Source organism: Enterococcus raffinosus (assembly GCF_019175485.1).
GTDB classification, from domain to species: Bacteria; Bacillota; Bacilli; order Lactobacillales; family Enterococcaceae; genus Enterococcus_A; species Enterococcus_A raffinosus.
In genome coordinates this window covers 57672-173014 of sequence record NZ_CP072889.1, presented here as the reverse complement: position 1 = coordinate 173014, position 115343 = coordinate 57672, and the positions used below count along the sequence as shown (strand labels likewise).

107 protein-coding genes, 2 pseudogenes and 2 other annotated features (2 of these 111 cut by a window edge) are annotated in these 115343 nt (G+C 41.1%); of the genes and pseudogenes, 53 read left to right on the top strand and 56 right to left on the bottom strand.

The annotated features are described in order from the left end of the window. The 9 genes from J9537_RS15555 to pnuC form a co-directional block, all read left to right on the top strand. A protein-coding gene (locus tag J9537_RS15555; RefSeq protein ID WP_070509432.1) for a sigma-54-dependent transcriptional regulator crosses the window boundary here: on the top strand, positions 1-772 show its 3' portion. 2000 nt of this gene lie to the left of the window's left edge; the window shows 772 of its 2772 coding nt (coding positions 2001-2772); the start codon falls outside the window, past its left edge; the stop codon is at positions 770-772. Between the two features lie 81 nt (positions 773-853). Beyond that, positions 854-1273 (top strand): PTS sugar transporter subunit IIA, encoded by a 420-nt coding sequence (locus J9537_RS15550; RefSeq protein WP_028021242.1) that lies wholly within the window; start codon positions 854-856, stop codon positions 1271-1273. A 24-nt stretch (positions 1274-1297) separates the two neighbouring features. Then, positions 1298-1768, top strand: coding sequence for a PTS sugar transporter subunit IIB (locus J9537_RS15545; RefSeq protein WP_028021241.1), 471 nt, complete (start codon positions 1298-1300; stop codon positions 1766-1768). A 20-nt stretch (positions 1769-1788) separates the two neighbouring features. Continuing rightward, a complete protein-coding gene (locus J9537_RS15540; RefSeq protein WP_028021240.1) occupies positions 1789-2574 on the top strand; it encodes a PTS mannose/fructose/sorbose/N-acetylgalactosamine transporter subunit IIC in 786 nt (261 codons plus the stop codon). Further along, positions 2561-3385: a PTS system mannose/fructose/sorbose family transporter subunit IID gene (locus tag J9537_RS15535; RefSeq protein ID WP_010743441.1), complete on the top strand. Its 825-nt coding sequence runs from the start codon at positions 2561-2563 to the stop codon at positions 3383-3385. Before J9537_RS15540 ends, J9537_RS15535 begins: the two co-directional genes overlap by 14 nt. A gap of 15 nt (positions 3386-3400) precedes the next feature. After that, a complete protein-coding gene (locus J9537_RS15530; protein ID WP_028021238.1) occupies positions 3401-4456 on the top strand; it encodes an SIS domain-containing protein in 1056 nt (351 codons plus the stop codon). A 19-nt stretch (positions 4457-4475) separates the two neighbouring features. Beyond that, positions 4476-5480, top strand: a complete 1005-nt coding sequence (locus J9537_RS15525) for an SIS domain-containing protein (protein ID WP_028021237.1) — start codon at positions 4476-4478, stop codon at positions 5478-5480. Between the two features lie 209 nt (positions 5481-5689). Next, a complete protein-coding gene (locus tag J9537_RS15520; protein ID WP_035019928.1) occupies positions 5690-6397 on the top strand; it encodes a deoxynucleoside kinase in 708 nt (235 codons plus the stop codon). A 55-nt stretch (positions 6398-6452) separates the two neighbouring features. Next, positions 6453-7196: a nicotinamide riboside transporter PnuC gene (gene pnuC, locus J9537_RS15515; RefSeq protein WP_028021235.1), complete on the top strand. Its 744-nt coding sequence runs from the start codon at positions 6453-6455 to the stop codon at positions 7194-7196. A gap of 50 nt (positions 7197-7246) precedes the next feature. On the opposite strand, the gene J9537_RS15510 is transcribed toward pnuC, so the two are convergent. Continuing rightward, the gene (locus tag J9537_RS15510; protein WP_028021234.1) at positions 7247-8146 is read right to left on the bottom strand and encodes a hypothetical protein; all 900 of its coding nucleotides are present in this window, start codon (positions 8144-8146) and stop codon (positions 7247-7249) included. A gap of 227 nt (positions 8147-8373) precedes the next feature. On the opposite strand from J9537_RS15510, the pseudogene J9537_RS15505 reads away from it, so the two are divergent. The 3 genes and pseudogenes from J9537_RS15505 to J9537_RS20675 all read left to right on the top strand — a co-directional run bounded on the left by J9537_RS15505 (position 8374) and on the right by J9537_RS20675 (position 11023). Then, positions 8374-9832, top strand: a pseudogene (locus tag J9537_RS15505) (ATP-binding protein). Positions 9833-9924: 92 nt separating this feature from the next. Next, entirely contained in the window at positions 9925-10842 is a 918-nt protein-coding gene (locus tag J9537_RS15500; RefSeq protein WP_028021233.1) for an alpha/beta fold hydrolase, read from the top strand. Next, a pseudogene (locus tag J9537_RS20675) lies at positions 10839-11023 on the top strand (hypothetical protein). The gene J9537_RS15500 and the pseudogene J9537_RS20675 overlap by 4 nt, the downstream one beginning before the upstream one ends. Positions 11024-11319: 296 nt before the next feature. Here J9537_RS20675 and J9537_RS15495 read toward each other — a convergent pair. The 6 genes from J9537_RS15495 to J9537_RS15470 form a co-directional block, all read right to left on the bottom strand. Next, positions 11320-12867: a bifunctional metallophosphatase/5'-nucleotidase gene (locus J9537_RS15495; RefSeq protein WP_218257652.1), complete on the bottom strand. Its 1548-nt coding sequence runs from the start codon at positions 12865-12867 to the stop codon at positions 11320-11322. Between the two features lie 83 nt (positions 12868-12950). Further along, positions 12951-13754, bottom strand: a complete 804-nt coding sequence (locus J9537_RS15490; protein ID WP_028021231.1) for a metallophosphoesterase family protein — start codon at positions 13752-13754, stop codon at positions 12951-12953. A gap of 2 nt (positions 13755-13756) precedes the next feature. Then, positions 13757-14539: a phosphonate ABC transporter, permease protein PhnE gene (phnE, locus tag J9537_RS15485; RefSeq protein WP_005880282.1), complete on the bottom strand. Its 783-nt coding sequence runs from the start codon at positions 14537-14539 to the stop codon at positions 13757-13759. Then, positions 14536-15315 (bottom strand): phosphonate ABC transporter, permease protein PhnE, encoded by a 780-nt coding sequence (gene phnE / locus J9537_RS15480; RefSeq protein ID WP_028021230.1) that lies wholly within the window; start codon positions 15313-15315, stop codon positions 14536-14538. The genes phnE (J9537_RS15485) and phnE (J9537_RS15480) overlap by 4 nt, the downstream gene beginning before the upstream one ends. Beyond that, positions 15287-16078 carry a phosphonate ABC transporter ATP-binding protein gene (phnC, locus tag J9537_RS15475; RefSeq protein WP_028021229.1) on the bottom strand — a complete coding sequence of 264 codons (792 nt, stop codon included), beginning with the start codon at positions 16076-16078 and terminating at the stop codon, positions 15287-15289. Before phnC ends, phnE (J9537_RS15480) begins: the two co-directional genes overlap by 29 nt. A gap of 59 nt (positions 16079-16137) precedes the next feature. After that, complete coding sequence (locus J9537_RS15470) at positions 16138-17067, bottom strand: phosphate/phosphite/phosphonate ABC transporter substrate-binding protein (protein ID WP_218257651.1); 930 nt, start codon at positions 17065-17067, stop codon at positions 16138-16140. A gap of 194 nt (positions 17068-17261) precedes the next feature. Between J9537_RS15470 and J9537_RS15465 the strand changes: the two genes are divergently transcribed. The 6 genes from J9537_RS15465 to pbp4 all read left to right on the top strand — a co-directional run bounded on the left by J9537_RS15465 (position 17262) and on the right by pbp4 (position 24219). Further along, complete coding sequence (locus J9537_RS15465) at positions 17262-17945, top strand: cyclic nucleotide-binding domain-containing protein (protein WP_028021227.1); 684 nt, start codon at positions 17262-17264, stop codon at positions 17943-17945. Positions 17946-18105: 160 nt separating this feature from the next. Next, complete coding sequence (locus J9537_RS15460; RefSeq protein ID WP_028021226.1) at positions 18106-19158, top strand: BMP family lipoprotein; 1053 nt, start codon at positions 18106-18108, stop codon at positions 19156-19158. A gap of 268 nt (positions 19159-19426) precedes the next feature. Beyond that, positions 19427-19864, top strand: a complete 438-nt coding sequence (locus J9537_RS15455) for a hypothetical protein (protein WP_028021225.1) — start codon at positions 19427-19429, stop codon at positions 19862-19864. 150 nt (positions 19865-20014) lie between these two features. Then, a complete protein-coding gene (locus J9537_RS15450) occupies positions 20015-20389 on the top strand; it encodes a BlaI/MecI/CopY family transcriptional regulator (RefSeq protein ID WP_028021224.1) in 375 nt (124 codons plus the stop codon). Then, on the top strand, positions 20390-22147 hold the full coding sequence (locus J9537_RS15445; RefSeq protein ID WP_028021223.1) for a BlaR1 family beta-lactam sensor/signal transducer: 1758 nt from the start codon (positions 20390-20392) through the stop codon (positions 22145-22147). A 59-nt stretch (positions 22148-22206) separates the two neighbouring features. Continuing rightward, positions 22207-24219, top strand: a complete 2013-nt coding sequence (gene pbp4, locus J9537_RS15440) for a penicillin-binding protein PBP4(5) (RefSeq protein WP_028021222.1) — start codon at positions 22207-22209, stop codon at positions 24217-24219. A 42-nt stretch (positions 24220-24261) separates the two neighbouring features. On the opposite strand, the gene J9537_RS15435 is transcribed toward pbp4, so the two are convergent. Continuing rightward, positions 24262-25245, bottom strand: a complete 984-nt coding sequence (locus tag J9537_RS15435) for a LacI family DNA-binding transcriptional regulator (RefSeq protein WP_010743459.1) — start codon at positions 25243-25245, stop codon at positions 24262-24264. Positions 25246-25261: 16 nt separating this feature from the next. Then, the gene (locus J9537_RS15430) at positions 25262-26761 is read right to left on the bottom strand and encodes a sucrose-6-phosphate hydrolase (protein ID WP_070509431.1); all 1500 of its coding nucleotides are present in this window, start codon (positions 26759-26761) and stop codon (positions 25262-25264) included. Positions 26762-27034: 273 nt separating this feature from the next. On the opposite strand from J9537_RS15430, the gene J9537_RS15425 reads away from it, so the two are divergent. Both J9537_RS15425 and J9537_RS15420 read left to right on the top strand, forming a co-directional pair. After that, entirely contained in the window at positions 27035-28987 is a 1953-nt protein-coding gene (locus tag J9537_RS15425; RefSeq protein WP_070509430.1) for a sucrose-specific PTS transporter subunit IIBC, read from the top strand. Then, positions 28980-30605 carry a glycoside hydrolase family 13 protein gene (locus J9537_RS15420; RefSeq protein ID WP_028021220.1) on the top strand — a complete coding sequence of 542 codons (1626 nt, stop codon included), beginning with the start codon at positions 28980-28982 and terminating at the stop codon, positions 30603-30605. Before J9537_RS15425 ends, J9537_RS15420 begins: the two co-directional genes overlap by 8 nt. Before the next feature lie 40 nt (positions 30606-30645). Here the strand turns inward: J9537_RS15420 and J9537_RS15415 are convergent, their stop codons facing one another. Next, entirely contained in the window at positions 30646-32817 is a 2172-nt protein-coding gene (locus J9537_RS15415; RefSeq protein ID WP_070509428.1) for an alpha-galactosidase, read from the bottom strand. 90 nt (positions 32818-32907) lie between these two features. Between J9537_RS15415 and J9537_RS15410 the strand changes: the two genes are divergently transcribed. After that, positions 32908-33729: an AraC family transcriptional regulator gene (locus tag J9537_RS15410; protein ID WP_070509427.1), complete on the top strand. Its 822-nt coding sequence runs from the start codon at positions 32908-32910 to the stop codon at positions 33727-33729. 80 nt (positions 33730-33809) lie between these two features. Here the strand turns inward: J9537_RS15410 and J9537_RS15405 are convergent, their stop codons facing one another. Next, positions 33810-34406 (bottom strand): uracil-DNA glycosylase family protein, encoded by a 597-nt coding sequence (locus J9537_RS15405; RefSeq protein WP_070509426.1) that lies wholly within the window; start codon positions 34404-34406, stop codon positions 33810-33812. 162 nt (positions 34407-34568) lie between these two features. Here J9537_RS15405 and J9537_RS15400 point away from each other — a divergent pair, with 162 nt between their 5' ends. The 3 genes from J9537_RS15400 to J9537_RS15390 are packed head-to-tail and all read left to right on the top strand — an operon-like array spanning position 34569 to position 36912. After that, positions 34569-35630 (top strand): ABC transporter permease, encoded by a 1062-nt coding sequence (locus J9537_RS15400; RefSeq protein ID WP_070509425.1) that lies wholly within the window; start codon positions 34569-34571, stop codon positions 35628-35630. Between the two features lie 11 nt (positions 35631-35641). Further along, positions 35642-36343 carry an ABC transporter ATP-binding protein gene (locus J9537_RS15395; protein ID WP_010743467.1) on the top strand — a complete coding sequence of 234 codons (702 nt, stop codon included), beginning with the start codon at positions 35642-35644 and terminating at the stop codon, positions 36341-36343. Positions 36344-36375: 32 nt separating this feature from the next. Then, complete coding sequence (locus tag J9537_RS15390) at positions 36376-36912, top strand: TetR/AcrR family transcriptional regulator (RefSeq protein WP_060789042.1); 537 nt, start codon at positions 36376-36378, stop codon at positions 36910-36912. A 41-nt stretch (positions 36913-36953) separates the two neighbouring features. Here J9537_RS15390 and J9537_RS15385 read toward each other — a convergent pair whose 3' ends face one another. From J9537_RS15385 to J9537_RS15360, 6 genes are all read right to left on the bottom strand, one after another. Continuing rightward, complete coding sequence (locus J9537_RS15385; RefSeq protein WP_245001346.1) at positions 36954-37604, bottom strand: hypothetical protein; 651 nt, start codon at positions 37602-37604, stop codon at positions 36954-36956. Between the two features lie 247 nt (positions 37605-37851). Continuing rightward, entirely contained in the window at positions 37852-38553 is a 702-nt protein-coding gene (gene dapD / locus J9537_RS15380) for a 2,3,4,5-tetrahydropyridine-2,6-dicarboxylate N-acetyltransferase (RefSeq protein WP_010743470.1), read from the bottom strand. A gap of 47 nt (positions 38554-38600) precedes the next feature. Beyond that, positions 38601-39356 (bottom strand): 4-hydroxy-tetrahydrodipicolinate reductase, encoded by a 756-nt coding sequence (dapB, locus tag J9537_RS15375; protein ID WP_070509424.1) that lies wholly within the window; start codon positions 39354-39356, stop codon positions 38601-38603. Further along, complete coding sequence (gene dapA, locus J9537_RS15370; protein WP_070509423.1) at positions 39357-40247, bottom strand: 4-hydroxy-tetrahydrodipicolinate synthase; 891 nt, start codon at positions 40245-40247, stop codon at positions 39357-39359. A gap of 136 nt (positions 40248-40383) precedes the next feature. Continuing rightward, positions 40384-40716 (bottom strand): DUF2568 domain-containing protein, encoded by a 333-nt coding sequence (locus J9537_RS15365; protein WP_070509422.1) that lies wholly within the window; start codon positions 40714-40716, stop codon positions 40384-40386. A gap of 33 nt (positions 40717-40749) precedes the next feature. Further along, entirely contained in the window at positions 40750-41385 is a 636-nt protein-coding gene (locus tag J9537_RS15360) for a hypothetical protein (RefSeq protein ID WP_070509421.1), read from the bottom strand. A 374-nt stretch (positions 41386-41759) separates the two neighbouring features. Between J9537_RS15360 and J9537_RS15355 the strand changes: the two genes are divergently transcribed. From J9537_RS15355 to J9537_RS15325, 7 genes are all read left to right on the top strand, one after another. Then, complete coding sequence (locus J9537_RS15355; RefSeq protein WP_070509420.1) at positions 41760-42902, top strand: aminotransferase class V-fold PLP-dependent enzyme; 1143 nt, start codon at positions 41760-41762, stop codon at positions 42900-42902. A gap of 6 nt (positions 42903-42908) precedes the next feature. Then, positions 42909-43973: a YedE family putative selenium transporter gene (gene yedE, locus J9537_RS15350; RefSeq protein ID WP_070509419.1), complete on the top strand. Its 1065-nt coding sequence runs from the start codon at positions 42909-42911 to the stop codon at positions 43971-43973. A 30-nt stretch (positions 43974-44003) separates the two neighbouring features. Next, positions 44004-44237 carry a putative Se/S carrier protein gene (locus tag J9537_RS15345; protein ID WP_070509418.1) on the top strand — a complete coding sequence of 78 codons (234 nt, stop codon included), beginning with the start codon at positions 44004-44006 and terminating at the stop codon, positions 44235-44237. A 167-nt stretch (positions 44238-44404) separates the two neighbouring features. Further along, entirely contained in the window at positions 44405-45052 is a 648-nt protein-coding gene (locus J9537_RS15340; RefSeq protein WP_070509417.1) for a response regulator transcription factor, read from the top strand. Then, positions 45033-46403, top strand: a complete 1371-nt coding sequence (locus J9537_RS15335) for a sensor histidine kinase (protein ID WP_070509416.1) — start codon at positions 45033-45035, stop codon at positions 46401-46403. The genes J9537_RS15340 and J9537_RS15335 overlap by 20 nt, the downstream gene beginning before the upstream one ends. A 36-nt stretch (positions 46404-46439) precedes the next feature. Then, positions 46440-46637, top strand: coding sequence for a hypothetical protein (locus J9537_RS15330; protein ID WP_070509415.1), 198 nt, complete (start codon positions 46440-46442; stop codon positions 46635-46637). Positions 46638-46676: 39 nt separating this feature from the next. Further along, positions 46677-47486 (top strand): metallophosphoesterase, encoded by an 810-nt coding sequence (locus tag J9537_RS15325; RefSeq protein WP_070509414.1) that lies wholly within the window; start codon positions 46677-46679, stop codon positions 47484-47486. 58 nt (positions 47487-47544) lie between these two features. Here the strand turns inward: J9537_RS15325 and J9537_RS15320 are convergent, their stop codons facing one another. Further along, positions 47545-48468, bottom strand: coding sequence for a LysR family transcriptional regulator (locus J9537_RS15320; RefSeq protein ID WP_070509413.1), 924 nt, complete (start codon positions 48466-48468; stop codon positions 47545-47547). Positions 48469-48603: 135 nt separating this feature from the next. On the opposite strand from J9537_RS15320, the gene metE reads away from it, so the two are divergent. The 10 genes from metE (at position 48604) to J9537_RS15265 (ending at position 61045) form a co-directional block, all read left to right on the top strand. Continuing rightward, positions 48604-50847: a 5-methyltetrahydropteroyltriglutamate--homocysteine S-methyltransferase gene (gene metE, locus J9537_RS15315; protein WP_070509412.1), complete on the top strand. Its 2244-nt coding sequence runs from the start codon at positions 48604-48606 to the stop codon at positions 50845-50847. A gap of 3 nt (positions 50848-50850) precedes the next feature. Further along, positions 50851-51708, top strand: coding sequence for a methylenetetrahydrofolate reductase [NAD(P)H] (gene metF / locus J9537_RS15310; RefSeq protein WP_070509411.1), 858 nt, complete (start codon positions 50851-50853; stop codon positions 51706-51708). Positions 51709-52051: 343 nt separating this feature from the next. Further along, entirely contained in the window at positions 52052-53299 is a 1248-nt protein-coding gene (locus J9537_RS15305) for a MalY/PatB family protein (RefSeq protein WP_070509410.1), read from the top strand. Next, entirely contained in the window at positions 53253-54347 is a 1095-nt protein-coding gene (locus J9537_RS15300) for a PLP-dependent transferase (protein ID WP_070509409.1), read from the top strand. Before J9537_RS15305 ends, J9537_RS15300 begins: the two co-directional genes overlap by 47 nt. A 98-nt stretch (positions 54348-54445) precedes the next feature. After that, positions 54446-55174 carry an alpha/beta hydrolase gene (locus J9537_RS15295; RefSeq protein WP_218257650.1) on the top strand — a complete coding sequence of 243 codons (729 nt, stop codon included), beginning with the start codon at positions 54446-54448 and terminating at the stop codon, positions 55172-55174. 206 nt (positions 55175-55380) lie between these two features. Further along, a complete protein-coding gene (locus tag J9537_RS15290; protein ID WP_245001345.1) occupies positions 55381-56394 on the top strand; it encodes a DUF4767 domain-containing protein in 1014 nt (337 codons plus the stop codon). 242 nt (positions 56395-56636) lie between these two features. Continuing rightward, positions 56637-57020: a hypothetical protein gene (locus J9537_RS15285; protein WP_218257649.1), complete on the top strand. Its 384-nt coding sequence runs from the start codon at positions 56637-56639 to the stop codon at positions 57018-57020. A gap of 52 nt (positions 57021-57072) precedes the next feature. Continuing rightward, entirely contained in the window at positions 57073-57744 is a 672-nt protein-coding gene (locus J9537_RS15280) for a DUF2922 family protein (RefSeq protein ID WP_218257648.1), read from the top strand. 695 nt (positions 57745-58439) lie between these two features. Next, complete coding sequence (locus J9537_RS15275) at positions 58440-59411, top strand: alpha/beta hydrolase (protein ID WP_218257647.1); 972 nt, start codon at positions 58440-58442, stop codon at positions 59409-59411. Positions 59412-59686: 275 nt separating this feature from the next. Next, positions 59687-61045, top strand: a complete 1359-nt coding sequence (locus J9537_RS15265) for an FAD-dependent oxidoreductase (protein ID WP_245001344.1) — start codon at positions 59687-59689, stop codon at positions 61043-61045. Positions 61046-61137: 92 nt separating this feature from the next. Here the strand turns inward: J9537_RS15265 and xerS (J9537_RS15260) are convergent, their stop codons facing one another. Then, on the bottom strand, positions 61138-62247 hold the full coding sequence (gene xerS, locus J9537_RS15260; RefSeq protein ID WP_218257644.1) for a tyrosine recombinase XerS: 1110 nt from the start codon (positions 62245-62247) through the stop codon (positions 61138-61140). A gap of 218 nt (positions 62248-62465) precedes the next feature. Between xerS (J9537_RS15260) and J9537_RS15255 the strand changes: the two genes are divergently transcribed. Then, positions 62466-63539, top strand: coding sequence for a bifunctional transcriptional activator/DNA repair enzyme AdaA (locus tag J9537_RS15255; RefSeq protein WP_218257643.1), 1074 nt, complete (start codon positions 62466-62468; stop codon positions 63537-63539). A 104-nt stretch (positions 63540-63643) separates the two neighbouring features. Here J9537_RS15255 and J9537_RS15250 read toward each other — a convergent pair whose 3' ends face one another. Next, on the bottom strand, positions 63644-63970 hold the full coding sequence (locus J9537_RS15250) for a hypothetical protein (RefSeq protein ID WP_218257642.1): 327 nt from the start codon (positions 63968-63970) through the stop codon (positions 63644-63646). A gap of 12 nt (positions 63971-63982) precedes the next feature. After that, positions 63983-64381, bottom strand: a complete 399-nt coding sequence (locus tag J9537_RS15245; protein WP_218257641.1) for a helix-turn-helix domain-containing protein — start codon at positions 64379-64381, stop codon at positions 63983-63985. Between the two features lie 598 nt (positions 64382-64979). Here J9537_RS15245 and J9537_RS15240 point away from each other — a divergent pair. The 4 genes from J9537_RS15240 to J9537_RS15225 all read left to right on the top strand — a co-directional run bounded on the left by J9537_RS15240 (position 64980) and on the right by J9537_RS15225 (position 68399). After that, entirely contained in the window at positions 64980-66218 is a 1239-nt protein-coding gene (locus J9537_RS15240) for an MFS transporter (RefSeq protein WP_218257640.1), read from the top strand. Positions 66219-66355: 137 nt separating this feature from the next. Continuing rightward, complete coding sequence (locus J9537_RS15235; protein ID WP_218257639.1) at positions 66356-67111, top strand: alpha/beta fold hydrolase; 756 nt, start codon at positions 66356-66358, stop codon at positions 67109-67111. 155 nt (positions 67112-67266) lie between these two features. After that, positions 67267-68022, top strand: coding sequence for an alpha/beta fold hydrolase (locus J9537_RS15230; protein WP_218257638.1), 756 nt, complete (start codon positions 67267-67269; stop codon positions 68020-68022). Between the two features lie 191 nt (positions 68023-68213). Next, positions 68214-68399 carry a hypothetical protein gene (locus J9537_RS15225; protein WP_218257637.1) on the top strand — a complete coding sequence of 62 codons (186 nt, stop codon included), beginning with the start codon at positions 68214-68216 and terminating at the stop codon, positions 68397-68399. 90 nt (positions 68400-68489) lie between these two features. Here J9537_RS15225 and xerS (J9537_RS15220) read toward each other — a convergent pair whose 3' ends face one another. Continuing rightward, positions 68490-69632, bottom strand: a complete 1143-nt coding sequence (xerS, locus tag J9537_RS15220) for a tyrosine recombinase XerS (RefSeq protein WP_218257636.1) — start codon at positions 69630-69632, stop codon at positions 68490-68492. Between the two features lie 1268 nt (positions 69633-70900). Further along, positions 70901-71527: a Type 1 glutamine amidotransferase-like domain-containing protein gene (locus tag J9537_RS15215; protein WP_218257635.1), complete on the bottom strand. Its 627-nt coding sequence runs from the start codon at positions 71525-71527 to the stop codon at positions 70901-70903. Between the two features lie 79 nt (positions 71528-71606). Between J9537_RS15215 and J9537_RS15210 the strand changes: the two genes are divergently transcribed. After that, a complete protein-coding gene (locus J9537_RS15210; protein ID WP_218257634.1) occupies positions 71607-72545 on the top strand; it encodes a helix-turn-helix transcriptional regulator in 939 nt (312 codons plus the stop codon). A 239-nt stretch (positions 72546-72784) separates the two neighbouring features. Here J9537_RS15210 and J9537_RS15205 read toward each other — a convergent pair whose 3' ends face one another. The 6 genes from J9537_RS15205 to J9537_RS15180 all read right to left on the bottom strand — a co-directional run bounded on the left by J9537_RS15205 (position 72785) and on the right by J9537_RS15180 (position 79539). Continuing rightward, the gene (locus tag J9537_RS15205; RefSeq protein ID WP_218257633.1) at positions 72785-73201 is read right to left on the bottom strand and encodes a DUF3788 family protein; all 417 of its coding nucleotides are present in this window, start codon (positions 73199-73201) and stop codon (positions 72785-72787) included. 53 nt (positions 73202-73254) lie between these two features. After that, positions 73255-74148 (bottom strand): helix-turn-helix transcriptional regulator, encoded by an 894-nt coding sequence (locus tag J9537_RS15200; RefSeq protein ID WP_218257632.1) that lies wholly within the window; start codon positions 74146-74148, stop codon positions 73255-73257. Positions 74149-74247: 99 nt separating this feature from the next. Beyond that, complete coding sequence (locus J9537_RS15195; RefSeq protein WP_218257631.1) at positions 74248-74994, bottom strand: ABC transporter ATP-binding protein; 747 nt, start codon at positions 74992-74994, stop codon at positions 74248-74250. Positions 74995-74999: 5 nt separating this feature from the next. Beyond that, a complete protein-coding gene (locus J9537_RS15190; RefSeq protein ID WP_218257630.1) occupies positions 75000-77318 on the bottom strand; it encodes an ABC transporter permease in 2319 nt (772 codons plus the stop codon). Between the two features lie 33 nt (positions 77319-77351). Continuing rightward, positions 77352-77981 (bottom strand): TetR/AcrR family transcriptional regulator, encoded by a 630-nt coding sequence (locus J9537_RS15185; RefSeq protein ID WP_218257629.1) that lies wholly within the window; start codon positions 77979-77981, stop codon positions 77352-77354. A gap of 184 nt (positions 77982-78165) precedes the next feature. Continuing rightward, positions 78166-79539, bottom strand: coding sequence for a M24 family metallopeptidase (locus J9537_RS15180; RefSeq protein WP_218257628.1), 1374 nt, complete (start codon positions 79537-79539; stop codon positions 78166-78168). Positions 79540-79715: 176 nt separating this feature from the next. On the opposite strand from J9537_RS15180, the gene J9537_RS15175 reads away from it, so the two are divergent. Beyond that, the gene (locus J9537_RS15175) at positions 79716-81269 is read left to right on the top strand and encodes an AcpB/EbpR/MafR family transcriptional regulator (RefSeq protein WP_218257627.1); all 1554 of its coding nucleotides are present in this window, start codon (positions 79716-79718) and stop codon (positions 81267-81269) included. A gap of 55 nt (positions 81270-81324) precedes the next feature. On the opposite strand, the gene J9537_RS15170 is transcribed toward J9537_RS15175, so the two are convergent. From J9537_RS15170 to J9537_RS15160, 3 genes are all read right to left on the bottom strand, one after another. After that, positions 81325-82179 carry a class F sortase gene (locus J9537_RS15170; protein ID WP_218257626.1) on the bottom strand — a complete coding sequence of 285 codons (855 nt, stop codon included), beginning with the start codon at positions 82177-82179 and terminating at the stop codon, positions 81325-81327. Positions 82180-82421: 242 nt separating this feature from the next. Beyond that, positions 82422-83612: a DUF6179 domain-containing protein gene (locus tag J9537_RS15165; protein WP_218257625.1), complete on the bottom strand. Its 1191-nt coding sequence runs from the start codon at positions 83610-83612 to the stop codon at positions 82422-82424. Further along, positions 83609-84040 carry a DUF6323 family protein gene (locus J9537_RS15160; protein WP_218257624.1) on the bottom strand — a complete coding sequence of 144 codons (432 nt, stop codon included), beginning with the start codon at positions 84038-84040 and terminating at the stop codon, positions 83609-83611. Before J9537_RS15160 ends, J9537_RS15165 begins: the two co-directional genes overlap by 4 nt. A 192-nt stretch (positions 84041-84232) precedes the next feature. On the opposite strand from J9537_RS15160, the gene J9537_RS15155 reads away from it, so the two are divergent. Further along, entirely contained in the window at positions 84233-84379 is a 147-nt protein-coding gene (locus J9537_RS15155; protein WP_010743530.1) for a hypothetical protein, read from the top strand. Positions 84380-84454: 75 nt separating this feature from the next. Here the strand turns inward: J9537_RS15155 and J9537_RS15150 are convergent, their stop codons facing one another. The 16 genes from J9537_RS15150 to trpE form a co-directional block, all read right to left on the bottom strand. Then, complete coding sequence (locus J9537_RS15150) at positions 84455-85498, bottom strand: peptidylprolyl isomerase (protein WP_218257623.1); 1044 nt, start codon at positions 85496-85498, stop codon at positions 84455-84457. A gap of 146 nt (positions 85499-85644) precedes the next feature. Next, complete coding sequence (locus J9537_RS15145) at positions 85645-86175, bottom strand: ClbS/DfsB family four-helix bundle protein (protein ID WP_218257622.1); 531 nt, start codon at positions 86173-86175, stop codon at positions 85645-85647. A 475-nt stretch (positions 86176-86650) separates the two neighbouring features. Continuing rightward, the gene (cydC, locus tag J9537_RS15140; RefSeq protein WP_218257621.1) at positions 86651-88399 is read right to left on the bottom strand and encodes a thiol reductant ABC exporter subunit CydC; all 1749 of its coding nucleotides are present in this window, start codon (positions 88397-88399) and stop codon (positions 86651-86653) included. Continuing rightward, positions 88396-90108, bottom strand: coding sequence for a thiol reductant ABC exporter subunit CydD (gene cydD / locus J9537_RS15135; RefSeq protein WP_218257620.1), 1713 nt, complete (start codon positions 90106-90108; stop codon positions 88396-88398). The genes cydC and cydD overlap by 4 nt, the downstream gene beginning before the upstream one ends. A gap of 124 nt (positions 90109-90232) precedes the next feature. Then, a complete protein-coding gene (gene cydB / locus J9537_RS15130; RefSeq protein ID WP_218257619.1) occupies positions 90233-91276 on the bottom strand; it encodes a cytochrome d ubiquinol oxidase subunit II in 1044 nt (347 codons plus the stop codon). Next, positions 91269-92687 carry a cytochrome ubiquinol oxidase subunit I gene (locus J9537_RS15125; protein ID WP_218257618.1) on the bottom strand — a complete coding sequence of 473 codons (1419 nt, stop codon included), beginning with the start codon at positions 92685-92687 and terminating at the stop codon, positions 91269-91271. The genes cydB and J9537_RS15125 overlap by 8 nt, the downstream gene beginning before the upstream one ends. Before the next feature lie 334 nt (positions 92688-93021). Then, positions 93022-93915 (bottom strand): diacylglycerol/lipid kinase family protein, encoded by an 894-nt coding sequence (locus J9537_RS15120; protein WP_218257617.1) that lies wholly within the window; start codon positions 93913-93915, stop codon positions 93022-93024. Between the two features lie 318 nt (positions 93916-94233). Next, positions 94234-94617, bottom strand: a complete 384-nt coding sequence (locus J9537_RS15115; protein WP_218257616.1) for a hypothetical protein — start codon at positions 94615-94617, stop codon at positions 94234-94236. A 192-nt stretch (positions 94618-94809) separates the two neighbouring features. Continuing rightward, positions 94810-96216: a C69 family dipeptidase gene (locus tag J9537_RS15110; RefSeq protein ID WP_218257615.1), complete on the bottom strand. Its 1407-nt coding sequence runs from the start codon at positions 96214-96216 to the stop codon at positions 94810-94812. Between the two features lie 70 nt (positions 96217-96286). Beyond that, positions 96287-97042 (bottom strand): tryptophan synthase subunit alpha, encoded by a 756-nt coding sequence (gene trpA / locus J9537_RS15105; RefSeq protein WP_218257614.1) that lies wholly within the window; start codon positions 97040-97042, stop codon positions 96287-96289. Further along, positions 97039-98232 carry a tryptophan synthase subunit beta gene (trpB, locus tag J9537_RS15100; protein WP_218257613.1) on the bottom strand — a complete coding sequence of 398 codons (1194 nt, stop codon included), beginning with the start codon at positions 98230-98232 and terminating at the stop codon, positions 97039-97041. Before trpB ends, trpA begins: the two co-directional genes overlap by 4 nt. Positions 98233-98782: 550 nt before the next feature. Continuing rightward, a complete protein-coding gene (locus tag J9537_RS15095; protein ID WP_218257612.1) occupies positions 98783-99391 on the bottom strand; it encodes a phosphoribosylanthranilate isomerase in 609 nt (202 codons plus the stop codon). After that, positions 99388-100146 carry an indole-3-glycerol phosphate synthase TrpC gene (trpC, locus tag J9537_RS15090; RefSeq protein ID WP_218257611.1) on the bottom strand — a complete coding sequence of 253 codons (759 nt, stop codon included), beginning with the start codon at positions 100144-100146 and terminating at the stop codon, positions 99388-99390. Before trpC ends, J9537_RS15095 begins: the two co-directional genes overlap by 4 nt. After that, positions 100147-101160, bottom strand: coding sequence for an anthranilate phosphoribosyltransferase (trpD, locus tag J9537_RS15085; protein WP_218257610.1), 1014 nt, complete (start codon positions 101158-101160; stop codon positions 100147-100149). Further along, the gene (locus tag J9537_RS15080; RefSeq protein ID WP_218257609.1) at positions 101161-101691 is read right to left on the bottom strand and encodes an anthranilate synthase component II; all 531 of its coding nucleotides are present in this window, start codon (positions 101689-101691) and stop codon (positions 101161-101163) included. Beyond that, entirely contained in the window at positions 101688-103037 is a 1350-nt protein-coding gene (gene trpE, locus J9537_RS15075) for an anthranilate synthase component I (protein ID WP_218257674.1), read from the bottom strand. The genes J9537_RS15080 and trpE overlap by 4 nt, the downstream gene beginning before the upstream one ends. A 69-nt stretch (positions 103038-103106) precedes the next feature. Further along, positions 103107-103332: a binding site (T-box leader), on the bottom strand. A gap of 66 nt (positions 103333-103398) precedes the next feature. Beyond that, positions 103399-103628 (bottom strand) — a binding site (T-box leader). A gap of 128 nt (positions 103629-103756) precedes the next feature. Between trpE and J9537_RS15070 the strand changes: the two genes are divergently transcribed. Next, a complete protein-coding gene (locus J9537_RS15070) occupies positions 103757-104716 on the top strand; it encodes a YncE family protein (RefSeq protein ID WP_218257608.1) in 960 nt (319 codons plus the stop codon). A gap of 36 nt (positions 104717-104752) precedes the next feature. Here the strand turns inward: J9537_RS15070 and J9537_RS15065 are convergent, their stop codons facing one another. Both J9537_RS15065 and J9537_RS15060 read right to left on the bottom strand, forming a co-directional pair. Further along, positions 104753-105466: a nitroreductase family protein gene (locus J9537_RS15065; RefSeq protein ID WP_218257607.1), complete on the bottom strand. Its 714-nt coding sequence runs from the start codon at positions 105464-105466 to the stop codon at positions 104753-104755. Positions 105467-105787: 321 nt separating this feature from the next. Further along, entirely contained in the window at positions 105788-106585 is a 798-nt protein-coding gene (locus J9537_RS15060; RefSeq protein WP_218257673.1) for a formate/nitrite transporter family protein, read from the bottom strand. A gap of 231 nt (positions 106586-106816) precedes the next feature. Here J9537_RS15060 and J9537_RS15055 point away from each other — a divergent pair, with 231 nt between their 5' ends. Next, positions 106817-107263 (top strand): OsmC family protein, encoded by a 447-nt coding sequence (locus tag J9537_RS15055; RefSeq protein ID WP_218257606.1) that lies wholly within the window; start codon positions 106817-106819, stop codon positions 107261-107263. A 39-nt stretch (positions 107264-107302) separates the two neighbouring features. Here J9537_RS15055 and J9537_RS15050 read toward each other — a convergent pair whose 3' ends face one another. From J9537_RS15050 to J9537_RS15025, 6 genes are all read right to left on the bottom strand, one after another. Next, positions 107303-107977 carry a hypothetical protein gene (locus J9537_RS15050; RefSeq protein ID WP_218257605.1) on the bottom strand — a complete coding sequence of 225 codons (675 nt, stop codon included), beginning with the start codon at positions 107975-107977 and terminating at the stop codon, positions 107303-107305. Positions 107978-107991: 14 nt separating this feature from the next. After that, on the bottom strand, positions 107992-109110 hold the full coding sequence (locus tag J9537_RS15045) for an NAD(P)-dependent alcohol dehydrogenase (protein ID WP_218257604.1): 1119 nt from the start codon (positions 109108-109110) through the stop codon (positions 107992-107994). Between the two features lie 45 nt (positions 109111-109155). Next, positions 109156-110226, bottom strand: a complete 1071-nt coding sequence (buk, locus tag J9537_RS15040) for a butyrate kinase (protein ID WP_218257603.1) — start codon at positions 110224-110226, stop codon at positions 109156-109158. 6 nt (positions 110227-110232) lie between these two features. After that, on the bottom strand, positions 110233-111123 hold the full coding sequence (locus J9537_RS15035) for a phosphate acyltransferase (RefSeq protein ID WP_218257602.1): 891 nt from the start codon (positions 111121-111123) through the stop codon (positions 110233-110235). 9 nt (positions 111124-111132) lie between these two features. Next, complete coding sequence (locus tag J9537_RS15030) at positions 111133-112473, bottom strand: aldehyde dehydrogenase family protein (protein WP_218257601.1); 1341 nt, start codon at positions 112471-112473, stop codon at positions 111133-111135. Positions 112474-112615: 142 nt separating this feature from the next. Beyond that, the gene (locus J9537_RS15025; protein ID WP_218257600.1) at positions 112616-113194 is read right to left on the bottom strand and encodes a TetR/AcrR family transcriptional regulator; all 579 of its coding nucleotides are present in this window, start codon (positions 113192-113194) and stop codon (positions 112616-112618) included. A 345-nt stretch (positions 113195-113539) separates the two neighbouring features. Here J9537_RS15025 and J9537_RS15020 point away from each other — a divergent pair, with 345 nt between their 5' ends. Together J9537_RS15020 and J9537_RS15015 are read left to right on the top strand one after the other, a co-directional pair. Further along, complete coding sequence (locus J9537_RS15020; protein WP_016250130.1) at positions 113540-114871, top strand: ISL3 family transposase; 1332 nt, start codon at positions 113540-113542, stop codon at positions 114869-114871. A 149-nt stretch (positions 114872-115020) separates the two neighbouring features. After that, a protein-coding gene (locus tag J9537_RS15015) for an ISL3 family transposase (protein WP_002302440.1) crosses the window boundary here: on the top strand, positions 115021-115343 show its start. Its footprint extends 979 nt past the window's final position; 323 of the gene's 1302 nt are visible here — the first part of the coding sequence; its start codon is at positions 115021-115023; the stop codon falls past the right edge of the window.

The window sequence follows — 115343 nt, the reverse complement described above, 5'->3', positions numbered from 1 at the left end:
TGAGCTGGCAACTAAATCTGCCGAGGAAGCACATTTTGATTGGGAAATCATTTATCCTGAGGAAAACCGAACCAAAGCGTTATTGACTACCTGTCAAACAGGAATCGGAACAGCTACGCAAATTTGTCATTTACTTGAAAAAAGCTTGCCTAGTACGTGTGAGTTGAAGATACTTCCTTACGAGTATCGTGTTTTAGAAGAGAAAAAACTAGATGAGACTGTTTTTTCAGTTTATGACGTGTTAGGAATTATTGGTACCGATGATCCTCAAATTCCAAAGATGCCGTATTTATCCTTAGAGGAACTGATTTCTGGTGATGAACAGCAGATCCTTACAGAATGGTTAGCCTCCGTGATGACGGAGGAAGAAAATCAGATTTTCAATACCAATGTGATTCGTAATTTTTCTTTGGAAAAGGTCATTGATTCAGTTACTATACTTGATACAGATAAAGTTATGAGTGAGATCGATCTATTTATGCGTGACTTAGAGTTGGCTGGAAGAATCCAGCTATCAAACGCGAAAAAGCTTGCTCTTTATGTACATGTTAGTTGTTTGATCGAACGGCTAATCCGAAATGTTCCGATTGAGACCTACGAAGGTTATGCGGAACTGTATCAGTGTCAAAAAGAACTCTTGGAAATCATCAAACAGGCGTTTAGTGTCATAGAAAGAGATTATAGTGTCACGATCCCTGATTCTGAACTCGCTTATATATTCGATATTATCCATGAAAAGTCTGATACTTCTATGAAAGACGAAGAATTTTAGCAAAGCAAGCGGTGCGCCACTAAAGTTGGCACACCGCTTGCTTTTATTATAAGTGTAGAAGAGATTGAGAGGTGAATCGTATTGGAAAGAAAACTGGTTCTAGCATCCCATGGCAAGTTAGCGTCAGGAATGCGTTCTTCTTTAGCACTGATCTGCGGAACCCAAATAACAGTGGAAACATTAGATTGCTATTTAACAGAAGATTTCGACTTAGAAAAAGAAGTAAATGAACTGCTGGAAAAGTATCGCCAGCAAGAATTGGTTGTGGTGACTGATTTATTCGGCGGCAGTGTAAATAATGAATTTTTAAGTCATATTGATCGTTCGAACTTCTATTTAGTCGCAGGAATGAATTTGCCATTTTTAGTAGAACTAACGATGCAGCTGCAAAGCGCTGAATCTCTGCCGCAGCTCATCGAAACAGCGTTGGAGTCATCGAAACAGATGATCCAATTTTGTAATCAAGTGGTCAAAAAGGAACTAGCAGAAGAAGAATTTTAATCATAAGAAATGGAGGAGAAAAAAATGATTTTACTAACAAGAGTGGACCATCGATTATTGCATGGGCAAGTGGCATTTTCATGGACGCAGGGGTTGGGAGCCGATTGTATTTTGATCGCAAATGATGACGTTCCTACAAATGAGCTGCGTAAAACAACGATCAAATTAGCCAAGCCGCAGGGAGTCAAATTGGTTATCAAAAATATTGAAGACTCGATTGCGGCACTTCAAAGCGGCGTGACAGACAAATATAAATTGTTTATCGTCGTGGAATCGATCGCAGATGCAAAAAAACTAGCAGATGCGTATCCACAGATCCAAAAAATTAATTTAGGCGGCATCAAGGCAAAAGAAGGCACAAGAAGCATCGGGAAAGCGGTAAATGTTTTACCGGAAGAGGAAGAAGTTCTAAAGGAAATGGTAAACAAAGGGATTGAAGTTGAAATTCGACAAGTTCCTACTGATAAAAAAGTCGCTGTCACTGAAGTTCTTTAAAAAAGAAAGGTTGAAGAAATATGCTTATTCAAGCAATTTTACTTGGGTTAGTCGCATTTATTGCTCAGTCTGAGTATGCGTTAGGGACCTCGCTCTTGTCCCGACCAATCGTAACGGGATTATTTACGGGGATCGTACTAGGGGATATGAAGGCCGGCATTATTATGGGGGCAACATTAGAGTTAGCATTTATTGGTTCCTTCTCAGTCGGAGCGGCGATTCCGCCGGATGTTGTTACTGGTGGTGTTTTAGGAACCGCCTTTGCGATTACCGCCGGTGCAGGAACAGAAACAGCTTTGCTTCTAGGATTGCCAATTGCGACCTTGACATTGATTCTGAAAAATATTTATCTTGGAATTTTAATTCCAATTATGAACCAAAAGGCTGATAAATACGCTGAAGAGGCCAATTATAAAGGTGTTGAACGAATGCACTTAGCCGCTGGTCTGGGACTTTCTTTGATGCTTGGTTTAGTCGTAATGATCTCATTTATGGTGGGTAGTAAAACAGTCGGTAATTTGCTAGCCATGATTCCAGAATTTATTCAACACGGCTTATCTGTGGCGACTGGTTTAATTCCAGCATTAGGGTTTGCCATGCTTGCTAGATTATTAATCAATAAGCAAGTGGCTCCGTATTTCTTCTTAGGCTTTGCTCTAGCTGCTTATTTAGAAATTCCGGTAACAGGAATCGCTATTTTCGGCGCCATCGTTGCGGTGGTTGTGGTGAATATTATGAATGTGCACGGCGGTCAGAATAATAGTGCTCAAACTTCAACAGGGGAGGTAGTTGATGATGACTTCTAATGAAAAAGATGAGTTAAAAATCACGAAAAAAGATTTAAGCAAGGTGTTTTGGCGCTCTTTCCAAATGGAATTCTCTTGGAACTATGAACGTCAGATGAATCTCGCCTACTGCTACGCCATGATTCCAATCCTGAAGAAGCTGTATAAAACCAAAGAAACAATGGCTGCCGCATTGAAGCGTCACTTAGAGTTCTTCAATACTACCCCGCATATTGTAACGCTGATCTTGGGGATTAACGCAGCGATGGAAGAAGAAAATGCCAACGACCCCAATTTTGATGTTTCGACCATTGATAATATTAAAACCTCATTAATGGGTCCGCTAGCCGGCATTGGTGACTCCTTCTTCTGGGGAACCCTACGCTTGATCGCTACAGGTGTAGGAACGTCGCTAGCCATGCAAGGAAATATCTTAGGCCCGATTCTATTCTTGGTTATTTTTAATATTCCACATTTATTGTTCCGCTATTTTGCAACTTCATGGGGCTATAAATTAGGGACAGGCTTTTTGAAGAAAATTCAAGAAAACGGCATGATGGGCAGTCTAACATTAGGCGCTTCGATTATTGGGTTGATGGTTGTTGGTGGAATGACCGCCTCAATGATCGATATCAACATTCCACTAAAAATCGGTACGGGAGAAAATGCTGTGACCGTACAAAGTATTTTTGATGATATTGTACCAAGAATCTTATCCTTAGGCGCTTTCGGAGCAGTCTTCTATCTGTTGAAAAAGGAAGTCAAAGCATTGACGATTTTATTAGGGTTAGCTATTTTTGGCATCCTTGGTTCATGGATCGGTCTCTTTTAAGAATGGAGGAATAGAATGACAACAAAAACAATGCTTGATTACATCAATCAAGAGCAGGAAACATTATCTAAAGTTTTGAAGGACTATGATTTTTCCAGCGATTCGAAATTTTCTACAATGGCTACCGTCACCATTTTGGCTACCGGCTCTTCCAACAATGCCTGTTTGTCTGCGAAGGCAGCATTTGAACATCTGGCGGATGTGAGCATCACTATTGAAGAGCCTTATAACTTCAACCATTATGGACGATTGATTAAGGGAACAGATACAATCATCGGTGTGTCGCAAAGCGGAAAGAGTGCTTCCACCATCGATGCGATGAAGCAATTAGATGAGCAGGAAATTCAACGAATCGTTTTGACGAGTGATCTAGACAGTCCGATTGCTCAAGTCGTCGATACTGTCATTGATTTAAACACTGGAATTGAAACAGTTGGTTTTGTAACGAAAGGCTTTTCGGCGACAATTTTACAGTTGATTTTATTAGCGATCAAAGTAGGGGTATCGAAGAATAAAATTGATGAGCAACGTTTGGTCGAGCTGAAGGAAGAATTACAGAAGGCGATTGAAAAAATTCCAGCAGTGATTGCCCAATCTGATGAGTTCTTTAAACAGCATGAACCGCTTTTGAAGCTTGGTGGCCGATTTGTTGCTCTAGGCTATGGACCAAACTGGGGAACGGCGAAGGAATTTGAGACGAAATTCACGGAAACAGTTCGCCGTCCCAGCCAAGGCTTTGAACTGGAAGCATATATGCACGGCCCTTATCTAGAAGCAAATTGGGAGCATACACTGTTCTTCATCGAAACACCAAGCGTCAATCAAAGCAGATCACAAGCATTAGCGGATTATATGGATAGCTCTGTCGGAAGTATTCTAAAAGTAACCACAGAAAAAAGTTCTGATAAGAATACTTTGGGCCTAGCTATCACGATTCCAGAGATTTTCTCACCATTACTATTGATTATTCCATTCCAATTATTCGCTTATCGCACAGCGACAGCAAAAGGAATCGATTTAAGCAAACGAATTTTTGATGATTTTGATTCGGTATTAAAAAGTAAAATATAAAAGTTGAGGGGTTTAGAACATGTTGAAATTTAACGAGCAGCAACAGATTGATGATATTCAAGGGGCTTTGGCATTACGTCCACAGGTTGAACAAATTATCGACGAAGTTATGGAAAAAGGCTATGACAATATTTTTTATCTAGGGATTGGCGGAACCTATGCATCGGCTATGCAGGCAGTAACATACATTAACGGCCGCAGTGAATTACCAGCATATGTACAGCATGCAGCAGAATACTACACTACCGGAAACCGTCGATTAACTAAAGATTCACTGGTCATTCTTTCCTCAGTGACAGGAACAACTGAAGAAGTCGTCCGAGCGGTGAAGGAAATCAAAAAAGTAGGGGCTACACTATTAGGATTTATTGATACTGCGGGCACTAGCTTAGCGGAAAGCTGTGATCATGTGATTACTTATCCGGCGCCTGGAACGGAACAAATCAAGTTCTTTATGGCTGCAGATCGCTTGATGAATAAAAATGGAGATTTCCCTGATTATGAGGAATACTATGGTGAGCTGGAACAATACCTAGCGAAAGGGTTAGTAGAAGCTGAGAAACAAGCGGAGGATTTCGGACGTGAATTTGCTGAAAAACATCGCCATGATGCTATGCATTACTTTATTGGAGCCGGAAATCAATGGGGAGCGGTCTACTCTTATGCAATGTGCTACTGGGAAGAACAAAGTTGGCTGCGTTCTAAATCCATTCATGCAGCAGAATTCTTACATGGAACATTAGAAATCGTGGACGAAACAACGCCAGTGACTTTGTTCTTAGGAGAAGATGAACAGCGACCATTGGCAGAGCGAGTGAAAAACTTGCTGCCACGTATTTGCGGGAACTATACCTTCATTGATTCAAAGGACTATCCGATTGAAGGTATCAGTGAGAAAAACCGTGGACGCGTATTGCCGCATCTATTGATGCATTGTGTGACCCAACGAATCGATGCCCATGTAGAGAAATTAAATTGTCATCCGTTGGATATTCGTCGCTATTACCGTCAGTTTGAGTATTAATTTAGAAACCTCTTTGCGGGAGCAAAGGGGTTTTTTACTGGTATATTAAATAAGAAAGCACATTCAAAGCATCTAGCCCAACAACACTATATATTGTGTTGTTTTTTTACATATCACGAAATAGACACAAAATCTAGACTTTACTTCGAAAAAAAATAGGAGTACTATTATCAAGGATTTGAAAGAAAATTTTAGTTTAATGAGAGAGGATGGATGAAACGATGCTATTGATAGCTGGCACGATTGGTGCGGGGAAAAGCAGTCTGACAGATATGTTGTCACAGGAAATGAACTCAAAACCATTTTATGAGAACGTGGATGACAATGAAGTACTGCCATTGTTTTACTCGAATCCAGAAAAATATACATTTTTGCTGCAGGTATTCTTTTTGAATAAACGATTTTTAGCGATGAAGGATGCCTTGCCGCAAGCAGATAACGTACTGGATCGTTCGATTTATGAAGACAGTCTGCTTTTTCATTTAAATGCGGACCTTGGTCGCGTAAGTTCGGAGGAAGTGAAGCAATACGATAATTTGTTAGATACGATGTTAAAAGAATTAGAACAGATTGCGCCGAAAAAAAGACCCGATTTGCTGGTACACATCAAAGTCTCATTTGATGTCATGCTGGAGCGGATTGAAAAACGTGGCCGAGATTATGAACAAATCGCTACGAATCCAGAGCTATATGAGTATTACAAACTGGTTAATGAACGTTATGAAAAATGGTTTGACAGCTTCACGATTTGTCCCAAAATTCAAATTGATGGAGACCGCTATGATTTTGTTGCTGATCCAAAGGCAGCAGAAATCGTGATCAATCAAATCAAGGAAGAAACCAACAAGCTGAACGTATCAACGTTCAAGAACGCAAGCTATTATTCAAGTGAAAAGATGGAAAAAGGGATTTTTTAAACGTCCTTTTTTTCTTACTAAATAAAGAACGACCGTTTTCTAGAAGGAGCCAATTATGTTAAATTATTTCAAGTTTTTACTTCACCAATTAAAAGGCTGGCCACAACAAAATTATTACCTCTTTTTCTTTAGTTTAGGCTGCCAGGTGATGACATTAGTCAATCAGCCAATCACCTTTCTTACAGTGATTACCTTTATTGGAACGACTCTAGGGGTACTGTGCATTCTCTCGATTAACGCCGCGAAATCGGTCAATGGTATTTTAGGAATTATTTCTGCGATTTGCTTTATTTATGTAGGCTATTCCGCTAAAAACTACTTAAGCATCGGGGAGCAAATCGCGTATATGATCACACTGGATATTCCCGTATTACTAAGTAAAGAGTGGAACCATAATATGGCGTCTAAGATTCGCAAGTTTACTGGGAAAACCTGGTTTGTGGCAATTATCAGTACAATCGTTGTGTACTTTGCTTCCGGCTTTCTGATTCAACGCTTTACGGACGATCCTCGTCCTTGGATTGATGCAATCGCCTTTTCAATTAGCTTAAGTGCAGGCATTATCAGCTTCTTACGTTACAATAATCAATACTTTTGGTGGTTGGCTTCAGGGCTTGCCCAAATGGTTCTTTGGTACATTTCCTTCAGACACGGCTCCGCAAGCTTGGCAATGTTCGTGAATAGCTCTGTTTACCTGATCAATGACGTTTTGGCATTTACCGTTTCTCCTTGGTATAACAAAAAGGAACGGGAAAGAATGCAACGGATGGAAGAAGAGTATTATCATCTGAGCCACTGATTTAACATAGAAGAAAAGATCTCGATGACTTTTTGTCATGGAGATCTTTTTTATTGATCTGAAAGCAGCCATTCAATTTCATCTGTGATCCAAGCGCCAGGTTTTTTTATAGGATCAAACGGCATCCAAGAGCTTTTCATAAAAATTTTCTCTGCTTGCCAACAGCCGTTGGCGGATTGTTTTTCTTTTAGGTAGTCAATCGCTTGGCGACACTCAACGCGATCTAGCTGATCCTCAGCTTTCAAAACAGTTAATGCTTCGATGATATTTGTTCGATAAGGGTAGGGATAAAACAGAGTGATCAAGTCATCGTACAAATATTCATCATTCATTTCATGGAAAATAACTCGATGCTTCAATAGAGAAGCAATTCCTTTATCCAATTTTGCCTGAAGTCCTGGAAAATCACCGTATTTAGCGGCGTACTCGGAGAGAGCTTTAATTGACTTAACTAAACCATCGTAACAGGGAGACTTTCCGACGCAACCGCCAAAGCGATGAAAAAGATCCTTGCCATGCCAATCGGAAGGTTCATTCTTAGTAAATGGAAAGTAAGAAATAATCCATTGAATTCCTTTTTCCGCCCAGTTCTTTTTACCAGCACGCAAAAATAATAAAGTACAGAGTGCGTTGTGACAGGCTAAAATTCCTTCTTGTTTTCCAGTTAGTGAAAATCCTTCTTCAAATGACACATGAGTGTGCAGAGTCTCCAGCATCGTCTGCACCTGATCAAGCCGCTCGAAATAAGGAATTTCTGAAAGCTCCGTTAATAAGAATTCTAGTTTTCGCAAACCGGTAAATGTATCTGTACGGAAAGGTTCAGCTAATATATTGGTAACGACCTCAGAGTTTTCTAATAAGTTCTCGATTTCTGAAAACTCAAGCGACTGTTTGTTTCTAACCATTTTTTTCAATTTTAAAGCAGAATCTAATTTCAAGTCGTTTGTCATTTTATCACTCCCTTCGATAATACTTTTAGTGTAGCATTCTCACATAAAACTCGAAAGGGGAGGAATCCTAATAGAACTAAAATACGTTTTCGATTTTTAATATAAAAAAACAGAATTCTACTTGATGAAAATAAGATTATTATTTGAATTTTTAATGAATCGTAGGATTTAAAGCTGAAAATAAGCTATTGTAAAGGTATTCAGAATTCAAGTAAAAGAGGAAAACGATGAAATATTTATATCAGCAATTATTAGCTTTCTGGTCCCTTATTATCTTGACAGTCGTATTGATCGGCATATCTTTTACCAGCATCAATAAGCGGACATTAGTCAATCAAAACTACAACCAGATCAGAGAATAACATTGAGTCCGTCAATAACTCGTTGAATAGTGATCTATCAAATCCTTATACCAATCCCTACGGTAACCTAACTAGTGAAGAGATTCTACCTTACCATTTAGCTAACGCTGAACAAGTGCTAGCCCAACAGGGAATTAAGTTCGTCTTGATTGATAGTAAAAAGAATGTGATCTATCCTTCAACGCGTACCGAAATCAAAGAGTCCTTATTAAACGATTCAGAATGGAAAAAACTAAGAAACGGTGAAAGCATCTATAAAACAATCAAATATGATTTAACTGGTGAGCCCAATCAAACGTCCTATGTTCTTTCTAATCGGTATGTTTCCAATGAGTTTTCTGGTGTCTTAATTGCTTCAAAATCCGCTAGAGACCTAGAAGAAAGTGAAAAAAAGATTTCTGACAATCTACTGAAGGGCTTCATTATTTCCTCCCTATTTGGTGGTGCAATCAGTTTTGGCCTAGCAGCAAGACAGGTGAAAAAAATAAATGATCTGAAACGGGCGGTTAATCAAATCGCTAATGGGAATTATGAAATAGAGATCGAGGAAAAGAACAATAAAGATGAATTTAATGAACTGGCCCATGATTTCAATAAAATGGCGGTGTCCTTACAGGAAAACGAAAAAGAAATCATTCGCCAAGAAGAATTACGTAAGCAGTTTATGGCAAATACCTCTCATGAAATGAGGACTCCGCTAACGACAATCAAGGGACTGTTGGAGGGGCTTGAATATGGCGCGATCCCAGAAAACCAAAAGGGAAAAGCTGTATCGTTGATGCAAAATGAGACCGATCGACTCATCCGTTTAGTGAAGCAGAATTTAGATTATGAAAATATCAGAAGCCATCAAATCACTCTCTCTTTAACAACATTTAATGCAACAGAAGCCATCAACAATATTCTGACGCAACTGAATAAAAAAGCCGAGTCAATGAATGATCACTTGCTCCTATCAACTCCAGATTCTGTTGAAGTCTATGCGGATCACGATCGTTTCATTCAAATTATGGTGAATATTATTCAAAATGCCGTTCAGTTTACCGAAAACGGCGAGATAAAAGTAGCAATCAAAGAAACGGATTCTGATGTATTTATCACTGTCGAGGACAATGGCATCGGCATGACTGAAGAGGAACAAAAAAACATTTGGGATCGCTATTATAAAGCCGATCCGTCAAGGAAAAATACGAAGATAGGCGAGTCAGGTCTTGGATTATCAATCGTGAAGGAACTAGTGCGCCTGCACCACGGTTCAATTGAAGTGACCAGCCGAAAAAATGAAGGAACGACCTTCCTGATACAATTTCCTAAAGAAAAATAAAATCATCAGAAAAAGCTGTTATTTTATAAATAACGGCTTTTTGAAATCAACCTTTGCTATACTTATAGTAAGAACAAAAAGGAGAAAAAACTTTGTGGATAAATGTATTAGTACTAATAATTCTTGTATTGCTTATTTTTGAGGGGTATCAGTTTCAGCGCGATATCAAGGCTGCATATGATCGATTGGATCAGTATCAGGTGAAATCACTAACTACTAGTTTTGGTAAAATGAATTATCTTGATGAGGGTTCTGGCGAAGCTGTTTTGATCGCTCATGGAATTTTTGGCGGTTACGATCAAGGAATGATTAGTCTCAGGCAAGTCGTAGGAGACAGGCAGCGAAAAATTTCGCCCTCGCGTTTTGGCTATATTGGTTCAGCGCCGCCTTCGGATCCTACACCTGAAAATCAAGCAAAGGCATTTATTGAACTGATGGACTATTTAGGGATCGAAAAATGCTTCATTTTAGGGACTTCTGCTGGTGGCGCCGTCACATTGCGGATGGCACTGGATTACCCTGAACGCGTCAAAGGAATTATTTTGTTATCCTCAGGAGCACCAGATAAAAAGAGGACAGTGAAAGAAGTTCAAGAGATGGGACTCCAAGGACCCCCACCATTCATCGTGAATGATTTTATTCTGTGGTTTGCGATGAAGCATTTTGGATTTGTCTTTAATAAGATGATGGGAACAACGGTCAAGACCAATGAGTTGTTCGAAACAATGCTGCCGGCAACACCGAGAAGGCAAGGCGTCAAAGCGGACACTGAGAGAACAAATACAGATATGACGTTAAATTATGACAACTATCCTTTAGAGGACATTCAAGTTCCGATCCTAGTTTGTCATGCGAAGGATGATCCGATGGCCGACTATGAATCTATCGAAAAAATGCTTCAGCGAGTGAAGGCAGAGACAGCCATTTGCGAAACTGGAGGCCACACAATAGATGGAAATGGCGATTTTGTAGATCAAGCGATCCGGACATTTATTGAAAAGAAAAAATGATTGTAGTAAAAATGGAGGCCAATTTTGTGAAAGCTGTTATTTCTGGAAGTGTAATTTTTCAAGAAGAATATCGAGATCTGGAAAAAATTTCAGTAAAGAAGGCATTGAATTAATTGATTATCCTCGCTCATGTCAGAACCTAGACAAAGAGTATCCAGAAATCTTGACGACTTTTTTTTAGAATATCGCAGGAGCGGATTTATTTTTTGTATTTAATCAAGATCGAAAAGGGGTATCAGGCTATATTGGTGCCGCAACTTTTTCAGAAATGACGTATTGTCTGATGCAAAATCTTATTCATGGAAAAAGGATCAAAATAGTCTTATTTAAGGAACCATCAGAGGGAAATTTTTGTTTTGATGAGGTAGATCGCTGGCTAAAGAATGGCTGGATGGAAATCAGACAGCCTAACAATTTAGTATAACAAAGGTGTGGGCAAAAAACTGCTCACACCTTTTTGAATTTTTTATTTATATACTACAAAATCACTTGAAAATTATGATTCACTTTTGCTTCGATGCGTGGGTGAATTTTCAAATAGTCGGCAATTAATTCGGTCATGTCGATTTGGATTTCTCGGACAATTTTCTCCGCACCAAACATCGCATAATTTCCTCCGCCGATTGCCCGATATTGATTTGTCACCACTTCCAGCATTTGTTGCGGAAGAACGGAGTGACCTTTAAAACGAAGTTCGGTAATCCGTTGGCTAACAGGCTGTTTCATATCAATAGTGTACTGAATCCCTTCATACATGTCATAATTGTAGTACTGTGGCTTAGGCTGAATAAAGGCTGGATTGAATACGATTTGGTTATTTTCTACAGCTAAATACTTTGCGGTCTGCTCCAACGCCGCTTTCAAATCTGCACCATTAATTTGAATCACTGCCAGAGTATTCGGATAAATATAGTTGGTGATGACGTCCCGCATCGTGATCGTCTCACCAAAGCCTTTTCCTTCATTATTGAATAACGCAGTTCCAGAAATCTCTGCGCCGCTGGCAAATAATTGTACACGATTAATGAACTCTACATAGGGATGTTCCTTAAGACGAGCCTGCATCGGATCACTAATACGCATATTTCCGTTCACTTTACCTAAGGGTTGATCCAACCATGTCTCTAGTTTTTCTTCTACCGGTGCGATCGCTGCAAGAATTTCTGGATCAGGCTCTGATTTTTCAACTGAGTGTAAAGCAACCTGGTGATCTGTAACAACCACTTGATTCTCCTTTTTCTCGACGGTAAGACGGATTTCACCGATGAACTCGCCACGATAGCCTGGCTGGACAACGGGAACACCATGAACCGTTTCAGCAATTTTCCGGTGCTGATGGCCGGTGAAAAGGGCGTCAATGCCTTCAACCTGCTGCAATAGCTCGTAGCCTTCATTCTCTCCAGTTAGCGCTTCTGTGTCCTCACCGGTCAACAAGTCTTTTTCAAATCCGCCGTGGTAACTGACGATTACCAAGTCTGCTTGTTTCCTTAATAGAGGAACATATTCTTTTGCTGTTTCGACGATACTCTTAAACGTAATTCCTGCTAAGGTTTCTGGCTTTTCCCAGTGAGGAATATATTGTGTCGTTAATCCCAAGACAGCAATTTTTATACCCGCCTTTTCGATAATCTTATAGGCGTTTCCAAAGTAAGGCTGGTCATTTTTGTTCACTATATTGGCTCCTAATATAGGCGCTTGATAATTCTTAATCGCTTCCTTGAGATAATCCACGCCATAGTTAAACTCATGATTTCCCAACACTTGAACATCATAGTCCATTTGATTAATCAAGCTTGTAAGCTCTTGGGCTGAGCCATATTCTTTAGCAAGATAATAACTCAAAGGAGACCCTTGGATAAAATCACCATTTTCGATCGTAATTACCGGTCCATCTGCTTTTGCCCGTAATTCCTTCAGTTTCGACGATACTTTAGCCGCTCCTAAGGCCAGATCGGTTCTGCCGGAATAGTCTGTTGGTGAAACATAGCCATGCATATCACTTGTCTCTAAAAACCTAATGTTCATTCTGTGTGCTCCTTTAGCTGACTCAAAATAGAAAGACCGAAGCGTATTCAGCTGTTCGGTCTCTTTTTCTGATTTATAATGCCTTAATACTTCATTTGAAGTGTTTTTAAAATGTTGCCTGGAATAAAGTTTTCTGTTGTCTGACGAACAATCCTTCCTTGATCGAGATGATAAAGGTTATACCCATGACGTTCTTCAAAGCGTACGAAGCCATCGCCTTCATCTTCACCAACAAAGGACATACTCGATACAGTAAAATAGGGGATCCCATTAATTTCATCAGTAAATGTGTGATGGGTATGACCGTTTAGGATACAGCGAATATCATAAGGTGCGATTAGCTTCAAGAAACGTTCGGTGCCAGGCCATTTTGGTATACTGCTTTGGTGAGACAGTAGATGATGATGGGTGACCAGGAAAATCGGTTGGTCTTTTTCTTGCTCTAAAGCTTTTTTCAGCCATTGAAATTGCTGATCGTCCACTATACCATCTGCGTATCCATAGCTTGAATTATCAAAGGAAATCACCGTAAACTCAGGATATTTGACTATCTGATTGTACGGGGCAGAAGAGGCGGCTTCATCGCACCAGCCTACCCAAAAATGTTCTTTGATATCGTGATTGCCTAGAGTAACAAGGATCGTCGTTTCTCCTAGCGCATTTTCCAGCCAAGTCTTCAAGTATCGATAATCGTCTATTTCGCCATCTTCGGTTAAATCTCCGCTGATAATCACAAGGTCCAAGGTTGTTTGCTGCAGGAGATGATGAATGCATTGCTCCAAAGGGATAAGGGGATTCTGCATCTTAGCCAGCATTCCCTTATAGCCTTCTTCACAAGCCTCATACTCTCTGCGAAAGTGTATATCTGATATATGCAATATATTCATTCTTATCTCAATTTCTTTCTTATAATTCCGGTTATTTGATCTAAAATAAACACGGTTACGACTACACCAATCAAAATAATACTCACTTTGCTCCAAGAACGAGTTTGAATCGCGAATATCAATGGAGCACCGATTCCGCCAGCGCCAACTAACCCTAAGGTAGCCGCACTGCGAACCGCTATTTCAAAATGATTCAATGCTAAAGAACAATAAATCGGCATCAAATAGGGGATGCGAACAAAGAAAATCGTTTGCCAAAAATTTGCTCCTACCGCATGCATTTCTTCAACAAGTCGTTCATCCATTGCTTCCATTTCTTCTGTAAAAAGCTTACCAAGCATTCCGATCTGATGGACGCCAATCGCCATAACACCAGCAAAGGGACCAGGTCCGACGACTTTCACAAAAATAATTGCAAAAACTAGTTCAGGAAAAGCTCGTAAAACATTACAGATAAGCTTACCAATTTTTGTTACCCATGGATGTGCTTGCCAGAGATTCACCGCACTGATCAAGGTAATGGGAATCGCTAATACCGTAGCGATCATTGTCCCTAAACAGGCGATTCCAATGGTTAATAATAGCAAACTAATCAAATCCTCGCCGCTGCCATCATATAAAAACTGCCAATCAGGCTGACCTAACCCTCTCAAAACGTCCATCCCCATGGAAGGAGAGAAGGTGCTTAATCCAGAGTAATCCAGAGTAGCGGCCGACAAAATAACGAGAATCACTAAAGCAACTAATGATAAAAGGGTTCTTCTGTTCATTTCACGAAGCATCATAACAGGGACCTCCTGACACATTCACTTAATTTATCAACGATCGCGACAGTTACTAGGATCGTTAGAATAATGATTGAAACTCGTTCATAATTCAAAAGCGCAAGTGAGGAATTTAGAATAACGCCAATACCACCAGCTCCGACATATCCAAGGACAGTAGAAGCACGAACATTCACCTCAAACGCGTAAAAAGCATAGCTGGCAAACTGACTCAAAACTTGTGGAGCGATCGACCAAATAGCGATTTGCATTTTATTTGCTCCAACAGCCGCCGCGGCTTCAATCGGGCCAAAGTCAATGGTTTCAATTGCTTGAAACATTAATTGTGACACCATACCAAAAGTAAAGACGGCGATAGTCAACACGCCAGTCGCTTCACCAATACCAAACACAGCAACAAAAAGCGCGGCTAAAAGCAGGGTAGGGATGGTCCGTACTAGACCTAAAAGAAAACGAAAGATGGTAGAAAGAAGACGGTTTTCTGTCACTACAGTGGTCGCTAAAAAACTAACAGGGATCGCTAAAATTAAGCCAATGACCGTTCCAAGCAAAGACATTTGAAGAGTTTTCACCATAGGCTCGACTAATTTAGGTAAATAGCTAAAGTCTGGATGAATGAAGCGTGATAAAAAGGCAGTCATTTGATTGGAGTTTTGAAAAACCTGAGAAAAATCAGCTGACGTGATCCAGACACTTCCTTGAAAACAAACAATTAAGAACAGAAGAATAAGCAGGTGTTTATACCATTTAAAGTGAACGGTTTCTTTCAAGCTCATCGATTTCGCCTGCCTTTTCTTCAAAGATTGCTTTGCCATAAATTTGCTCTAAGCGGTCATCGGTTAAGTCGGCTGGACGACCATCAAAGACAACCTGACCAGCTTTTAACGCGAGCACACGCGTAGAAAATTCACGAGCCAGAGGGACTGAATGCAGATTGACAATGACTGTTTTATCCATCGTTTGATTGATATTTTTTAGGTCCATCATAACCTTTTGAGTCGTGATTGGATCTAATGATGCAACGGGTTCATCCGCTAAAATAATGGGGGCTTGCTGCACGAGTGCTCGCGCAATGGATACTCGCTGCTGTTGCCCTCCACTGAGCTCATCACTGCGTGTCTGTAATTTATCAGACAAACCAACTTTTTCTAGTGCTTCCTTTGTCTGCTGGTAGTCTTCCTTCGTAAAAAGACCTAAAATACTTTTCCAAGTGGAGTAATAGCCCAAACGTCCAGATAGCACATTTTTCTGAACCGTACTACGCTTTACCAGATTGAAGCTTTGCGAGATTAGACCAATCTGGCGGCGAATCTGTCGAAGCTCTTTTTTATTCGCTTTTGTAATAGAGGTTCCATTAATGCGAATATCTCCTTTGGTGGTTTCTACCAAGCGGTTGATACTGCGCAGCAGAGTGCTCTTTCCAGCACCGCTCAATCCGATGATGGAAACAAATTCTCCATCTTCAATTGTTAAGTCAATATCCTTCAAGCCAACAACGCCATTGGGATAGACCTTCGAAACATTGTCAAAAATAATCATTATCCTTCTCCATTTTTTAAAGTGTCAGCAAAAAAAGCTTGCTGACACTTACTGATGTTTTATTCTGCTGCTTTTTTCGTGTAGTCTCTGATCGTGTCATAGGCAGAATCAGCAGCTTCTTCATAGCCCTGATGCCCCCATAATGCCATTGCTTCTTTGCCATCTTTATCATCTTTCATATTTAAGAAGGTCTCTTTAATTTTCGTCTTTAAGTCTTTTGACATGTCAGGCTGTACAGCGATTGCGTCATTCGGAATGTCGCCTTCTGTCAGGTACAGGACTTTTAAATCCTTAAATAAATCATTATCTGAGAAATTCGAAGCAAAAACATTTCGTGCGCCTTCAAAAACAAACGCCGCATCCATTTGCTTGTTCAACACTGCGGTAATCTCACTCGGAATATCATTCACAGTGGTCATCTTTGTGTCTGCAGTAGGATCAATCCCAGCATCTTTCAATTCAGCGACAGGATAGATGTAGCCGCTAGCAGAGTTAGGACTTAAGGTTGCGATATTTTTTCCTTTTAAATCAGTTAACTTATTCAATCCGCTATCGGCACGAACCAATACTTCTCCTTTAAAGGTGTTCGTAAGTTTGTCCTTTAATGGCAAGCCAGTTTCTTGATCATAATCGCCGAGCTGAGAAGTCAGGATAGCATCGGCAGCTCCAGCATCCTTTGCTTGAACATAGGCTGCAGGCGGCATAATTCCGACATCGACTTGACCAGAAGACATCGCTTCGACGATCGTTGAATAATCAGTCGCTAGCGTCACTTCTACCTCACGATCTAACTTTTTCGATAAATACTTAGCAAATGGTTTTGCTTTTGCCTCCATACTACCATCATTGTTTGTTGGAACGAATTGGACAACTAATTTTTCCTTGCTCTCTTTTTCTGAGCTGCTGCTTGTATTTCCAGAACCGCAGGCCGCCAAAGTGGTCAATAACATGACTCCGATAAACCCTTTTGCTAACTGTTTGAACTGCATTTTTCTCCTCCTGTTGGATATAATTTCTAATACGTCTAAATCATAGCAGGGAATCAAAATTAATGAAGTGACGCACGTCCTATTTTACACAACTTTTACATACAATTTACAAACAAATACAAATAATTGTTCGTATTGAGCCGAAAAACATTCTAGGCTATAATAAAGAAAAACTTCTTAGAGGTGACGATTTCATGAAAAAAATCCATGATACGAAGCAATTAACTGCTTACGTTGAGAAGCACAACCTGCAGGATTATATGGATTCAGATATATTGGCAATGGCTTCTTTACATTTTTTTGAAAAGGAAGAGCACCTCATTCAAACGGGAACAACCTCAGATTATTTGTATTTTTTAGTGGATGGGACGGTAATGGTGTACTCGTATTCTTCTGATACACAAAATATTTGCATCGATTACGCAAAGCCCGCTACACCACTCGGCGAAGCCTCTTCATTGTGGGGATTATCGCCGAAAAGCAGCGTTAAAGCAGTGACTAAGTGCATCTGTATCAGCATTCCGCTAAATCAATATCGAACACAGCTTCAAAAAGATGTTCGCTTTTTGCAGAATATTTGCCAGTTACTAAGTTATCGTTTAAATTCTGGGATAAATTTGGCGAACTCACTGACAGAACCTGTTGAAACTCGTTTAGCAAAGTTTATTTTGACCCATCACGAAAACGAACGTTTCTCATTTCGGTTAACCACCTGCGCCTCAATCTTAAATGTCAGCTATCGACATCTTTTACGAACAATCACGAATTTTCGTGAGGCGAATATTATCGAAAAGAAAAAGAATTATTACTTGATCCATGATATCGAAGCTTTAGAGGACTTAGCTGAGAATATAAGTAGTCCAGTAAAAGCAGAATAACAGCTATAAAAAACTAGCAGTCAGAAGTGATTGCTGGTTTTTTGATAGTGGAGAAATTGGGAAACGGAAAATCTTCGTTGAAGAGTAGTGTTCTATATATTGGTATGCTATACTTTTAAAAGTTCAATGTGTCAAGACACATAAAAAGGGGAGAAAAATTTTGAAGAAAATACTTGTTTCATTGTTGTTTTTGGTTTCACTGGTAACCTTGGTCGGCTGTAGTCAGTCTCAGGGGGAGAAGCAAAATGAAAAAGAGAATAGTAAAATCGCTTTGGTTCTCGGATTTGGCGGGGTTGATGATCGCTCCTTCAATCAAGCCGGCTGGGAAGGATTAGAGGCTTGGGGAAAAGAGAAAAAGCTGACAGCAAAAAAAAATTTTACGTATATAGAAACGAACAATCCAGAGGATAACAGTACCAATATCGATCAGGCAATCAGAAATGGCTTTACCACCATTATTAGCTTGAGCTACTTGCAAGCAGAGGAGCTGGAAAATGCTGCTAAGGATAATCCAAAGTTGAATTTTGCCTTGGTAGATGGCGAAATTACTGGGAAAAAGAATATCTCATCAGCAACCTTTAAAGATCAAGAAAGTGCGTATTTAGCAGGAATAGCTGCCGCATATACGACAAAAAGCAATCAAGTAGGCTTTATTGGTGGAATGGAAGGTCCCGTGATTCAACGTTTCCAAAGCGGATTTGAAGCTGGCGTTAAGGCAGGGGCCGAAGCACTGAACAAAGAAATTACTGTTAACGTACAATATGCCGCATCCTATGATTCGCCAGATAAAGGAAAAGCTATTGCTGCTTCTATGTACAAAGAGGGAGCCGATATTCTTTATCAGGCGGCAGGAAGTACAGGAGCTGGGGTGTTCCAAGAAGCAAAAGCCCGCAATGAAAACGACTATAGCAGAAAAGTATGGGTGATTGGTGTAGATCGCGATCAAGCGGATGAAGGAGATTATAAAATGGAGAACGGCGAGACAGGGAATTTCACGTTGACCTCTACAAAGAAAAATGTCGGTGCAGCAGTCAAAGAATTTGCAGAAACTTCTTATAACGACAAATTTCCTGGAGGCAAGCATTTGACCTTTGGGTTGAAAGAAGAAGGGGTGGATCTGACAAAAGGACAATTATCAGAGGAAGCCTATCAGGCAGTTTCAGACGCAAAAGAGAAAATCATCAGCGGTGATTTGTCTGTCCTGGAAAAATAATTTTGAACTAATAAGAGAGCGCCGAAAAAGCAGACCATATTAACTGAGAATTGACTACAAACAAGGGAAGAGCATTTCAAGCTTTGTTGCCAATTCTGATATGTCTGCTGTAAAAAGAGTGTTGCGAAAATAATCTGTATATATAGTAGAAAAAATCCACCAGAAGATCAACTTGTGATATCTTGATGGATTTTTTCTATATAGAAGGTTCTGAATAGCGTATACTTAGTATAAAAGAAGACGTTTTCCCGAAAACGAGGAGATTGCTATGAAAAATTTTACCAAGATTACTGCCATTTATACCATCGTATATGCTATCACTAGCTTTATTCTATTAGTAACCATCGGTGTTTTCACTGTTGCTTCAAGAGGGATTTTCTTATTTTCAATTTTGGGATTACTTCCCTTTTTTGTCGGCTTCATGCACATTGTCGGATTTGTTTGTGAAATTATCTGCTTACGAATAAACAAGAATTCTCCAGCAAAGAGGAAAATGGTTCTTTTATCTTTAATTTTCTATGTTATTGAAATTCTGGCCTTGGCGTTGCCATTTATCAGTATGATTGCAAAAATGAACGCCTATCTGGTACAGAATATTCTTCTTTTTGCGTTGGGAAGTATTCCTGTGACTAAGCTTTGCTTGCTGATTCTCTCTATTATAATATTGGTGCGGTTTAGGAAACGGAAAACAACTAACGAGATATAGAAATTCCCTAAACTCAAGGAAACAACATAACATACGCCGACTATTCTGGCTCTTTCACCGATCCACTAGTAAAAGAATCTCGAGAAACATTTTGTAGACAAATAGCGTGTAATAGATTAAACTACAATTGTAGTTTTAGAGGAGGACACCATGAAACAAGAAATTAAGATCACGGATGCTGAACTCAAAATTATGGAATTCGTTTGGAAAAATAGTCCAGTTGACTCAACGGAGATCGTCCGAGCTTTTGAAAAGGACGAGGAGTGGAGTCCAAATACGATACGTACGCTATTGGTTCGCCTAGAGCAAAAGGGCGTGATAGATCATACAAAAGCTGGCAGGGTATATGTTTACCATGCAATTATTCCAAGAGACTATTTTGTTAAGCAAGAAAGTCAAAAATTTATTAGTAAATTTTTTGATGGGAAAGTTAGCGAGTTTCTTTCTAATTTTGTAGCGGATGAATCAATCGATGAAAAAGAAATTGACGAGCTTCGGAACTTATTGGATAAAAGGAGAAAATAAATGACTCACTTCCTTTTCAATTTAGCATCATTCAATCTATTTCTGATTCTTTTGTTTTTATTCAGAAAGCTGTTAGGGAAGCAGTTATCTCCATTATTTCAAGGGAAATATTGGCATCTAACAGGACTAGGATTCTTGTTTTTTACACCCAATCAGTTTTTTTCAAAAATTAGAGAAATGATTTTTTATCGAATACAAAGTGCAATCCCAAATGGGACCATACCCTCAACATCACCGATTGAGAATGCTCAAGCTATACTCAATAGTAATCCCTCTGACTGGATGAATAATAATGCTCTACCTGCCAATGGTTTGCTGGAAAGAGGAATGTTGCTACTGGGACTATTATGGACTGCAGGCTTCGTAATTTTCCTTATACGATCAACTATTTCCTATCTTCAGTTTCATAAAATGATTAGAAGCACCGTTTTAGTGGAGGATAAACGGATCTATACTCAGCTGCAAAAAGCGGCAGAACGACTAAGATATAAGAAAAAAGACTTAGTGATCCTACAGAGTGACCAAGTCAGAAGTCCTAGCACTTTCGGTGTCTTTCATCCTCGGATTATCCTTCCGAATCACTTTATTGACCAAGCATCGGAGGATCAATTATTTTTTATTCTATTGCATGAGCTTGTTCATCAGAAAAATAAAGATGCCGCACAAAATTATCTTTTGATTGGAATCGCAATTTTAAATTGGTTCAATCCCTTCAGTTATCTAATCGTAAAACAGGCAAGAGAGGATCGAGAAATTGCTTGCGATCAGCGTGTGATGCATTTGCTTGAAGAAGAGGATATCTATCATTACGGGACCACATTACTAAGCCTTGCACAAAAGCGTGAACATTCATATCTGCTAAGCTTTTCGGGAAAAAGAAATGAATTGAGAAGAAGAATCGAATCTATCAGCAGCTTTCATCCGTCATCAACTAAGACAATAACAGTAAAATTTGGACTGATCAGCGCTTTGGTTATTGCCTTTTTCTTCGTTATCCCTCAAGCGCGGACAGACGAAAAAGATCCTTTTTCTCATCAAGAAAAGTGGATTGAACAAAAAACTGATCCATTATTTGATCAGCATTCAAATAATTCTCTGGTCATTTACGATGAAGCGAAAGATCGATATTTAGCGTACAATCAGGCAGGCGGACATACACGTTATTCTCCTGACAGCACTTATAAAATATGGAGTGCCCTGTTCGCACTGGATGAGAAAACGATCACAGACATAGACAATCAAAAAGTTTGGGATGGAACCACCTATCCATTCAAAAGCTGGAATCGAGATCAAACGCTGCAAACCGCACTAACAAATTCAACGAACTGGTATTTTCAGCAGCTTGATTCTGAGTTAGGAAAAGAAAAGTTGAAGGAAAAATTTCATTCAATTAATTATGGCAATATGAATCTTCTTGGCGGAATTGATCATTATTGGTTGGAGTCTTCTCTAAAGATTTCTCCGTTTGAACAGGTCAATTTGTTGCGAAAACTAGTCGAAGGTGACTTACATTTTTCGACCAAAGATGTCTCCTTTGTAAAGGAAGCCATTCGTTTACAGACTCAATCGGATCATATTTTATATGGGAAAACTGGTACTGGTAATAGTTTGCAAACAAGTACCGGCTGGTTTATAGGTTTGATTGAAACCAAGAAGGGAAATTATTATTTTGCTTGTCATTTGCAAGGCAATAGTGCAACTGGAACAGCAGCAGCTCAAAAAACTTTAGCAATACTAAGAAAGCTAGAAATTTACTAATTTCTAGCTTCTCAATCACATCAAATACTACAAATGTAGTTTTAAGGAGGAGATACAAAATGAGACGAATTGATAAAAGAAAAAAAGGAAGTAGAGTAGTGATCATAATTAGTTTTCTTTTACTTGCGTGTCTTGGCTTTTTCATTTATCAAAATATCCATGAACAACGTTTGAAAAAGAATGGGGAAGAAACACTCAAAGAATATATAAACTTGCTTTCAACTGGGAAATACGACGAATCATTGGATTATTTATCACAAGAATCATTAAAATCAGGACAACTTTCGAAAGAACAGGTGAAGGAAAAATATCAAAATATTTTTGGTGGTCTAGGAATTCATGATATTAAGATTAAGAACCTTCGTGTGAAGGAGAAGACATTTAACTACACATTGATTCTACAAACGAGTCTAGGACGTCCGTTAGAACAAACGTATTCAGGCACATTAACGAAAGAGAATCATTTAATAGAATGGAAACCAAACTTAATTTTTCCAAAAATGAAAAATGGAGATAAGGTCCGCTATCATTATTTATCTGCTGCAAGAGGAGAGATAGTGGATCGAAATGGACACGGTTTGGCAATCAATGGTGACGTATACAATTTTGGGATCGTTCCAAAAAAACTTGGGAAAGGTGAGGAACGGAAAGACAACATCAAAAAAATCAGTGAGACACTAGAATTGCCCGAGAAAACAATCAACTCCTCATTGAAGCAGCCATGGGTAAAGGAAGATTATTTTGTTCCACTAAAAACAGAAACGAAGGTGCCAGAACACTTCGAAGCACCAACAGGTTTAGAAGTAAGAGAAGAAACTGGAAGAACATACCCACTCGGAGAAGCGGCGGCTCACTTAATTGGATATGTAGGTGCAGTGACCGCTGAAGATATGAAAAAGAATAGCTATCTCTCAGAAGATAGTGTTATCGGACGTACAGGATTAGAGAGAGTTTATGACAAAGAACTGAGAGGGAAAAATGGAGGTTATATCGCCATAACGAGTTCAGATGGAAAAGAAAAAGAAGTGCTTCAAAAGGTTGATGTCGTAGAAGGGAAAAGGATTCAATTGACTATAGATGTTCAAGCACAGTATCTTGCTTATCAATCTTTGGACAATGAACGGGGATCTAGCGTGGTAAGTGAACCAAAAACTGGAGATTTGCTAGCAGTTGCTAGTTCACCAAGCTTTGATCCAAATAAAATGACTCATGGAATCAGTCAAAAGGAATACGACGAACTAGCCAAAGATGAGAAGTTGCCTTTTTTAGCTCGTTATTCAAATGGTTATGCGCCAGGCTCAACTTTCAAATTGGTTACAGCTGCTATTGGGTTGGATGCTGGAACGTTAGATCCCAATCAAACCGTTGCTATTAACGGTCTGAAATGGCAGAAGGATTTATCTTGGGGCGGCTACAAGGTGACCCGTGTATCTGATGTATCATCAGTTAATTTACAGCGTGCAATGATTTATTCTGACAATATATATATGGCAAAGGAAACGTTAAAAATGGGAGAAAAAATATTTCGGAACGGTTTAAATCGTTTTATTTTCGGCGAAGCGCTGGATATTCCCATCGAAATGACCCCTGCGCAAATATCGACAGAAAAAAATTTCAATTCTGAGATACTTTTAGCAGATACTGGATACGGACAGGGACAGCTGCTTTTAAATCCTATTCAGCAAATCACTACTTACTCGGTTTTTCCAAATAATGGAACAATCGTGTATCCTAGATTATTGCTTTCTCAAAAAGAAAAAAGCAAAGCAGACGTCGTCACTGGTGAAACCATTGCACGAATCAATCAGGATATGCAAGCCGTTGTGAATGATCCCAACGGTACGGCGAACAGCTTGCAGTCTTTAGGAATTTCTTTGATGGCAAAAACCGGTACCGCAGAGATAAAAGAAAAGCAAGACGAGCGTGGGCAGCAAAATAGTTTTCTTTATGCCTTTGATGGGCAAAGTCAAAATTTTGCAGTCCTGCAATTTTTGGAAGATCGACCAGATGATAAATCCGCAGTAGGAATGGTTCCTGAATTATTGACGTATCTGAATGAAACATATAAATAGACAGAGCAACGTAAAAGGACCACTTCTTTTGAAGTAGTCCGTTTACGTTGTCTTCCCCTGAATCAACTTGATTGGCAGAGCATAATATTGCTCCAGTTTTTTCTCTGGAGTTGTGATGCGCTGGATTAATAGATCCACTAGTAAATCTGCAAAATCAGCGATTGGTTGAGCAATGGTCGATAGCTGCGGAAAATAATTTTGTACAAATTTTGTGCCGTCATAACCAATTAGCTTTAGGTCTTGCGGAATAGCGATGTTCATTTCTTGGCAGATGTTATAAACGAGGATAGCTGTCAGATCATCTGTACAAAAAAGGCTGTCTAAATCTTCATTTTCTAAAATCCGCTTGATCTCAATCGTTTTAAGCGCCATGGAGCTGGCTCTCGAGTCAATCGTGAACACATGCGACTGCAGCTGCTTCTCGGTTAAAAACTTCTCGTAACCTTCTAAGCGTTCATTCGTCGGTGAGTTTGATTTTAAGCTGCCTGTCAAAATACCGATTTTCCTACAACCACGCAGGTATAAGTTTTCCGTCGCAAGATAGCCGCCATGAAAATTATCGCTTCCGATAATGGGGATATTTTCAGATAGATGACGGTCAAAGGAAACAATTGGCAATCCAATATCTTCATATTCCTTAATTCCTAAGTTATGAGCTCCAGCGATGATACCATCCACACGATTGGCTGAAAGCATGTTCAGATATGCCCGTTCTTTTTCTTTATTGTTGGCACTGTTACAAAGAATTGTCTTATAGCCCTGTTCAAATAGGGTAGCTTCCAATTTATCGACAAGTTCGCCAAAGAAGGGGTTAGAAACTGTTGGGAAGATGAGCCCGATCAGCTGTGTATTTTTTCCTTGTAACGAGCGGGCGAGAGAATTTGGTTGATAGTTCAACTCTTTCATTGCCGCATGTACTTTATCGATGGTCTTTTGACTAAGTGATCCGTAATTATTGATCACACGTGAGACCGTCGTGGGAGAGACACCTGCTTTTTTTGCGACATCTGTTAATTTGATAGCCATTCTTTCGTTGTACTCCTTAGTCGTTTTTCATGTTACGCAAACACCAGAAATCAGCGGAAAAATCTCCAGAAATTCCTTCTAAATAAACATTCTTCTCTTCATGGTTAGGAAACACTCTTGCCGTCAAAACAGCTTGACCACCATTGACAAAAACCTCACAAACCGAATGATCAACGAAAATCTGCAGAGACAGAGACTCATTTTTATCAATTGTAAGTGTGCGAGTCGTTCCATATTCTTGAGCAAAGGGATTGCTTACGTGTGAGCGATCTACACTTATCATACCATTTTTTGTATCGAAATCGATGATGAATGAGTGATCCTGCTGCGCATCTGAATAAAGATGGAGTTTTCCTTGACTATTTGCTGAAAAATCAAGATGCATTTCATAGCAATTCGTTGTTTCTTCAGCAAGAGTCAAGGGCTGCTGAGAAATTTTCCCGTCCATAGATTGGCGTTCTTGTCTCAACTCAATTAGCTCCTTCACTGGCAGTTGATACAGCTGACCATCCTTGAGCTGCAGTTCCTTGACGAGACTTAGACAGTGCGCCCAGCCTTCTGAATCACTAGGATAATCAATCTCAGGTAAGCCAACCCAACTTACGGCTAAGGCACGACCGTCAGGTGCATTGAAGGCCTGTGTCGCATAAACATCAAACCCATGATCAAGATTTGCCAACGAACTCGGATTTACCAACGATAGGGAATCAGTATCAAAGCTATCCGCGACAATATAAGCGTTAGGATAAATATTTTGATAGTTCATAATCTTCTTATCCAATCCTTGAGGGCAGAAGAGCAAGACAGGCTTTCCATCAATAAATACGAGGTTCGAACATTCTACCATGAAGCCCATCGCTTGATCCGTGAAGTTCAAAGAGCCTGCAAAATGCAGCATTTCTAATGATTTACCGGTATAAGCCAGCACTTTTCCTTCCAGCGTCTCCGTCTGAGCGCCAATCAAAAGCCAATAATTCTCTTGGTACTCAAATACTTGAGGATCACGAAATTCATGCGTATAGCCTCGAGGCGGGGCTGGGATCATTGGCCGCTGATCCTTTTTGATTTCGCCAGCTTTATTCATACGGGCCAACATTTGATAAGATTTACGTTGCCAATCGGAATCACGCACATTCCCGGTATAGGCTAACACTAACTCATCCTCAATAACGATGCCAGATCCTGAATAAACACCATGACGGTCAAAAGACGAATCAGGGAGAAGGGCAATCCCTTCATAGGTCCAATCCACCAGATTTTCAGAAGTTATGTGTGCCCAAGATTTCACTCCATGAACTGGCCCCATTGGATATAGCTGATAAAAAAGCTGCCATTTTCCATTAAAATAGGAAAAACCATTGGGGTCATTTAATAGCCCGCTTTTGGGTTGAATATGATATCCCAGACGCCATTGGGAATGCTGAATTGTTACCTCTAAAAATTTCTGATATTCCTTGGTCCACTCATGGTAGGGCAGATAGCGCAGCTCATCTGTCCATTTTTTTATTAACTCCATTTCATTAACTCCTTCCACTTGCACAAAACTATAGTATCTTCAGAATGGGTCACCTATAAAAGATTTCTCTTTTATTAAACGCTTTCGTTCGTCTTTAAGATACTTCAAATCACATAAAATGTCAAACGTATATCATTTTTAAAATACTATATAAATCAACGTGAAAAGAATTACCATCCAAATTTAAAAATATTTTTGATAAACGTTTGACATTTTGAAAAATTACGGTATGATAAGAGTGAAAAAAGCGATTACATGGAAAGGAGTTTGATTATGAATCATCAGAAAGTAGCTAGAGAGGTTAGTAAAGCCGTCGGGGAAGGAAATATCCAAGCAGCCGCTCATTGTGCCACTAGATTACGGCTAGTATTAAAGGATCCAAGTAAAGTAGATCATGCAGCCTTAGATAATAATGACGATGTTAAAGGAACCTTCGAGGCCAATGGTCAATTTCAAATTATTATCGGACCAGGAGACGTAAATAAGGTGTATGCGGAACTCGTCAAATTGACGAATGTTAAGGAAGCGTCTACAGAAGATTTGAAAGCGGTGGCTGCTGAAGGAAAAAAAGTGAATCCCGCAATGGCATTTATTAAAGTATTATCAGATATTTTTGTTCCCATTGTTCCGGCTTTAGTAGCAGGCGGTTTACTGATGGCCATTAACAACGTTTTAACATCACCGAACTTGTTCGGGCCAAAGTCGGTTGTTGAAATGTTTCCAAATATTAAAGACGTTGCCAGCATTATTAACTTATTATCTTCCGCACCGTTTGCTTTTCTGCCAATTTTAGTCGGTTTCTCAGCAACAAAGCGCTTTGGCGGAAATGGCTATCTCGGGGCAGCGATGGGGATGGCGATGGTTATGCCAGACTTAATTAATGGGTACGGCGTGGCAAACGCGATCGCCGAAGGAAGTATGCCTTATTGGAATATCTTTGGTTTGCAGGTCGCGCAGGCTGGCTATCAAGGCTCTGTTTTACCCGTATTGGCGGTTTCTTGGATTTTGGCTACGCTAGAGAAATTCTTCCACAAAAAGATTTCAGCAGCATTTGATTATACCTTTACACCAATGTTAGCAATTATTATTACTGGATTTTTAACCTTCATTTTCGTTGGACCTGTCATGCGTACAGTCTCAGATGGTTTGACAGACGGATTAGTTTGGTTGTATCAGACAACCGGGGCCGTTGGTTTAGGAATTTTTGGTTTGTTCTACTCGCCAATCGTCATTACCGGATTGCATCAAAGTTTTCCAGCGATCGAAACGACGCTACTAGCGGATGTCGCACGAACAGGTGGCTCATTTATTTTCCCAGTTGCGTCAATGGCGAATATTGCCCAAGGTGCCGCAGCATTGGCTATTTTTGTTTTATCAAAAAATGAAAAGCAAAAAAGCTTGGCCTCATCAGCAAGTATTTCTGCGTTGCTAGGAATCACCGAACCGGCGATTTTTGGGATCAACTTGAAATTAAAATTCCCATTCGTCTGTGCCATGATCGCATCAGGAATTGCAAGTGTCTCACTAGGGATTTTCCACGTTCTATCAGTAGCGATGGGACCTGCGAGCGTGATCGGATTTATCTCTATTGCACCTAAATCAATCCCGTTCTTCATGATCGGTGTCGTAATCAGCTTCATTTTAGGCTTCCTGCTTACATTTGTTTACGGGAAAAAGAAAATGGAGGTCCCAGCAACTGCAGCCCCAGATGGACAAGAGGCTGTTATGATCAATGAAAATCCAGATCAATCATTAGCGGTGCAAGACGACGTACTATCAGCTGTGGTCACTGGAGAGGTCCTACCATTAAAAGAAGTTAAGGATCCTGTTTTCTCCACAGAAATGATGGGAAAAGGAGTCGCACTCATCCCTGAAAGCGATCAATTATTCGCGCCAGCAGATGGTGTCTTAACCGTCATGTATGATTCGAAGCACGCTTATGGCATTCAAGCCGACAGTGGTGCGGAAATCCTCATTCATATAGGTATTGATACAGTCAACCTTGCTGGACAGTTCTTTTCAACCAACAAGAAAAAAGGGGAGCGAGTGAAAAAAGGGGAATTACTAGGTACATTTGATCGAGAAGCTATTAAAAAGGCTGGTTATGATGATACAGTTATGCTGTTAGTAACGAACTCAGCGGCCTATGGCGATGTCAGCACGTTAGATAAGCCAACTGTTACTCAAGGTGAAGACATCCTTGCTGTGAGTAAAGCCTATGAATAGCAAATGGTGGCAGCAGGCGGTTATTTATCAAATTTATCCCCGCAGCTTTCAAGACAGCAACAATGATGGGATCGGTGATTTGAATGGGATTGTCCAACGCCTGGATTATTTGGCCTTTTTAGGAGTGGATGCGCTTTGGCTAAGTCCTGTCTATTCTTCACCCAACGACGATAACGGCTATGATATCAGTGACTATGAAGCAATTGGGGCTGAATATGGCACAATGGCAGATATGGATCGATTGATTGAAGAAGCGAAGAAACGGAAAATCAAGATAGTGATGGATTTAGTCGTTAATCACACCTCCAGTGAGCATCATTGGTTCCAAGAAGCGTTAAAAGGTCGTGAGAATCCTTACCATGACTTTTATGTTTGGCGGAAACCCGTTGCAGGGGGACCGCCTAACGAGCTAAAATCAAATTTTGGCGGTTCAGCTTGGACCTATGTTCCTCACTTGGATGAGTATTATCTCCATTTACACTCAAAAAAACAGCCTGATCTCAATTGGGAAAATCCAAAAATGAAGCAGGCAATTTGGAAAATGATGAACTTCTGGTTAGCAAAAGGGATCGGCGGTTTTCGTTTAGATGTGATCGACTTGATCGGAAAGGAACCCGATAGAGAAATTACACAAAATGGGCCAAAACTACATGAACTCCTACAAGAAATGAATCAGCACACTTTTGGTAGTTATGATGTTGTAACTGTCGGAGAAACATGGGGGGCCACTCCCGAGGTTGCCGAGCTCTACTCTAGCCCTGAAAGAGACGAGCTATCCATGGTTTTTCAGTTTGAACATATCAATTTAGATAAGCATCCTGGGAAACGTAAATGGGATTTGAAGCCGTTAGATCCTCAAGATTTGCATGAAGTCTTTTCAAAATGGCAAATTCAACTGGATCAAAAGGGCTGGAATTCACTGTTTTGGAACAATCATGACTTGCCACGAATTATCTCGCGTTGGGGAAATGATTCAGAGGAATATCGTGAACGAAGTGGGAAGATGTTGGCTATTTATCTCCATTTCATGAAGGGAACGCCGTATATTTATCAAGGGGAAGAGATCGGGATGATCAATTATCCGATCAAATCGATTGATGAAGTAGACGATATTGAAAGCATTCGTATGTACGAAGAGCGACTGTCGCAGGGATATTCGATAGAAGAAATTATTACGTCAATAAACGCCAAGGGTAGAGACAACGCACGGCATCCGATGCAGTGGGAGAATCAGTTGAATGCTGGTTTTTCTAAGGATACTCCTTGGCTGCCGGTTCACACCAATTATCCTAAGGTGAATGCAGCGGCCGCATTAGCAGACGAAGATTCTCTTTTTTACACCTATAAACATTTGATTCATTTGAGAAAGCAATTACCGGTGATTGTCGTTGGAAAATACGAAAGACTGGAAACTGGGAATGCTCAGGTCCTTGCCTATAAACGTTTTGATGCGAAGGAGTCAGTAATCGTCGTTGTAAATTTCTCTTCCTCTGTTCAGAATTATCAGTTAGGTGAGTCCGTAATGGAAGGGGACATCCTCATTCATAATTATCCTGAACACAAGATACGACAGCAATTAGAGCCTTATGAGGCCTATGCTGTTCGAAAGACTAACTAACAAGTGCTCTCTGCAGTTTTCGTTGCAGAGAGCACTTTTTTTAGATCTTTTTCCAATGGAAAAGCAACGTGGAAAAATCCTCTTTGATGCGCGGAATTGTAATCCCCGCCTGATTTAATTCTGCACCAGATACGAGTTTGCCGGTTGCCGTATTTTTGTAGATTGCCTGTTCCTCCAAGTAGCGAGTCTTTAAGTACTTAACAGGAACTGCTGGTCGAGCAAGTCCGTTAAAATAAATGACTATTGCTTCCTCATCATTTGTAAAGAGCCAAGCCGTTGCAAAAAAATCATCGGCGGATTGTAGACGATAAAATTTACCAAACTGGAACAACGAGCGATGTTTTTTATAAAAAGTGATTTGTTCACGAATTTCTTTCTGTTCATCAGCAGGTAAGTGAGTAAGAGCCATCTCATAACCAAAGTTCCCACTCATGGCAATCAATCCTCGTGTATGCAGTGAAGTCCTTCGACCAACCTGATGATTCGGTACAGGCGACACGTGGGCACCCATCATGATTGGCGGATACAACAAGCTGTAGCCATATTGGATTTTGCTGCGGCAAAGCGCATCCGTGTTATCGCTAGTCCACGTTTGCGCCATATAATGCATCATCCCTGGGTCAAAACGCCCCCCGCCGCTTGAGCAGTTTTCAAATAAGCAATTAGGATACTTTGTCGTTATGACCTCAAGCACACGATAAAGCCCTAGAACATAGCGATGGTAAATCTCCTTTTGCTGGTAAGCGGGAAAAGCGAAGCTGCCCACTTCTGTAAGATGTCGGTTCATATCCCACTTAATATAGTCGATTTTTCCCGTGGATAGATAGCTGTCTAACATTTCGATCAAATATTCTTGAACGACTGTCTGACTCAAATCTAGGACCAACTGTCGTCGACCCTCTGTTTTTGGATAATCAGGAACCTGCAACGCCCAATCTGGATGCGACTCAAATAAGCGGCTATTTTCAGAGATCATCTCCGGTTCGAACCACAGCCCGAATTTGAGTCCTTTTTGCTGAATCTTTTCCGCCAAACCGGCTATTCCCTGTGGGAGTTTCTCACGATTCTCAAACCAATCGCCTAAAGAAGAGGTATCATCATTACGTTGACCAAACCAGCCATCGTCCAGCACAAAAAGCTCAATTCCCGTATCTTTTGCTACTTCAGCCTGTTGGAGCAAATCCGCTTCATGAAAGTCGAAATAATTCGCTTCCCAAGTATTTAATAAGATTGGCCGCTCCTGATCTTTCCATTGAACAGGAATTAGTTCCTTCTGATAGAGTGTGTGAAAGGTTTGAGACATCCCATTAAGACCGGCGTCAGAGTAACTGATAACTGCCTCTGGTGTTTGAAACGACGCATTTGGTTCCAAACACCATTCGAAGGTTTCAGGCTGGATTCCCAGATGAACGCGACTGGAGCCGTACTGTTCAACTTCTACCTGTGCAGTGAAATTTCCGCTGTAGATTAGATGAAACGCATAAACCTCTCCCTGAAATTCGTTCGTAGTCGAATCCATCAGCGCTAAAAACGGCTGGTGCTGAGGACTGCTGGTTCCTCGAGAGCTTTCGATTTTCTGAATTCCTTCATGCAGTGCTTGCCGACCAATCGTCGCTTCATTTGTGTGGGAGCCGTTTAAGGTAAGCATATCGAAATCCGTACGGGGAAGATCGAGCAGCATTGATCCCGCATTTTCAATAAACACCTTTTCTTTGCCACGATTAAGAAAGCGAACACTGCGAGTGACAACGGGATAATCTTTATAAAGTGTATAGTTGAGAATCATCTCCAACTTCTGGACTTCATCAACCAGCAAAATCGACAATGTCTCCGCCTGTTCACCACGTAAACTAGGAAGTCCTTCTAATGTAGGCTTGCCAGAGGAAATAGTATAGCTTTTATAGCTGAAACTCGTCACGTTCGCCCCGTTTTCTCGACGAATTTGATAATTGCCAATACGATGGTCTCCCGTTCCTTGGGTGCTTGTTTCCAGTGGTAAAGCATTCAAGGAAAATGTACGATCGGATGGATCTGGATTCGTAGCGAAGCCGCGATCGATCCGCTGCAATTCATTGCTACCGGCATAAAAGGGGAGAGACTTGCCAAAGTATCGATGGGTAATAAATTTTTCTTTTTCTATCCCAATAACATAACTGATTTGAGAATTTGATAAATGAAATATTTGCCGTTGATGATCAAATAGAATAGGCATGAAAACAGCTCCTTTATATTATATACTGTAAGCATAAGAAATTAGATGTTGGGAAACAAGAATAAAAAATTTGAGTAAAGGGGTAAAATATTGCAAGATTATTTTTCTCATAGCTATTATTATTTTGACACCTACAACCTGCCTTACTTAAAGGGGGGCGGTGTAGGACATGGGGATGAAAATTATCATTGGGACAATGCCGCGCGCAAGGATGATTTAGTTGTATTGCAGTATACGTTGGCAGGAACAGGGTATTTTGAAGTAGAAGGACAGCGCAGTACTCAACGAAAGGGAAGTTTTTTTCTTGCTGAGATCCCTAGTAATTGCTGCTACTATGGAAAATCGGACTGGAGATTTCTATATTTGGAGTTTTCCAAAGACATTCTCCAATGGTTCTATCCTGTAAATCAAACGCTGCATCAAAGTTCAATAGACTTTCAAGAAACACTAAAGAAGGCACATGACCAGCTCAAAAAGCAAGCAGAGAGTCCTTTTTTTGAAAATACTTCATTAGCCTATGACTTGGTTTTGGCAATAAAAAAGGAACTCGTGACACAACGGGTAGAAAAACATCCTTTGGCTAAGGAAATCAAATCATTTTTAGAGCAGAACTACCAACAGGAAATAGGTCTAATCGATATCGAGGAGCGGTACAGCTTGTCCCGCTACAAAGCAATTCGACTATTTGAAAAGGCGTATCATATATCACCCATCGCTTATCTAAAGAAATATCGAATAAAAAAAGCACTGCCTCATTTACTAGATGGGCAACGAAGAGTTCATGAGATTGCTCGATTGGTGGGGATGTCGAATGGCAATTACTTTGCAAAGGTGTTTAAAGTGGAGATGGGAATGTCGCCTAGTGAGTATCGGAAAAACAAGCAGACCTTTAATGAGAAATCCGGTCAATAGAAAAAAGAAGCGCCTTTTTCATTAGAAGCAAAAAACGACTTGTCCATTTTTGGATTCGTCGTTTTTTGCTTCCTAGATAACTATTCAGAAATGATCGCAAACATCGTCGCAAGGTCTTCTGCAGCCATCTGTACCTTTGATTTTTCAATCAGAATATTTTTTCCAGTCATAATATAAGAGGGCATGATTCGAATCCCTTGATAAAAAAGTTCCGTGTTTCTCAGCTTGTAGGTGGAGATGGCAGGGACAACGTTTTTCTTTGTCGTTTTTTTAGTAATCTTGTTATAGCATTTCTTCGCCACATCCCCCATCAGCATAATGACTTGGACATTTGGGAACAGAGCCAGTTCCTGTTCTAAATAGGGAAGGCTGCGCTCAATACTGGCGTTGTCGATCGTTGTTTCCTGCTTTGGCGTCTTTATAGCATTCGTAAGGTAGATGCCATGAGCCAAAATATCCTCAATCGTTGAAACTTCAATACCAGCCTTTTGGAACAAGGGAATAGTGGTCTCCATATAGGTCGCATCCGGTGAACCGTAAAAATCATTCTCTGGAGAAGCAGGGACGACCTCATTGATCATGATGGCCTTTATTGTACTAGGATCAATTTTGATGGCATTCAAGTAAATCTGAGGATCCTCCGGCAGCTGCTTTATAATTTCCTGTTTAATATTCATTTTCTGACCTCCTTTAAATCTAGTGTACCGTATTAATCTTGACAGGGAATGTCTAGTTTCAAAAATAGTAGTCTTTTATCCGGAAGTCCTAAGCAAATTATTTTCCTTCAGAAATTAATCGTGTTAGGGTAATTTTATCAACTGATAAGTGGAGGTATTTTTATGTTTTTAGCGATTAATGAAATCAAACACTCCAAGCTGCGTTATACGCTAGTGATGGGAGTTATGTTCTTGATTGCCTACTTGGTCTTCTTTTTAACAGGATTGGCTTACGGGCTGGCACAAGACAATCGAACCGCAGTAGATAAATGGGATGCGGACAATATCCTTTTAACCGAGGAAGCCAACAACAATCTAAATATGTCCATGATCCCCTTAAAAACCTTTGATGAGGTGAAGGCAGATGAAAAAGCCTACCTAGCTCAAACCGCTGGTGTCATAAAAGGGGACAGTGGAGAAAAAATTGATGTCAGCTTTTTCGGCATTGATAAGGACCAATTCATCGCACCAAAGTTAACTAGTGGAAAAATGTTCGCCTCGGATGATGAAGCCGTAGCCGATAGTTCTTTAAAGGATCAGTACAACTTAAAACTTGGCGAAACGGTGAAGATGGCTGGCAATGAAAAAACTCTGAAGATCGTTGGGTTTACGGACAATGCAAAATTCAATGTAGCACCTGTTCTTTATACGACCATCGGGGCCTATCAAGAAATTCGCTTTGAAACACAAGGAGCGAGTGAAAATACCCGGATTAATGCAATTATCACACGCGGGAATGTCCAATCAATCCCGGATGATTTAGAGAAAACAAATATCAAAGACTTTATTAACGAACTGCCTGGCTATAGTGCACAGGTCTTGACCTTTGGTTTCATGATTGGCTTTTTGATCGTGATCGCGGCGATCGTTATTGGAATATTTATCTATGTATTAACAATGCAAAAATCAGAAATTTTCGGCGTAATGAAGGCACAAGGAATCTCAAGCCGCTATATTTCTAATTCAGTCATCGCACAGACCTTTTTACTAGCAACAGTCGGTGTCGTGATTGGGTTAGGGGCGACACTTGGCACGGCCTTAGTTTTACCAGATGCGGTTCCATTCCAAGTCAATATGCTCTTCTTTGGCGGCATTAGTCTATTAATGATCCTTGTAGCGTTGATCGGTGCGTTCTTCTCCGTTCGCACGATTGTCAAGATCGATCCGCTGAAGGCCATCGGGTAAGGAGGAAAAAAATGAGTGCAATTGAATTTAAACAAGTAGAAAAAACATTCAAAGATGGGGATTCAACCATCGAAGCATTGAAGGAAACGAATTTTTCAGTCGAAAAAGGAGAATTTGTCGCGATCATTGGTCCGTCCGGATCTGGGAAGAGTACCTTCCTGACCATTGCAGGCGGCCTTCAATCTCCCTCTTCAGGTGAAGTGTTGATTAATGATGAAGATTTTAGTGAAAAGAAAGAGAAGGAGCGGGCAAAATTACGGTTCAAAGAAATTGGGTTCATTTTGCAGGCCTCAAATCTCGTCCCTTTTTTGACCGTTAAAAAGCAGTTAAAGCTAGTTGATAAGGTCAGCAAAAATGACAATACACAGGTGGCAGAAAAGTTATTTGAGCAATTAGGAATTGCCAGTTTGGAGAATAAGTATCCAGAAGAACTGTCTGGGGGGGAACGTCAACGTGTCGCGATCGCTCGAGCATTGTATCATGATCCGACGATCATTTTAGCGGATGAACCAACCGCCAGTCTAGATTCTGAAAAAGCCTATGAAGTGGTTAAAATTTTAGCAAAAGAGACGAAGGAAAAGAACAAAGCAACCATCATGGTGACCCATGACACACGTTTAGTGAAATTCTGTGATCGAATTTTAGAAATGAAGGATGGCACACTAAAAGAAAAATCAGTTTCTGAGGACGAAAAAGAGTCGGATAGCGTATAATGAGGGTACCAAAGAAAAAATGAGGCGATTCGATGTACGAAGAGATTTTAGATGTTGCCGAAGAATTATTTATGAAGCAGGGGTATAATGACACATCTACGCGGCAAATCGCAAAGATTCTTGGCATTACCCAGCCAAATATCTATTATCATTTTAAAAACAAAGAAAACATTTATTATCAAGTCATGCTGCGGTTGTCCACCGAGGTAGGAGCAAGTTTGACAGAAATAGCTGAAAAAGCGACGAGCTTTGAAGAGAAAATTATAGGAATGGCTTTATACCTGCAGCAGAGGCATCCCTTCAGTCTGTTTATGATGATGCACGATATTCAGCACACCCTCAGTCCTGAAACGGCGAAAAAGCTCTTTTCCCTTTGGCAGGATTCATATAAGCAGCCATTTGTTGAGGTCTTCCAAAAAGAGAGCAACATCAAAGCATCAGTAGATCCTGATTTTGCGGTTCGTCAGTTATTCATTTTGATTTCTGCTTATCTGGACTCACCAGAAGAGACACGGAAAGACAATTTAGAAAAAGCCATTCAACTGTTTTTCTATGGCGTCTTGGACTAAACAGAAAATTCCCACTATCAATAATGATAGTGGGAATTTTTTTACGCTAATACCGCTGCGATCATATCTGGCAATTCTTTTTTCATGACGCGCTTTGTTGCTAGGGCATCAGTGTAGGTAATTGTTTGATCCGCTGCGATTGTTGCCAATAATTGACGCTCTTTTTTTGGAGGGTTGTAGAAGACTTCAATTGAGCTTTCTGCATCTGACCATTCAGCAGAATAATTCGTTTTAGTCTTCAATGATTGATTCAATGCTTCTGCTTGTTCCGCAGTCACGACGGCACTTGCTGGTTCTTTGACAACATCCGCCAAAATATCTTGAGCAAGTTCTGCCGCTTTGTCCGTGTCTTGATTTTCAGCAGGTGCTGATGATTTGAAGCTTTCTGACCACAAATTGTAGACGCTGTTCGTTAGTTGATTCAACGTATTGGTATGTGGCTTTTGAATGTGGGCATCCACCAATTCTTTGAAAGAGTGATCATGCTCCGAACTTTGGATATGACGTGTTTTGCCGTCAGGAGTCTTCTCCTCAAGGTGAAGTTGATGAGGATTCACTTTGTCAAAGTAGATTTTTACATCACTATGGATGTGATTTGCCAGTGTTTCTTCCACTTGAGCAAATGTTTTGCTGATTTGTTTGTTACGAGTTTTGATTGATTTTTTAATACTTTTTAAGTTCACTAGTGTCATTCAGTCGCTTTCTTTTAAGAATAGTTCTAATCCGATTGTATTATAGCATACTTCGAAAAAAATGCAGTAAGAATAAGGTAAAAGATGTTATTTGAATCAAAAAAACACTAATTTTTGATTAGAATAACGAAAAAGATGAACTAGATAACGTTTTCAATGGCTTCGCTTATTAATTAAGAACTACGCACGCATGTACAAGTTAATAAAAAAGCCGTAGCTATTCTATTGAATAACTACAGCCTTTGAATTAACGTAAATCCTCTAAAAATTCCGTTTTTCCTGGATCTATTTCGTCTTTCATTTTAATGATCTTAGCAGGGGTACCAGCAACAACGGCTCCTGCAGGAACATCTTTTGTTACAACGGCACCAGCAGCAACGACCGCGTCTTTGCCAACATGGACACCCTCTAAAATCACCGCGTTGGCACCAACTAGCACATTATCTTCAACAACAACAGGGGAGGCACTAGGTGGTTCTAGTACGCCGGCCAAGACTGCGCCAGCACCAATGTGGGCGTGCTTTCCGACAGTTGCACGAGCGCCTAAGATTGCACCCATGTCGATCATAGTACTTTCACCGATAGAAGCACCAATGTTAATAATCGCGCCCATCATGATTACTGCCTTATCACCAATTTCCACACGATCGCGAATGAGTGCGCCTGGTTCAATGCGCGCATTGACACTTGAGATATCCAGCATCGGAATCGCTGAATTTCTGCGATCATTCTCAACATGGACGTCTGTGATTTTTGCTTGCTGCTCGTTTAGTACCTCTTGCACGGCCTGACTTTCACCAATCAAGATCCAGGTCTTTTCTTGTCCGAAAAATTGAACCTTTTCTTTGGTGATACCCGTCAAGTCTCCTTGCACATATGCTTTGACAGGGGTCATTTTTTCGGCGTTTTTAATATATTTTGCAATTTCATAGGGATCGGTTAAAGTCATCAAATTCCTCATTTCTTGTCTCAGTTTCTTTTTTTATTCTGGAAAAATCAGCTCTCGTCGATTAATTTCTCCATATCGTATAAGCCAGTGGATTTTTCACTTACATATTTTGCTGCTTTAACAGCTCCGCTGGCGAAGATGTTTCGTGATAAGGCTAGGTGATTTAGTTCAATGACCTCATCAGGACCGGCATAAATCACGGTATGCTCCCCAGGGATAGTTCCACCGCGAACAGCGTGAATGCCTAGTTCGGATAGCGGATTTTCCAAATCATTGCCATGGCGACCATAAATATAGGTTTTCTTTTCTTCCACCGCATCATTGACCGCATCAGCCAGCAGCAGAGCAGTACCGCTAGGGGAGTCTTTTTTCTGATTATGATGCTTTTCGACGATTTCAATATTGAATTCTTCCTCTAAAACAGGTGTAATCTCACGAATCGCCTTCGCTAATAGGTTAATGCCTAATGACATATTTGCTGAGAAGAAAACGGCTGTCTGCTCTGCGGTTTTTTCAATTTGCTTCTTGATTTCATCGGTCAAGCCCGTAGTCGCGACAACGACTGGGATTTTTTTGTCAGCAGAATAATCCAACACTGCTGGAACCGCTGAATAGTGAGAAAAGTCAATAATCACATCGGCTTCAACTTGGCAATCTGCCATCGATTGATAGGTGCGAAAATCCGCCTCAAAGGCTTCACGATCAACGCCCGCAACGACCTGCATTTCAGGCTGCTGAGCAATCATGTTCTGTAAGACTTGTCCCATCCGTCCGTTTGCCCCGCTCAAAATAATATCGATCATCTATTTCGCAACCTCCAAACCATAGGCTGACATTTCTTTTTTCAAGCCCTCGACTGTTTCTGCTTTGGCAGCAGAAAGGGGAAGACGGAAGTTTGGTTCAATTTTTCCTAGCAGACCGACACCAGTTTTCACAGGAATTGGATTGACTTCACAGAAAATGGCATGAATTAATGGCAGTTGTGCTAATTGCAACTCTTTGGCTAATTGGAAGTCGCCATCTAGCAATGCTTGTGTCAATTCATGAGTTTGGCGAGGAGCGATGTTCGCGACAGTAGAGATTGATCCTTTGCCTCCTAAAGCCATGATCGGTAAAACTTGATCGTCATTTCCAGAATAAATCGTGAAATCTTCTGGCATAATGCGAGCAATCTCAGCGATTTGGGAAATATTTCCGCTGGCTTCTTTGATGGCAACGACATTCGGGATCTCTGCTAATCGTTTAACCATTTCTGGAGCGATATTCATATTTGTTCGTGAAGCGACTGAATATAAAATAATCGGCAATTTCACGCTTTGAGCAATTTTTTGATAGTGTAAAAATAGTCCTTCGTCTGACGCTTTATTATAGTAAGGAGTTACGATCAATAAGGCATCAGCACCAACTTTTTCCGCACCAGTAGATAATTCGATGGCATGCTGTGTATCATTGACACCTGTCCCTGCGATTACTGGGATTCGACCATTCACCTTATTGACCACCGCCTCAATGACAGCGATGTGTTCATCATTGGCTAGGGTAGAGGCCTCACCAGTCGTTCCGCAAGCGATGATCGCATCAGTACCTTCACTGATTTGCCATTCTACTAGTTCCTCTAACTTCTTGTAATCGACGGCACCATCGGCTTTCATGGGGGTAACTAACGCAACACCTGATCCTTCAAATATTCTCAAGAGAAACAACTCCTTTTTCTTTTTTTAAAGCCCCTTAAAAAGGTCCTTAGTAGTAGAATTATATCCCAATTATTAACGAATGCCAACGAAAATCTAATGAAAATTTCAAGTAAAGTCAATCAAAAAAGCAGAGGCTTTAATGCCCCTGCAAGTTTAAGCGATACATCAGCCATAAATCAATTCCTGCGATTGCTACATAGCAACTTGCAATCCCAACGCCAAATAAGGAAAAGAAAGCAAGAACTCCAATAGAGTAGACAGTAATTTCTAAAATGAATTTTTTACGACCAGTTAGGGCTGTGGGAGACTTCGGCGCCCCATATCTTGCCCAAGTAAAAGTAAGTACGCACGCTAAGAAAGCAAAAAATACTCTTTGATAGCGTGTGGAATGTAAGAAAACACCACTAAAAATGCCAATAATCGTTGCTAGTTCTAGTAAAAAGCGCGTAAGTAAAACAATTGCTGCCAAGGCAATAACCTCCAAAAAAAGATGTCGTTCTAATTAAAGAATAAACGCGAGTCCTACAAATAAATAGGTCCAACGAATGTCTTTTTTGCAAAGAAGATACAGGCAGCCGGCCGCAAGAGAGAAAAAGACCGTATAGATTCCGCCACTGACGCCTTGCAAAAGAAAATGAATTGATCCCCAAGTTATAGCGAGTAAAAAACCACCGCTGGGAAAACGATCCGATAATCCAAACTGCGCTTCAAAAAATTTCTGTCCGAAAGTAATGACTAAGACAATCAAGCTACACTCAGCCAAATAATAAAGTATTCGAAAAAGAAACGCACTCAAGCTCTTTTCCAATTCACCGTTAAACTCAACCAACGGTTTGAAGCCGCCAAAGCCAATCCACGTGATAACAATCACAGCAATGACAATTCCGCAAATCGGAATCAGCTGTTTCATTTCTATAGATTGGGAACTGCTAAATACATCAAAATTGAACTGGCGTTTAGCGTACCGAATGAGAAATAGTGTCACACTTGACCACAAAATCGCTGTTAAAATAGCATTCATGGAAAGTGTCAAATTCTCAAAAACCATACCCAAAAGCAATTCTAAACTAAATCCCGCAAACGCATAAAGCGCCAGCCATAAGAAATCAATCGACATAACTTGTTTTTTCTCTTCCAACCAGACGTCCTCCAAACTCTTTTACTTTTAAGTGTATCAATACTGAAAAGGAAACGCACCATAGAAATCAGCAATTGGTATGAATTCTTGTAGTTTTAGTTTTTCTAACTAGACCAATTTCATCAAAAATGAAATTTCAACTTTACTTTACGGAGAGCTATCCGCTACACTTGTATTGTGATTTATTGAACGATGCTAGTGGGTTTTAAAACGTTGGGAGGTGGGAACTATGCAGAAATATACTACTGCTTTTACTTGAATATGAGGCAGCTCTCACTTAGAAGTTTCTAAGAAGTACTTTATGTTTCCTGCTCAATCAGGTTGTTCCCACCATCACGCTGGGGAACTGTTTACAACAAGAGGAGAAATGAACGATGATTTATTTAGACAACTCCGCAACAACGTTAAAAAAACCGAATACAGTAATCCAAGCAGTAACCGTTGCACTAAGTCAATTAGGCAATTCAGGGCGAGGCGTCCACACCGATTCCTTAAAGTCCTCTGAAATAATCTTTCAGGCGCGACAATCCTTGTGTCGTTTATTCAACGGAGAGCAAGCAAGACAGATTGTTTTCACCTCAGGTGCTACTGAAAGCTTGAATCTAGCAATTGAAGGACTCCATAACGGCTCAGATCATGTGATTACTACTGCGTTAGAACATAATTCTGTTCTGCGCCCTCTTTACCGAATGAGAAAAGAGAAGGGCCTCGAGCTTTCGGTCGTTTCCGCTGATAAAACAGGGCGGCTAAATTACCTAAACTTTGAAAAAGCGGTAAAAAAGAATACAAAATCGATCATTGTTACGCACGCGTCAAACGTAACGGGAAATATCGTGGATTTGAGAAAAATTCAAGCAGTGTGTCAAAAACATGGGCTTTATTTGATTGTTGATGCATCGCAATCCGCAGGTCTGGTGCCGCTTGATGTTCAAGCTTTATCCATTGATATTCTGTGTTTTACCGGTCATAAAAGCCTCTATGGACCGCAAGGAACTGGCGGACTTTATATTCGGCCAGGTCTTTCGCTGCGTCCGTTAAAAGTCGGCGGCAGCGGCATTGATACCTTCAACCCTGAACATCCTGCTATTATGCCTACGGCGTTAGAAGCAGGGACTTTAAATGGACATGGGATCGCGGGTTTAAAGGCTGGTGTGGATTATTTATTAGAGGAGACGGTTGAAAAGCTTAATAGAAAAACACAAGAGCTGACACAGCTTTTCTATAAGAAAGTATCTGAAATTGATGGTATCATCGTTTATGGTGATTTTACCGAAAAAGAACGCTGTCCAATCGTTTCGATAAATGTTGGACAACGCGATTCAGCGGAAATTAGTGATTTGTTATCCTATGAATTTGGGATTGCGACTCGTTCTGGTGGTCATTGTGCACCTTTGATGCATGAGGCTTTAGGAACAAAAGAACAGGGAGTTGTTCGTTTTAGTTTTTCCTCCTTTACGACTGAGTTCGAGATTTTGGAAGCACTCAAGGCTTTGCAAAAAATTAGTCAAAAGGAGTAATAAACAATGGCAAATAAAAAAATGTATTTGACGGTAGGGTTAGGTTTTGGTTTGGTTGCTATTCTATTGGCCTATTTCGGAAATCCAGCGAATATGGCCATCTGTGTCGCTTGTTTTATTCGAGACATCGCTGGTGCTACAAAACTTCATGGGGCACCACCAGTACAATATTTGCGTCCTGAAATTATTGGGATTATTTTTGGCGCGATGCTTATGGCGATCCCTAGAAAAGAGTTTCACGCGAGAAGCGGCTCCTCAACAGGGACACGTTTCTTACTAGGCTTTATGATGATGATCGGTGCCTTGGTCTTTCTTGGCTGTCCTTTGCGGATGGTTCTGCGAATGAGTGGCGGTGATCTGAATGCTTATGTTGGGTTGATTGGTTTTGTTGGGGGTGTTTTTACAGGAAGTCTTTTCCTAAAACAGGGGTATACACTAGGCAAACCTCAGGATACAAAGACTAGCAGCGGAGTGATGGTACCGGGCTTCTTCTTAGCATTATTTGTATTATTTTTAGTGGTACCCTCTCTTTTCATGGTAAGTAAAGAAGGACCTGGGAGCCTTCATGCGCCGGTCATGATTTCCTTGGCTGGTGGTTTGATTTTCGGTGGCTTGGCTCAATTGTCAGCGATTTGCTTTTCTGGTAGTATTCGCGATATCTTCTTAATGAAGAATTTTAATCGAATTACTGGTGTATTGACGTTGTTTGTTGTTGTTTTGATTTACAACCTAGTTACTGGGAATTTCCATTTGAGTTTTGCCAATCAGCCGATCGCTCATACCGAGCATCTGTGGAATATTTTAGGTCTCTACGTCGTTGGTTTTGCGGGTGTATTACTCAGCGGCTGTCCTTTGCGGCAGTTGATTTTAACCGGGCAGGGGTCTTCTGATGCGGGAATCACTGTAATTGGCATGCTGGTAGGGGCTGCTTTTGCTCATAACTTCGGTTTGGCCTCATCTGCAGAAGGAACTACGAGTTTTGGACGGATCGCGACGCTTCTGTCCATTGCGTTATTATTCATTATTGCATTTACAAATTTAAGTAAAAAAATAGAGACATCCGCGAAATAGAGCGGCTAGTGAAAGAAGGAGAGAGTGGCGGTGGCAAAGGAATGGTTGATTGTGACTTTCGAAACAGAATATGACGCACTGCAGTTTTCAAGCTTATGTAAACAAGCAAAAATCGAGGGGCGGTTACTGCCGATTCCTCGTAAGTTATCCGCAGGCTGCGGCATATCTTGGCGTTCAGAGGTACGATTTGAGTCGAACATTCAACAACTTATCCAGCAGCACGCAGCAGAACTCTCCGGTGAGCTGGTAAAAATAGAATTATAAATACTCTTGGTGATCCACTCTTCATTGAGCTGGATCACTTTTTTGTCTACACCAATTTTTTAGAGAATTGATAAGATTACCGAGCCGATCATTCAAAAAGATTGAAACAGTAAGTTCTTCGCGCTATTGTTACAACGATCAATGTTTTTAGAGGGGATTTTTAAAAAGTGAAACTACTATTATGTGAAGACGAAGATAAAATGCGGGAGCTGCTGAGGAAATTTTTCGAAAAAGAAGGGTATAGAGTAGTAGAAGCCGAGGATGGCGAATCCGCTTTGGAGAAATTCTATGATGAGTCTTTCGATTTGGCCATTTTGGATTGGATGGTGCCGAAAATGAACGGGCTAGAAGTAGCAAAAGCCATGAAACGAGAACGTACTATTAAAATCTTGATGCTGACGGCTAAGAACATGCCTGAAGATGAGGTAGAAGCCTTGAAAACTGGGGTGGACGATTACTTGGCGAAGCCTTTCCATGCTCAAGTTCTTCTGGCTCGTGCAGCAAAATTATTAGGCGTAATCCATCAAGACCTTCATCAGCCGCTGGTTATTCTCCCGAATGAAAAGCGCGTACTACTGAATGGGACACAGTTGGATTTAACCAGCAGAGAGTACGATGTGTTATTTTATCTATATCAGAATCAAGGTTTGCCTTTGACGCGTGAACAGATTCTTCTCTCTGTTTGGGGATTGGATAACGAAAATGATGAAAGGACCGTCGACAGCTTTATTCGTATGTTGCGTGAGAAGATCGGGAAAGAATTTATTCAAACTGTTTACGGAACAGGGTATCGTTTTGAGCTTGCGAAAAAATAGTTTGACCCGTGTATTTATTCAGCGAGTAGCCATCATCTTTGCGCTGATCCTGTTGGTTTTGACGCTATTTTATCGCTGGGGCTTTCCTACTTATTATTACTGGAAAATGGAACAGCCAGTCAAGGAGGCGCAAAAACTGATCCAAAACGGAAAAGAAAAGGAGATTTCTGATGAACTTGTGGTGATCGCGCTGGATAACAGCGGCACGCCCTCAGAGGAAGAGTTGACCAACGACATTACCTTTCGACTAAGTAAAGAAGGAATTGCCCTTCATCGATTCTGGGTGGATAAATCAACGATTCGCGGCGTCCAGCAGGGGCAGTCGGTCCAACGCTTGTACAATCAAACCCGACAGCGAAATGATTTTTATACAGTATTCTTCTCGGAAGGAAATCAATTCTACCTTGTTGGGACAAGTATCCCTGACTTTCAAGCCGCAGTCCGAACGCTTTTCCCCATTCTAATCGCAGCGACAGTGTTACTTTTACTGCTGTTATTTGCTTTGATTATCCTCTTGGTACGTAATCAAATCATCCAGCCGATCCGTCGCTTGGAGCAGACGACGCGAAATATTTCTAAGCTGAATTTTACGGATTCTGACAATCAGGAGGAAAATGAGCTCGGTCAGTTAAGTCAATCGATCAATCAGATGAAACGCTCGTTGCAGCAGCATGAAATGGAAATGCTGGAACGCAATGATCAACTGAAGGCCTTCTCTTCAAACTTAGCTCATGAGTTAAAAACACCGTTATCCATTATGCAGCTGCTAGTAGACGGCGAACAAATGGGGTTAGAGAATCCTGCATTTCTGGAAGATATCGATCAGCAATTGCTAAACATGAATGCACTGGTGACAAATTTACTGGCCTATAGTCAGCAGATGAAGGAGACGATTCAATTTGAAAGAATCAACATTTCCTCGCTGCTTGAAAAGGAAGTCGCACAAGAAAGGCTCATCGATCAAACCTTTCAAATCGACCTGAAGACAGAGGCCTGTGAACTAGAAACGAACCCTCAGCTTCTAAGTATTGTATTGACTAATTTATTGACGAATAGTATGAAGTACAGCTTGGATAAACAGGTGAAAATAACTGGCAATAAGCAGGAGTCCCAGTATCAGATCATGTTTGAGAATAGAGCCAATCCATTGTCCCAGCAGCAATTTTCCCATTTAAAGGAACCTTTTGTGGTAGGAGAAAAGTCTCGCAACAGCCATTTATCAGGGACAGGGCTCGGACTTTCCATCGTCGAACAAACGCTTCGTCTCATTGGCGGCGAGTTCACGCTTCGACAGGAAAACCATTCTTTCCTTGCGACAATCGTATTGCCCATTCAACAGACAGCACAATAATCTGTGCTGTTTTTCTTTTGCACAAGTTTTGCATAATTGTTTCGTATTCTTTTTCTGCAAGGAGGAGAGAGTATAGACAAGAAAACAAAACGAAAGATAATTATCGGAATTCTGACAGCCGCGCTGCTTCTAACAGGCGGGATGCTGGCGATGATCGCCATACATGAAAAAATCGCTCCAGCAGGCATGATGGAGAAAACGACGCAATTACAGACACCATCCGTCAGTCAGTAAACAGATAGATACTATAAGCAAAAGAAAGCAGGAAATTCTATGATCAAAAGACTATTACTCGGAGTGTTACTACTCCTATTATTTATTCCCATCTACGCATTTAAAATCGAACCGAACTTGGTGGTTGTCCATCGATTGCAGCTGGGTTCTTCCTCCAAGCCGGAAGAATTAAAGGTGCTTCAGCTTTCAGATATTCAAGTCTCAGAAAGCTACGCTACCAAACGTTTGGACAAGGTGATTCGCAAGGTAAACAAGGAGAAACCTGATATTATCGTTTTTACCGGAGATCTATTTGATAACTACAGCCAATACAACCATGAACAGGAAATTATTGAGAAGCTGAAGGAGATGAAGGCGACTATCGGTAAATACGCAGTTTGGGGCAACCATGATTACGGGGGCGGGGCCGCAAGAATTTATCAGCAAGTCATGAATGCGGCCGATTTTGACGTATTAAAAAATACCGGCGAAACGATTTCTTTGGCGAATGGCAAAAGAGTATTCATCGGTGGATTAGACGATTCATTGCTGGGGTCTCCTTCGATCGATGAAACCTTAAGTTATCGTCAAGGGTATGATTATTCTGTGCTGTTGACCCATGAGCCGGATGTGGCGGATGGCTTCGTGGGAGCAAACACACAACTCGTTTTAGCTGGTCATAGTCACGGGGGGCAAATTCGTCTGCCTTTTTATCAGGTGACGAATGTATTAGCGAAAAAATACGTTCGTGGTCTCTACGAACTCAGCGATCATACCAAACTTTATGTAAATACCGGATTAGGTACGACAGCCATCCATGCACGGTTGGGGGTGCCGCCGGAAATCTCTGTTTTTCAATTGCACTTTTGATAAAACGAACAAAAAAAGGGGAGCAGCTACTTCAAAGTATAAGTAGACTGCTCCTTTTTTATTGGATAATCTCAAATCCGTAACCGCGGATATGCTCCTTCAACAGCTCTAAATAGGTCTGAGCCAAAGGACTGACCTCTAGCTGTTCCTGCTTAAGCCAGCCTAGCGTGATGACATCGTCATATTCTAAAGGAATCGCGACGATTTTGTCGTCGTTTAATTCGCTGCTTATGATCCCAGAACTGATAGTATAACCGTTTAGCCCCACCATCAGATTAAAAATGGTCGCGCGATCGCTGACCTTGATATTCTTCTTGCGATCCCAGGTGCTGAGAATCTCTTCAGAGAAATAAAAAGAGTTTGTTTCTCCCTGTTCATAGGACAAATAAGGATAATCCTCGAGATCCGTTAAGGTGAGTGACTTTTTCGCTACTAGTGGATTGCTGCGGCTAACGAAAACATGCGGTTTTGCTTCAAATAATGGAGTGAAAACCAACCCTTTTTCCTTGAACAGCTTCAGCATGACCTGGTGATTAAAGGCATTTAAGTATAAAATGCCCAGTTCGCTTTTAAAGCTGGTGAGGTCGTCAAAAATGTTTTCCGTCTCGGTTTCTCGCAAAGTAAAATTATACTCGTCAGAATTCACCGTGCGCAACAGCTCAACAAAAGCGTGTACCACAAAGGCGTAATGCTGCGCCGACACGGAAAAGTTTTGCTTGCGCAGCGGTTCATTTTTAAATTTTTCCTCCAGCAGATTGACTTGGTCCAAAATTTGACGACAGTATATTAGAAATTCCCGTCCTTCAGAGGTTGGGATAATTCCCTGCTTGTTTCGGATCACTAGCTGCACATTCATTTCACTTTCCAGTTCCTTCAGCGCATTTGATAAGCTGGGTTGGGTTAAAAACAGCGCTTTTGCGGCCTCATTGATCGAGCCTTTTTCAATAATTTTCTCAAAATAAATCAGTTGCTGCAGTCGCATCGCTTCACCTCTTTTTTTAAAGAGTATAACGGAGGTTATAGTTATTGGCTATAACTAGTTATTACTTTTTTCAGTTATTCAAGCAAAAAGAAGCGTGCTATTGTGTACCGTAACACAACTGAAGGAGGAAAAACTATGAGAACAACCATTATCGGGTTTCCTAGAATTGGCGAAAATAGAGAATTAAAATTTGCGACAGAAAAATATTTTAGTGGAGAGCTGTCTAGCGAGGAGCTAGAGGATTTTGCTAAGGATTTAAGACAAAAACATTGGCGGCTAATCAATGAAAGCGGGATTGACGAAATTCCTAGTAACGACTTTTCTTTTTATGATACGACGTTAGACACGGCTTGCTTGTTGAACATTGTCCCACAGGAGGTAGCGAAGCTGAACTTAACGGACACTGAAAGATATTTTGCGTTAGCCCGCGGTTATCAAGGACAAAAAGGGGATATCAAAGCACGACCGATGAAAAAGTGGTTCAACACCAATTATCACTATATCGTGCCTAAATTCGAAAAGGAAACAAATATTTTTGTCAGCGGCGACAAGCTTTTTAAAGAATACTATGAAGCAAAGGCATTAGGCATCGACACACGGCCTGTACTGATCGGACCATTCACCTTGCTGCAGCTTAGTGAATTTGAACCAGGAACAGATCGCAAAAAAATCATCGACCAATTAATTACGGCTTATGGAGAAATATTGGATAAGCTGAAAGATCTGGGAGCCGAATGGATTCAGTTAGATGAACCTAGCTTAGTGAAGGATTTAACAACCGAAGAACTAGCAGAATTCAAAGGGATTTATGAACGTCTATTAACGGATCAACAGATAAAAGTTCTGCTGCAGACGTATTTTGGCGATATTCGCGATGCCTACGAAACTGTCATCAACTTGCCTTTTGCGGGGATCGGCTTGGATTTTGTTGAAGGACGTAAAACGACAGAGTTAGTAGCACAAGGGTTTCCTAAGGACAAAATCTTATTTGCCGGAGTGGTAAACGGAAAAAATATCTGGCGAAACCATTATCAGCAAACGATCGAATCGTTGAAGGACTTTGATCAGGAAAAACTGATTCTAACAACTTCTTGCTCGCTTTTACATGTTCCTTTTACCACCGAAAACGAGGTGTTTCCTGATGAAATTAAACAGCATTTCGCCTTTGCAAAGGAAAAATTAACAGAATTAGTAGAATTGGCAACCATTTTAGCGGGCAATGAAGAAGCTTTAAAAGCCAATCAAGCACTATTTGCTAAAACCCGCTTTATTGAAAATCAAGCCGTTCAGAAAAAAATCCGCGAACTTACGGAGCAGGACTATACGCGTAAACCTGCCTTCCAGGAACGAGAGGCGATTCAGAACCAGGCGTTTGATTTCCCAGTATTACCGACAACCACCATTGGGTCTTTTCCACAAACAAGGGAGGTCAAGCTGACACGAGCGAAATACAAACGTCAAGAACTCAGTCAAGAATCGTATGATCAATTTATTGCCCAGCAAATCAATGAATGGTTGAATTGGCAGGAAAAAATTGGGCTAGATGTACTAGTTCATGGTGAGTTTGAGCGCAACGATATGGTGGAATACTTTGGTCAAAACCTCTCCGGCTATTTGTTTAGTAAAAATGGTTGGGTACAATCTTACGGGACAAGAGGCGTGAAGCCGCCGATTATTTGGGGCGATGTCGCTCGAGAAAAGCCGATCACCGTTAAATGGTCCACCTATGCGCAAGAGCAAACAGATAAAATCGTGAAGGGCATGCTGACAGGACCAGTGACCATCCTGAATTGGTCCTTTCCGCGAGAAGACATCAGCTTAAAGGATTCAACGCTGCAAATCGCTTTAGCGATCCAAGAGGAAGTATTGGATTTAGAAAAGAATGGTATTCGCGTGATTCAAATTGATGAGGCAGCATTACGGGAAAAACTGCCATTAAGAAAGACGGACTGGTATTCTGAATATTTAGATTGGTCCATTCCAGCCTTTCGTTTGGTCCATAGCAAGGTACAGCCAACGACCCAAGTCCATACGCATATGTGCTATAGCGAATTCACGGATATTATTCCCGCGATTGATCAAATGGATGCCGATGTGATTTCCTTTGAAGCCTCCCGATCAAACTTGGCAATATTGGATGAACTGAAGGCGCAAAATTTCCGCACAGCGGTAGGACCAGGAGTCTATGATATTCATTCTCCACGGGTGCCATCAGTGAATGAAATCAAGGAGACCATCAGTAAAATTTTAGCAAAGGTTCCCTTGGAAAAAGTCTGGATCAATCCTGACTGCGGCTTAAAAACTCGTGGGATTCCTGAAACGAAGGCTAGCTTGACCAACATGACAGAAGCCGTAAAACAAGTCAGAAAGGATTTGTAGCCTATGTCCAGTACACTATCCTTTGAAGTTTTTCCGCCAAATACACAAATTGGCACGGAGAAGCTGTTCAAAACCTTGAAAGAGCTGCAGCAGCTAGAGCCAGATTTTATCAGCGTTACCTGCAGCAACAATCGCCAAACTATAGAAGAGACTACCTTGAAGGTCGCGGATTATATCCATAGAAAGCTGAAGGTTCCAACGATTGCCCACTTGCCGGCAGCCTATCTTAGTCAGTCACAATTAGCCGAATTGGTGAAACGGCTGGATCAGATTGGGATTAACCAGATACTCGCTTTGCGTGGAGATATTCTTCCTGATTTGCCGCCTAAAAAAGACTTTGTCTATGCCAGCGATTTGATTCAGTATGTCAAAAGAGAGGCGCCGCATCTTCATATCAGCGGTGCTTGCTACCCAGAATCGCATCCAGAATCACTAAATCGGATTGAGGATATCAAGCAGCTGAAGCACAAGGTAGCGGTTGGCTGCGAACAGCTGATTACCCAGTTGTTTTTCGACAATGATTTGTTTTATCAGTTTCAGGAATCCTGTTATTTAGCGGATATAAAAGTGCCGATTCTCGCTGGAATCATGCCGATCGTCAATCGGAACCAAGCTTTACGACTGATTAAGACGACGAATACGAAGCTGCCACGAAAATTCCTGGCCATTCTGGAGAAATACGAGCATGATCCTGTCGCTCTGAGGGAAGCGGGATTGGCCTATGCCATCGATCAAATCGTGGATCTGACCACCCAGGATGTTTCGGGCATTCATCTTTATACGATGAACAATGCAGAGGTGGCAAAGCATATCTATCACAACACAAAGAATGTCTTAAATGGACAATGCAAAGCCGGATGATTTTATAAAAGATTTGACAGAGCTAACAAAATGATTATAATAAGATTAATTTAATAGACGAACGTGGAAGAGAAGAGTAATTGACGCTGCTAGATACAGAGACCTCGGCTGGTGAGAAAGAGGACAAAGCAAACTCAATGAAGATGAGCTCTGAGTTTTTTAGCAGGTTCACGCTTGCTAGACGGCCGTGACCGATACCTCACCGAGTTTCTTTATGGAACTGTCGAGGTATTTTTAATAATACGAATTTGGGTGGTACCACGGTTTGATCCGTCCCTTTGTCACAGGACAAAGGGGCGTTTTTTTGTTTTTAGAAGAAATTTATCTTACGAGGAGTGATCAGATGGAAACAGGAGATTTTATTCAGCAATATTACCGAAAACGCAGAGGAACAGACTCATTAAAATGGGACGCGCTAAAGGAACGCTACGGCAAGGCAGAGCTGCTGCCGTTATGGGTGGCAGATATGGATTTCTCCGTCCCAGAAGTGGTTCAAGAAGCGCTGACGGAAAGGATCAATCACGGTGTTTTCGGTTATTCACTCACACCAAAAAAGTATTTCAACGCGTATAAGGGATGGCAGAACCGCCATGAACAAACAGCATTTCAAGAAGAGTGGTTGTTCTTTACTTCTGGCGTGGTGCAAGCCCTCCATGATTTGATTGCTTGCTTTACTGATGAGGGAGATCAGATTCTCATACAGCCGCCAGTTTATTATCCTTTTTTTGACGTTGTGAAAAATCAGCGGCGGCAATTACTCACCTCAGAGCTAGTTGAGACTTCCGATGGCTATCAAATGTCGCTTGAGGATTTTGAAGCACAATTGATCCATCAGAACATTAAGCTGTTTATCCTTTGCTCTCCTCACAATCCAGTTGGACGAGTTTGGAGTCGAGAAGAACTTAGGGAAATTCTCTCCCTTTGTCAAAAATACGATGTCCTAGTGATTTCTGACGAGATTCATTCTGATCTGATTTTACCGGATTATTCCTTTATCTCCGCAGTGACAATCGCGGCAGAATTAGATTTTTTAGATCATTTAATTGTCTGCAACGCGCCGTCCAAGACCTTTAATTTAGCCGCATTATTGAATGCGCATATTTGGCTGCCAGATGAGCACCTACGAGAAAAGTACCAACAGTGGGAAAGCAAGCACCATCAAACAGGAAACAGTGTGCTTGGACAAGTAGCGGCACAGGCAGCCTATGCATCAGGAGATGAGTGGCTAAAGGGGACACTCTCAGTAATCGAAAAAAACTATCAGCTTTTAAAACAAACACTAGCGCAGCAAATCCCGCAAATTAGAATCAGTGAACTTCAAGGAACGTATTTGGCCTGGCTCAATTTGAATGATTGGCTGCCAAGCTTGGAGCTGGAAGAATATATTCAAGAACAGGCAGGCTTAGCCATTGATTACGGCGCGTGGTTTTCACCAAACACTAAGGGTTTTATTCGAATCAATTTAGCCACGAGTCCAGAAAATATCGAGACAGCGATCAAGAATTTAGTAGCAGTTGAACACAAACTCAAAGGAGGAAGCGAAAATGAGCTATCATACAGCCACCGAATTAGCACAAATCGGCAATCATAAGGACAAGCAAACAGGAGCAGTCTCAGCGCCGATCCACTTATCAACGACCTTTGCCCATCCAGGATTAGGAAAAAGCACCGGCTACGATTACACACGCACGAAAAATCCGACACGAGAAATTTTAGAGGAGGCGCTGGCAAGATTAGAAGGAGGCAGTCAGGCAATTGTGACTAGTTCTGGAATGAGCGCGATTCAATTAGTTTTCAATATCTTCCCAGCGAAAAGTGAATTTTTGGTTTCTCGAGATCTTTACGGCGGTAGCTATCGCTATTTCAAAGAATTAGAGCGTCAAAATGCGGCTACTTTCCACTATTTTGATGACTCTGAAAATTTAGCAGCACAGCTCACGGACCAGATCACGGCGATCTTTTTAGAAACACCGACAAATCCCTTAATGCAGGAAGTTTCTATTGCTGATACTGCAAAATTAGCCCACAATTATCAGGCCTGCCTAATTGTAGACAATACCTTTTCTACACCATTACGGCAGCAGCCCTTAAAAGAAGGGGCCGATATCGTCCTTCACTCCGGCACTAAGTTCTTAAGTGGTCACAATGATTTACTGGCAGGAGTCGTTGTAGCCAAAACGCCTGAGATAGGAGAGAGGTTGGCGTGGTTAAGCAATACAACGGGACCAACACTATCGAGCTTTGATAGCTGGCTCTTTATTCGCAGTCTCAAAACCTTGAAGATACGTTTTGAAGCGCAGGAACGCAATGCGCAGAAAATCGCGAAGGTCTTGACCACTTTTCCGCAAGTAGAGAAGGTCCTTTACCCTGGAATTGGCGGAATGATCAGTTTTTATCTTCAAGACACGAAGCAAATTCCAGCTTTTTTGTCAAAGCTGCGCTTGATCACCTTTGCCGAAAGTTTGGGAGGAGTAGAAACATTGATTACTTATCCAACGACTCAGACACACGCGGATATTCCGGCAGAGCTTCGAGAATCCTATGGCTTGACCGCCAATCTATTGCGGCTTTCTGTCGGAATAGAAGACCCACAAGATTTGCTGGCGGATTTGGAGCAGGCACTTCAATCGCAAGAATAAGTCCTTTAGATAGGAGATGCCATTGCTGCCGTTTTTCAATTGGTTTTACTCCTAAAAAGAACATGGTATGATGACAGCGATAGAAAGGAATGAATCAAGTGAAAAAATGGAAAAAAATCCTTTTGATCATTGTTCTCACAGTGGTCATTATCATTAGCGGCGGAATCGCCTACTTAAAATCGCAAACCTATTCTCCTACAAATCATGCCCAGCAAGTCGCTGAACAGGCGGAAGATAACAGCGATTGGCTCTATTTTCCTTCAAAGGATACCTCGAAGCCGCTGATCATTTTCTATCCCGGCGCACTGGTAGAACCTGAAAGCTACAGTAATTGGGCAGAAACAGTAGCGAAAGCGGGTTATCCTGTTTATATTGTGAAGATGCCATTGGATTTGGCCATTTTAGCCCCAAATCGCGGAGAGAAAATCTTGGCACAACAGCCAAATCGAGACTATGTTATTGGCGGTCATTCATTAGGTGGCGTAATGGCCAGCCGTTTTGCCAATGAACATACGAAAAAGCTGCGAGGAGCATTTTTCCTAGCAAGCTATCCAGATGAAAAAGGCAGTTTAGCAGATAGCAAGATTCCTGTATTATCTCTGACCGCAGAAAATGATCAGGTACTAAATTTGAAGGCTTACAAAAAAGCGAAGAAGGAATTACCTAAAACAACGGATTATCAAGAAATAGGCGGAGGAAATCACGCAGGCTTTGGTTCGTACGGCAAACAAAAAGGCGATGGAAAATCAACCATTACTGATCAGAATCAACAGGTAGCTCAGCGTTTGATTGCTTGGCTAGAGGAAAAAGTGCATACGAAAGACTAAGAAATCATCCTAGATGGTTTCTTTTTATATTTATTGTTATTTTTTAATTCGGTATCTATTCATAAATGAACGGTTTGATTCACTCATTGTCATTATAGAACGATAACAACGGCATGAAAGTTCACTCTATATTTTCTAACAGACCCATCTCAAATACCATGATATGTTATTATAACGTAACAAAAGATTGATTTAGGAGTGATCAAGTGAAAAAAGCGTTTATCGGAATGGGGATCTGTGTGGGTTTATTAAGTCTAGCAGGCTGTTCAAAAAATGAAACACATGCGAGTCATAAAAACAGCAAGAACACCGTTCATGTTTCAGAAGCCTTATCATCAACAAAGAAAACTTCAACAACAGCAACCAGCGGCAAAAATTCAAGTACATCATCGACAATAGCCAGCTCCACTGCATCATCTGAGAGCCAGGAAGAGTCAACTACCTCCAGTCTTTGGACAACTCAAAAAGCCAGCGAGCTTCAACAATTCATGGAGAGCTGGGGCACCACTATGAAGCAAACTTACAAAGAATACACACCGAATAATAACGTCAATTTCTATGGATTGCAGCTGCCGGAGGCTGTTTTAGGCAGTTCAAAGTCCTGGGGAATCGATGTTAATGACGTTGCTGTCTCTGCTGAGTGGTCGACTACTGGTGAATCTTCTTCCGAATACAGCATTGTCGCGGTTTATTCAGACGCAGAAACCTCAAGCGGTTCAGGAGCAAGACACCTTTACTTCTTTGGATTTAACAATAATCAGCCAGTCGTCCTAGTTTCCATGCAAAACCAAGGCATGGAGGATCACGCGCTGCACTTCAAACAAACAGAAAACCAAGCACTTACGAGCGGTTTCCAGAATATTGTTGCAGGACAACCAGTGGAACAGCCAACCGCAGAATCTACTGAACCAGTAAATACATGGGCTTCTATGGATGAAGCCATTCAGTTTTATGAGGATACATATAAAAACACTGCGAACGAAGTCAGCCAACAAATCCTTTGGGAAAATTATCATCGAAGCTGCTGGAGTTTAACAGAACAAGCAGGGAATCGCATGGTTCTCCATTGGAAGAATATTGGTGGCGCTGGCGGCAGCTATGTGGCTTTTGAAAAATTCGCTGATCACACGACGATCACTCAATATGATGGCAACAATTCCTATCCGAATAGCCCAAGCAAGGCCTTCAATGTTCGAAACAGCGATCATACCGTGTATTAAAATAGAAGGAAAGTCTATCAAAACGATAGGCTTTTTTCTATTTAAATAATTTTTTTGAAATCGTTACCATTATTTTTTGAAGCGATAATCCTTGATACATCAATATTTAGCTTTTGAGAATCATTATGCTTTAATAAATATTAATATTTTGGTATGCGAAACCCGTGACAAAAGGCGTATTTTGTTGTTGTAGATATCTCAACTAAGAATAAATAAAAACAAATTAGAAAGGAGGACCTCTTTTGACGAAACAGAAATTAACCAACCAGCAATTATTCACCTTATCCCGTCCAACATTGGAAAAACGCATTCGCCGATTTTATTTTGATACGAAAGATGGAAAGGCCGCCATCGAAATGCTGATCACAATACAAGTACGAGAAGAATTGTGCGAGACGGATTTTTCCAATATGTTAGGGGAGCTGGTGCGACACATTTTTCTAAAAACGCGTTCCACAGCAGCTATGCGCCGCTATTATTTGTATTTCACCGATTATTTCACTAAAAAGGATTGGCAGCTGTTGAACCTTAAATTATTCCCAGCGCAGACATTTATCGCCGAAAAGCTTGAGCAATTATATACGCAAGTCATTAGAAAACCCTTAGCAAGACTTGCGGAATCATGACCATGCTTTTGAAAAAGAGGAGATAAAATGGAAAAGAAAGGAAAGATAGAAAATGATTATCACATTTACTTTAGATGCAGAGTTCGCTAATAGTGATGGCAGCTCTCAGCATTTACGTTTAAAAAATTTTGATCCAACCAAAACAGCCGAGGAAATCAAAGCCTCGTTAACAAAATTGACACAGCTGAACCTGTTTGAAAAAGACGGCGTCGGTTTATTTAAAAAGGTCCTGCATGCGACCATTATTGAGAAAAGGGTCGAAACCATTTTCGACAAACGAGTGGAGACGCAAACAAAAGATTCATCAACGAGATTAATGGAACAAGCCCAATCTGAACCTCTTTCAGTGGAAGAACCAATGGCTCACCTTCAGCCTTCAATTAAAGAACGTGCTACTTTTGATACACTTCAAAATTTAACCATCACGGAGGAGCGACCAGCGCCTGGTACACTGATTCAGAAAATTGAACTGCCAAAGGGCCTTGATCCGTGGTCCCTAAATGAGAATCAAGCCATTGAGCTGTTACAGGCCTGTATGCCGCCTAATGCCACGTTAATGAATGTCGAAGTGGATGATCAGTCTGTCCCAGCGAGACTCATTATTACCGAGGCGGTGGAGGAACAGCCTATTTTCTCAGAAGTAGAGGCGGTCAACGAGACGCCGCCAGAAAAATCGAGAAAAAGGCGAAAGCGGCTGATTGATCGGATTCGAAAACGCGAATAAACAGCAATGTCTGTCTCATCAAAAAATCCAACGTTGGTATGAGACGACAGTTATTTCTCATAACTAAAATTTTTGCCCGCCGAACCAGCGGGCTCTTTGTCATGTAAAGCAATCTTGTCTGAAATAGAAGAATCGAAGCCAAGGAGAAATGTGGTAACAATGTTCAGTCATTTAAAGAATTTTCCAAATCATCCCGCAAATTTCAGCTGAAAAGAGGATAGCGCCTATCAGGATACTCATTCTGCAAATCCAATGACGTTTGCGTGAAAATCTCAAGGGCATCCGTCTCAGCTACGCCATTATAAACCTCTTGGACAATCATATTATCCATCGCTAAAAATTCTGTCTTTGTCTTTTCAAACTTTTCAATAATAAACTCGGCTCTTTTTCTTAAAAGTATGTCTTCATTTGAAAGTTTTACACTATAGTTGTCCGTACAATGATTTTCATTTCACCTACTTCTTTTATACTCGCATTCTCAGGTATTCCTTAAAAGCATATCTGGATATCAGATATAAGTATTGGATATCTGTCTGTTCATAAAATAGAATAAATGTAGAAACATTGCCAAGCAAAAGCAAATTGACAGTCTAGATTATCTGTTCTTAAATCGTAACTTTAAGGTGTTGATCATAAAAGGTCTAACTAACTTTATCCTATGTCAACAAAGAAAATGAAAAAGGAGAGTTTCAACAATGAATGAAAAGTTAAGCATGACCCAGGAATGGGACAAAGTGTTTCCAAAAAGCGACAAGGTAAATCATCGAAAAATCACCTTCCACAATCGCTACGGCATTACCCTAGCAGCTGATTTGTATGAACCGAAAAATGCGAGCGGAAAGCTGCCAGCCCTTGCGGTTAGCGGACCCTTTGGCGCAGTGAAGGAACAATCATCTGGTCTATATGCTCAGACGATGGCGGAAAGAGGCTTCCTTACGATTGCTTTCGACCCATCCTTTACTGGAGAAAGCGGTGGACAGCCTCGCTATGTCGCTTCGCCAGATATCAACACGGAAGATTTTCAAGCGGCGGTTGATTTCTTATCCTTGCAGGACAACGTTGATCCTGAAAAGATCGGCATCATCGGGATTTGCGGCTGGGGCGGTATGGCTTTGAACGCTGCCGCGATTGATACCAGAATCAAAGCGGTCGTACCTGTGACCATGTATGACATGTCTCGTGTGAATGCTCGTGGTTACTTTGATGCGATGGATGAAGAGGATCGCTACGAAGCGAAAAAGACGTTGAATGCCCAAAGAATCGAGGATTATAAAAATGGGGAGTACGCAAGAGCCGGCGGAGTCGTGGATCCTTTACCAGAGGATGCTCCATACTTTGTCAAAGACTACTATGATTACTATAAAACCGCTCGCGGCTATCACAAGCGTTCTTTAAACTCAAATGACGGATGGAATACAACCTCCTCATTATCCTTCATGAACATGCCGCTGCTGCAATACATTAACGAAATCAAAAGCGCGGTGCTCTTAGTTCATGGGGAAAAGGCTCATTCCTTGTATTTCAGTAAGGACGCTTTCACAGAATTAACAGGGGACAATAAGACCTTAAGAATTATCCCTGATGCTTCTCATACGGATCTTTACGATCAGGTGGGTGTCATTCCTTTTGATGAAATCACTGACTTTTTGCGAAAAAATATGGTTTAGCATAAAGTGGCTATCGGAGAAACTGTCAAGGTTTCTCCGCCTTTTTTGTTGATTCATACACTGCTTCTAGTTTAGATAAATTTGTGCTAACTACTCAATTGCCGTCAATCCATTATTTGACGAGCATTAATCTCGAGTGCTCTCTCCTCATTATTCTACTCATCCAGTATAAGAACCAACTCCTAATAATTCTTCATCCCTGAGCTGAACGCTGTCTTTTTCGAAGGAGGGTACGCTACAATAGAAGTGTATCAAACAATAAGGAGGGATTTTTGATGAAGGTTATTGTATTAGGATCTTCACACGGCGGCTACGAAGCGGTCGAAGAGTTACTATTGGCTCATCCCAAAGCGGAAGTGCAATGGTACGAAAAAGGCGACTTTATTTCATTTATGGGATGAGGCACGCAAATGTATCTCGAAGGTGTCGTAAAGGATGTTAACTCTATCCGTTACATGACTGCCGAAGAGATGGAACAACGCGGGGTTCGCGTTTTTACCAACACTGAAATTACCAAAGTAATACCTGACAAACATGAAGTAGAAGTACTTGATCATGTTAGCGGAGAAACTCGTACGGAAGCTTATGATAAATTGATTTTAAGCCCTGGCGCAAATCCATTTATTTTACCGGTTCCGGGTCATGACCTGAAAAACATCGAAACGATGCGGGGACGTCAGGATACGATCGATCTGAAATTGCATTCAGTTGACCCAGATATCCAAAACGTTGTCGTCGTTGGCGGCGGCTATATCGGTATCGAAGCTGCGGAGGCTTTTGCTAAGGCAGGGAAGAAGGTCACATTGGTGGATATCATCACACGTCCATTAGGTGTCTACCTTGACAAAGAATTCACTGATATCTTAGAAAAAGAAATGACAGACAACGGCATGACATTAGCGATGGAAGAAAAAGTCGTTGAATTTGTCGGTGAAGACGGCAAGGTCAGCAAAGTGGTAACAGACAAGGGAGAATATCCAGCTGAGATGGTTGTGATGTCTGCGGGTGTCAGACCCAATACAGCATGGCTGAAGGATGCAGTGGATATGCATCCAAATGGTATGATCAAGACGGATGACTGTATGCGGACAAGTGCGGAAGATGTTTTCGCAGTTGGCGATGCGACCTTGATCCAATACAATCCCGGTCAAACATCTGTGAACATCGCGCTTGCGACAAATGCACGAAGACAAGGACGCTACGCTGTGAAAAACCTAGAAGAAGCGAAATATCCTTTCCCTGGGGTTCAAGGCTCGTCAGCCTTACGTGTGTTTGATTATAAATTTGCTTCGACGGGTTTGAATGATCAAATGGCGGATCGCTTGAAGATCAAAACGAAATCTGTTTTATTGGATCAAGAAACCTTGATGGATTTTGTCCCAGCGGATATGAAAGAGCGGATGTTGTTCAAGCTAGTCTATGATCCAGAAACTCATGCGATCTTAGGCGCTCAAATCATGTCGAAAAAAGATTTGACAGCAAATATCAATGCGATCTCGATTGCGATCCAAACGAAATTTACCATTGAACAGCTGGCATATGCCGACTTCTTCTTCCAGCCTGAGTTCGATACGCCATGGAATCTACTGAATATGGCAGGCTTAAAGGCGCTTCAACAGGAAAACGAGGCTTAGCAGACAGGTATCTTTTAAATAGATGACAAACAGCCCCACTTTACATGGAGATTCATGTAAGGTGGGGCTGTTTTTTTATTCTTTTGATTTCATCACGTCCACAAATCATTCATGGCATCGCGTTTTTTCTTCCCGGCGATATGAGTATAGACCGTTGTCGCTGAGGTTCCAGATTGTCCCAATTGCTCCGCAACTTGAACAAGGGAATTGGTTTTACTGTATAACTGAGTCGCTACAGAGTGCCGGAGCTTGTGGGGGGAGATTTTGATTTTGAAGGCTTCAGAATATTTTCCCACCATGGCTTCAACAGCACCGCTGGCGATGCGTTTGGCTTTGCCGCGATAACGTGTTAAAAAAAGGGCGGATTCGTTTTCATCTGGCTGATATAACTGCTGCCGCTGAGCGAGATAAACAGTCAAATATTCAATGGCGATAGACGAAATGACTACCATATCCCATTTCCCGCCTTTTCGATAAACCCGGGCTTCACCGGCAGTTAAATCGAGATCCTGTACGTTCATGTTCACGAGCTCTGATAACCGCATACCTGTGCCAAGAAATAGACCAATAATCGCAAGATCCCGAACTTGGTTTTTCTTGAAGGCAGTGATTGCTTGCCGGGTTGCTAGGGTATCAATGTAGCGATTCTCAACGAACTCCAAAAAATCTAATGCTTCTTCATCTAAGAATAATTTCTTCTCAATCGCGGCGCCTCGCTCGGCCATCGTCTTATTATCCTTGACATTTGCGACTTTTCCCATCATATTGTGTTCAAGATAAGGTTTTCCGGTAGTGCGATCTATCGCTTCACTTAAATAATTAAAGAGGGAACGCAAGGCGGTGACACCTCGTTGAACCGTCGCATTTTGCCGCAGGGGAAGGGCTTGCTCACTTTCTTCTAAACGCTTTTTAGTGGACTCTTTCAAAATTTTCGGTGCTTTGACGAGATGTGCTTTATAGAATTCTAAGTCTTCTGGCCAAAGTGCCGAAAATTCTGCCAAGGTAATCTCAGAAAGCTCTTCGGCTGAGGAAAAACCCTCTTCGATCAACCAATTCAAAAAGCGCCGATATTCCTTAGCATATTCATATAGGGTGATGGAAGAATACTGATCCCCACTTTTTTTTCGGAAATAATTTTGGACGAACCAAGGGAAAAATTGAATTTCTTCCTCCATCCGTCGATTGGCTTCCTGTTGATTCATCTGTGCCAACTCCTTTATAACTAAAAGTATAAAACAGAGAGCAAACGTTGTCAAACAACGGTTATTTTATAATGCATACTCATCATCTAAATAGATTTTATCGTCTCATATCGGTTATTTAATAAATTAAGAAAGAAAAAATAGTTGTTCATTTTTCGAAAGATTTTTCTTGTAATAGAAGCTATACTTTAATCGTAAAGCAAGGGGAGGGAGTAAGAATGATTACTTCAAAGAAAAAACGAGAAGAGTATTATCATGCACTAAAGGAACGCGACCGAAACTACGATGGCATCTTTTTCGCCGGAATCAAAACGACCGGGATTTTTTGTCATCCAACATGTCGCGCTCGTAAACCCAAATTCGAAAATTGTGAGTTTTATCTAACTGCGGAGGAGGCTCTATTGGCGGGATATCGACCCTGTAAAATCTGTCAGCCGCTGTCCTTTCCGCAAGCCATTCCAGAAGAGGTTCAATTGTTAGTGAATGCCGTGGAGGAGCATCCAGAAAAACGCTGGAAGGAAGCAGATTTCTCTGCTATTGGGCTAAATTCTGCCACTGCGAGAAGAAAATTCAAAGAGATCTACCAGATGACCTTTGTTCAATATGCCAGAGCTCGCCGAATGGGCTTAGCTTTTAAGGAAATTCGTAATGGAAGCAAAGTCATCGATCAGCAGCTGGAGACAGGCTATGAATCTTCCAGCGGGTTCAATGATGCTTTTACGAAAATCATGGGAAATCCAGCAACAAATGCGTCAACTCGAATCTTGAACGCCTCCTTTATTTCTACACCAATCGGTCGAATGCTCTGTTTGAGTGATGAGAAGTACTTGTATTTGCTAGAGTTTGAAGATCGCCGTGGGCTGGAACGGGAAATTGAACAACTGCGGAAGAAATATCATTTTCGGATCATTTACGGTCACACGATCATCCATCAGCAAGTCGAAGCACAATTAGCAGAGTATTTCCAAGGAGAGCGTACCAATTTTTCACTACCGTTATTCTACGATGGGTCTCCCTTCCAGAAACAGGTCTGGAAAATTTTAGAAACTATACCTAGCGGACAAACCCTAAGCTATCGCGATATTGCTCTCCAGCTAGGGGATAAACACAAGGTGCGCGCGGTAGGTCGTGCCAACGGGTTAAATAAAATTGCCATCATAATTCCTTGCCATCGAGTAATCGGCAGCGATGGAAGCCTCACTGGCTATGCTGGCGGCTTGGAACGAAAGCAATATTTACTGGAGCTGGAAAAAAGAACCTCAAAACAAGACAAGACGCATCCAAACAATTAAAAATTTTTGGTTAAGATGAAAGGCTTGTTAAACCAATAATAATATTATGTCAACTAAAAAAGAACTAGTAAAAGAAATAATCTTTAACTAGCTCTTTTTTTCGATTAATCAAACCGAAAAATTACCACCACAAAGAGTAGGAACAGAACAAATACTACGGCCAACAGACAAAAAACTTTCCGTTTCAGCTTCAAAAACTGAGCGGTTTCCGCTGTGTTCATTCGACTGGTTGTTTTCCTACGGGTAAAGAGATAGAGCAGCAGACCCTCACCATGTTGTCCACCAGCCGCCACGATCGACCAAAATTTAGGATTCTTGATCCCGCGACTTTTCGCATCCATCATAACAAGGGAGTAGGTATAGTAGCACATACAGCCAGCAGCAATTACCAGCAAGGTCATTAAAAGAATCATAATCAATGTTAAACTCATTGCAATCAGCTCCTAAATTTTTTTGATAATCAAGTAGAAAAGGGAGAGACTATTCGCGCCGATCAAGGCAAAGATAATCAGTAGAAACACTTCGTTCATTGTTTGATTGACTAAAAGAACCACCATTAATAGGACATTTACGAAAAGCATCGCAATAAAAATTTTCAAAAAGTGGTTCACAACGGTATTCTCTTGCAAATGCTTGACCATTTCTCGATCTCCTTTCAATAATTCATCTAAAGATAACTGATAGATTTCTGATAAGCGAATGATTCGTTCAATATCCGGATAACTACGACCATTTTCCCAATTAGACATGGTTTGACGAGTAATCCCTAACTCCTCAGCTACATAATCCTGTGTGAAATTTAATTCATTTCTCCGCGCCTTTAAGCGTTGCCCAACTTCCATTTTCTACACCTCAATTTTCACCGATCTTTCTTTAAGAATAAATCAAAATTCCTTTACCTGCGAGAAAAAGTTAAGTAAAAAAGCTTTTACGTACTGATAAATCAATGATTAGTGAGTGTAGATGACTAGTAAAAGTTGGAAGGTACACAAGTTTTCAACTAAAAAAAAGTTGACATTAAAAAGGAATCAGGGTATATTCCAGATAGATACCAACGGTAGGTATGCTATTGTGAACTGTTTTAGAACCGAATAAATCAAAAGATCCTTTTTTCTATTTTAGAGAAGAACTAAGAGGCTGCTTGAGGTAAAGAAATCCTAATGGTAAGACTTGAACGGTGATTTGTTCGTGCTTTCATTAAAGTTTTGAAATCCGAAAGATTCCACTGAAGAGAACTCATGAAAGCTGCAAATTGTATTTGCGTAATCCATTTTGATGGCATCAATCACTCACATTTTAATCGGGAAATTATGATGTGGGTAGATCAGGGGATGTTCAAGAAAAGAATAGAAGGCTATTTTTTTTAATTGTATAGATACCAACGGTAGGTATGAAAAATATTAGTACTAAAGGATCAATAAAGAAAGCAGGGAGTTAACTATGAGACAAAACAAAAATCTTCATTTGCTAATCGGGAGTCAATTATTTTCAGTTTTAGGCACAACCATTGTTCAGTTCGTAATTTCTCTATATGTATTGGATATTACAAAATCAGCATTTACCTTCAGCGTGATTGCCTCCTTATCTGTCGTAGGTCGGTTAGTCTGTTTGCCATTTTGTGGGGTATTGGCGGATCGATTGCCAAAAAGAAACTTAATGCTGTTTATGGATTTTCTCTATCTTGTCTTATCAATCGGTCTCTTTTTAGTTACTCGTCTAGCAAATCCAGTGACAGCGATCGGGCTGTTGACGGTCATTATCGGGATGGTTTCAGCCTTTGAAACACCAGTTGTCCAATCCGCCATTCCCGTAATCTGTTCAGAAGCGGAGATTCCACGAGCGAACGGGATTATCAGTTCGATTGGAACTTTAGGAACGGTTTTAGGGCCTATCCTTGCTGGGATGATTTACCGTTTCGAGGCAGTGTACCAGATTTTTTTGATTACAGGCGTACTTTTTCTGGCTGCGATCTTCTGCGAAGTATTACTAAAAATTCCGGTTCAAGATCAGACCGCTATAGACGGCTCTTTAGTCAAGGTTGTGATAGGTGACTTAAAGGAAGTGACTCATTACTTAAAAGTTCAAAAGATCATTGTGCGGGTAGCAGCAGTTGCCTTCATGCTAAACTTTTTCTTAGCTTCCTTTATCCAAGTCATCGTGCCTTACGTTTCACGAATCCAGCTGGGAGTTAGCGATGCGCAATTTGGGTTAATGAATACTCTATTTGCCATCGGCAGCTTACTAGGGACCATCATTTACGGTGTGTTGGCGAATCGTTTAAATGAAACGAGCATTACCAAAAATTTGATTTTAGTTGCCATCCTCTTTGGATTGCTGATTATTCCTTTCGGCTTGATTCAAGAACCAACAATGGCTTTTTGGGTGATGACGTTACTTGTAGCAAGTGCAATGGGGGTAGTTACCGTCATTTCTGTTCAATTGATTGTTTATATTCAATTGGTTTCTGATAAAGCTTTGCTTGGTCGCATCATGTCATTAGTTATGATTGTGACGACTTTAGCTGTTCCGTTAGGACAGGTGATGTACGGCGGTTTTGCCGCGATGGCTTCAGGAGAAATGCTGTTGCTTCTGATTATAGTCACCTCACTTGTCACTGTGGTGATTGCCTTCTTTTCAATCAAGATCTTTAAACAAATGGGAATAAAAAAAGAATATTAGAATAAATCATACGCTTTATAAAAAGTCAAACCCAATTATTTTAATTTTTTTAAAATTTATATTAACAAAATTAATAAATAATATTGTTTTTGCTGATATACTAAATGTGTATGATGAAATTCTAAGGAGGGATTGTCGTGAGTTTCTTTAACTACAAGGGAAAGAACGTTTTTTATGAGACAATCGGAGAAGGAAAACCACTTGTTTTTTTGCACGGAAACACCTCATCATCCAAATCATTTACTCCCATGCTACCCCTCTACAAAAATTTTAAGGTTGTTTTGATTGATTTTTTAGGCTATGGCCGCTCGGATCGTCTGAACAAATTCCCTGCTGAACTCTGGAAGGATGAGGCACGTCAAACCATTGCTCTTTTGGAGCATCTAGACATCAAAGACGCGAATTTAGTCGGTACATGCGGAGGTGCTTGGGTGGCGATCAACGCTGCATTTCTCAGACCAGACCTTGTCGCTACAGTGACTGCTGATAGCTTTCACGGTCGCAGCTTCCCTGAAGATTTTGACGAAGCCCTATTGGCTGAACATTCATCGACCATCGAGGATCCTGAGTCTTCACAATTTTATCACTGGTGCATTGGGGAGGATTGGAAGGACGTTGTAGAACAAGATATCGACTGTATGTGGCGATTCATTATTTCTAGAAGAGAATTATTTTTCGATTCATTAAAAATTTTGCAGGCACCCTTACTCATGACCGCAACCAAAAAAGACGAAACCATTCGTCCAAATATCGAAAGAGAGTACCAGGCGATCGTCGGAGAAGTCAGCCACGGACAATTCAAACTGTTCGAAAACCCTGGACACCCTGCGATTGAAACCAGTGCTGAGGAGGTTGCTGAGACCATTGATCAATTTATTGCTCAGTATAGTTAAGGTTTCTTCACAGCCACAAAGAACAACCATGTGAATCGCTTTCTCCATGATAAGAAACGTCGAATGAACTCATTTATTCGGCTGCAGCTCTGTCAGGGAAATGAAAGCGGTTCTTTTTTGCTATACTTATAAGAAAATGGATAGGAGGGATTTACATGAGCTTCTTCAATTATGAGGATAAAAAAGTGTATTACGAGATCGTTGGGGAAGGGCACCCGCTTTTGTTGCTCCACGGAAATACCTCGTCTTCAAAATTATTCACGCAGCTGTTACCTTTATACGCAAGTTTTCAAATCATTTTGATCGATTTTTTAGGCTATGGTCAATCGGATCGAAGAGAAGTTTTTCCCACTGAACTTTGGAAAGATGAAGCATACCAGACAGTAGCCTTATTGGAACACTTAAAGCTCGGAAAAGTTCACCTGGTAGGAACCAGCGGTGGCGCATGGGTGGCGGTCAATGTCGCATTACTTCGACCTGATCTAGTTGCTACAGTAACTGCTGACAGCTTTGATGGACGAAGCTTGCATGAAGGTTTTGGCGAAGAACTAGTGGCTGAGCGTTCCACAGTAGCAAATGATCCTGAAACTTCTCAAATCTATGAATGGTTTATTGGAGAGGATTGGCGGACCGTTGTAGAAAAAGACACGGATTCGATACTGCGTTTAATCGAATCAAAGAAACCTTTATTTTTTAAATCTTTAAGTTCTCTAGATTGCCCGATACTGCTAACCGGAACCGAGAAAGATGGCTTGATTCGTAAGAATATCGCGGAGGAGTACCAGGCGATTGTGAATGAAGTCCCTCATGGTCAATTCAAGTTATTTGAAAATCCCGGGCACCCAGCCATTGGAACCAATGCAGAAGAAGTGGCAGAGACAATCCGAAAATTTATTTCAGAAAATAGTTGACGAAGAGGCAAAGTCTGAATAGAAGCATTTACAACTCGCTTTTCTTCCGTTTTCCTTAGGAACAGGAGAATTCAAAAAAAATCAAAATTCGTCGTATACGCAATTTTTTTCCGTATACGACAAATTTTGGTTTATTGCTCCAATTCTCATTTATACTGAGATACAGCAGATTCATGAGGAGGAATGGTACTTTGGCAGAAACTAGTACAGAAACAACGGGGCAATTGAAGGGCGTTCAACCGTCAACTTCACAAATCGAGGAAACAATCCAAACAGTCAATCAAATGGAAGAATTGCTGAAAAGTATACATTGTCAGCTGGAGACATTGTCAGAGCAAAACCGTCAAAGTATTGGCACTGCTGACATAAATCAATAAACTAAAGAAAATATTTTGAAATTTAAAAAAGGCCGCTGAAATGAACGTGTTGTTGTCACTTCAGCGGCTTTTCGTATTTTCAAATTCTTATTACGTCCACAAATCATCAATAACTGATCGTTTCTCTTTTTTGACGATGTGAGTATAGATTTCTGTGGCTGAGGTGCCTCGCTGGCCTAGGATTTCACTGACTGTTTTAAGGTTCTTCGTCTTTCTGAAGGCCATGGTGCCGACGCTGTGGCGCAGCTTGTGAGGGGTCGTTCGCTTTCCGAAAGCGGTAGAATATTTGTCGATCATCTTTTCAATCGAGCCGCCTTCCATTCGTTTGGCGACATTTTTGTGCTTGGTTAGAAAAAGAGCAGGGATGGAATCATCCGCGTTATACAAACTCTTTCTTTGATCGACATATTCCTGAATGTAATCAATAAAGATAGGAGAGATCATCGCATGGTCCATTGTGTCACCTTTGCGTTGAACTTGAATATACAAGCCCTCATAGTTCAAATCGCTAACATTTGTATTCACCAGCTCAGATAAACGTATGCCTGATCCAAGAAACAAAGCCAAAATCGCCGTATCTCGGATACGATTTTTTTCATAAGCAGTCTTGGCTTGGCGTGAAGTCAGCGTATTCCCATATCCAGCATAGACATACTCGACAAAATCAATCGCATCGGAATCAAGATAGAGCATTTTCTCAATTTTATCCTTTCGCACCGCATCAGAGGCATCAACGCCGCCATTTTCGATATTAATCATAATATTTCTTCGCAGCATGGGACGGATGATATATTGTCCCGTTTGTTCATCAAACTCCTCAATTTCTTCATTTGATAAATATTTAAAGAGGGAACGAAGGGCGGTAATACTTCGTTGCACCGTAACCTTTAATCGATGGGTATTTCTTTCACTCAAGGGGGCTTGAGAAACGTCCGTCTCTGATTTTCCTTCAAATGTCCGTTTAGGGGATTGATTTAAAAAGGACTTGTACAACACAATTTTATCTTTGTTTAACCGTTCAAAATCTTCCAAGCGAATCTCAGAAATATCATTTACACGAATGATTTGCTCGGAAGAGAGCCAACTTAGAAATCTACGATATTCCTTTGAATACTCGTACAACGTATTCGTTGAGCGGGGAATAGCTTCCAAATATAAGAGGTACTTTTGGATAAAGTCCGGCAGCTTTTCGAATTCTTTTTCGTAGCGTTCTCTCAATAATTCTCGACTCATTCGATTCAGTCCTTTCATTTTATAGTAGGAGAGGGAACTCGACCTCTAACTATACTATAACTGGTATATACCAATTTGTCAAACATAAAATAACCTATATGCGATAATAATACGAGAGGATAGCTATAGAAAGAAGTTTATAAATTACTGAAAAATGGTTCTTTTTGTAAAGCGTAAGATATAGAGAAGCAATCATAAAATAACAATAACCGAATGGCAGGAGAGGAGTTCTCAAAATTTATTCCAGCAAACCAAATACAATCCAAAACTTTATCTTATTTAAATTAGATCATTTTCTAAATTGATTTAGGCTTAAGTAGATTGATTTTAAAGGAAATATCGACACATCAAAGATGTTTTATCAATTATTCATGATTTCATTTGAGCTTAATTTAGCATGAACGTGCTTAAAATCGAATCATAATAAAAATGTGTTAAATAGTAAAATGATGCTAAAAAAGCTCAAATCAGCCATATTTTACGAATCCTGGTGCAATAATTTTTATGCTTTCGGGAAAATAGATATTGTTACGAAAACATAATTTATTCTAATACCATGTCCTTCAGCCATAAGATCAGCTAAAGTCGTGTTTGATTCTCTGAACTGATACTTCGTTTCATTCAAAAGCAATTAAATGAATATGAATGGCTCATCAGTTTTTCTCAAACTCAATTCTCATGTCTTATTGACCTAGTTTGGGGCTAATTCATTGTCAATCGTCGTTCTGTGATCAACTGGTGCACATGATCGTACAACGAATCATCTGAACTCGTTTCAGATTGCTTCAACTGATCATTATTCATTTGATTGCTACGCTCATAATCGTTTCTTCTATAAAATAAAAAATGATTCGTGCTCTAAAAATTAATGACAAAATTTTTCTATAAAAAATTTCTTTGCTACTAATTAAAAACAAAAAATGTCTCATCAGTTGATTCTTATCAAAATCCTAGCTTAATCAGCTCTTTCGCATTTCCTCTTTTATGGTTTGAGAAAAACTAACATTATTCTCAAACCATAAAATGTCTTCTTACCACTTGATTGAACATAAAAAAGCAATCGGACATTGGATGACGTCCGATTGCTAGGCTCTACATAATTCTTACATTCATTTTTGAAGTGATTAATTTATTAATTATGTTCGGCATTCAAAAAAAGGATTCTCATTTAAACTTACTTGAATAAAAACTAACGGATCAGAAATTAGTTGGAATACATCAACTTTAGGATATGTTCATAATAAACTAGACCTTTTACGATGAAAAAACTACTTCTTTACATTTACGACTTTTTTGCTATTTCCTTTTACTAGAATTGCTTCATTGTTACGTATCGGACAGATAGTTAATTCGTTTCTATAGTTATCATTAATCTCTTTGCTGATCTCTTTAAAAGGAATCTCATTGTCGTGTGGCAACGTATAAAAATTTACAACACCTAGTCCATCATAAGAAGCCAATTCTGGCGCTTTCTCTGGAGAATCCATATTTTGGATATACTGAATTGTTTTAGACAAAATGATTGCGCCAGCAGATTCTCCAATATAGAGCTTGCCATTTGCTATCTCCCTTTTAATAATGATGTCAGCTCCGCTTTTTTTTAGCTCCTGCATCAAATAGAAGCTATTTCCACCAGAAACATAAATAAAATCATTTTCTCTTAACTTTTGCTCCACAATATCTCTTTGCTCAACAGAAATATCCAATTCATCAACGATTAACCCCTTTTTTTCCAAAGCCTTCTTCCCTGCATCCACATAAAACTTTACTTTTTCAACCTTACTTGCTGTAGGAATGAAAGTAACTGTTTTTCCCTGTAATTCGGTCATAAAAGGTATCAATTCATCGGAAACATCCGCAAATGACGATACTAAAAATAATTTACTCTGTGCCATAATAAAACTCCCTCTCAATATGATAAACTAAGTATACGATTCAAAGGTGTCAGTTTATGACACTTATAAAGGAGTCTATATGAAAAAATCAGAACGTATTCAGCAAGAACTTTTTTTCGTAAATAGTCATAAAGAATTCAACCTAACTGATATAATGAGCGAATTTCAGATTTCTAGAAGTACAGCATTAAGAGATTTAGCTGAACTGGAGCGTTTAGGTGTACCGATGTATGTCAAAAATGGAAGATACGGTGGATACAAAGTCCTTCCCTCTTCACTATTGCCGCCAATTTATTTTACAGAGGCAGAAATTTTTAGTGTGTTTTTTTCAATGCAGCTTTTAGGCTTGTTATCTGGATCACCGTTTGGCAGCGAGTATTCCACTATCCAAAGAAAACTATTTAACACTTTCAGTGCTGAGAAACAAAAGCGGATAGCCCAGGCAACTGATTCTGTACATTATATGGGCATACATCAAATTGAAACCACGAAAAATTTAGAAGCATTGTTTGCCAGCATTTTAAAAAAGGAACCCCTCAAAATTTTATATACTCGCTATACAAAAAAAGTTAAGCGAATTTTGCCTATTTGCCTAACTTTAATGGATGGCTATTGGTATTGCATCGCCATAGATATAGAAAAAAAAGAAAAGAGAACCTATCGCTGCGACTATATAGAGGATATTGAAATAGAATTGGATTATCCGTCCCCTCTCTCTGAAGAAGAAACGGAAAAAATCTTAACTACACAGGAAAAGGAATACCGAGATATCCCTTTTAGGGTGCGCTTATCTGGTAAGGGAAAAGAATACTTCTTAAGAAATTCATTTCCAAATATGAGACTCGAAGCTAAAGAAAATGATATTTTTCTTGTGGGAGAGTTTAATAATAATGAGCTTCCTTTTTTAACCAATTATTTTCTCGGCTTTGGTGAACATGCGGAAATACTAGAACCAGAAATACTAAGGCAAGAATATACGAAGTTGATCGAAAAACTATTAAGCAGGTACAAGTCGTAACCTTTTATATCTGTTTTGAACTAAGAAAACTCGTTTTAGTATTTATGATGATAACAATACTTTATGCAGAGAAAGAGGAAGTCCGAGTCAAATGAAGGCTCTTCTGAAAAAACACTAATAGACCGACAAGCTTTCAAAAGCAAGTCGGTCTATTCAAATGCATAGTAACATTCATTTGCGTTTGAAAATTTCTTTCCATGCGAAATGTTTTTATTCCCCCACACAAATCTTCCATTATCCTACTTTATCGTCTTTTTTAAGTTAATCAGCGCAACGGTTACTTGCAAGCTTTCTTCGTCTTGAATCGGAATCAGCACAGCGTTTAATTTGCCTGATTTCTGAATTGATGCCTCATTGGCTTCGAGCTTGCTGAATAATTCGTTAGCGACAAGCTGCGGCCAAACCCTTTCACCAAAATAAACAGTCACTTTTATACCGGTCTCCCAAATGGAAATCCAACCAAGATTTTTCTTTTTGAATAGGATTTTACTTAGCCAATTGTGGCCGTCATTGTAATAGTTCCAATCTTCTTGATACGAATGCCCATGGAGCGCTTCTAGCAGCTGTTGATACAGCAGTAAATCTTTCTCAGATAAATGGTTCGCTAAATTTTCGATGGTGGGAAATTCTTCTTTGTCTTTTAGTATGGGCTTCATTGATACCGTCTCCTTTTTGTTTTAGTGTATCAAGTAAAACTTGTAAGGGCGTGTCAAGTTCTGTATTTGTTTAGCAGTTTTTCAATGCGATCCGCCATTTTTTTACGATATTCTGGCGGGTCTAGAATCTCTAAATGATCACCAAATGAGAAAAGATAGTTCATGGTTGACTCATCATCGGAAAAAAGAATCGTTACCATTAATGTACCGTCTTCTCTTTGGGTAATATTTTCAAATTCTTCTTGTACACGATACGCCGCAGAAGGGTCAAATAACAGCGTCAGTTCAACGATTTTTTCTGGCGGCGTTTGTTTTTCTGAGAAGACCTTTTTAGGAATCTCACGCACAAAAGTATCAGATAGTCGTCTTAACTCCCGAATTCTAGTAATTTTAAATAAGCGGCATTCTCCTCTTAAGCGGCAAAAAGCGTAAAGATACCAGGCTTTCTCGCGAAAAACGAGTTTTAAGGGTTCAAGTTCTCGTTGGGTGTACTGGCTTTTGCTGCTGAGGTAGCTGATTTGAATGACTTGTTTCGCAAGAATGGCCCGCTGAAGCTCTTCGAAAAGGTGCGTACGTTGACCGCTCCAATCTGAAAAATCAATTTCCAGCCAATCTATCGGCTCTTTCTTGAAAAGTCTGCTGAGCTTCGAAGCCAACGGACTCGTCGTTGTTCCGTTAGTGAGCATGAGATTTTGGAGGGCAAGCAAAATTTCTCTTTGTTCATCGTCAGAAACTAGCTGCTTATCCAGAACATAATTTTCCTGAATGAAGATGCCGCCGCCTTTTCCTCTAACCGCATATACAGGAACACCCGCCGCACTCAACGCATCGATGTCGCGATAAATCGTTCGAGGGGAGACTTCAAACATTTTCGCCAACTCTGGTGCAGTGATGGAGCCCTTTTCTAATAGGATAAAAAGAATCTGCAATAATCTGCTTTCAATCATTTTCCGCCCTCCTCTTCTCCTCTAGCTTAGCATGAAAAACAAGCAAAAAGCGAACTGGGATATGACAACACTTCCCAGCTCACTTCTGTTAATCACTAATTAAATCTCAATTTCCCGCATTTTCTCTGTCACTTGAACCATTTTCTCCTCTAAATTCAAGTCATCCTCTGGGAAAAATTGCACTTCGCTGACGATCTGACCGTCACTCATAAAGAGCACACGCTGTGTTTGAGCAGCGACCTTGGCGTCATGGGTTACCAAACAAATCGCGGTTCCCTGCTGGTTGATTTCCGACAGGAGTGTCATGATTTCTTGGGCGGACTTGGAATTCAACGCCCCTGTAGGTTCGTCTCCGAAAATAATCTGCGGATCACCCATAAGTGCCCGACAAATTCCTGCTCGCTGCAGCTGTCCGCCAGAAACTTGTGTAATGTCCCGCTGCTCAAGACCAGCGATTCCCATCTTTTCCATCAATGTTTGCCCTTTTTTCATTAAATTACCGGCTTGTTTTTCATTGCCTTTTTGAGCAGGCAGCACGATATTATCCAATACATTCAAATTCTTTAATAAGGTAGGCTGTTGAAAAACAAAACCCATTTGCTTTCTTCTCAGATCCGCTAAGGCATTTTCTGAGAGCGTTACCAATTCCTTGCCATCAAACTGAACACTGCCTCCATCTATTTCGTCCATACCGCTTAGGGCAAACATTAAAGTAGTTTTCCCTGAGCCTGAAGGTCCCATGATCGAGACAAATTCTCCCGCTTCAATTTCCACTGAAACATTTCTCAGAACCTTTTCTTGTCCAAAAGACTTTTCGATATTTGTACCAACTATCATTTTTTTCATCGTCATCATTCCTTTATATTATCGCTGATTTTTATTTTTTGTAATGAAGCTGTCGCTAGTGTTGTAGCAAGTAGTGTGACTAACAGCATGCCCACTGGACAGAGAACAAAACTGACTAGCGGATTGATTGAAAAGCGGAAGGTGCTGACACCCATCATAGACATCGCGACTCCTGCCACTTGTCCACCTAACGTACTTGCTAGAAGTGTTCCAACAACGGTTCCCAAAATAACAATCAGTAAGGAACGCATGAAGTATTGTTGGCGAATATCTCGGTTTGTAAAGCCTAGTGCTTTTAGAACCGCCAGTTCATGACGATCTTTTGCCAACAGCATTTTGACAAATAATAATACGATCAAAGCGGTAATGAGTAACGCGACAATCGCCGCTACTTTTGCGGCAGTAGCAACTGTTTGGATAGTCGATCCATAGGTCTGTTGCATATAATGCTTGATATCTGAAACCTTGGCATAGCTGAATTTTGTACTGTATTTTTTTGCCATTTGGCTCGGTGTCACGTCACTTTTCACATTGGCGCTGATCGTACACCACATGGTTGCGGCGTTTCGATCAGTAAAGGCCGCTTTCGCTGTTTTCCCACCATTTGTCACATCAGAATAAATGCCACATACCTTTAGTTTTTTATTTCCCTGTGAAGTCTGAATCGTTAAAGTACTATTCAGCGGTTTTTCTATGTCATCTGATAAGGCGCTTGATAACGCGATTTCATTAGACTTTGTAGGTGCTTTTCCTTCAGTATATTCGACTGGAAAGACGCGATGGTTTCCTAGTTCAATTTTTAATCGATCCTCGGCCTTGTCCTTTTTCATTAACGAAAAAGCCTTCGTCGTCAATGCGACTGACTTGGTTATTTGGTTGTCTTTTTCTAAGGTATCCATAACCTCCGCAGTTTTTTTCGGAATATTCTCGGTTTGCTGGATATCCAAACGCAAATCAGATTGCCCGATGCCCATGTAGCGAGAAAAGCTGTCAGATGACACCGTACTATATAAATTTTGCGGCAAAATCAAGATGAAGGAAGACAGCAGCAACACCATAAACAGGGTTAAATAAAGCCGCTTCCGTGATAAAACATCCTTGATCCCTAATAAAGCATTCACCTTAGGAAAGGTGCAGCCCGCAAGCTTGAAGCCTTTTCCCCCTCGAACGCGGTCTTGTGACGCGCCGAAGCGAATAGCCGATGCCGCAGAAATTTTTCGGAAACGTCGCAATACTAGATTGACATAAAGCATGACACCCGCGAAAATCAGTCCCGTTCCTAAAAGTCCTACCAAAAGCGATAAGCCTTGATTGCCGCTTTTTCCCATATAAAGCTGGATGTTTTGTAATAGCATCCCTCGAAAAGCAAAGGAAAGCAGATAGCCCAAGAAACAGCCGACCAACCCAATCGCCGCGTATTTTGCTAAATACAAGCGTTTCACATCAGAATTTCGCAGCCCAATCGCTTTTAAGACACCTATCTCTGGGTAATCGTCTTCAATTTTTGATAGCAGCGTAAAACGAATACATAGAAAGGCGACTGCCAACATCAATAAGCTGACGAGTAAAATAACCGCAATCATCACACCATCAGATAACGCGTTCATCATACGAAAAAGTGTATCTGTCAACGCCGGTCCATTTGCTGGAAGTTCGGCTTTTAGATACGCTGTTTCCAGCGCACTAATTTTCTCCGTATCCTTGACACGATACTCAATCAAGTATTCGATGCTGCCATGTTTCTCAAGTGCTTGATAGTCCTTTTGATTCACAATAAAGCGTTTAGATGATGAAAGAGAGGCATTCATCTGTGAATCACGGATAAAACCTGCGACCTTCAGCTTGTGCCCGTTGACTTCTACTGAATCGCCTTTTTTAGCCATTCCTTCTCGCTCATAAAGAATGGGTAAATAGACCTCTCCAACTGCTGGCTGAACAATCCGATCCTTTGTATCAACCAGAAAATCAAATTTTTCACTTTGTACCGAGAAACCATTGTCCTGAACACTGTCCGTCATCGCTTTTCCTGCAATGAACAGCTCACTATTCTCGACATTCAAGAAATCCAACACTTGCCATTCGTCTATGTTTGGCTGAGATTGGGCAAAAGTCTCTAATTTCCCTTGATTGATCGCACCTGAATGCATCTGCAGAAAATGCGGCGTTTTTGCTCGCTCCATCATCCCGTCAATAGAGCCCGCTAAATTGATAACCAAAATTGCCGCCAACGAGACCAGCATTGCCGTAATGGCGATAAAGATCGTCGTCGCAGCTGTCACCAGCTTGCTTTTTTTAATGTCATTTGTTATTAACCTACCATACATAAAACCCGTTCCTCCTTCATTTTTTTCCACGAATTACTCAAACATTCCCTCCATTTCTTTTGCTAGTTTCCCTTCTTCAACACCTAACATTCGTTCCAAAAGATAAAAGAACCCTAACACGCGCTGTAGCCGCATTTCTTCACTATCTGGGACTAGTTCTTGACCGTCAAAAGCAGCGGTTGCATAAACAATAGCCATCTCCATCGTTTCATATGGATAATCTGTCTGAAAAATGCCCTGCTGAATCCCATCCTCTACGATACTTGCTAGCATGGGGGTGATTTCTGAGACCACTGCTGTCTGCATTTTCTGATGCATCAACGCGTTTTGCGGCTTGTGAACGAAATCCATCATATGCTCTTCTTTAGAAGTATCTAGATGCAAAGCAAGAACCGTTTGAACAAAGCGCTGATAAACAGGGATCGTCTGATCAGCAGCGACTTTTTTTGCCGCAGCAAACAATTCAGCCGTCGTTCGTTCGACTAAAGCATCCATAATTTCTTCCTTTGAGTTGAAGTGATAATACAGCGTCCCTCTGGCAATTCCGGCTTGATCAATAATTTCTCTGGTACTGGTATGATCAAAGCCCTTTTCAGCAAATAGCTTACTGGCAACATCCAAAATTTCATTTTTTCGAATAATTGAGTCCTTTGAAACACGCATGATTCTCATCCCATTTCTTTCGTGACCGACTGCCTGTCTAATAAAAGTATAGCGGTTTCATCACAAAGTTTCTATGCAATACCTGAAAAATCAGTCTTAAGTATTAGTTCGAAATTTTCAAATTTTTTAGTGAAAATGAAAAATCCCTCAAAGACTTCTCGTCCTTGAGGGTAGGTGCCTCCTATTATTTTGCGGTAAAGGCAGCTTCTTTGTTTAAGAAAAACGGGCGATAGTATGCCGTTGCGTTACTCATCGGCAAGACCTCTTCACTCACTTCGATTCCTAGTTCTTCTATTAAATAGCGGCGACGTTCTCGCATTCGTGACCACATTTCTGGATACTCTTTTTGAATGTCACTACGCAAGCACTCATCCGCCAACACAATCCCTCCCTCACAGCTAGCGCCAGAATAGCCAGGGACAGAAGGGATGATATCAAATTGGAAGAGCATGCCACTTTTGATTTTCTCAGTTGATGCAGGATAGACAGGAGAAGACAGCCATTCCTCATCCGCGCATAGATGTCCCGGATTCAGATGCCAACCGTATTGATCCTTTGGCAAGACTTCTTCAATTTTGTTGTATAGTACTTCCCCCAACAAATCCGTGGCGATGGTTTCAAGCCAAGTCTTCACGGTATTGAAGTACGGCTTTGCGACACGATCCAAATAGTCCTTTTCAGCTTCGGGCAACTCTTCTTTTGTATTTACCGCATAGCCTCCACGACTTTGCAAGCCGCCTTTATATCCGGTAGTCATTGAAATCCGGTCACCTAGCTGAATTACTTTCCCAGTGGGATAGAGATTCGCCTTCTCAAAACGAGCGCCTGTAGCCATAATCGTCACTACACTTGGTGTTTGCCCATAGTTATTTAAGTAGGCGCCCACTTCCATCTCACTTTTTCCAAGCGTCAATTGATCCATAGCAGTGAGAATACAATTTCCAGCAAGCATCGCGCCAAATTCGTAATGAGCGATTTCGTTAGCGTTATTCGTAGTACGTAGACCGTTTTCTCCGATCATCAAGTATGTTGCATTTTTTAACACCGCATCGGGTGCGGCTTTCTTCAATCCATCCACTAAAAAGTACGGCATATCATAAAGTACCGTATTTTCTTCTTCTTGACTAGTGAAGTTTTTCCAGCCGATCAAACCAATAGATGTCGCCTGTTCAAGCCTGGTTTGTTTCAAAATTTCTGGCACGTTAAGAGTCGTTTCCATTGGTTGATTTGGCAGTGAGAAATGAGGCATATGAACGGCTGTTGCTTCGATCCGAGCAAACGGGACCTTATTCAGGTTTTCATTGCCTAAAACTAAATAGGCTTCACCCTTTTGATGAATAACGAGCAAGGCCTCTTCAAAGCGGGGAACAAAGCCCGTAAAATATTCAAAATTTCCTCCATGCTCTAAGTCTGCGTATATCACAACAGCATCATAATTTTCCTGCTGCATCTTTTTCAATAAATTGGTTTTACGTGCGGCCATCGTCTCATCTGTTAACAAAATTGGCAAAACGTTCTCATCTAATTTAGGTGCCGCTATATTTTTTAATGTGATCAAGTTTTTTTTTCGCTCCTTCGTTTTTTTCTATCATAACATAGCCCAGAAGGAGAAAATACTCGAATTAATTCTTTATTATTGACCTTTTTCCCTATTATCTAGCTAAATAGCTCGCTTTTTTTGAAGAAAATCGGTAAAATTATAATGATAAAAAATTATTTTCGAAAGGAGTCAATATGAAACAATTACTTAACTCCTCTACGTATCGTCGAATTCAATTCGTCGAGTTTTTGGATCAGCTGCCCTCTTGGTGCGATATTAAAGAAGCCGCTCAGACAGTCGATTGTTCTGTCAAAACGCTTTTATCTGATATTGATTTTATCAATGAGTTTTGGGGAGACTACATTTATATCGAGTACTCAAAATTTCAGGGGGTACGTCTGAACAATATTACTTCAAATAAGCTTGGAAATGTCTATGGACTGATCTATCATGAATCGAACGAATTTCAATTTGTTGAAAAAATGCTGTATGAATCAAATCAAGACGCGGATTATTGGATCAATGAACTATTCATGAGTGAAGCGTCCTTTTATCGAATGGTCAACGCACTGGAAGATTTCTTGAAACGACGTGGGTTGCAGCTAGAACGCTCCCCGTTCCGAATCATTGGGCCAGATGAGCGCTGGGTGCGTTTCTTCTATCAGCAGTATTTCACAGAGGCCTATGGGGTAAATCAGTGGCCCTTTACTTTAGATCACGAAGAAACCACCTGTTTCATTATGCGGACCTCTACTGATTTTGATGTCTCCTTAGATGACCGCGAGATTCAAGAGGCGGCCTATTTGTTCATGGTGACGCTGAATCGAATGCATCAAGGCTTTTATTTGCCAGAAAGTATCTATGCCGAAGAAGAGGACACGATCGATAAGGTCTTGGAGTATAGCCGCCCCTTCGCCGAGCATCTGCTTGCAGACACAGACTTTACACTTCCAGAAAAATGGCATAGAGAAATCAGCCGCACGGTTTTCCATGAATTTTATAATTGGGACAATCCTGAACAAATCGTGCGAATCAATAGTAAAATTGATACCTTTTTGAAGAATGTCTCTCAGGCAATCGAATATCCCTTAGATCGCGATGATAAACGAAAGATCATGCAAGAGATGATGTCGTGGTATGTTGAATACAATTTCTATCCTTATCGTCAAGTGATGCTGTTTGATAAGCATCAGAAATTTGCTCGCGAAATTCAACTAGTCTATCCGATCTTCTCTACCATAGTGAAGATTCACTTACAGGATATTGAAAAGAAATCTCCTGAATTATGGACCGATATTCGCCTAAACAATGTCTTTTACTTGTTGATGAAGGAATGGTCCCATCTGCCGCTGCACCTAGAGAAGTTAAGACAAAAGGTGACGATCCTAGTCGTAAGCGACTTGGGGCGCAAGCATGCCGAAATGCTTCAAGACTTTTTAATCGCCAATTACAATAAACGCATTGCGGTGGATACCTTCAATGAACCAGTGATCTCCACTGGTCCAGAGGATTTTGAAAATTTTGCGACATACGACATCATTATTAGTAACAATCCCATCAAAGGCTACGACAAAAACAACGTATTGATCGTAAACAATTTCTTCTCCGCTTCTGATCGTGAAAACCTTTTGAACCTGATTGTCGCGATTCAAAAAAGAGAGGCTCGCAGACATTTAAAAGAACTTGGCAATATCAAAATGAAAACCGCTAAGGAAATCTATTTTTCCCAACGGATACTAAACCAATAAAAAAACGAGCAATCCTAGATAAAGCTGATGGCTTTAGCAGGATTGCTCGTTTTCATTATTTATTGGCAAAAACAATCAGATTGTAATCGTCATTGATACAGGTTTGCAGGGTAATTCGTTCACCGCCACCAGAACCCGTAATTTGATCCCAGTAGTCAGTACCATCTCCGGCAACCCCAGAATCATCTACAGTAACGATTTGCGAAACCGTATAGGTCGTTACATTGTTCGCGCTATCTGAAACTTCTATTGTTGCTCCTGTTCCTAATGAGAATAGGACATTAAAAATTCCAGGATTATGACCGATGAAATGCGTATTCGCTCCGTCATTTCCTGATTGAACGACGGCTCCCCCCCAAGTAGCCACTTGATTTGGATTGGCATCTATGATTGCTTGTCCACTTCCTTGTCCGGCATTCGAATAAGAAATAGCTTGTCCATTGATCATTAATTGATCTGCTCCAATCGTGGCAGGTGCCGGAGTCGCTGCATTTTGACTTTCTTCTGTTGCTGTCGTTTCGTTGGTTGGTTCGACTTCATTTACAGTTGGCGCTGGTCGATTGCTTGCTTCAGCGGCTTCCTTTGAAGAAGTAGTAGTGTTCTCTGCAGCTGAACTAGCAACTTCCTGGCCTTCATTACTTGAAGGTGCCGAAGCTTCTTCTGAACTCGATTCTGAACTCGATGAAGTACTATTCGTAGATGGACTCAATGATGTACTTGATTCAGTTTGAGGCTCCACTGCTTTTTCTTTTGAGACATTAGAATTCTTCTCTTCTTTTTCTGATGACTGTTTAACAGATGTTTGATCCGTCGTACTGGGTGAACTTGTGGTGGAATCTCCCAACACAGATGCAGCGCCTGTTGTAATAAAAAGCGCGGCGATTACAATAAATTTTAAATAGGTATTCATTTTCCCGTTCCTCCTTAGCAAAGGTTGTCTGCTATCTACCTACAAACTAAGGGAAAAACGAGATTTTCTATTGTATACTGCTCATGAAATAACAAATGATATTATATTTACAAGGAAAAATTCTCTCTTTAATGGCTTTTCATCCAATATTTTCATAACTTTCTTTTTCGGAGACAAAAAAGCACGAGCACATTATTAGGCAAAGCATTAATTTAAACGGTATTTAAGTCTTTCTTCCTAACTTAAATGAAATCCTTTGGCGGCAATTGGTACCCTTCAATTGATTGAAAAAGAGCTTTACGATCACTTTCACCAAGAGTTTTTATATAATCTTTTAATAGTTCTAATTCTTCGTCTATCGTTGATATATCAATGAATTCCTCATAATCTCTACAATCATATTCGGATAGTACGCCTAACAATAAAATCTTTAAAAAGTCTTTATCAACTTCTTTTAAAAGTCTTTTATAAAACTTGCCGCTTTCTTCCACACTTTTTAGATATTCCTTGAAATCTTGTGGTGCTGAAATTCTAGTCGTAATTAGTCGGATTTTCTCCTCTTCGTCTGCTATCTGATAGGCTTCCATCAATTGATTAAATTCACTATCAGGCATCGCTAACGGAAATTCTAGCAGCTTCTTAGTCATACTTGTCAGAATGAAAAACTGAATGGCCTTCTCAGGCCCCGTGAACGGAGAGACTCTTACTTTTAATTGGGAGAAGAATCGTCGATAATAATCGTTTTGTTGGAAAATAACTTCTAATTCAGTAAAGTAATCTTGCTGCTGGATGCGCCGTAAAACATATTGTGCTTCAATCTCATTTAACAGCAACGTGTGGATCTCCTTCTTTCCAAGGAGTAATTTGCCGATCATTTGTTTAAAGACGATTTCAAATACGTTGTTGACGTCAGTACGGTAATCAAAGCCTAACGTCTCTTCATAATTGGTCAATAGTTCATAAATTTGCTCTTCTGGAATAGCTTTGACAAAGAGGACCTCAGCGGCTAAATTGTTCAGAAAGCGTTCATAAAAATCAATTCCCACAAAGTTAGCTGGTACTGGTTCCGCAAGCTGATAGTCTAAAAAAGCCTGATCCACCTCCGCAGCCCCGTAATCGAAATCATACTCAGAGAAAAAATTTCCGATTTCATTTAAACTTTCTTCTAATGATTCGATACCAAAGCTTTGATAATTGTCTTGAATCCATTGATAGAGCGTCTGAAGAGCATCCAGACGCTGTTTCAACTGCTGCTTCCCTTGTTCGAAGCGTTCAGGCAATGTCCCCTCTCCACCGTTAGCTAAGACAAATTCAATGGACTGTTGGATTTTTTCCGCTTGATCAATCGCCATGACACTTGAACCACTTAGCCGCTCCTGCAATTTCTTCATAAAAAAGGGATAGAATGCTGGATCAAACAAATCATTTTTCATGCTTCTTCCTCCAGTGCTGGAAAATCCTCAAACGAGCCCTGAAGCTGCTCCAAATCTCCTTGAAAATGCTGGTAACGTCTGGCGATTTCCTCTATTATTTCTTGATCTGTAGTTTGACCAGGATGATATGCCCGTAGGTAGTAAAAGATCGCTTGGCAAACTGACAAGTGTTCTAGGTAGTCGCATTTGTAAAATAGAGGCTCATCCATTAAGAGCATTGCTAGCTGTTGTGAATTTTGCCAGCTAAAATCAAGTAGATGGTGTTCTTTGAATAGCTGATTGCGTTCCTCCGTGAGATCAGAAAAATCCGCTACTGTCAGTTGATAATTCTTGTGATGTTTCTGCAACTGGCGATTAATCATTGTTCGCGGTTCTTCTGTTTGCTGAGATAGAAACTGATTAAATAACGTCATATCAAATTTCCCCATTTTCTTCTCCTCCCTCTTCAGAGACTAAATAGCACAGTGTCGTTAAAATGACAATCTTGAAATACAACTAAATTTATGGTATTATAAAGAGAGTTAAGGAAGGCGATTTAAGTCTTCCTTAACTTTTTTCAGTATATATTCCGTAAAATAGTACTTCTTTTCTGATTAATAAATAACTAAAGGAGCGGTCTTATGATTTATGCTACCTTTCTTTACCTGCTATTAGCCGCCTTCGTTATTTGGGTTTGGAGCCCACCAGCGATTTTGCGAATGCTTGTTTTAATTGTATTGATTTTACTGTATTCATGGACTTCTAGCCGGTTAGCGAAGAAAAAATAGTGAGGGTTATAGTTTCCTCCAATTTACCAACAAGGTACAGGAAATTTTGATCGTAAAAGCAAGAGCCAGTCAGATTTATTTCTGACTGGCTCTTTTAAAGGTAATTTTTCGGATCATTATTGGTTCTAACGGAGCATCTTCGCTATCCGTGGCTTGATTGGCGATTTTACGCACCACGGACATTCCGTCTATTACTTGACCAAATATCGTATAGCGTCCATCTAATTCAGGAAGGCCGCCGACTGCCTCATAATGGGAACGAACCTTTAACGGTAGATTCATTCGGTACAGTTGCTCCTTGTCTACTTGACTATGTTCTACGATGTAAAATTGATTGCCATTGGTATTTGGCCCGTGATTCCCTAAACACACAGCACCATCGAAGTGATACAAGCCCTCATCTACTTCGTCTTCAAAATAGCCACCGTAAATGGACTGAGCTTCAGCACCAGAGCCATCTAGCGCACCGCCCTGGATCACAAAATCCTTGATTACTCGTGCGAAGGGCGTATTATCGTAAAAGCCTTGTCTGGCAAGCCCTCGCCAATTTTTAACGGCTTTTGGTGCATCCTGCTGAAAAACTCTAAGAGTAATCGTTCCAGCGTCCGTTTCAATCTGACAAAGCTCCTCATGCGGACGAACCGGCGTCAGCTGCAGCAAGTATTGATTGGAGTATTTTATCCCTCGATCTTTCTCTAGAACGGTTTGAATGTACCACTCTAACTGGTCAGCATTTCCTAGCCGTGCCATTTTCATCAAATAGGTGTACTCTTTTTTTGGGGTTGCGACACGATATGAAATAATTCCCCGTAGATTATTGTAGCTATCTCCTTTTACTTTAAACAAAGAAACGACATGTGCTTCTAAAAAAGTAAGCTCTTGGCCGATGAATGATTTGAAATGGCGCGCCTCGTTCCCCAAAGCAAAAGTCACAAGTGCATCAATGTTCCCTTCAGTTAGCTGTTGAGTAAAATCTGCCATTCGCTGATTGATCTCCTGGTGATCCCAATGACGCGGGATTAGCTGCTGGGTAACCGTTTCATTTTCAAGCTTTTTCTTTATTAAATAGGCCGCTGACCCAAGAATTCCTGCGGCTAAAACAACCTTACTTTTTTTCATTTTCTGCCTCCAACCTGTTTTTCTCAATTGTACCAGAAAAACACGCAGACAGACATTCCGCTAGGGGCTGATGGTTGGGATTACACTATAATTTCATTTACGATATTAATATCTCTAATTTGTAAATTGAAGGAATAAAGGATCAGCTACAAAGATTTTTTAAACTTTCTAATTTTCTTCGTTGCCCAATCATAGTGGCTTGAAGTTGCCGAAGCAAAGTAGCTGCCTAGCGTACTTCCTCCCACCCAAGAAAAAATTCCTTTTGAAAACAATTCCTCATTGGAAAAAGCCTCCGCCATTTGCATCACCTGTTGGTAACTCTCCACTAAGAGACGGCGCGCTTCTTCGTAGCTGGTGGTTTGATGCTTTTCCCAAAATTCAATATTCATCGCCCCGTAGGTTTTCCAATTATATCCTTCCTTTAAAAATTGCTTAGCCTCTCCGGCTTGATTTGCCTGCACCCAATTTAACAGCAGTTGATGCCATTCATACAAATGGATCAAGACATCCCGAACATTTTTATCCCTTGACCAATGAGCCTGCTTTTCTTTTTCTACGTTAAAACTAAACGGATTGTTCACTTTTTCAAGCGGTATTGAATCCAACAGATCCATCAGTTTCTTATACCCATCATTTCCTGCCTTAATCAAATCATTTTTTGTCGTTGGTCTTGCCATAACAATTTCCTCCCTCTATCTCTTTCTTTATCCTCAGTATGGACCAACACGTAACGTGGGAGTCAAGCAGAAATTGTTTTTTCGTATAAACTTTTGCTGTCAGCATTTAGCTGCAAAAAGTCCAACTGGTAGCTACCCTCCTGCTTTAAGTTTTAATTTTTCGTAGAACACGAAAAATTTCTTATTCTCGATCGCATACCATTGGACGAAACTGCTTAATTATAGACTTTCTTTGAGCTTTAACTTCATTTCTATTTATTCATACTGCAAAAAGTCCAACTGGCAGCTATCTCCTGCTTTAAGATTTAATTTTTCGAAGAACACGAAAAATTTCTTATTCTCGATCGCATACCATTGGACTAATCTGCTTAATTATAGACTTTCTTTGAGCATGAACTTCATTTCTTTTTTTTCATACTGCAAAAAGTCCAACTGGCAAAATAAGACCTCTCCATTTTTTGGAGAGGTCTAAGGTTTAAATAATCCCTTGGTCGATTTGTTTTAATTTACGATAATGGGCATTGGTTTGTTCGAGTTCATTTGGGCTTCCTTGCATGGTCAAGTGTCCGTCTTCGATAAAGATGACCTGATCCATCGCATCAATTCCCTGCAGATGATGGGTAATCCAAATGACCGTCTTATCCTGCAATTCATGGAAGAAGGTATTGATCAGCGATTGCTCAGTGACTGGATCAAGCCCAACGGTGGGTTCATCCAACAGAATAATCGGTGCTTCCTGTAGGAGGATTCGAGCCAATGCGAGACGCTGCCGTTCCCCGCCAGAAAAACGCAGACCGGCCTCATCCACCATTGTTTCTAGACCCTCTGGCAACTCTTCAACAAGTTCCTTCAAGCCAACTCGGGTTAACACTTGCCAAAGTTCATCTTCTTCTGCCGCTTCATTTCCGATTCGTAAATTGTTAGCAATCGTCGTATGAAACAGGTACGGTGTTTGATGAATGACTCCCAGATATTTGCTGATATCATCGCCGAATGCGTAAGTAGCTATGCCATTTAACGTAATGGCCCCCTCAGTAGGTCGCAAATCACCGCGAATCATATTGGCTAAGGTACTTTTTCCTGAGCCGCTACGCCCTAAAATCGCTATTTTCTCACCTGGATGTAGAATTAGATCAATGCCAGATAGAACCTCTTTTTGACTTTCTGGATAGTGATAACGTACTCGATCAATTTTTAGCTCTAATGAGCCAGAAATGACAGGAGAATCGTTTTGCTTGTCTTTAATAGCAGGTAAGTCATTTAAGTTCTTGATAGAATCCTGATAACTATTAGTTTCCTGTGCGGCCGCTGGTAATGGCGCGAAGGCATCGATCAATGGAAATACAGACAATACGAAAGCTGCGATCCAATTGGCTGCTCCTCCGTGATTTCCTGGAAATTGACGACTCGTCCATAGCAGCAACGCAATCGTGATCACACCGAACATCAGCTGAAGCAGAAAATTGCGTTTTCGCTGGAAGCTCTGAAGCTTCCGATTCACCGCTCGTAAAGCTTCCTCAGATTCTTCATGATGGTTCACATAATCCTGCCCCCGTTGACTAAAGATCCAATCCGAGACTCCTAAAACATTGTCCGTCAAATCACTATACAACTGATTCTTCATTTGCTTCTGCTGCTCTTGTCTTGCTCCATTGATGATGACAGACCATAAGGGCAGTAAAAAGACCACGATTCCCAATAGTAAAAGCATCGCCAACGCGAAGAAGGGTGAAAAATAGCCAATTCCGATAATAATAAAGACGTAGAGCAGCCACGCGATGATCGTTGGAAAAATCGTTCGCAAATATAAATTCTGAATGTGATTGATGTCCTCTGAAAGCAACCCTAGAATGTCGCCTGTTCGGTGGTTCTGCTTAAAGAAAACAGCGTCTTGCTCCAGCGAGTCATACAACTTCACCCGCAGATTCGAGGTCATTTTCAATACCCAATTATGACTGACCAGCCGCTCAACATAACGAAAGACTGGTCGACCGATCCCAAAGGCACGGGTCAAAACAATCGGGATATAGATCAACAATATATTTTCCGGTAATGATGCGGCCCGACTAATTAAGTAGCCAGAGTTGAACATTAACGCACCTGCACAGAAAAATGTGATAAATCCAAGCGTCAACGCCAAAATCAAAGACTTCTTATACTGCTTGAAAAAAGGCTTCACCCATTCGTCAGTTTTCAGCACTTCAAATAATCCGATTGGTTTCATCCTTTTTCACCTCGCAATGCCTGACTCAATTTTGTAAAGGCGCCATTTTTTTGTTTTAGTTCTTCCAATGTGCCCTGTTCCACAAGCTTCCCATGATCCATGACCAGTAAATAATCCATTTCTGCCAGCCAATGCAATCGATGGGTAGCAAAGAACACTAAATGATTATCCATCAATGGCAGCATCCGCTCCTTCAATTCTACCTCCGTCTCAATATCTAAGTGAGCCGTTGGTTCATCGAATAGCAATATTTTGCGCTCTTGGTCTAGAAAAGCTCTTGCCAAAGCGATTCGTTGCGCTTGTCCTCCGCTGAGGGTTCGAGCGCCCTCCCCTAATATTGTATCTAGCCCTAGTGGTAATTCCTTCAACAAATCCGTTAAGCCAGTGACTTCGATTGCCTTCAAAATTTCAGCATCACTAGCCTGGGGATGATAAAAAGCAATATTCTCTCTCACCGAGCGTTGGAAAATGTATGGATGTTGAGGAATGTATATTAACTGCTCCTGCCACTGCGGCTGGTCGAAGGCGGGCAGAACCTGTTCATTAAAGCTGATCTGACTTTCCTCTGGTCGTAAAAAACCGCTGAGAAGATTGATTAACGTTGATTTACCCGAACCGCTCATTCCAATAATCCCAATTTTTTTATAGCCCTGAACCTTGAAATCAACCGTCGCACCTAATTTATCCTCATAATGATAATCCATAGCCACGGATAACTGACTATCCGCTGACCAAGTTGGCAATCCAATCGTCACGCCTTGTGCCTCTGGCAGGTCCAAAATCTGATGAACCGCGTCCATCGCGTTTTTCCCATCCAGCGTCGCATGATAATCACTAGAAAAATCACGGATTGGCAAAAAATACTCCGGCGCTAAAATCAGTACCGTTAATGCAGGAAACAAAAAGATCCCTTCATTGATTAAACGCAACCCTAATAAAACCGCCACGACCGCAACAGATAATGTGGTAAAGAAATCAAGGGCGAATGTCGAGAGAATCGCTACTTTCAAGGTACTCATCGTTGCTTTGCGAAAACGCTCGCTGGTCGTATAAATACTTTTACTATACTGCTTGCTGATGCCAAAGAATTTTAAGGTATCGATGCCTCGAAGTGAATCAATAAAATGATTGGATAATAGCTGGAATACTTTATATTGCTTATCCGCTTTGCTTTGCGCTGCATAGCCTAAAATGATCATAAAAATAATAATCAGCGGAAAAACGATTAATAGGACCACGCCTGATTCCCAATCTAGTAGAAAAATCGCTACTAACAAAATCCAAGGAATGATCATCATATTCAGCATCTTCGGTAAAATCAAATGCAAATATTCCTCTACTTGATCGATGCCGTCCAATGCGGTTGTAACGACACTTCCGGTTCCTTGCTTTTGCACGACTTGCGGCCCCAAGCGAAAAATTTTCTGCAACAACTGACTTCGTAAATCCTTGGCTTGTTGGTACGCGTATTCCTCTAATACGTGCTCCCGTGCATAGGTCACCAGATGCCTCAGCGCGAAAGAGCCAAAAAACAGCAGTATCCAATATATTTGGTTGTTTAAGCCTTCCCCGTTCCATAAATGAGTAATCGTCATAGCTAACCCATATGCTTGCCCAATTATAAAGATTGCTTGCAGGACAGCAGATCCTGCAAGCAACATCAGAATTTTTTTGATACCGGGAAGTTGTAATAACTTCTTGTCTATCATGGATGAACTCCTACCTAATTCCTATTAATGTATTCATTTTTCATAAACCGAAAAATGAGTTTGTTTGTTATTTCGTCTACCATTCAGCTGAATGAGTTTGATCATTGTTCAGCAAACGATCTACCTAATACGCCCCATTTTCTTCGCTGCGAAGAGCTGAATTGGTAATCTCATGGGGATGTTTAATCCGTTTACGGAAAATATAGTATGTCCAAGCAGTGTAAGCCAGTACGAAAGGTAAAATCGTTAATGAAATATAAGACATAATCTTCAGGGTATAAGGACTTGATGAAGCATTTTGAATCAATAGGTCATTCCCTGGAATAGAGCTGATCAATACTCGTGGGAACAAACCGCTGAACAACAATGCCACTAAAGCAATCATCGTTAGACCGCTAGCGATAAATGCCAGCATTTCCTTATTTCTGAAGACTGAAACATTCGCGATTACTGTAAGTAAAACAATCACTGCCAATAAGATCAAGGTAACCGCGAAATTATTTTGGAAGAAATCTGTTTTAAAGTACATTAACACAGCGAATACCACTAAACCGACGTACAAGACGCCGTATAATACCTGCGCATAGTTTTTCGCCCGATAACGAACAGGACCTTCTGTCCGCAACGCAATATAGTTTAGCCCATGTAAATAGCAAAGCAAGGTTAATGCGACTCCACCAACAACAGAATACAAGTTGATGTAATCAGTAAAGGTCGCCATCATATTGTGATCCGCATCTAATGGCATCCCTTGAATCATACTGATGAATAGAATTCCGAAGAAGAAGGGAACCAAAAAGCTTCCGATGCTCAAGGTCCAGTTCCATAGCTGTTTGCGTTCTTTCGGCATGTGGCTGCGGAATTCAAAGGATACGCCGCGAATGATCAAGCCAAATAAAATGATAAACAGAATCAAATAGTACCCGCTGAACAATGAAGCATACCAGTAAGGAAAGGATGCGAACATCGCTCCCCCAGCAGTTAAGAGCCAAACTTCATTTCCGTCCCAAACGGGTCCGATCGTTTGAACAATCTGATCTTTTTCATGCTCATCATGAGCCAGTGTCTGCACGGACATCCCAACACCAAAGTCGAAGCCTTCTAGAAAGAAGAAACCGGAAAACAGGACGCCGATCAATAGGAACCATAATAATTGTAAACTACTCATGAGTGAACGCCCCCTTATCAAAAGGATCCATCGAATCTTGTCCAGAATGATTGTCATCATCCAAGACTGGCCCTTTATTCAATTCTCGTTTGACCAAATAAATCATCGTTACTGCCAAACCAGAGAACAATAGGAAGTAAATAATGTTTGAGGTCAACAATGAAGCAACCGAAACATTTGGCGAAACACTGTCTTCTATCGTAAATAAACCATAAACCGTCCACGGATAACGTCCTAGCTCAGTGACTAACCAGCCAGCCGTGTTTGCTAAGAACGGCGCGAAGGTACAAAGTCCCATCACCCACAGCATCCAGCGCTTTTCATAGAGGATTGGCTTCTTCTTGCGCGTAAAGAACAACCCAAGAATCGCTACTAACAGCATCAGCATGCCAAAGCCTGCCATGATTCGGAAGTTCCAGAATAAGACATTGACTGGTGGATAATAGTTCCGATCCCCATATTTTTTGACTAATTCCTTGTTAACGGTATCCATCCCTTTTACTGAACCAGAAGGTTTATTATAGGAAAGAATACTTAGCATGTACGGAATTTGCACACCAAAGACTTGCTTGTGCTCTCGTTCATTCGCCCAAGCAATCAAGGTCCAGGCTGCCGGATCTCCTGTGTCCTCATAGGTTCCTTCCATCGCCGCAAATTTCATTGGCTGACCTTCGATCAAGGCTTTCATTTGTGCATCACCTGCACCTAAAACCAAGATTGAGCCGAACAATGTTACAACTAGTCCAATGCGCATCGATTTCATGAAGAATTCACGCATTTTTTTGTCTTTACGTTTTAACAATTGGAATGCCGCAAGACCAGCCGCAATCATTCCACCCATTGTTATCGCCGCCGCGATTACGTGGCCAAATTCGTACCATACTTTCGGATTGGCAATGACCGCACCAAAATCCGTCATTTCTGCTCGACCGTTACGAAGGGCATAGCCAACTGGATGCTGCATGAAGCTATTCGCCGCTAAGATCCAGAAAGCTGATAACATCGAAGCAATGGTAACTAACCAAATAAAGATGACATGTGTCCGTGGTTTCACACGATCCCACGTAAACATCCAGAGTCCTAAGAACGTAGACTCCATAAAGAAGGCCAATAAAGCCTCTACTGCTAATGGCGCGCCAAAAATATCTCCGACGAACCGTGAATAATCTGACCAGTTCATTCCAAATTGAAATTCTTGAATGATCCCAGTCACGACGCCCACCGCAAAGCTCAAGAGAAAAATATTTCCCCAGAATTTCGCCAATTGACGGTATTTTTCATTTTTCGTTTTAACAAATAATGTTTCCATAATGGCAACAACCAAAACCATCCCAATGGAGAATGGCACAAAGAAAAAGTGAAAAACCGTTGTCATGGCGAACTGAAAACGGGCCAACGTCACTATATCCATTTTAATTCCTCCCCTACAATTGTGAATAACAAAACTAAAATATAAACCCTTTCTGTATTTACTATAATCCTTACGGCATAAATTGCCAAATGTTCAGCTTAAGCGCTTTTCATTTAAGAAATTTGAGGAAAAAGGAAAATAACTATTTTAGATCAAATAAATGAACTATTTTGCAAAAAAGCACAAGGTTTACTTATCATCTATAATAAAATTCTCACAAGAGCCAACTACATCCACAGAATTATTCACGAGAAATTAATAATGACAAGCGGATTCATTTGAAAACAAAACATAAAAAAAGCCTATTGAGTTTAGCCCAATAAGCTTTTTCCAATTATTCTCCGCCGCAATATACGTCAAGATGCTGCGGCAATACTTTGATGGTCAGAGGAAGTTCTGGTCCCTCGTCTCCATCTACACTTGGACGTAATTCTGCCTCTTCCTTTACAGTTAAGCGCCCCTCTTTAAAAGGCGTGTAGCCAATAGTATCCGTAGATTGATCTACGCCCTTGATAATATCAGGAACACTTTTTAGGCGATCTGTAATACTTTGGTCCTTCAAATACAAGAGATACAGGTTGCCGTCATTATTTTTCGCTTCGGGAACAATATGCGTAAAGCCGCCGATGGTTCTTGTTAAGACGATGACAACAGCACTGCTTTCGATCTCCGTCCGCTCTCCATCAATTTCTAAGGTAAAATGATAGTTTTCATCATTGAAGACTTCCTTTACTCCATTCACAAAATAGGCTAGCTTGCCGAACTTTGTCTTCTCTTCTACATCTACATCACTGATGGCTTCGGGAATACTGCCGACAGAGACGATATTCATAAAGTAATCGTCGTTGACCTTTCCAATATCTAACGAGGTCTTCTGTTCGATATCAAAGGATTCGATCGCCTCCTGCGGGTCCATCGAAATATTTAAAGAACGCGCCAAATCATTAACAGTCCCTAATGGAAAGAAACCAAAAGTTGGACGATAAGACTGTTCAGCAAGTCCGCTGATGGCTTCATTGACGGTACCATCTCCACCCATCGCAAAAACACTATCGACCTTCTCCTCAGCAGCCTTCCGCGCAAATTTAGTGGCGTCTCCCCCCTCTGCTGTTTCCTTTACCTCAACCTCATCAAAAAATTGCGCCAGTTTTTCTCGAGCCTGCGTCTCATAATTCTTGGCCTCTTCATTCCCAGAACTGGGATTGATAATCAACACTGCTTTTTTCATCGCTTCTTCTCTCCCTTTTTCTTTCTCTGGAAAAACCTGTTACGTATCCGTTTTCTATTTCTTTTTCAGTATAACAGGTGGGAGAAGAAATCTTACTTGAGACGACTTATAGAAAGACCAACTTTATTCCTCCTCAAAAATAAAACCATCAGATTTTTTTAACATGCCTTCTATTTGAAAAATTTTCAGAATAGCGAAACACTACTAGTATGTGCACATTATTCGTTCTGAATTTTCGAAAATTGCTGCAACAGATTTGCTATCGATCACGAATTTGCAGAGTCAAAATAGTTGTATTTAATTATCAGCCATTCCTCTTCACGAACCAACCAATCCCTGCAACGGTGCTTTGATAAATTGCGTATATAATTGCTCAAGCTTTTCGGCAATGTAAGTTTTAATTGGAAATAGGCGCAGTGATAGCAAGCGCCATTCTTTTGCCGTAAAATATTCCCTAAAAAATAGATAATATCGTCGCAAAGTACGAGTTGATTTGGTTTTTAAAAACAGCTTGCGCACTAAGTCCTTCAAGAAAAATGAAAAATCAGCCTCACCTAATTCATCCCGTACCTGAAGCGCGATTAGGATTTGAACGGTGGCTTTTTCATCATGAGTTTTTTCATAATATGCCGATAAACGTTTTTCAATCGTCTTTCTTTTAAGGGAAAATACCTTTTGGAGTGTCAAATTCATTTCCTGCATCCTACTGCCTCCTTTTGCTCGTTTTCTTATCTCAACGATACCCTTCCAAAAGAAATAAAGTCAATGACAGGTTCTTTATTGATAAAAATTGTCCAAATAACGGGACATTTTTCACTCAATGTTAGATTTTTGCAAAAAAAGATTGACAAAAAAAGCCTTCGCAAAAACGAAGGCTTTTACTTACTAGCAGGATTAGTCATTCAAATTGTAGCGTAGCTTCATATGTTCTGAGCCTGAAATGACCATATCGCCAAACAATTTGGTTTGACGTTTCAAGGATTCATCCGCTAATTTTTCATTGGCTGCTTCCAAGAATTTCTGTACATCTGTTTGATCTGCGACTGCTTTATCTGTAGCGTTTTGGATTCCACGATAAACAGACATTGCTTCTAGCTCGAAGGTATTTCGGAAATCAACATAGAAGTTGTAGTCCGTGTCACCAAGTAGAGCTGTAGCACAGCTTAACCAGTACATATTGTTCAAATCAAACGTTCCTGTCGCATTTTTATAGCAAGCTGGCGTATCGTTCACATTTGAATAGAATGGTACGACTGTGTTAAAGGTATTCGCGCCATAAGCTAACCAATGAACGCCAGCGATTTCTGCAGGGACATTGTTGCGGATTTGCAAAATGTGAACGTTATGGTTGCGGTTGATTCCGATTGGACGAATCAAGGTCTTCTCTGCTTCTGTACCGTCACCGTAAGGATCGTATTTCGTATTTTCAAAGTGAGAACTTAGGACAAATTTCACGTCTTCAATCGAGATTTTGCGGTTGGCCCGGCAGATAAACGGCAGATCTTGATCCATTGGGTCTTGTTCTACTTCTGGAGTGAAGTACTTTTGTCCATACCAGGCACGTGGATTATTATAAACCGTATCTTTAATAGAAGAACTTCCAAAAATGTGACGTAAATTGTAGCCTTCAAAGTCTGGATTCAAATGATTGTCTTCAATCAAATCTTTTAAATCGTCTGAACAAAGTGTATCCTCTGAATCGAAATCAAACGCATCAATGTTCATCCGGTTTGGCGCAACAACGTAAGCATCGTCTGGAATGCGAACCGCTGCCCAATGATGACCGCCGATAGTTTCTAGCCACCATACTTCGTCTTGATCGGAAAAAGCAATCCCATTTGGTTCATAGGTACCGTATTCTTTCAATAAAGAACCTAAACGTTCTACTCCTTCTTTGGCACTGTGGATATAAGGCAATACTAAAGTGACGATATCTTCTTCCCCGATGCCGCCTTCTACATATGGATCAAGCCCTTGAATACGCGGATTTGTGGTGATTGTTTCGGTTGCGGACATCGCCACATTTTCACTATTGATCCCAGCTGCTGGCCAGATACCATTCGTTAAAATCGAATTTGGCATTGAGGTATAGCGCATTGGATTGTCAGGTAGTTCAACCTTTACCCCGCTGATTACCGCTTGATAATGTCTTGGCTGTTCTTCTGGTTGAACGACTACAAAACGTTGTGGGTCTAGAGCTTCATGCCCATCATCGTTCCTTGAAATAATAGTTGAGCCATCAATCGATGCTTTCTTTCCGACTAGTACGGTGGTACATGAACCTTTTACTCTCTTTGTCATACTTGAAACACTCTCCCTTTTCATGGTACCTCAAGTATAACGCTAAAAAAATGAAACACCAAACGAAATCCTATTGGAAGATTTCCGCCAGCAATTCTCCCGTTTTTTCTGTCCCTTGTTCTTCTAAGGAACGAACGATTTTCGAGCCGATGACGACCCCATCACAGACCTGCTGAAAATTTTTGACCTGTTCACTGGTAGAAATACCAAAGCCAGCTAAGACCGGAATATCACTAACGGCTTTGACTTTCGCTAAGTGCTCCATTAAATCGGTCCTGTACTGTTGATCGGTTCCGGTAATTCCATTAACCGTTACCGCATAAATGAACCCTTCCGCTTCAGCGGCTAATTGCTCGATCCGTTCTGCTGGACTTGTCAATGAAATCAAGGTTAACAATGCCATGTCGCCTAAATCTGGTGTGACTAGCTCTCGATGCTCATAAGGCAGGTCAGGAATAATAAAGCCTTGAACATCGGTTTCTTCTAAATCCTCCACCAACTCCTTGATACCATAATGGAAAAAGGAATTGCTGTAGCCCATTAATATCAACGGTGCTCCCGAACGAATTTCCTGCAGCTTCTCAACTAATTTCTTTAGTGTCACCTGCTGAGCGAAGGCACGTAATCCGGCCGCTTGAATCGTCGGACCGTCAGCGACCGGATCAGAGAAGGGAACGCCTAACTCAATCGCTGCCGCGCCCTGCTCCACCAGCATCGCGATTTCTTCCTCTAATTTGTCCAATCCTTGTGCGCCAGCCATGATATAGGGCACAAATAATTTTTCAGTCTCCGCTCTGCTTTTTAATGTTTCTGTTAATGGTTTCATTTTGCTGCCTCCATTCGTTCTTTGATTTGTTGAACATCCTTATCGCCCCGACCAGAAAGGTTCATGACAATAATCTGATCTTTATCCATAGTTGGTGCAACCTTCATGACTTGCGCTAGTGCATGAGAACTCTCTAACGCTGGAATGATTCCTTCTAATCGTGAAAGATAGTGAAAGGCTTCGACGGCTTCCTCATCATTGATTGCGGCATACTCCGCACGACCAAGATCATGTAGGAAGGAATGCTCTGGTCCGATCCCTGGATAATCCAAGCCAGCCGAGATTGAGAAGGCTTCTAGTACCTGCCCATCATCGTCCTGTAAAAGGTGCATCTTTGCTCCATGCAAAATACCGATACTCCCCTTATTAATAGAAGCCGCATGTTCCTCGGTATCCAGTCCATGCCCTGAAGCTTCAACCCCCATCAAACGAACCTCTTCATCTTCAATAAACGGATAAAACATGCCCATCGCATTACTTCCGCCGCCCACACAGGCCATCACCAAATCAGGCAGACGTCCTTCTGCCTCCAAAATTTGCTTACGAGTCTCAATCCCAATCACACTTTGATAATCCCGAACGATCTCAGGAAAAGGATGAGGACCTAAAACAGAACCCATCACATAATGAGTGTCTTCTACTGTCGCAACCCAGTAGCGCAGCGCCTCGTTCACTGCATCCTTGAGCGTCTTACTACCCGATGTAACGCTCTCTACCTTCGCACCTAACAGCTCCATTCGAAAGACATTCAAGGCTTGTCGCTTCACGTCAACCTCACCCATAAAAATCGTACATTCCATACCGAAAAGGGCGGCAGCAGTCGCAGTGGCGACTCCATGCTGGCCGGCTCCCGTTTCCGCGACCACCTTACGCTTGCCCATCTTCTTCGCCAGTAACACTTGCCCTAAAGCGTTGTTGATTTTATGTGCTCCTGTATGATTCAAGTCTTCTCTTTTTAAGTAAATTTTGGCGCCGCCTAAGTCATTGGTTAAGCGTTCAGCAAAGTAAAGCGGATTTTCCCGCCCTACGTATTGTTTTAAATAATAATCCAGCTCTTCTTGAAATTCTGGGTCGGCCTTTGAAGCCTCGTAAGTTTCTTCTAATTCTTGGACTGCGTACATCAGTGTTTCGGGTACGAACTTGCCACCGTATTCCCCGTAAAAACCTGCTTGATTTGGTTGTTGGTACATGGAATCACTCCTCGTTCTTATTTTGGGATTCATTTTTCTTATGAAAAATGAGTCTGATTTTCTCTCCGTATATCATTCCACTAAACGTTTCTCGCTCTATCTATTTCTTGGCCTTTTTGGATTTCGAACAATACATACTGGAAAAAGTGGAACTGACATCCTCGTTCATAATATAGTATTCATTTTTCTTGTAAAAAATGAGTCTGATTTTCTCTCCGTATATCATTCCATTAAACGTTTCTCGCTCTATCTATTTCTTGGTCTTTTTTAGATTTCGAGCAATACATACTGGAAAAAGTGGAACTGACATCCTCGTTCTTATTTTGGGATTCATTTTTCTTATGAAAAATGAGTCCGTTTTTCTCTCCGTATATCATTCCACTAAACGTTTTTCGCTCTATCTATTTCTTGGTCTTTTTTGGATTTCGAGCAATACATACTGGAAAAGTGGAACTGACATCCTCGTTCATAATATGGTATTCCTTTTTCTTGTGAAAAATGAGTCTGTCTTTCTCTCTGTTTATCATTCTGCTAAATTTATGTTCTCATATCATTTTCTTTGCTGTTCATCGGCTATTTTTACCGCTTGACAAAAGGCTTGAATTTTCGCCAAGTCCTTTTCACCAGCGGTTTCCACACCACTAGAAACATCTACGACTTGTGGCTTGAAAAAGCGGATCGCTTCACCAACATTTTCCGAATCCAATCCGCCGGCCAACCAGAGCTTTTCTTTGGGAAGATGACGCTGATCAACCAAATGCCAATCAAAGGTTTGCCCATTTCCACCCATCAGCTTAGCTGGTGGTGCATCTAGTAAAAGATGAGGGTATTGGTAAAAATAGAAGGAATCCTGATCCTTGATACTGAAGGCTCGAATGATCGGTCGGGAAAGCTCAGTTAATTCGGTTTTTCCATGAATTTGAATCAGATCCAGTCCAGCAGTCTCAATAATTTCCTCCACCTCTTCTCGTGTCGGTGAAACGAAAACCCCTACCTTTTTAATTTCTTTTGGCAAATTCTTAGTCAGCTCGCTGACCTTTTCTGGCCTCACTCTTCGTGGACTTTCTGCAAAGACAAAGCCAAGATACTCTGCCCCAGCTGTTACCGCCGCTTCAATTGCTGAGGAATTTTTCAGCCCGCAGATTTTGATTTGCGTCATGCTCGTTTCACCTTCAGTTCATAGATCTTCTCTGTAGGACTCTGTGCTCGCATTAATGTTTCCCCTACTAGGATACCGTGAAAGTTTGCCTTCACCTTCGCTACATCCTCGCCTGTTTTAAAGCCAGACTCGCTGATGTAGACTGTTTCTCCTTCAGGCTGCGCCAAAGCGACACTCGTTTGAAGAGAGACATTGAAGGTTTTCAAATTACGATTATTGACCCCAATAATTTTTGCGCCAATCGCCTGAGCCTGAGTCAACTCTTCGGCGTCATGGACCTCAACAAGAACCTCTAATCCTCGCGCTTCAGCCGCCTGATACAGCTCGGCTAGTCTTTTCGCTGACAATGCCGCCACAATCAAAAGAACAATACTGGCTCCAGCTTTTTTCGCTCGATCCAGCTGCCGTTCATCAATGATGAAATCCTTACATAAAAGCGGAACCTCTACCATTTGAGAAACTGCCGCCAGATCATTGATTCTTCCCTTAAAGAAAACTGGATCGGTCAGGACGGAAATCGCACTAACACCTGCTTTTTCGTATTCCTGTGCCTGTTTCAAGATATCCACCCCTTCATTGATTGCTCCTTTTGAAGGTGAGGCGCGCTTGATTTCTCCGATTACATGCATTTTCTCTGGATTTTCTTTGACCATTTGATAAAAAGAAGGACGCTGCTTCGCCGGTACCTCTTGTACCGCTGTTAAATTTTCGACCTCACGTTCTTTTTCGAGCAAAATCGTTGTTAAAAAGTCCAATTAAGCCACCTCCTGTTGTTTTTCGATTAATTGTTGCAACCGATCATGGGCTGCGCCGGAAAGAATGGACTGTTCTGCTTCAGCGATCCCATCAGCGAGTGTTTTTACTCGTCCGCTAGCGTAAAATCCTAAACCAGCATTCAACAATACTGTCTCATAATAGGCCGATGGGGTGCCTTGCAAAACAGATAATAAAATCTCTTTATTTTTTTCAGCAGAGCCGCCAACAATTCCGCTTAACGGCACTCTTTTGAAGCCAACCTCTTCTGGATCAAAGGTAAATTCTTCCACAGCACCATCTTGATACAAAGCACAATGCGTCGTGCCCGCTAAATTCGCCTCATCCATTCCACCATGGCCATGAACAACGATCGCTCGTTTTCTGCCTAGTTGTCCTAGTGTTTTCGCGGTTTCTACTAATGAATCTCCTGCATAGGTTCCCATTAATTGATGATCCAAAGGATAAGGATTAATAATTGGCCCTAACAAATTAAAAATTGTCGGTGTCGCTAATTCTTTACGAATGTTCATGACCGCACCCATCGCCGGATGCAAAGTCGGTGCGAACAAAAAGGCGATGCCTGCTTCCTTCAGCAAGTAGTCAATCTTACCTGGACTAACAGTCAATGAAATGCCCAGCGCCTCCAGCACATCGGCACTGCCGGATTTACTAGAGATACTGCGGTTGCCATGTTTAGCCATCGGGATTCCGCCACCCGCTAAAACAAAGGCTGCGGTTGTACTGATATTAAAGCTTTGCGAATGATCGCCGCCAGTCCCGCAATTGTCCATTACGCCAGTTGGAGCCGCCAACATCGGTGTTCCTTTTCCCTGCATCACCTGCGCTAGCCCAGTGAGTTCTGCCGCAGCCACCCCTTTTACTTTCAGCCCTACCAGTAAACCGCTGATTTGGCTGTCGGTTAATTGCTGATCAAAGATTGCCCTGCCTACCTGCTGCATTTCCGTAATTGTCAAATCGTTGCCACGATAAACTTTTTCAAATAATTCCTGCATTTAAATCCCTGCTTTCTGTAAAAATTGATTGAGATAGCTGGCACCGTCTTCCGTACCGATGGATTCCGGATGAAATTGTAAACCAAAGACGGGATACCGCTTATGTCGGACCGCCATAATGCATCCCTCCGTCTCATGAGTCACTTCCAGATCCTGCGGAAGTCCCTCTGGATCAACCACCAGTGAGTGATACCGCATGACCTGCCGCTCGCTTGCACCTTCAAGACTGGACTGTTTCCCATGCATGATCTTCGGCGCTTGGATAATTCTCCCACCGAAAACTTCACCGATCGCTTGATGCCCGAGGCAAATGCCCAAAATCGGCTTCCTGCGATAAAATCGACGGATCAGCATTTCGATGTTTCCCGCCTCTGCTGGTCGCCCCGGTCCTGGTGAAAGAACAATCGCTTCGGCCTCCTCTGCTACTGAAAACAACTCTGGATCATCGTTTCTTACTATCCTAAGATTTTCCGGCAGCAGCTGGACCAGATTATAGGTAAATGAATCATAATTATCGACGAGTAAAATCATTGTCCCACCTCCATTAGTGCTTTCGCTTTTTGCAATGTTTCAAAGTATTCACTTGTTGGGTCTGAATCGTATACAATGCCCGCTCCAGCCTGCACATGCGCCTGATTATCTTTAATCACCATCGTGCGAATCGCGATGGCGAAATCCGCTTGATCGTTTTGCCCTAAAAATCCAATGGCTCCGGCGTAGATCGAACGCTTTACTGTCTCCCATTGATAAATTCGGGTCATCGCTCGAATTTTCGGTGCACCGCTGACGGTCCCTGCCGGCAATGTCGCCTTTAGTGCATCCATCGCCGTGTGCTCTGGTTTTAATTTGCCCGTCACCACTGAAACAAGGTGCATCACAAAGCGATAACGTTCGATTGTTAAATAAGTTGGAACTGTTACGCTCCCTCGCACAGCAACTTTGCCTAAATCGTTGCGGCCAAGGTCTACTAACATGCGATGTTCCGCGACCTCCTTCGGATCATTTTGCAGTTCTTCGGCTAGTGCTGCATCTTCCTGCTGAGTCGCTCCACGTTTTCTCGTTCCGGCAATAGGATTTGTCGTAACCAGTTCTCCTTCGACGGTTACCAAGCTCTCTGGCGAGCTGCCGATAACTTGAACATCTGGAAAATCTAGAAAATATAGATACGCGGAAGGATTCGACGCTCGCAACTGACAATAGTAACTGAATGGCTCCACTGGGAAATCGGCCGTTAATCGTTGCGAGGGAACCACTTGAAACAAATCTCCTTCGATGATTTTTTCCTTCGCCCGTCTGACCGTCGCCTCAAACTCCTGCTGAGAACAATTACTTGTGAACTTCAACGGAGATATTTTCTGCTTTGGGACAACAACTTCCTTTTCTAACTTGCGCGTTAAATCTGCCATTCGTCTATCCAATTGCTCTTCCGTATCTTCACTGTAAGTATTTCCGACAACCAAGGTGCAGCTAGCTTTCTGCTTGTCATAAATCACATACGACTCATAGAGGTAAAATTGCAGATCGGGGACATTTAATTCATCCTTTGGAATCTCTCCAATGGTTTCGTAGCAAGCTGCCACATCATAGCCGACATAGCCTAGTGCCCCCCCTTGAAAGAGCAAGTCTGACTGCTCCAGTTCCTCCTTCAGAACATTTTTTTCTAACTCCTTTAACGGATCCGTACAGGGATACCTGTCTTCACCATTTTGGAATTCACCATTTTGAAAAGTTAAACGCCTGACGGGATCGAAAGCGATAATGGCATAATCTTGCGTGTCAGATTTTCGCTCAAATAAACAGGTCCCTTGACCCTTTAAACGTGAATAAATCGTCACTGGATTCAAATCCTTATCCGATAACTCTTTTATTTTCTTCATCATTTATCTCCTTTACTTGTCAGATTTTCTCAAAAAACGCAGAAAAGCCCCCAAACCAAATAACTTTGGTTTGAGGGCGCAAATAGCACGGTACCACCTCTTTTTACTGTACAAAACAGCAACTCTAATCGTCCAACAACGATCGTACTCTGTAACGGGAGCTCCCGTCGTTCCCTACTGTGATTCAAGAACGCTCCAACAAGTCCATTCACTAGGGAGAAAATGTTTCTTCTCATCAACCGAAACTTTCTGTGATTTTCTCTTTCCTAGCTACTTCTCTTGTTTATGATTTGTTTTTAATTGGTTCTAAAAACTCTACCCTTTGAGAACACAAAAAGCCCCCAAGTCGAAATAAACTCGACTTGAGGGCGGATAATCCACGGTGCCACCTCAATGGTATGCCAAACAAGGCATTTCTCATTCAGTCGTCCAACAACGACCTTACTCTGTATCGGGAGTTCCCGGAAGTTCCTACTAGGTTTCAAAACTTCGTCCAAAAGTCCATTCGCATAATAATCCTTACTGATTCACAGCACCATCAGCTCTCTGAAAAGGCTCATTTATGTTACTTCTCTTTTGTAAGACACTTATTTTTTTGAATACTACTCGCTTTGCTTCTACTTGTCAATACTTTTTGACTAAAAAAGTGTTTTTCGAGTCCGTTTGACTGTGCCTAAAACAAATTAATTGCTAAAATAAGGACATTGGAGGCGAAATCATTGAAAAAAATTATTTCTAAGCTAACGAACTGGCTGCGCCATTTTTTAACAGGCTCTTTTTACAATCGGAAAAACGTTTGGCAAGCTTTTCCAGCATTTTTCGATGCCGCCGCCGAGAAAACGTATCGTGTTCCTGGTTTAAAAAAAGCCCGAACACTAAATCAAAATCACGAATCAGTGGATTGCCCCTCAATGACGCCGCAGGGGATGACGTTAACGGAAAACTATCTGCTGATTTCCGCTTATTGCTATGATCATCGCCACCATTCAGTCATCTATGTCTTGGATCGACAGACGGAAATCCACCTTAAGACCATTCCTTTGCCGGACTTGCCCCATGCTGGCGGCCTTGCCTACGATCCGATTCACAAAAAAATCTGGATCAGCAATACTGCTGGAAAACATGCAGCTGTGGCCACGATTCATTTAGAAGACATCGATAACTATAACGAGCTTAATGGACCCATTGCCTATCGAGAGAAAGTCGCCATAAAAGAACTGCCGCGGGCCTCAGCGATTACCTATGATCATGGGTATCTGGTCGTTGCGCTGTTTTCCTTAAAAACCTTTGGTCAAGTGGTCTGCTATCCAATCGATGAAGACGGCACGTTAGCAAATCCAACGAAAAAAACATTGGTCGAGTCACCCTATGGAGCACTAGCGATCCCTCAGAAGATTCAAGGCGTAACTTTTTATAAAAAGTATTTACTGCTTTCTCAATCCTGGGGCAAGCAGCCGGGACAAATTTTTATTTTCGATATTCAGCAAACAACAGACTTCTCCGACCTTAGTCAGGCCGTTAAAATCATTGATACGCCACCCTATTTGGAACAAATCTATGTTGAGGATGATCAGCTCTATGCTCTTTTTGAAAGCGGAGCCTCTGCTTATCGAAAGAAAACAACCTTAGTCATGAAGGATATTTTCCAGTTGGATATAGAAAAATTGCTTGATACTTAAAAACTTGCCAACCTCAACAAGGATTGGCAAGTTTTTTTACTTCACAGTTCCAACAAAGAGTGCCCCATCTGGTGCAGCTGGCGCTCCTTTACTAATAAGAAATTCAAAGGGTTTTCCACTTTTTTCAGTCGCTACTGCTAAGTGACAAAGGGCGATACCAACATCTAGATCTGTCAGCTTATACATCATGCCAGGCAGACCATTGATTTTTTTCTGGCGATAAACAAAAATTGCCCCATTTCTTGCGATAAAATACCACGGCTGACCATTCAAACCTGAAGGCGCCAAACGTGCCGCTTCGAGGCGCTCGTCTTTTCCCTCAGAAATTTCCTTCAACGATTTGCGATCAAAATCCTTTAATGTTCTCTTTTCAGTCTTCTCTGGTTTCCCAAAAGCCATCCCAATAATGAAATTCGGATCAGAATACTTTGGTTTGATCATACCAACCCAGCGAGACGCTAATCCTTGAGCGAAAAGAAAGAGATCAACATGCTGAAACAAATAACCGGCACAGGTATTTCTTAAAGGCTGCTCTTCCCCATATATCAAGAAATAATGCGGTGCTTTCGGCACACCCATTCCCTTGACTTCTTCTGGACCAACCAGTTTATATGTGATCTTCGCGTCAGGTAATAGTGGTTTAACGGTTTCAATAAAGGCTTTGATTTCATCTAATTTTTCTTCAGACAACGGTGATGAGGCAAAATTACGAGTAGATTTTCTAGTAAATATACTTGAATAAAGATCCATACAGCTACCTCCTTAAAATGAGTCTATCTTATATCCAACTATATGATTCTTTCTGTCGATTCGCAAGAGAACAAGTTCAATAGAATGGCGAGATTTTGTTAATCAGAACATTTATTAATAAGAGTAAACAAAGTCGCCTACAAAAAGTTGGACTGGCTGCTAGCTCTGTTTCAGGGGAGCCTTTTTCGTTCGCATACCATCCAACTAAACCGCTTGTTACTTTATCTTTACTTAACAACTGATTGTGTGCTCAAATTATACTAAACTGCGAAAAGTTGGACTGGCAAAAGAAAAACGCTAGGGATTTCTCCCTAACGCTTATTAGTCGACATATTTTGAATCGGTATTATTTAACCACGCGTAGCCTAATCCCATAACTAATCCCCCGCCGATGAAGTTTCCGATCAACGTGAAGAACAGATTGTGCGCTACATTTCCGGCAGTCATCTCAGCAATAGTCCCATGAGAGGCGAAATACGCTAAAGAAAATGCTGGGAAGTTCGCAATGACGTGCTCAAAGCCTAAGAAGGCAAAGATAAAGATGATAAAGATGATCGCCATAACTTTGGCCGCGTCATCCTTCATTCGCAGACTAACTAAAACAGCGGTATTTACCACAATATTGGCAAACATGCCTTCTACTAAGATTTGTCCAGTAGATTTTGTCAGCTTCGACGCGATCCCAGTGAACATATAATTATCTGGCTCTAAATGACCGAACGGTGCGGTTAGTGACAATAGAAAGCCACATAAAACACCACCGATTAAATTAAACAAGATACAAGTAAACAACAATTTCAGAGCAAATGATACGGACATTTTTTTCTTGTATACACCAATCGTAGTGTATAGCATATTGGATGTTCCTAATTCTGCGTTCATGAACAAGATCATTACCAATGACCAGCTAAACATGAAGGCATACGCCATTTTTTCCAAACCTGGAATCGCTTCTTGCATGCGAATGGCAATATAAAAAGCAATAGCCGTTCCTAGCGCTAAAAATAAACAAGCTAACATCGAACGTACTGCATAACGAGGCAAACTCGAATTAAACAAATCAATTTTTTTACTAATTGAATACTCCAGCTGAGACATCAAAGGTGATTGTTTTTTCACATGCTTTTCGTTTTCAGTCGCAGGTGTTTCTTCAATTTCCATAAATAAATCCGATTTCATAAAGTTCCTTCCTTCTTGGCTTGAGCCATAATGTACAGGTATCATACAAGATTTCCATAACATTTTCAATGAAAACTTTGAAAAAAATGAAATATTGAGAAAAATTGCACAAGTTATTTAATTTTATGAGGAAAAATCGTATGATTGAAGAAAAGATTGGGAGGGATTTGAATGGCAAAACAAGTGCTAAAGGCAGAGGTAGAATCATTAGGCGGTCTTCAGTTAAAGTGCTCGGCTCGCGGCTTCGAATTTATGATTGACGAACCAGAGAGTGTCGGCGGGACCAACGAAGCGATGAATCCGCTGGAAGCCCTGCTCTGCTCACTAGGGGCTTGTAAAATGATGGTGGTGCGGTTCTTTTATCAAGCAAAAAACATCCGATTGAAATCGATGCGAGTGGAAATTCTAGGTGAGATTGATTCAGATCGACTGAAAGGCAAACCAGATGTAAAAGTTGGTTTTTCGAAAATCATCACCAATTATTATATTGATGCTGATAATACCGAAGAAGAAATCCAAGATCTGGTTGCTTTTATTGAGAAAACCTGTCCAGTCAAGGACACTATCGTGAATGCTCCTGAAATGGAGCTGAATATCAACCCAGACAAAGCCAGCTAACTAATTAGCTGGCTTTGATATTCTTTCAAACATGATTCGTTATACGACCTCTTTCCCCGTTACCTCCGTTGAACGACTGCCCTTTTTCGAAGCGAAGGAAAGGATGATTCCCAACGCAATCGAGCTAAAGGCGGCAACTACCACCCGAATGTTTTCAGGTAAGAGAAAGACAATCGTATGAACAGGAATCCAGAAACAGATGCCGACCTTCAACCAGTTGAAGGTCACAAAAGCGACCCAATCAATTTTACCGATCAGCTTTTTCAAACTAACGGGTTCTTTTGCCGCGGCTGTTTCAATCCATAACTCCATGATTCGATGGAAGGTATTCATCGCTGGAGCAAAGGTCAAATTCATGATACTGCTGCCGCAAAAGGCTTGAGCGACAGAAATGCCAGCGAACGGCAATAGTTTTCCAGCTTGAGCAAGACCAGCGCCCCCCATATATACAGGAAAAACCAGTGTCACCATACAGCCGATGATGCCCCAAACGATGGCTCGTAAAAAGACTTGAGAAGAAAATTGATAGTCGCCAGAAGCAATACGTTTGCCAAACAGATCCCCCATCGTAGCTAAGATCGCAAATTGGATGAAGCCGCCAAGATATGGATGGGCTCCACTTGCTGCTAAAATCGAATCTCTCGTGGTGGGAATTACAAAAAGCAACAATAAACTTGCTAGCAGAAGTCCCCAAACAATGTCCCCTTTCTTCATTTAGCTTTCTCCTATCATTTTGGCGGCTGATAATCCTTATCCATTACGACCACTGCTTTAATGACATCTCCGCTGATTGAGTCCGCTTCTGCCTGATTGATGTTTTCAAAATCATAGTATTTTACAAATTGGTCAAATGGAAATTCTCCGCGTTTATAAAATTCGATTAGATTTGGCAAATGGTATTTAGCGATGGTGTCGCCAATTAATACCCCACGGACTTTTTTATTTCCAAAAACTAAGTCAAAGAAGGTATTCACTTCAAAATTCTTCTGAGTCACTGCCAATGGAACAAAGGTACCAGAATTACTAACAGAATGTAACGCTTTGGTCATCACCGGTCCAACCCCCGTTGAATCAATCACATAATCCAAGCCTCTGTCATCAGTCAATTCCTTAATGAAGGCCTCAGGGTCCTCTTCTTTACTGTTGAAGATATGGCTCGCACCTAGTTCCTTCGCTTTTTCCAAACGCTGATCATTGATATCGATCGCAACGATTGGATAGCAGCCAGCGATTTTCGCCGCCATAACCGCTGAAAAACCGACCGCACCAGTACCAAAGACAGCGATTCCTTCGCCGACTTTCGGTTGAAGCACACTTAACACTGCACCACTTCCAGTTCCAAGTCCGCAGCCTAAAGGACCAAGCAAGCGTAAATCTACGTCCTTATCCACTTTTACGACATTTGATTCTTCTGTCAGGCTATAAGTTGAGAAAGAAGATTGGTTGAAGAAATTATTGACCTCGGTGCCATCCTCTGTGTGTAAAATGAATTCTCCCCGTGGATTTTTTCCTAGATTGTTTACGGTGAACCATTTTTCGCAGGAAGATGGATGACCTTCTACGCAATGTTTACACTCTCCGCAATACGCATAGGAGAGAATCACATGGTCTCCCTGTACAACAGAAGTTACCGCATTTCCCACTTTTTCAACGATCCCTGCACCTTCATGACCTAAAACATTCGGAAAATTGATGCTATTGCCGTTTCTTTCCCCGTAATCTGAACGACATAACCCTGAGGCAACGATTTTTACCAATACATCCTTCGATCCAACCTCCGCTAACTCAAGCTCCGTGATTTCATAAGGTGCTCCTTTTTCCTTTACTAATGCCGCTTTGATTTTCATTGTGTTTCCCCTTTCTTGATTTAAAAGAATTTATTTTCCAATGATTTATGAAGCAGGAGGGTTAAATTGTTTTAGTTCTTCTTCCCCTAGGACTACTCGTTCTGCTCCTTTTGATAAAGCAATCATCTCGTGTTCTCCCGGAACGGCGAGGATCGGTGCGATAAAACCAACTCTTTTTTTCAATTCAGAAACGACCATTTCTGAATAGGCCACACCGCCTGTTAAGGCGATACGATCTACTGCTCCATTGGTCACAGTCGCGAGGCTGCCGATGCCCTTTGCGATTTGATAAATATAGCCGTCGTACACAACCTTCAACTCTTTATCGCCTGCTAGAACACGTTTTTCGATTTCTCTGGCGTCACTGGTCCCAGCATAAGACTTCAAGCCGCCTTCGCGTTTATACAGCCGCAGCATTTCCTTCAAGGTGTGCTCATAACATAGCGGCATCAAGTATTTTAATGGCAGCCCGCCTGTTCGCTCAGTTGAGAATGGTCCCTCATCATCAGAAATCAAATCAATCATTTTGCCGTTATGATGAATACTGATGGTATTGCCCCCACCCAAATGTGCGACGATCAGTGTCGCTTTCTTATAATCGAGTCCTTCTTCACGTGCAACCTTCATTGCCACCGCTCGCATATTTAGCGCATGTCCGATACTTTTGCGTTCGATTCCCTTCAACCCTGAGATACGAGCAACTGCTTCAAATTCATCCACCGAGACAGGATCATAAATCAGAGCAATGGTCTTTTCACTGCCTTGTTCTTTGATTTCCTTGGCTAACATCGCCCCCAAATTAGACGGATGTTCAATTTGAGTGACATCCTTTAAGTAATGAATCATCTCATCATTGACTTCATAAGCGCCAGAGGTCACTGGCGGCAAACTTCCTCCCCGCCCAGCTACAGCATCTAGTTCTTTAGGATCAATTCCTTCCTTTTCCATAAAAGCTAATAGAATGTCTCGACGAAATTCCAACTGATCCACAACATTTTGAAACTGGCGCAACTCTTCGGTTGAATGAGAAATTCCCTGCTCTTTAATAATCTCTCCATCCACATAATAGGAGACTTTCGTGGAGGTGGAGCCGGGGTTAATGGCTAAAATTTTCATCTACGATCACCTCTTGCTGCAATACATAGCGACTACGATCGAAAATACTTTTTCTTCTTCAGTCGAACCGCGAGAAACCATTACGATTGGGACACTTGCCCCCATGATCAAGCCGACCATCTTCGCTCCCGCTAAAATGGTGAGACTTTTGCCTAAGACATTCATTGTCGTGATATCTGGACCTACCACGATGTCCGCATCACCCGCGACGGGACTGTCATAATGCTTGATTTCCGCGACTTTTTTACTTAGGGACAGATCTAAAGAGATTGGCCCATCGATCCAGCAGCTTTCTGGGTTTTCTGTTTGAATTTCCTGCATGAGTTCCTCTGCTTCTACACTCGAGGCAATTTTCGGGTTGACCTTTTCGGCTGCTGCCAACAATCCAATTTTCGGTTTTTCGACGCCGATTTTATTCATGACTTCGATGGCATGCTGAATTAGAATTTTCTTGTCCCCTTTACTTGGCGCCGTTACCATTCCGCCGTCTGTCGTCAGGAGAAGCTTATGATAGGCAGGAATTTCATTTAGCGCCACATGGCTCAGTAGACCACTAGTGGCGATGCCCTTTTCACGATCTACTACCGCTTTTAAGAAGGTACGTGTTTGAATGTGACCCTTCATCAAAAAATCGATTTCTCTTTTTTGAACCATGTCCACGCCGATTGCCGCACATTCTTCTTCCGTTTTACCTGAAACAACCTGTGCAGAATAACCAAATTTCAACAGTAGTTCATTTATTTTCTCTTTATCCCCAATCAAAATCGGCTCCAAATGCTCTTTCACCTTAGCGTTAAACACAGACTGAATAGAAACCTCATCATTCGCACAAACCACGCCGATACGAATTTTTTGTTCACTAGAAAAATTTGTTAATAGGTCATCAAATTTTTTCATACTTTCCACCTAGTCCCAAGGATTGTCATCATGCTTTGGCGGAATAGGTGAAGCAATGCGAGAAATATTGATTAAATGAGTATAGTTCAAGTTTTCAGAAATAATATTGTTTCCCCAAGAACCGCAACCTAATGAGACCGTTGGGCTTAATCCATTTGCTGGCGAGCCTCCGGCGTCAATGGTTGGTTGGTTCACCACTAGACGACTAACCGGCAGCACTTCTCCGGCATAAATTTGATGTTCTTTCGTATGACTGAATAGGCCCGCCGAATGTCCTGCGCCTTCTAACAAAAGATTTTCCCGCGCAAAAGCGACCGCTTCTTCAAATTTGTCATAGCTCTTTAATGCTAAGACCGGAGCCATTTTTTCCTTACAAAATAGCTCTTCCTTACCGACTGCTTCAACTCTTACAGCGATAATTTGACTATCTGCTGGAATCTCAACGCCCGCTGCATCAGCGATCACTTTTGGATCTTGTCCAATCATCGCTGGATTGGCCTTTCCGTCAACGAAAAGTGTCTCCCGTAATTTTGCTAAATCCGCCTTATTCGTGATTACCGCCGCCTGCTTATCTTTCAAGTATTCAAGGACCTCTACTTCTTTTTCTGCTGGATAAAATAGACTTTGCTGACAAGCACATACGATCCCATTGTCGAAGGAACGCCCAATTACAGATAGTTCTGCTGCATCCTCCACATCAAAATCACGGTCTAAAATCGCCTGTACGTTCCCTGGGCCGACACCATAGGCGGGATGACCACTGGAATAAGCGGATTTCACTAGCCCTGGTCCACCGGTAGCTACGATCAAATCGACCGTTTTCATTAATTCCTGAGACAATTCAATGCTAGGCTCTTCAATCACCTGTAACAAATCTCGTGGCGCACCGACACTGACAAGAGCTTCTCGCATTAATTCGATCGTTTCCTTCGTTGTTTTTTTCGATCGAGGGTGCGGTGAAACGATCATGGCATTTCTTCCCTTCAATGCCATTAGACCATTGCCTAGTGGTGTGATGGTTGGGTTGGTCGTTGGCGTAACAGAGCCGATGACCCCTCTTGGATGAGCGATTTCAACCAGCCCTTCTTCCGGAATTTCTCTAAGAACACCAACAGACTTCTTATCCTTTAAGCTCGCAAAAATGTTGGTTGCCATTCCTTGATTCTTTCCAATTTTGTGATCCAAACGTCCCAAACGAGTTTCTTCAATCGCCAATTTCGCTAATGGCTCGGCCTGCTCAAAAACTGCTTTTGAAATTGTGTAAAGCATCTTATCCACTTGCGCCTGATCATAGCCACTGATTTCCTCCATTGCGACACGTGCCCGTTCTACCATTTGTTCAATTGTCATTTTCTCAAGCCCCTTTCATTTTTACATACATCGGTGTATGTAGCTTGCAACCTCAATATACCTAACTAATGAAAGCGCTGTCAATTACGTGAAAAAAAGAACTTGTTCGCAAAACGTTGCTGCAAACAAGTTCTTCTTTTTTTTAATGGTTTGTAAAAATAATCGAAATACTTCGACTGATTGCCTCGGTGGTGTAATTTTTTGTCACTTCCTCTGGGGTACCAGAGCCATACATGCCTTCAAAATAATTATAAAGCATACTGGAGACAGCTGCCGCGTCCTTCTCCTCTAGTCCTTCCCTTTTCAACCCCTCTAAGAAAAATTCATACAGTCGACCACGCGTCTCCCGAAACGTTTCTAAGAGCTCCGCAAACTCTGGATACACCTCTAACGTTTTTAATGATTGCTGCATAAATTTGAAGCCTTCTTGATTTTGTGACGGTACAACGAGTATCTGTATGACCTTCTCCTTAAAGGATAAATGTTCATCCTGCATAATTTTTCGTTTTTCAGCTTTAATTTTTTCGATCGTCATACGAACGACTTCGCCAAAGATTTCCGATTTATTTTTAAAATGCCAATACGCCGCCCCGCGACTAACATTGGCATCCCTTGATATTTTGTCCAAAGAAGTGTTCTCAAAACCAACCTCATAGAAGTTTTGAAAAGCGGTTTCCAACAAACGCTGTTTCGTTATTAAGCTGTCTTGCTTTTTCTTCATTGTCATCTCTCCCGTCATAAAAAAACAAAATAAGCAGTGTAGCTACTCATTTTGCAGTTTTTTAAATTTCTAGTACAAATTCACAAAATTTGTCTGCTTGTGAAATAATTCTTTTCCTTTTTACAGATTTATTAGTGCTGAACAAAAGAATACGATTTCATTTTCACACAAATTCTACTATTTTTAAAGAAAAAAAGCTGTCAAGTTTTCACGGCTCTATAATATCTAGTGTTGGTGACACCTTCTGTTGCCAACACTTTTTCTTTTTTTCTAATAAACGCAAACAGACACCTTGAAATCCTTTAGAATAAAGTCGACGAAAACCATTCAAAGGAGTGTTTCAAGATGTCCTATTCAGAGTTTACCAAAGAGTTACTAGATATTCTAGACCTAAATCTTACCTTTCATGAGAATGCCTTTCGCAAAGAGCGAATCAATGACGAGACCTGTTTTGTTTTTGATGGCACATTAACCTATCGACCAGAGGAATGCTTTCATTGCCGCTATGAAAATGATCAAACGATCATTAAATGGGGCTGGAAGAAAGTCTCTATCCTATTAAATGACGTCAGTAACTACAAGACGATTCTGCGGATAAACAAGCAACGCTTTAAGTGTAAACACTGTGGAAAAACTTTTTTAGCCGAAGATTCGATTAGTGATCGTCACTGCTCCATTGCCCGCAGAGTCAAACAAGCCGTTCTCGAACTATTAAGTGAGCCTCTTTCTATGTCCTTGATTGCACGCATGAAACACGTTTCTCCAACAACGGTTATTCGGATCCTTCGCAGCCTTCGGCCTAAAACCATTTCTTTGAACCAGCCACTGCCAGAAGTGTTGTGTTTTGATGAATTCAAATCAGTGAAAAATGTCTCGGGTGCTATGAGCTTTGTCATGATGGATGGCAAAACCCATCAACTGATCGACATTGTGGAAAATCGTCAACTCGATCCTTTACGCGACTATTTCTTGCGTTATCCCAGAAAGGTACGGGAACAAGTACGTCTAGTGGTTTCAGATTTCTATACACCCTATCGTACATTGGTGAAAGATTGTTTTCCGAATGCCCGAATCGTCGCCGATCGCTTTCATATCAGCCAACACATTGGTCGAGCCTTTACCAACCACCGAATTCAAGTAATGAAATCCTTTAAAAAAGGCGATACTCGTTCAAAACACTTAAAGAAATACTGGAAACTGCTTCAAAAGAATGCGTGGGAATTGAAGGGGAGACACCGCTACTGGCGACCTTCTTTTCGGGCACATCTAACGGAAGCAGAAATCGTCGATCGCCTGTTGTCTTACGATGACTCCTTAAAGCAAGGCTACGAAGTCTATCAGCACTTTCTGTCCGCTATCAGAAGACGAGATGTTCCTGATTTCACGAAGCTTTTAAAGGAAAATTACAAAGAGTTACCAGAACACTACCAACCAGTGATTACGACCTTCAAAAAGTACCAAACAGAAATCAAACGCGCGTTGCGGGTTCCCTATTCCAACGGGCCACTGGAATGTTTGAACAACCATATCAAAGTACTAAAACGAATGGCCTATGGCTTTAGAAACTTCCAAAACTACCGAGAACGAATCTTTTTGTATCGCGGAAAGTATTTCAAGAAAACCACCCAAATGAACAAGACCAGAACGACAACACGGCTAGACAGAAGAGCTGCCTAGCCGTGTGAATGACTTGATTATTCTGGCTCTATAATTTCTAGGACTGATAGAAAATCATTCTATCGGTCCTTTTTGAGCATGAAAAAACAAAACATACAGAAGCTCCGTTAGAATTGAATCACCACAACACAAGCAAAGGAGCGTTCTGTATGCCTGATCTTCATCATATCAAACTACTACTTGGAATCAAAGATAAAAACATTTTCATCACAAATGTGGAATCGAAGAGCATTAAGAATATCAAGAGTCTTGTTGTTTCTGCGACGTTAAGTAAAGAAATTCGTCGCTGTCCTTTGTGTAAACAGATGAATCATGAAGGCATGATCGTTAAGAACGGAAAGAAAAAATCGCTCATTCAACTTAATAAATGTGCGAACCAACTGACTTATCTTGCTTTAGCGAAACAACGCTACCACTGTCGTGGCTGCCACACCTATTTTACGGCGAATACCTACATTGTCGATAGAAACTG

Bases quoted from the DNA above. Each gene is read 5' to 3' on its own strand.
- J9537_RS15545 (WP_028021241.1), top strand. From the start codon at position 1,298: ATGATTTTACTAACAAGAGTGGACCATCGATTATTGCATGGGCAAGTG.
- J9537_RS15540 (WP_028021240.1), top strand. From the start codon at position 1,789: ATGCTTATTCAAGCAATTTTACTTGGGTTAGTCGCATTTATTGCTCAG.
- J9537_RS15535 (WP_010743441.1), top strand. From the start codon at position 2,561: ATGATGACTTCTAATGAAAAAGATGAGTTAAAAATCACGAAAAAAGAT.
- J9537_RS15530 (WP_028021238.1), top strand. From the start codon at position 3,401: ATGACAACAAAAACAATGCTTGATTACATCAATCAAGAGCAGGAAACA.
- J9537_RS15525 (WP_028021237.1), top strand. From the start codon at position 4,476: ATGTTGAAATTTAACGAGCAGCAACAGATTGATGATATTCAAGGGGCT.
- J9537_RS15520 (WP_035019928.1), top strand. From the start codon at position 5,690: ATGGATGAAACGATGCTATTGATAGCTGGCACGATTGGTGCGGGGAAA.
- pnuC (WP_028021235.1), top strand. From the start codon at position 6,453: ATGTTAAATTATTTCAAGTTTTTACTTCACCAATTAAAAGGCTGGCCA.
- J9537_RS15510 (WP_028021234.1), bottom strand. From the start codon at position 8,146: ATGACAAACGACTTGAAATTAGATTCTGCTTTAAAATTGAAAAAAATG.
- J9537_RS15495 (WP_218257652.1), bottom strand. From the start codon at position 12,867: ATGAACATTAGGTTTTTAGAGACAAGTGATATGCATGGCTATGTTTCA.
- J9537_RS15490 (WP_028021231.1), bottom strand. From the start codon at position 13,754: ATGAATATATTGCATATATCAGATATACACTTTCGCAGAGAGTATGAG.
- phnE (WP_005880282.1), bottom strand. From the start codon at position 14,539: ATGATGCTTCGTGAAATGAACAGAAGAACCCTTTTATCATTAGTTGCT.
- phnE (WP_028021230.1), bottom strand. From the start codon at position 15,315: ATGAGCTTGAAAGAAACCGTTCACTTTAAATGGTATAAACACCTGCTT.
- phnC (WP_028021229.1), bottom strand. From the start codon at position 16,078: ATGATTATTTTTGACAATGTTTCGAAGGTCTATCCCAATGGCGTTGTT.
- J9537_RS15470 (WP_218257651.1), bottom strand. From the start codon at position 17,067: ATGCAGTTCAAACAGTTAGCAAAAGGGTTTATCGGAGTCATGTTATTG.
- J9537_RS15465 (WP_028021227.1), top strand. From the start codon at position 17,262: ATGAAAAAAATCCATGATACGAAGCAATTAACTGCTTACGTTGAGAAG.
- J9537_RS15455 (WP_028021225.1), top strand. From the start codon at position 19,427: ATGAAAAATTTTACCAAGATTACTGCCATTTATACCATCGTATATGCT.
- J9537_RS15450 (WP_028021224.1), top strand. From the start codon at position 20,015: ATGAAACAAGAAATTAAGATCACGGATGCTGAACTCAAAATTATGGAA.
- J9537_RS15445 (WP_028021223.1), top strand. From the start codon at position 20,390: ATGACTCACTTCCTTTTCAATTTAGCATCATTCAATCTATTTCTGATT.
- pbp4 (WP_028021222.1), top strand. From the start codon at position 22,207: ATGAGACGAATTGATAAAAGAAAAAAAGGAAGTAGAGTAGTGATCATA.
- J9537_RS15435 (WP_010743459.1), bottom strand. From the start codon at position 25,245: ATGGCTATCAAATTAACAGATGTCGCAAAAAAAGCAGGTGTCTCTCCC.
- J9537_RS15430 (WP_070509431.1), bottom strand. From the start codon at position 26,761: ATGGAGTTAATAAAAAAATGGACAGATGAGCTGCGCTATCTGCCCTAC.
- J9537_RS15425 (WP_070509430.1), top strand. From the start codon at position 27,035: ATGAATCATCAGAAAGTAGCTAGAGAGGTTAGTAAAGCCGTCGGGGAA.
- J9537_RS15420 (WP_028021220.1), top strand. From the start codon at position 28,980: ATGAATAGCAAATGGTGGCAGCAGGCGGTTATTTATCAAATTTATCCC.
- J9537_RS15415 (WP_070509428.1), bottom strand. From the start codon at position 32,817: ATGCCTATTCTATTTGATCATCAACGGCAAATATTTCATTTATCAAAT.
- J9537_RS15405 (WP_070509426.1), bottom strand. From the start codon at position 34,406: ATGAATATTAAACAGGAAATTATAAAGCAGCTGCCGGAGGATCCTCAG.
- J9537_RS15400 (WP_070509425.1), top strand. From the start codon at position 34,569: ATGTTTTTAGCGATTAATGAAATCAAACACTCCAAGCTGCGTTATACG.
- J9537_RS15395 (WP_010743467.1), top strand. From the start codon at position 35,642: ATGAGTGCAATTGAATTTAAACAAGTAGAAAAAACATTCAAAGATGGG.
- J9537_RS15390 (WP_060789042.1), top strand. From the start codon at position 36,376: ATGTACGAAGAGATTTTAGATGTTGCCGAAGAATTATTTATGAAGCAG.
- J9537_RS15385 (WP_245001346.1), bottom strand. From the start codon at position 37,604: ATGACACTAGTGAACTTAAAAAGTATTAAAAAATCAATCAAAACTCGT.
- dapD (WP_010743470.1), bottom strand. From the start codon at position 38,553: ATGACTTTAACCGATCCCTATGAAATTGCAAAATATATTAAAAACGCC.
- dapB (WP_070509424.1), bottom strand. From the start codon at position 39,356: ATGATCGATATTATTTTGAGCGGGGCAAACGGACGGATGGGACAAGTC.
- J9537_RS15355 (WP_070509420.1), top strand. From the start codon at position 41,760: ATGATTTATTTAGACAACTCCGCAACAACGTTAAAAAAACCGAATACA.
- yedE (WP_070509419.1), top strand. From the start codon at position 42,909: ATGGCAAATAAAAAAATGTATTTGACGGTAGGGTTAGGTTTTGGTTTG.
- J9537_RS15325 (WP_070509414.1), top strand. From the start codon at position 46,677: ATGATCAAAAGACTATTACTCGGAGTGTTACTACTCCTATTATTTATT.
- J9537_RS15320 (WP_070509413.1), bottom strand. From the start codon at position 48,468: ATGCGACTGCAGCAACTGATTTATTTTGAGAAAATTATTGAAAAAGGC.
- metE (WP_070509412.1), top strand. From the start codon at position 48,604: ATGAGAACAACCATTATCGGGTTTCCTAGAATTGGCGAAAATAGAGAA.
- metF (WP_070509411.1), top strand. From the start codon at position 50,851: ATGTCCAGTACACTATCCTTTGAAGTTTTTCCGCCAAATACACAAATT.
- J9537_RS15305 (WP_070509410.1), top strand. From the start codon at position 52,052: ATGGAAACAGGAGATTTTATTCAGCAATATTACCGAAAACGCAGAGGA.
- J9537_RS15300 (WP_070509409.1), top strand. From the start codon at position 53,253: ATGAGCTATCATACAGCCACCGAATTAGCACAAATCGGCAATCATAAG.
- J9537_RS15280 (WP_218257648.1), top strand. From the start codon at position 57,073: ATGATTATCACATTTACTTTAGATGCAGAGTTCGCTAATAGTGATGGC.
- J9537_RS15275 (WP_218257647.1), top strand. From the start codon at position 58,440: ATGAATGAAAAGTTAAGCATGACCCAGGAATGGGACAAAGTGTTTCCA.
- xerS (WP_218257644.1), bottom strand. From the start codon at position 62,247: ATGAATCAACAGGAAGCCAATCGACGGATGGAGGAAGAAATTCAATTT.
- J9537_RS15255 (WP_218257643.1), top strand. From the start codon at position 62,466: ATGATTACTTCAAAGAAAAAACGAGAAGAGTATTATCATGCACTAAAG.
- J9537_RS15250 (WP_218257642.1), bottom strand. From the start codon at position 63,970: ATGAGTTTAACATTGATTATGATTCTTTTAATGACCTTGCTGGTAATT.
- J9537_RS15245 (WP_218257641.1), bottom strand. From the start codon at position 64,381: ATGGAAGTTGGGCAACGCTTAAAGGCGCGGAGAAATGAATTAAATTTC.
- J9537_RS15240 (WP_218257640.1), top strand. From the start codon at position 64,980: ATGAGACAAAACAAAAATCTTCATTTGCTAATCGGGAGTCAATTATTT.
- J9537_RS15230 (WP_218257638.1), top strand. From the start codon at position 67,267: ATGAGCTTCTTCAATTATGAGGATAAAAAAGTGTATTACGAGATCGTT.
- xerS (WP_218257636.1), bottom strand. From the start codon at position 69,632: ATGAGTCGAGAATTATTGAGAGAACGCTACGAAAAAGAATTCGAAAAG.
- J9537_RS15215 (WP_218257635.1), bottom strand. From the start codon at position 71,527: ATGGCACAGAGTAAATTATTTTTAGTATCGTCATTTGCGGATGTTTCC.
- J9537_RS15210 (WP_218257634.1), top strand. From the start codon at position 71,607: ATGAAAAAATCAGAACGTATTCAGCAAGAACTTTTTTTCGTAAATAGT.
- J9537_RS15205 (WP_218257633.1), bottom strand. From the start codon at position 73,201: ATGAAGCCCATACTAAAAGACAAAGAAGAATTTCCCACCATCGAAAAT.
- J9537_RS15200 (WP_218257632.1), bottom strand. From the start codon at position 74,148: ATGATTGAAAGCAGATTATTGCAGATTCTTTTTATCCTATTAGAAAAG.
- J9537_RS15195 (WP_218257631.1), bottom strand. From the start codon at position 74,994: ATGAAAAAAATGATAGTTGGTACAAATATCGAAAAGTCTTTTGGACAA.
- J9537_RS15190 (WP_218257630.1), bottom strand. From the start codon at position 77,318: ATGTATGGTAGGTTAATAACAAATGACATTAAAAAAAGCAAGCTGGTG.
- J9537_RS15185 (WP_218257629.1), bottom strand. From the start codon at position 77,981: ATGCGTGTTTCAAAGGACTCAATTATTCGAAAAAATGAAATTTTGGAT.
- J9537_RS15175 (WP_218257627.1), top strand. From the start codon at position 79,716: ATGAAACAATTACTTAACTCCTCTACGTATCGTCGAATTCAATTCGTC.
- J9537_RS15170 (WP_218257626.1), bottom strand. From the start codon at position 82,179: ATGAATACCTATTTAAAATTTATTGTAATCGCCGCGCTTTTTATTACA.
- J9537_RS15165 (WP_218257625.1), bottom strand. From the start codon at position 83,612: ATGAAAAATGATTTGTTTGATCCAGCATTCTATCCCTTTTTTATGAAG.
- J9537_RS15160 (WP_218257624.1), bottom strand. From the start codon at position 84,040: ATGGGGAAATTTGATATGACGTTATTTAATCAGTTTCTATCTCAGCAA.
- J9537_RS15155 (WP_010743530.1), top strand. From the start codon at position 84,233: ATGATTTATGCTACCTTTCTTTACCTGCTATTAGCCGCCTTCGTTATT.
- J9537_RS15150 (WP_218257623.1), bottom strand. From the start codon at position 85,498: ATGAAAAAAAGTAAGGTTGTTTTAGCCGCAGGAATTCTTGGGTCAGCG.
- J9537_RS15145 (WP_218257622.1), bottom strand. From the start codon at position 86,175: ATGGCAAGACCAACGACAAAAAATGATTTGATTAAGGCAGGAAATGAT.
- cydC (WP_218257621.1), bottom strand. From the start codon at position 88,399: ATGAAACCAATCGGATTATTTGAAGTGCTGAAAACTGACGAATGGGTG.
- cydD (WP_218257620.1), bottom strand. From the start codon at position 90,108: ATGATAGACAAGAAGTTATTACAACTTCCCGGTATCAAAAAAATTCTG.
- cydB (WP_218257619.1), bottom strand. From the start codon at position 91,276: ATGAGTAGTTTACAATTATTATGGTTCCTATTGATCGGCGTCCTGTTT.
- J9537_RS15125 (WP_218257618.1), bottom strand. From the start codon at position 92,687: ATGGATATAGTGACGTTGGCCCGTTTTCAGTTCGCCATGACAACGGTT.
- J9537_RS15120 (WP_218257617.1), bottom strand. From the start codon at position 93,915: ATGAAAAAAGCAGTGTTGATTATCAATCCCAGTTCTGGGAATGAAGAG.
- J9537_RS15115 (WP_218257616.1), bottom strand. From the start codon at position 94,617: ATGCAGGAAATGAATTTGACACTCCAAAAGGTATTTTCCCTTAAAAGA.
- J9537_RS15110 (WP_218257615.1), bottom strand. From the start codon at position 96,216: ATGACAAAGAGAGTAAAAGGTTCATGTACCACCGTACTAGTCGGAAAG.
- trpA (WP_218257614.1), bottom strand. From the start codon at position 97,042: ATGAAACCATTAACAGAAACATTAAAAAGCAGAGCGGAGACTGAAAAA.
- trpB (WP_218257613.1), bottom strand. From the start codon at position 98,232: ATGTACCAACAACCAAATCAAGCAGGTTTTTACGGGGAATACGGTGGC.
- J9537_RS15095 (WP_218257612.1), bottom strand. From the start codon at position 99,391: ATGACGCAAATCAAAATCTGCGGGCTGAAAAATTCCTCAGCAATTGAA.
- trpD (WP_218257610.1), bottom strand. From the start codon at position 101,160: ATGCAGGAATTATTTGAAAAAGTTTATCGTGGCAACGATTTGACAATT.
- J9537_RS15080 (WP_218257609.1), bottom strand. From the start codon at position 101,691: ATGATTTTACTCGTCGATAATTATGATTCATTTACCTATAATCTGGTC.
- trpE (WP_218257674.1), bottom strand. From the start codon at position 103,037: ATGAAGAAAATAAAAGAGTTATCGGATAAGGATTTGAATCCAGTGACG.
- J9537_RS15065 (WP_218257607.1), bottom strand. From the start codon at position 105,466: ATGGATCTTTATTCAAGTATATTTACTAGAAAATCTACTCGTAATTTT.
- J9537_RS15055 (WP_218257606.1), top strand. From the start codon at position 106,817: ATGGCAAAACAAGTGCTAAAGGCAGAGGTAGAATCATTAGGCGGTCTT.
- J9537_RS15050 (WP_218257605.1), bottom strand. From the start codon at position 107,977: ATGAAGAAAGGGGACATTGTTTGGGGACTTCTGCTAGCAAGTTTATTG.
- J9537_RS15045 (WP_218257604.1), bottom strand. From the start codon at position 109,110: ATGAAAATCAAAGCGGCATTAGTAAAGGAAAAAGGAGCACCTTATGAA.
- buk (WP_218257603.1), bottom strand. From the start codon at position 110,226: ATGAAAATTTTAGCCATTAACCCCGGCTCCACCTCCACGAAAGTCTCC.
- J9537_RS15035 (WP_218257602.1), bottom strand. From the start codon at position 111,123: ATGAAAAAATTTGATGACCTATTAACAAATTTTTCTAGTGAACAAAAA.
- J9537_RS15030 (WP_218257601.1), bottom strand. From the start codon at position 112,473: ATGACAATTGAACAAATGGTAGAACGGGCACGTGTCGCAATGGAGGAA.
- J9537_RS15025 (WP_218257600.1), bottom strand. From the start codon at position 113,194: ATGAAGAAAAAGCAAGACAGCTTAATAACGAAACAGCGTTTGTTGGAA.
- J9537_RS15020 (WP_016250130.1), top strand. From the start codon at position 113,540: ATGTCCTATTCAGAGTTTACCAAAGAGTTACTAGATATTCTAGACCTA.